This window comes from Lelliottia wanjuensis (assembly GCF_030238365.1).
In the GTDB taxonomy this organism is placed as follows: Bacteria; Pseudomonadota; Gammaproteobacteria; order Enterobacterales; family Enterobacteriaceae; genus Enterobacter; species Enterobacter wanjuensis.
Window position 1 is genome coordinate 1 of record NZ_JASSOT010000068.1, and the last position, 115343, is coordinate 115343.

A 115343-nucleotide genomic window follows, 5' to 3' on the forward strand; every position below is an offset into this window, starting at 1 on the left:
GGCGTTGCATAGGTCGGGTCTCAGTCCAGGGCATAGTGAGTCTCCTCTTCTATGCCAGTTATAACTGTTACCCATGTATCCGGTCTAAAGTGTTACCCATGTTTCCGGTTCATACCCTGCGCTTACCGGGCCTACGGTTCAGGGTTACGGTGCCGTTGAAATCACGCCACCCACCATCGTCTGCTCGACCTGCTGCTTATCCATGTTCACTGCCTTCAATTTCCCGTTCACCGTCGGTTTTAGCGGCGCTTTATCCTGCACGCTCCCGCTGGCGGTCAGTTGGATGTTGCCGTCGCCACTCACCGGCAGCGCAGGCCAGCCCCACTGTTGCAGCACGTTCAGCGGCACACCGCGACCGTTCAGGCTGATCGTGGTCTGACGCTGCGGCAACTGTGAAACCGTCCCCGTCGCTTCCAGAATGCCTTTCTCAGTAAAGGCGCTCAGCTCCGTGATATTCACCGTCGAGGCATTCGCGGCGAGCGCCATCGACGGACGTCGCACGTCCACGCGGTTAAAGGTAGCGGCGGCGCCGTTAAGCGTCGCATTGCCGCCCCACACGCCCCACTGGCGATCTTTCCCCAGCTGGAGGTTGGCGCCATAACCATCGAGGGAAGTGACCTGCCACGGGAATGCCGGGTCGATATCAATCACCAGGTTGCGGCTCAGGCCGAACTTTTTCAGGGTGACGCCGTTGAGCCACTCCGGCAGCGGGTCCATCCACAGGGCTTTCCAGTTCTGCGGCAGCGTATATTCGAGCCCGGCGACGGCGACGTCGTCCAGCACCAGGGCTTTACCGTTGCGCAGCCAGTTGCCGGAGGTGCGCACCATGCCGCCTTCCCAGCGGGATGTGAACTGGCGCAGCGCCACGCCCTGCGGCGAGAATTCAGCGTTCAGAATCGGGTCAAAAAGATGCAGCGAACCGTAGATAAACTCGCTGGCGTTCATCGACAGACGCCCGTCCTGGCTCTGCCAGTCGCCCTTGCTCAGAGTCAGGTTGCGCAGGCTCAGGTCGAGATCGGTCACCGCCCAGTCCGGGCCTTGCAGGCGCGCGTCGGTCACTTCCAGACGACCAATCTGTAACGACGGCAGCGTGGTGATCGGTGCGAAGAAATCCGCTAATGATTTATCACTTTGCAGACGAATGTCGTTCAGACGCATGGTGTCGATCACCCATCCGCCGTCGGCGTTGCGCCGCGCGGTGCCGGTCAGCGAGCCGCGCGCCATGTCCGCGCCGATGGTGCTCAGCACCACTTCTTTACCGTTCAGCTCCCCCTGAATCAGCACGTTGCTGGTGGGCACGCCGTTGAGGGTCAGCGATCCGGCGCTCATCTGGATCTGCGCATTATTGCCCAGCACTTTGCCCGCTTTCGGTTCCCAGGGGCTGACGCCGCCTGTGACTTTTTGCGCGCTCAGGTCCCATTCGGTATTCGGGCTGTTAAACGCCATATTGTTTAGCTGCAGTCGGTCGGCCTGGAAGGGGAGCGGGGCCGTCTGCGGGGAGAGATTCAGCGTCCCATCGTGCAGGGTGATGGTGTCCATATGCAGCGGATCGGTGATTTGTCGGCTGCTCAGACCGATATCGACTTTCTTCGCCACCAGCGTGGCGGGTTTGCCATCGCGGCCAAAGGTGACGTTTTCCAAGATGATATGCGACGGGGAGGAAAAGCGGTGATCCATCAGGTCGAAGTTGAGTTCGTAGTCGGTATTCACCGTGATCCAGCTGCTCACCTGCGACGCGCCCCAGCGGGTCTGCACGAGGATATAGAGTGCCAGGATTGCGATCAGCACCGCAACCAAAATCCAGATCAGCAGCTTTCCAATAAATTTCATGGTCTTCCATCCCGTCAAACGCACATAGAGGAGTTATGCACGATTTATGCGCAATCCTCAAGGCAGGAATGGTGTAATTCGGTTTCACGGCAGGCGCGATGCCTGCCGTGACGGGGATCAGTTCTTTTCAGGCGGGAAGACGAGGTTCAGAACAATCGCAGTGATACCGCCCGCGGCGATGCCGGAGGAGAGCAGGTTTTTCACCCAGTCAGGGGCGAACTGCAGGATCAGTGGCTGCTGAGACACGCCGAGGCCGACGGCCAGCGACAGCGCGATAATCATGATCGCACGACGGTTCAGCGGCTCGCGCGACACGATACGCACGCCAGATGCGGCAATCGTCCCGAACATCACCAGCGTTGCGCCGCCCAGAACCGGTTCCGGAATGTGCTGCACGAAGCCGCTCACCGCCGGGAACAGGCCGAGCACGATCAGCATCAGCGCCACCACAAAGCCCACGTAGCGGCTGGCGACGCCGGTCAGCTGGATCACGCCGTTGTTCTGGCCGAAGCAGGAGTTCGGGAAGGTGTTAAACACGGCGGAGACAAAGGAGTTCAGTCCGTTCGCCAGCACGCCGCCTTTCAGGCGCTTCATGTACAGCGGGCCAGAGACCGGCTGTTCGGAGACGTCGGACGTCGCGGTGATGTCGCCGATGGTTTCCAGAGAGGTGATCATGAACACCAGCATCAGCGGCAGGAGCAGGTTCCAGTCGATGCCGAGGCCGTAATAGAGCGGCGTCGGGACCATGATCAGCGGGCTGTTGGTCGGGGCGGTGTTTTCCGGCAGCATGCCGAGCGCCCACGCCATCAGATAACCGGCCGCCATGGCAATAACCAGCGAGGCGACGCGCAGGTACGGGTTACGCTGACGGTTGAGCAGAATAATAATCGCCAGCACCACGCCCGCCAGCAGCAGGTTTTTCGGTGCGCCGAAGGTGTGGTCGCTCATCGCCGCATACCCGCCGCCGATGGACGTCAGGCCAACCTGAATCAGCGACAGACCGATAATCATCACCACTACGCCGGAGACCAGCGGGGTAATCACGCGGCGCGCCAGGTGCAGTACGCGGGAGATGACCATTTCCGTACAGCTGGCCAGCATCAATGTGCCGAACAGGGCGGCCATCATCGTTGGCACATCCGCGCCGCCAGTTTTCAGTGCAGTGCCGCCCATGATCAGCGGAGCAACAAAGTTAAAGCTGGTGCCCTGAATCGACAGCAAACCTGAGCCCACCGGACCCCAGGCTTTAATCTGAATAATCGACGCCACGCCGGAGGCAAACAGGGACATGCTGATGATGTGCTGCGTGTCCTGAGCCGGTAAACCGAGCGCCTGGCAGATCAGCAGGGCAGGCGTAATCACCGCCACGAACATCGCCAGCAGGTGCTGACAGGCGGCGAACAGGGTCTGCGCCAGCGGTGGGCGATCTTCAAGACGGTAGATTAATTCACTATTATGCTGAGTCGGCGCAATCGGTTGCGCATCAGGAGACTCTACGGCGTTAACGGACATCGGCGGCAATCCCACGGTGGAAAAGCGGGCATTTTAGCTGACCGGATGGTAAAAGCAAACGATTGCATTTATAAATTATACAAACTGTTTCTGGCAGTGTTTATCAGGCGTTGGAATAACGCTCGGTTTCCGGCATCCAGCGCTCAATCAATGCGGTTGCCTGCGCGGAATGGCGCTCGTGAATGTAACGCGCAAGGCGCTGAACTTCAGGGATCATCGCCTGGTCACGCAGCAGATCGGCGACTTTGAACTCGGCGTTGCCGGTCTGGCGCGTGCCTAACAGTTCGCCGGGTCCGCGGATCTCGAGATCTTTTTGCGCAATGACAAAGCCATCGTTGCTGTCGCGCAAGACTTGCAGCCGCATTTGCGCCGTTTTGGACAGCGGGGATTTGAAGAGCAATACGCAGTGGGACGCCACCGCACCACGTCCGACGCGGCCACGCAGCTGGTGGAGTTGCGCAAGACCCAGTCGCTCCGGGTTTTCGATAATCATCAGGCTGGCATTAGGCACATCCACACCCACTTCGATCACCGTCGTGGCGATCAGCAAATGCAGCTCGCCCTGCTTGAATGCCTGCATCACGGCCTGTTTCTCAGCAGGCTTCATTCGGCCATGCACCAGCCCGACGTTCAGCTCGGGTAGCGCCAGCTTGAGTTCTTCCCACGTGGCCTCTGCCGCCTGGGCTTCCAGCAGGTCGGACTCTTCAATCAAGGTACACACCCAGTACGCCTGACGTCCTTCGTGCGTACAGGCGTTGCGCACGCGCTCGATGATCTCACTGCGACGGGTATCCGGAATCGCCACGGTGGTGACCGGCGTACGGCCTGGCGGCAGTTCGTCGATGGTCGAGGTATCCAGATCGGCATAGGCGGTCATCGCCAGGGTGCGTGGAATCGGGGTCGCGGTCATGATCAGCTGATGCGGATGGAAACCTTGCTGCAGCCCTTTCTCCCACAGCGCCAGGCGCTGATGCACGCCAAAGCGGTGCTGTTCGTCGATGATCACCAGCGCAAGGCCGTTAAACTGCACCTGTTCCTGGAAAATGGCGTGGGTGCCGACAATCATCTGCACCTGACCGCTGGCGATCGCTTCCTGCTGCGCAAGACGCGCTTTGCCTTTTTGCTTCCCGACCAGCCAGCCGACCTCGACACCCAGGGGCGCAAACCAGCTGCGGAAGTTGTTGGCGTGCTGCTCGGCGAGCAGTTCCGTCGGCGCCATCAGCGCCACCTGCTTGCCGTTTGCGATGGCGCGCAGTGCCGCGAGGGCAGCAACCAGGGTTTTACCGGAACCGACATCACCCTGTACCAGGCGCATCATCGGCACGTCGAGCGCCATATCGCGTTCGATCTCGGCGGTGACTCGCGCCTGGGCGTTAGTCGGCTTAAACGGCAGGGAGGCCAGCAGCTTATCTTTTAAATCATCACGGGCAGGAAGGGGTTGGGCATGAAAACGCTGGGCACCCGCGCGAAGCGCCAGCATGCTCAGGTTATGGGCCAGTAATTCTTCAAGGATAAGCCGCCGCTGGGCCGGATGTTGGCCGCTCTCTAAATCGCTCAGCTGTAAAGATGGCGGTGGGCGGTGCAATGTGCGGATCGCTTCCGGCAGGCTCATCATGCCCTGCGCCAGCTCTGGTGGCAGCAGTTCGGCGATGGCACAGGTATCGAGCAACTCAAGCGCCTGATCGGTCAGCTTGCGCAGCGTAGCCTGCTTGATGCCTTCCGTCGTGGGGTAAACCGGCGTCAGCGTCTCCTGGAGTTCAGGCGTACTCAGATCGCCCTGCACGCGGTATTCCGGGTGGATCATCTCCGCGCCGTACTTACCGCGCTTCGCTTCGCCGTAGGCCAGCACGCGTCGACCGGTGGCGAGACTGTTTTTCATCGCTGCGTTGAAGTTGAAAAAACGCATGGTGAGAATGCCGGAGCCGTCGCTGATCTGACAGGTCATCATCCGGCGACCGCCGAATGTGATGCTGCTGTTCAGCACCTCGCCTTCCACGGTGGCGTAGATGCCGGGCAGCAAATCGCCGATGGCGTAAAGCTGTGTGCGGTCTTCGTAGCGCAGAGGGAGGTGTAGAAGTAAATCTTGCACGGTGTGCAGGCCGATCTTCGCCAGCTTGCTGCTTTGCGCTGCGCCTACGCCCGTTAAGGAGCTGAGCGGAACGGCATCAAGCAGATGGCCTTTCATGAATTAGCCTGCAAACTGCATGGTGGACCACCACGCGGCATCGGCTTCGATTTCGCCCTGCGCGTTGACGTGGGGATAAGGGAGTTGCTTCTGTTTTGCCACGCGGGCCAGCACCGGATAACCGCCTTCGAACAGCAGGCGCTGCTGCTCGTCTTCCGGGAGCATGCTGTTTTCACGCTCGTACATCCCTGCGTTTTGGCGCTGGCGCTGGGCTTCATACAGAATCAGCGCCGAGGCGACGGAGACGTTAAGCGACTGCACCATACCGATCATCGGGATGATGATGTCCTGATCCGCCAGCTCTAACGCTTCCTGGGTGATCCCGGTTTTCTCCTGACCCATCAGAATACAGGTGGGACGGGTGTAATCAATCTCGCGGAAATCGACGGCTTTATCGGAAAGATGGGTGGCAAGGATCTGCATGCCGCTGCCTTTCAGCTCTGCAACGGCGTCGGCAATCGTGGGATGGGTTTTAACCGTCACCCAGCTGTTGCTCCCGGCCGCGCTGGAGGCCATGGTGCGCATGTTTTTACTCGGCCAGACGGCGTGAACTTCATGCACGCCAACGGCGTCCGCGGTGCGGACGATGGCGGAGACGTTATGAGGTTTATGGACCTGCTCCATACACACCGTCAGATCGGGCTGACGTCTGGCGAGCATCTCACAGATACGTTCATAACGTTCAGATCTCATGTCACTAATTTCGGTTACGGGTGACTTTAATGACGTCCGGCATCACGCGAATTTTGCGCATAATATTCGCCAGATGCACACGATCGCGCGCGGTCAGGCGAATGAACGCGCTATAGACGCGGCCATCTTTTTCTTCCGTATTCAGGCTCTGAATGTTGGAAGTGGCCGTGTTAATCGCCGCCGTCAGGTTCGCCAGTGCGCCCTGGTGGTTGAACATATCAACTTTAATTTCGGTGATAAATTCCTGCTCGGTCTCTTTATCCCACTCAACGGCCATGAACTTCTCGGGCTCTTTCTGATAGCCACGGATGTTACGGCAGGACTCGTGGTGGATAACCAGACCTTTACCTGGGCTGACGTGGGCGATGATCGGATCGCCTGGAATCGGTCGGCAGCATTTGGCGAAGGTGATCAGCACGCCATCCGCGCCTTTAATCGGCAGATGACCGTGGCCCTGAGTTGTTGGCTGCGCAACGGAGGCTTCGCCTTGCTGCAGGTTCTTCGCGACCACGACGCTCATGGCGTTGCCGAGGCCGATTTCTGCCAGCAGATCGTCAAGCGAGGCGAGCTTCATGCGCTCCAGCTCTCGCTGAATATTCTCTGGCGGAATTTCGGCCAGCTTGCGGCTGCCACCCAACGCGTGGTTGAGCAGGCGACGGCCAAGGCTGACGGAATCGTCACGTTTCAGGTTTTTCAGCAGTTGGCGGATCTTCGCGCGCGCTTTGGAGCTGACGACGAAGTTAAGCCATGCGGCATTCGGGCGAGCGCCCGGTGCGGTAATGATTTCGACCGTCTGACCGCTGGTGAGCGGCTGCGACAGCGGATAAGGCTGCCTGTCGACGCGTGCGCCTACGCAGGCATGACCGATGTCGGTGTGCACGGCATAAGCGAAGTCGACCGGCGTGGCGCCAGCAGGCAGCTCGACAATGCGCCCTTCTGGCGTGAAAACGTAAATCTCATCCGGGAAGAGATCGGATTTAACGCTCTCGATAAATTCAAACGAACTCCCGGCGCTCTGCTGGAGTTCAAGCAGGCTTTGCATCCAGCGCTGGGCGCGGATTTGCGCGGTGGTGCTGGTTTCGCCGTGCTCTTTATAAGCCCAGTGCGCGGCAACACCCATTTCCGCCATCTGGTCCATGTCTTCGGTGCGGATTTGCACCTCAACAGGCACGCCGTGTGGCCCGATCATCGAGGTGTGCAAAGATTGATAGCCGTTCGCTTTTGGAATGGCGATGTAGTCTTTGACGCGCCCCGGACGCGGTTTGTACAGGCTGTGCATTTGGCCGAGCACGCGGTAGCAGGTGTCAGAATCATGAACGATGACGCGGAATGCGTAGATGTCCATGATCGAGTGAAAACGCTGCTCTTTGAGCACCATCTTGCAGTAGATGGAGTAGAGATGTTTTTCGCGGCCGCTTACGCGACACGGAATTCCCGCTTCCTGCAAACGTCCGTCGATTTCAGAGAGGATTTTTTGAATCATCTCTTTACGGTTGCCGCGCGCGGCTTTGACCACCTCTTTAATCACACGATAGCGGTTCGGGTACAACGCTTCAAAACCCAGCTCTTCCAGCTCGGTTTTAATGTGATGGATACCTAAACGGTGTGCCAGCGGGCTATAAATTTCGAGGGTTTCACGCGCGATGCGGCGACGTTTATCCGGGCGTAATGAGCCCAGCGTGCGCATATTATGGGTACGGTCAGCGAGTTTGATAAGTATGACGCGGATATCCTGCACCATCGCCATAATCATCTTGCGGAAGTTTTCGGCTTGCGCCTCTTTCTTATCGCGGAATTTCAGCTTATCAAGCTTAGAGACCCCTTCCACCAGTTCGGCAACGCTTTTGCCAAACAGCTGTTCCATATCCTGGTAGGTGGCGGGGGTATCTTCGATCACGTCATGCAGCAGCGCGGCCATCAGCGTTTCATAGTCGAGTTTCATCTCGGCCAGAATACAGGCCACCGCTACCGGGTGCGTGATATAGGGTTCACCGCTTGAACGTGTCTGGCCCTCGTGAGCGTCACGTGCAACGAGATACGCCTGCTGAAGACGCTTAATCTGGTCTTCAGGCAGGTAGGTTTGAATCAGTTGATTCAGGCTTTCAAACAGATACAAGGGCGACCCGCAGGTTTAATTAACGACGGCCTTCAGCAATGGCGGTTACGGCCTGCAGTTCTGCGGCTTCCTGCTCTTGCTGCTCCTGGCGCTCACGTACGTCGAGGATCTGGTTGTTGATCAGACCTTCTTCGATTTCGCGCAATGCGATAACGGTGGTTTTATCGTTTTCTTCTGGTACCAGTGGATCTTTGCCACCGGACTGCATCTGACGAGCGCGACGCGCGGCGACCAGTACCAGGTCAAAACGGTTACCAATTTTCTCTACAGCGTCCTGAACAGTTACGCGTGCCATACTTAAAATGCTCCACAGATGAAGAAAGGACTGGGCATGATACTGAAAGTGCGTTCAGTCTGCCAACAGTTTGGTGATTAATGCGTCATGTCGCTGCTTCTGGCGGCTCATGCGCAGACGTTCTGCACGAATGATGGTTTTCAGATCGCCCAGGGCAGTATCAAAATCATCATTCACAATAAGGTAATCATATTCGGCGTAATGGCTCATTTCTGCAACTGCCTGCGCCATACGTTTTGCGATCACTTCTTCGCTGTCCTGGCCGCGGCCACGCAGGCGGCGATCCAGTTCGTCCTTCGACGGCGGCAGAATAAAGATGCTGCGCGCTTGTGGCATCTTCGCGCGAATTTGCTGCGCGCCCTGCCAGTCGATATCCAGGAACACATTGACGCCGGTTGCCAGAACCTGCTCGATGGTTTCACGGGATGTCCCGTAGAAGTTACCGAAAACTTCAGCGTGTTCAAGGAACGCGTCTCGGCCAATCATCGTTCTGAATTCATCGTGATCAACAAAGAAATAGTGTTCACCGTGTACTTCACCCGGACGCGGAGCGCGCGTGGTGTGAGAAACCGACACTTGCGTATCGTACAACGGTTGGGTTTTTAACAGCGCCTGAATCAGGCTGGATTTACCCGCGCCACTAGGGGCAGAAACAATATAAAGCGTGCCTTGAGCCATGAGAGTCTTTTGTATGTGTTAGCGAAGAAGTCTTACATACGGGCTTATTATACACGTCGCCGCTCTGTGACGTAGTCTTTGTCACACTTTTTCCACTGGATTGTTGATTTTTGCGTACCGTTTTCCGGTTTTCCCCGCCCTTTGCTGCAATCAAAACAAAACCCTGAAGCCGCCTCGTAAATCGTGACTTTGCAGATAGTCAGGTCAAAACGGGAGGGGTATACCTTGCGCAAAACAGGGAGGCGTGACGATGTGGAAATGGGCTGGAGTGGTATTAATTCTGTGGAACGGCTACGGAATGGCGGTTTGCCCCGCCTGGTCGCATGCCAGAGCGGAAAAGGAAATCGCGGAACTCAGCGCGCAGGTCGCCCGCTGGAATCAAGCCTACTGGCAGGAAGGAAAAGGCGAGGTCAGCGACGAGGTTTACGATCAGCTCAATGGCAGGCTCACGCAATGGCGGCGTTGCTTTAGCGATGAGCCGCCATCGGATGATGTTCCCTCGGTCAGCGGCACGGTCAAACACCCTGTTGCGCATACGGGCGTGCACAAGGTGGAGGGGAAAGAGGAGTTACGTCAGTGGATGCATGCCCATCAGGATCTGTGGGTGCAACCCAAAGTGGATGGTGTCGCAGTCACGCTGGTCTATCGGAAGGGAAAATTAGTGCAGGCCATCAGCCGTGGCGATGGGATAAAAGGTGAAGACTGGACGGCGCGAGTACAAAAAATCCCGTCGATACCTGTAGTCCTGCAAGGGCCATTGTCGGAGAGCGTTCTACAAGGCGAGCTGTTTTTACGAAGCGAAGGGCATATCCAGCAGCAGATGGGGGGCATGAACGCCAGGGCCAAAGTGGCGGGAATGATGATGCGCCAGAATGATAACTCGGTGCTCGATAATCTCGGCGTGTTTATCTGGGCGTGGCCAGATGGGCCAGCCGATATGTCGCAACGTCTTGCGGAACTGTCCAGGGCGGGTTTTCCGCTGACTGGGCGTTATACGCGCGCTGTTCAAACCGCAGATGAGGTAGAGCAAAACAGAACCGACTGGCTGACATCACCTCTGCCGTTTGCCACTGACGGCATTGTGATTCGCTCCGCGATTGAATCTGCGGGTGAGCGCTGGTTGCCCGGGGAGGGAGACTGGGTGGTTGCATGGAAATACTCGCCCGTCTCTCAGCTTGCTGAAGTTAAAGCCATCCAGTTTGCCGTTGGGCGTACGGGTAAAATAGCCGTGGTTGCCACTCTTGAGCCTGTGCAGTTGGGCGACAAACGTGTGCAGCGAGTGAGCCTGGGTTCCGTTGGGCGATGGCGAACGCTGGACATTGCGCCAGGCGATCAGATTTTGGTGAGTCTTGCCGGGCAAGGCATACCGCGTTTCGATAAAGTCGTATGGCGTGACGCCGAGCGAACCAAACCTGTGCCGCCTGAGCCGCATTTCAGCCCGTTGACCTGTTTCTATGCTTCGCCCGATTGCCTGGAGCAGTTTTTTGCCCGTCTGGTCTGGTTGAGTTCGAAGCGCATTCTCAATATTGAAGGGACAGGGGATTCAGGCTGGCGATTGCTGCATCAGGCTCATCATTTTGAGCATATCTTCTCATGGCTGGCGTTGAGCAAAGAGCAGCTTCAAAATACGCCGGGTTTGAATGTGGGTCGGGGTTTGCAGCTGTGGCATCGCTTTGAGTTCGCGCGGCAGCAGCCTTTTATTCGGTGGATTGGCGCGCTGGGTGTGCCATTACCGCAGGCGGCAGCGAAAGCGCTGAATGCCTCTTCGTGGCAGCAATTACGCGATACTGATGCGGGAAGCTGGAGCCAGCTTCCCGGCGTCGGCCCGGAAAAAGCGCGAAAGCTGGTCGATTTTTTCCATGATCCTACGATTGAGACCCTGGCGACCTGGCTGGGTAAGCAGGACGTTCAGGGGTTTTAGAGGGATCCGGTTTTGGCCTTTCGCCATGGAGTGTTTTTGCCCGGAGAACTGAATGTCTCACGCAACTGATCGTAATCGAAAATATGACGGCCACCATCCATCACCGGGAGTAATGTTGGCTCCTGGTAGCAGGTTTCGAGCACTGAGCTGCAGTTCTCATTACCTGTTGAAATACCCAGCCAGCTCAGCATAAGCCAGTAGTTATTAGCGGTGGGCCAGAAGCCTGGGACCCAACCGAGTTGACGTTTTTGGGCTGATAGTGCGGGTTGGCTATACCAGATAAACTGCGGAACTTCGTACGCCTCTTTGCTTGGGTTGCGGGAGCCATGCATATAAATGGAATCCAGCTGCGGATTTTTTTCCAGCCCGTGATCGGAGAAGTAAAGCATTGAAGAGGCGCTGTTTTGTAAGCGTTTCGCCACCTCGCCGATAAAGTAATCGGTGAATCGAATCGCGTTGTTGTAGCAATCTTCGTATTTATTTCCCGTATCGAGAATGTTTGCTGATTCCGGATAGCGGTCGCATGCCATCTCATGACTTCCGTTAATGTGCAGCACGATAAATTTCTTACCGGGTTTTTTCAGCGCTTCATCCAGAGCGGGTAAAAGCTCAGTATCATATTGGGTATTAATCCACTGTGCTTTTTGACTCGTGGAGGCAATGGCGACAATGTAATTATTGCTCTTTCCCGAATTGCCTTGTGCGCTGATCCATTCAGTATAATAGCCTGATTTTCTGGCGATGCTGACAATATTGTCGGCAAGCTTATCGACATTAAAATTGTCTGGATCGGCTTTGCTCATAATCATCGGTACGGCCAGTACCGTGGCTGAGGCAGGGGCAATGGCATGGGTGAAGACGAGGGCGTTCTTCTTAAATGCTGACGCTACAGGCGTGGTCTCCTGATCAAAACCGTAAAGCTGCATATTACTGCTACGCGCGGATTCACCGACGATCACCACATAGTTTTCTATGCCCGTTTGACGATATTGCAAGGCGGGATAATGCACATTTTGCTGGCTGATTTTGTTTGCAAGGGCGCTATCCCGATGGGCAATAATAAATTCTGAACCCGTGTAAAACGGCGTGTTGGTCAGGATCCGCGAACTCAGTGGATAGTAAACTTCCAGATCTTTGCGTTTTTTTAGCCAGTTTGCGGTGGAGTACCAGCCCATATAACCCACAAGTAAGACAATACTGATGACTTTTGCCCGATCAGAGAGGTTATCGCTTAATGATTTAATGGCATACCAGGTGATAACAAAATAGGCAGCGATTACGGGGAAGCTACTGATGTAGAGCCCCGACATGCTTTTCGCTTCAGCCATATGGGTTGCCAGAATACTCATGGCAAAGACGGTGTTGAATTCGCTCTGGTAAACATTCCAGGTGCTGAAAGCGATAGCAAAATTGAGCGTCAGCAGAGCGGTAAGAATAAACGCAATAATTTTGCCGGGTATATACCGGTAGATAGAGGAAGCGCCAAGCAACAGAAGACTATTACAGATCGCAATGCGGACCACAAACCGTGCAGGTTGCGTGAAGTACACTGGCCATATTTGTATAAGCACAGAGATCAGCAGCAGGATTAAAAAATGGCTGCCGATCTTTTTATCAAGGATAAGTACAGAGGTTTTGGCAAGTGACATCGGTTCTTAACGCAAATTTCCAGGGCGATTACAGAACGGTATTGTATTCGTTTTTGAATATATTATAAGCCCACGAAAAGTGCTTTTTTCTGCCCGTTGTCTTTTTGTTAAGAACTCAATGCGAGTCGTGCGTGTAATGAAACACGGGCAGCCCCAACTTCAGACGCAGCGCCAGCATACGCGCGGTGAAACCGAACAGCAGCGTGGCGATGACGACGACATCGTGGCTCGACACATAATGCTGCAAGGCGATATACAGCACCGCAGAGGCAAACGAAATCCCTGCGTAGAGCTCTTTCTGGAATACCAGCGGAATGCGTTTACAGAACATGTCGCGCAACACGCCGCCAAATACGCCGGTCACGACCGCGGCGATGGTAGCGATGATCGGGCCTTCACCCATATCCAGCGCGATTTGCGCGCCGATAATGGAAAACACGATCAGCCCCAATGCGTCCAGGACCAAAAACAGGCGGCGCAGGTGTGGCATGACAGGGGCGGCAATTGTCGTCAGCACCGCGGCAACGGCCACGATGACGACATATTCTGGATGTTTGACCCAGCCGAGCGGGTAGTGTCCGAGCAGGATATCGCGAACCGATCCCCCGCCCAGCGCCGTGGCGGTGGCGATAATGATGACACCAAAGGTGTCCATACGACGACGCCCGGCAGCCAGCGCGCCAGTCATCGCTTCGGCGGTGATACCGACCAGATAGAGAATATGTAAAAGCATTATCGCCTCCAGAGAAACTGGCGGCAGAGTAGCCTTTTGTGGTCTGGATCACGATTGAGATTTTCTAAGGTGAAGCGATTTGGCTTAGTTAAACTAATAGGGAAATAGTATTTTTAGCAGGGCAGTGAAGGGTTTTCTTGTGTGGTGTGGGTTTTTAAGGGTGAGAAAAAGTAATGGGTAGCTCGCGTTGAGCTACCCTGACGATTACTCGATGTTCTGAATCTGCTCGCGCATCTGCTCAATCAGCACTTTCAGTTCAATCGCAGAAGTGGTCACTTCGGCATTGATTGACTTGGAGGCCAGCGTGTTCGACTCGCGGTTGAACTCCTGCATCATAAAATCAAGGCGACGACCAACGGCTTCTTTTTTCTTCAGAATGTTGTAGGTCTCTTTGACGTGTGCTTCCAGACGATCCAGTTCTTCAGCCACGTCGACGCGCTGCGCCATCAGGACCAACTCCTGCTCAAGACGGGTGTTTTCCAGCTGAACTTCGGCGTCTTCGAGTCTGGCAAGCAGGCGTTCGCGCTGCCACTGCAGGACTTCTGGCATGTGGGCGCGTACTTTCAGGACTTCTGCGCTGACGCCTTCGAGGCGCTGCTCGATCATCGCTTTCAGCGCCTGGCCTTCGGTTTCACGGGCGATGATAAAATCGTCCAGCGCGCCATCGAGCGCACCCAGAATCTCGGTGGTGATCGCATCCAGATCCTGCTCACCAGCCGCCATTACGCCAGGCCAGCGGAGGATATCAACGGGGTTGATTTCACCTTCGTCGCTTTGCATCTTGACCCAGTTCGCTGCATTCACCAGCTGTTTAGCCAGTTTTTCATTGAGGATCAGCTCCCCCTGGGCGCTCGCATCGGGTTCAAAACGCAGGTTACATTCCACTTTACCGCGCGTCAGGCGAGCACGGATACGTTCGCGAACGACCGGCTCAAGGCTGCGAAACTGCTCCGGCATACGGAAATACGTTTCCAGATAGCGCTGGTTTACCGAGCGCATTTCCCAGGTAGCGCTACCCCAGCTACCCTTGATTTCACGCCGGGCGTAGGCGGTCATACTGCGAATCATAGACATGTCCGTTTTTAGAGGAGAGATGGGGGGATTATAGCTTTCGGGGCTTTGTCAGGATAGGAATAAGCGCGTTTAATCCGTATAATGCGCAGCCACATTCGTTTCAAGCCGGAGATATCATCATGCGTCCAGCAGGCCGTAGCGCCAATCAGGTGCGCCCTGTCATCCTGACCCGTAACTATACAATACACGCTGAAGGCTCCGTGCTTGTTGAATTCGGTAACACCAAAGTGCTGTGCACCGCCTCTATCGACGAAGGCGTACCGCGTTTTCTGAAAGGCCAGGGCCAGGGTTGGATCACCGCCGAATACGGGATGCTCCCTCGCGCCACCCACACCCGTAACGCTCGTGAAGCGGCGAAAGGCAAGCAGGGCGGGCGTACGATGGAAATCCAGCGCCTGATTGCTCGCGCACTGCGCGCGGCGGTGGACCTTAAAGCCCTGGGCGAATTCACCATTACCCTCGACTGCGACGTGATTCAGGCAGATGGCGGCACGCGTACGGCGTCCATCACCGGCGCTTGCGTCGCTCTTGCCGATGCGTTGAACAAACTGGTTGCTGCGGGTAAGCTCAAAACCAACCCGATGAAAGGGATGGTTGCCGCGGTCTCCGTTGGGATTGTCAAAGGCGAAGCCCTTTGCGATCTGGAATACGTTGAAGACTCCGCAGCAGAAACCGACATGAACGTGGTGATGACCGAAGACGGTCGCATCATTGAGGTGCAGGGCACGGCAGAAGGCGAGCCGTTCACCCATGAAGAGCTTCTTACCTTGCTGGCGTTAGCCCGAGGGGGAATCGAATCCATTGTCGCGACGCAGAAAGCGGCGTTAGAAAATTGATTTTAAGGGCGACGTTGTCGCCCTTTTTTTTGTCCGTAGAAAAGTAAGATGAGGAGCAAATCCATGAAACCCTATCAGCGCCAGTTTATTGAGTTTGCGCTTAACAAGCAGGTTCTTAAGTTCGGCGAATTTACGCTGAAATCCGGGCGTAAAAGTCCCTATTTCTTCAATGCCGGCCTGTTTAATACCGGGCGCGATCTGGCTCTTTTAGGCCGCTTCTACGCCGAAGCGCTGGTAGATTCCGGGATTGATTTTGATCTGCTGTTTGGCCCGGCCTACAAAGGCATTCCGATTGCCACCACCACCGCGGTGGCGTTGGCGGAACACCATGACCGCGACGTGCCGTACTGCTTTAACCGTAAAGAAGCCAAAACCCACGGCGAAGGCGGTAATCTGGTCGGTAGCGCGCTGCAGGGCCGGATCATGCTGGTGGACGATGTGATCACCGCCGGAACCGCGATCCGCGAATCCATGGAGATCATTCAGGCTAACGGCGCGACGCTCGCAGGCGTGCTGATCTCTCTCGATCGTCAGGAGCGTGGCCGCGGTGAGATCTCGGCGATTCAGGAAGTGGAGCGCGATTACAGCTGCAAAGTGACGTCGATCATCACCCTGAAAGACCTGATTGCGTATCTGGAAGAGAAGCCTGAGATGGCGGATCACCTGGCGTTAGTCCAGGCGTATCGGGAAGAGTTTGGCGTCTGAGTGAATTGCCCGGTGGCGCTGCGCTGACCGGGCCTGCGCGTCCCCCAGGCCGGATAAGGCGTAGCCGCCATCCGGCAAGAGGTTTACTGCAGCTGTGCGGCCACTAACGGCCAGCGGGTATCGAAATCGTCCGTCGGGCGATATTTAAACTCGCTGCGCACAAAACGGGAGAGCATCCCTTCGCAGAAAGCCAAAAGCTGCCCGGCCAGCAGGGTTTCGTCAGTGACGTAGCCTTCGCCTTCACGCATTTTCTTCTCACGCAAAACCTGACGCAGCTGCGCTTCAATACGCTCGAAAAGCTGATTGATGCGCCCCTGAAGTTTGTCCTGCTCAAACATCAGCGCGTGGCCGGTCAAAATGCGGGTCAGACCCGGATTGCGTTCACCAAATCCCAGAATCAGCAGCACGATCAGACGTAAGCGCGACGTGGTGTCTTTTTCGTCTTTTAAAATCAGATTGATACGGGAGATCAGGCTGTCTTCGATAAATTCGATCAGGCTGTCAAACATCCGCGTTTTGCTGGGGAAATGACGGTACAGCGCCGCTTCTGACACGCCCACGGAGGCCGCCAGTTTTGCGGTGGTGATGCGTTGACTGCCATCGCTGGATTCAAGCATCAGAGCCAGAGATTGAAGTATTTCCTCGCGACGATTCCTTTTCGCGGTTTGTTTTTCTGCCATGTTACAAAATACCCCTGAAAATAAGCGCTTTTACGGCGAGCATCCACACAGCGACCGCAAACTGTCGTTTGCGGTGTGTTATCGCGTTATGACGCTGTGAGATGCGTATCGTTGGGCTTATTTGCGCCCTGAGTGGCCGAAGCCGCCTTCGCCGCGATCGGTGGCGTCAAAATCTTCCACCAGATTAAATTCAGCCTGAACCACCGGCACAAAGACCATCTGCGCGATACGTTCGCCCGGCTCAATGGTGAAGCTGTCCTGGCCACGGTTCCAGACGGAGACCATCAGCTGACCCTGGTAGTCAGAATCGATAAGCCCAACCAGATTGCCCAGCACGATACCATGCTTGTGACCCAGGCCAGAGCGAGGCAGGATCACTGCCGCCAGCGATGAGTCGGCAATGTGAATCGCCAGACCTGTCGGGATAAGCGTGGTCGCGCCCGGCGCCAGCTCTACGGCGTCGTCGAGACAGGCACGCAGGTCAAGACCGGCAGAACCGGAGGTGGCATAGGTCGGCAGCGGGAATTGCTGACCAACACGCGGGTCCAGAATCTTAACGTCGATTTTTTTCATCATAACGGGTAACGATCTCGTCCAGTAATTGTTGGCCCAGGAGTTCCTTGCGCTCAAGCGGTAAGACTTTATCTCCATCCTGCCAGAAAAGGTGCAGTGCATTGCTGTCGCTGTTAAATCCTTGCGTCGCCAGCGAGACATCGTTCGCGCAAATCAAATCGAGATTTTTGCGGGTACGTTTTTGCCGGGCGTATTCTTCCACATTATTCGTTTCTGCGGCAAATCCAACGACGTAAGGTCGGTGGGTTTTTAATGCGGCAACACCGGCGACAATGTCGGGGTTTTTCACCATTTTTATCGTTAATTCATCGCCTTGCTTTTTGATTTTCGCCTCAGCAATCGTTTCTGCACGGTAATCCGCGACGGCCGCACAGCCGATAAATATTTGCTGTTTCTGAGCGTGAGCCTGAACTGCGGCTTCCATTTCCAGCGCCGTTGTCACGTCGATACGCTGCACAGAGGCGGGTGTTGGTAGCGAAACCGGCCCGCTCACCAGCGTAACCGTGGCACCGCGTTTTGCCGCAGCGGCGGCAATGGCGAAGCCCATCTTGCCGGAGCTGTGGTTGGTGATGTAACGCACCGGGTCGAGCGGTTCGCGCGTCGGGCCTGCCGTAATCATGATGTTGAGATGTTGCAGGTCGTTGACAGGGGCGAAATGGGTGGCGGCCATATCGACAATCGCAAGGGGATCCAGCATGCGTCCAGGGCCGATATCACCGCAGGCCTGGCTGCCGCTGTCGGGGCCCCAAATCAGCAAGCCGCGAGAGGCCAGAACCTCCAGGTTATGCTGGGTGGCGGCGTTGCGGTACATCTGCTGATTCATGGCCGGCACCACGGCGACCGGGGCGGGCGTGGCGAGACAAATGGTCGATACCAGGTCGTTTGCCATACCGGCGGCAACGCGTGCGATTAAATCGGCCGTTGCGGGGGCGAGGATCACCAGATCGGCCCATTTGCCGAGCTCAATGTGGCCCATCGCCGCTTCGGCTGCCGGGTCCAGCAGACTGTCAGAGACCGGATATCCCGACACTGCCTGCAAACTCAGGGGCGTGATAAAGGCCTTACCGCCTTCGGTTATTGCGACCCGCACATCGGCCCCGCGCTCGCGCAAACGGCGCACCAGATCTGGCGTTTTATAGGCAGCAATGCCGCCGCTCACGCCAAGAACGATTTTTTTACCGGCCAGGCTCATCATGATTCTTTCCTGTTGGGTTTCACCAGAGAGCGGACATTTTATCACAATCCCAAAAGTGACGTGATTTTGTCCGTGCTGCACTTTGCGAGGCGCTACGCAAGAACGAAAAGTGCCTGTCGAGCGGCGGCAATTCCTGTGTCAGCATGAGAGAAAAACAGGGAGAAGAGATATGGATGTCACCTTACCGCTCTTACCACGCGAGAAAATGCTCCATTTTGGGATCACTTCGTTGACCGACAGCGAGCTGCTGGCGCTTTTTTTACGCACCGGTACGCCTGGGAAAAGTGTGTTCACGCTGGCGGAGGAGCTGCTGGCGCATTTCGGCTCACTTTATGGTCTGCTCAACGCGGAGCTGGTGGAATTCAAGCATGTCGAAGGGATTGGCGTGGCGAAATATGCCCAGCTTAAGGGGATTGCGGAGCTGTCGAGGCGCTATCATAGCGTGCGTATGCTCGAGGATAACCCTCTGATAAGCCCTGAAATGACGCGGGATTTCCTACAGAGTCAGCTCTCAGATGCCGAGCGCGAGATCTTTATGGTGATCTTTCTGGATAACCAGAACCGGGTGTTAAAACACTGCCCGCTGTTCTCGGGCACATTGGGCCACGTGGAGGTTCATCCGCGAGAAATTGTCCGCGAAGCGATAAAAGTGAATGCAGCCGCCGTGATCCTCGCGCATAATCACCCCTCGGGTTGCGCTAAACCAAGTCAAGCTGACAAAGAGATCACTGAACGTATCATCAAATGCTGTCAATTCATGGACATTCGTGTGCTTGACCATTTAGTTATCGGTCGTGGAGAGTATGTTTCTTTTGCCGAACATGGTTGGATTTAGACCATTTCGCGCGATCCATCGGGATCTTTGTCTGTTCGGGACTTGAGCACATCGTCGAGTCAGCGTATACTACGCCACCTTTGAGAATCTCGGGTTTGGCATTTGGGCCTGGCAATCGAGAGTTCGCTTAGAACCGCGATGACCGGGCTGTAAAGCCTGACGAGGCGCCGATACCCCATACGAAGCTCGAGCTAATTTGATTTTTGGAGAATAGACATGTCCCGAGTCTGCCAAGTTACTGGCAAGCGTCCGGTGACCGGTAACAACCGTTCCCACGCACTGAACGCGACTAAACGCCGTTTCCTGCCGAACCTGCACTCTCACCGTTTCTGGGTTGAGAGCGAGAAGCGTTTTGTCACCCTGCGTGTATCTGCTAAAGGTATGCGTGTTATTGATAAGAAAGGCATCGATACAGTTCTGTCCGAACTGCGTGCCCGTGGCGAAAAGTACTAAGTACTTAACGAGGAAATAAATCATGGCTAAAGGTATTCGTGAGAAAATCAAGCTGGTTTCTTCTGCTGGTACAGGTCACTTCTACACCACCACGAAGAACAAGCGTACTAAGCCGGAAAAACTGGAACTGAAAAAGTTCGATCCAGTTGTCCGTCAGCACGTGCTGTACAAAGAAGCTAAAATCAAATAATTTTAGTTTTCTTTGAAGAAAAACCCCGCAATCGCGGGGTTTTTTGCATTCTGTGTATCTCAAAGGAGGAAACATGCCTGAATTACCTGAGGTAGAGACCAGCCGTCGTGGAATTGAACCCCATCTGGTGGGGGCGACCATTCTGCATGCCGTCGTTCGTAATGGCCGTCTGCGCTGGCCTGTTTCCGATGAGATCCACGCCCTCAGCGACAAGCCCGTGCTCAGCGTGCAGCGTCGCGCCAAGTATCTGCTGCTGGAGCTGCCCGATGGCTGGATCATTATCCACCTGGGGATGTCCGGGAGCCTGCGCATCCTCACTGAAGAGCTGCCTGCCGAAAAACACGACCACGTCGATCTGGTGATGAGTAACGGCAAGGTGCTGCGCTACACCGATCCTCGCCGCTTCGGTGCCTGGCTGTGGACCAAAGAGCTGGAAGGGCATAACGTGCTGGCCCATCTCGGCCCTGAACCGCTCAGTGCAGACTTTAACGCCGAATACCTGAAGGCGAAGTGCGCGAAGAAGAAAACGCCGATCAAGCCCTGGCTGATGGATAACAAGCTGGTGGTGGGCGTCGGGAACATTTATGCCAGTGAATCCCTGTTCGCTGCCGGGATCCATCCCGATCGGCTGGCCTCTTCGCTTTCAGACAAAGAGTGTGAGCTGCTGGTGAAAGTGATTAAAGCTGTTCTCCTGCGCTCGATAGAGCAGGGCGGAACTACGCTGAAGGATTTCCTGCAAAGTGACGGGAAGCCGGGCTATTTTGCCCAGGAGCTGCAGGTGTATGGCCGAAAAGGGGAGCCGTGCAGAGTGTGCGGGACGCCGATTGTGGCGTCCAAACATGCGCAGCGGGCGACGTTTTACTGCCGCCAGTGCCAGAAGTAAGTTACTTGAGCTTGTCCATCAGCGCCTGATGGACGTTCGCCGGCAGGAAGTGCGTCACATCGCCCCCGTGGCGCGCCACCTCTTTCACCAGCGATGACGAGATAAACGACCACTCTTTCGACGGCATCAGGAACACGCTTTCCAGCTCCGGCATCAGATGACGGTTCATGTGCGCCAGCTGCATCTCATATTCAAAATCCGCCACGGCGCGCAGCCCACGAATCAGAATGTTGGCTTTTTGCGCGCGGGCAAAATTCGCCATCAGATCGCTAAACCCCACCACTTCCACATTCGGCAGATGCGCGATCGCAGCGGTCGCCAGAGCGACGCGTTCATCCAGATCGAACATCGGCTTTTTACTCGGGCTGGCGGCAATCGCCAGAACCACCCGGTCAAACATGCTGGCCGCGCGGGTGATGATATCAAGATGACCGTTAGTGATCGGATCGAAGGTACCCGGATAAATCGCTTTTGTGCTCATGGCTCACGCTTTCTCTGAGTAGCCGCGGTTCAGTGCCCACAGCTCGGTGTATTTGTTGAAAGTATACTGGGCATTCACCACCGCCAGTAACCAGCCCTGTTTGCCATCCAGAATCCCTGCGCGCAGTATCAGCGTCTTCAGAAACGCACCCAGCGTGTGAGCGAAGATACCGGCAATCGAGGCTTTCTTGCCGCGCTGGTGGCGCTCCTGCGCCCATGCGGTCGCATAGCTGAGCTGTTTGCGCTGGAAGCTGGCAAAGTCCCGACAGGTAAGATGACGCAAATCGCCTTGCAGGTTGATCACCTCGGCGTTCGCGCACTCCAGCGATTCGTGCACCAGATTGCGGTTGTACTGGTAGCGCTCGCGTTCATACAGGCGCATGACGCGGTCGGGATACCAGCCGCTGTGGCGCATAAAGCGTCCGAGGAAATAGTTGCGGCGGGCGATGCTATAAACTGCGCCAGGTTTTGGCGAAGCCAGCACTGACTGAAGAGATTGCTGCAATTCCGGCGTCACGCGCTCGTCGGTGTCGATCATCAGCACGTAATCGCCGGTGGCAAAAGATTGTGCGCGCTGGCGCTGAATGCCGTAGCCCTGCCAGTCCGTATCGATGAAGACCTTTGCACCCGCGGCGCGGGCGACCTCAAGGGTGTTGTCGCTGCTGCCTGAATCGAGAAGGATAATTTCGTCGGCCCAGGCGACAGAGGCCAGGCAGTCCGGAAGCAGGTCAGCGGCGTTTTTGGCGATCATCACGACCGACAGACGCTTGGACATTAATGGCTCCGCTGAGGCAGATAAGGTTGCAGAAGTTGCAGCAGACGGGTCAGCGCGCCCTGGTTCTGATGCAGCACTTCGACGGCATGACGACCGTACCACAGGCGGTAATCTTCGTCGGTGAGCAGGGTCGAGACCTCTTTCACCACCGAGTCCGCGTCGGTTACGGTAATTAAGCCATCGGCTTGCTGCAATTTAGCGCAGATATCTTTGAAGTTAAATATGTGCGGGCCCATCAGCACCGGAATGGCGTGTGCGGCCGGCTCCAGCGGGTTGTGACCGCCGCGCTCGACAAGGCTTCCGCCGACGAAGGCCAGATCGGCAATTCCGTACAGCAGCATCAGTTCGCCCATCGTATCGCCAATCACCACCTGGGTGCTGCCGGATGGGATCTCACCGCTGCTGCGCAGGGTGAAGCTAAATCCGCCTTTCTGCACCAATTCACGCGCGTCTTTAAAGCGCTCCGGATGGCGAGGTACGAGGATCAGCAGCAGGTCCGGGAATTTCTCCAGCAGCTTGCGATGCGCCTGCAGGATAATCTCTTCTTCGCCGTCATGCGTGCTGGTGGCAATCCACACCTGGCGGCGAGGAGCCCACTGGCGGCGCAACGTGACGGCGCGGGCGGCGAGTTCTGGCGTGACGGAAATATCAAATTTGAGGCTGCCGGTGACGGCGAGCTGATTGCGTTTCAATCCCAGGGAGATAAAGCGCGCGCCGTCTTCTTCGTTTTGGGCGGCGATCAGCGTGATTTTCGCCAGCAGGCGGCGCATAAAGCTGCCCAGCTTGCCGTAGCCTTTGGCCGAGCGTTCCGACAGGCGTGCGTTGGCGACGACCAGTGGAATTTTACGGGCATGCAGGGCGGAAATCATATTCGGCCACAGTTCGGTTTCCATCACGATCACCAGCTTCGGACGCACGGTGTTGAGGAAACGGTTCATGGCGCAAGGTAAATCGTACGGCAGATAGACGTGATGGACATCTTTACCGAAGGCCGACATGGCGCGTTCGGAGCCGGTCGGCGTCATTGTGGTGACGGTAATCGGCAACGAAGGATAGCGGTGGCGCAGGGCGCGAACCAATGGGATCGCGGCCAGCGTCTCGCCGACAGAAACGGAATGCAGCAAAATACCGTCCGGGGCGACCTTATTGCGGCAATAGCCATAACGTTCAGCCCAGCGTTTTCGGTACGCAGGCGCTTTACGGCTACGAAGCAGCAGTCGCAGCCACACCAGTGGCTGAATAATGTAGAGCAGGGCGGTATACAACAATTCCAAGCGATTATCCGTTTTTGAGTTTCGGCGGGCAAATTCTAAGCATTTAGGCGGGGTAAAGCTATCTCTTTGGCGTTTTTGCTCGCCCGGTTGGCGGTGTTGCGTTCATTTAGAGCAAAAAAAACGGGCAATCACTTGCCCGTTTAGTCTCTTGCGGATTACCGCTCTGCTTCAGGAAGCGCATTCAAATGGTAGGTCACACGCTCCGACAGGCCGCGAATATCTCCGCCGGTAATGAAGAAACTGTCGTCTTTCTGATTCGGATTACTCACTGAATAGCCGAGCATTTTGTTAATCAACGTTGCCACCTGAAAGTGGTTCAACGGGATTTGCGGGCTAATGGCATTCATGGAGTAGGCCGGATCGTTGCTGAAATAAAGGAACGGTACCTGAGCAATCGGCATTTCCACGACCGAGTGGCCGAATAAGCCGCCGTCGCCTACGCGCTCCCCGTGATCCGAGGTGATAAAGACCAGCACCGGCAGCTTAGATTTTGCCATCGTGGTACGAATCGCAGAGGCCAGTTCTTTGTCGTACAGGCGAACGGCATCGTCGTACTCATTTTTCTTCTGCGCAACGTCATCACTCAGACGTGGCGTGGAGAATTTAGCAAAGCCTTGTGGGATATTACGCTCGTAAGGAATATGCGGCGCACGGCTATTGAGCACCATCAGGAACGGCTTGTTCCAGTCCAGAGCGGCTTTTTCGACAGACGGAGTGAGTACCACATCTGCACCGACATCGGGAGCCGGGCGGATCTGCGTATCTTCCCACAGATCAATATCGTGGATACCGATCCAGTTGCTTAACCCTTCCAGGCCTTGAGCCGAGATGAACGCGGTCTGATAACCCTGCTTTTTCGCATTAGCAAAGATATTGGTCGATTTCGATTTGTACGCGCCGTAGTTGTCCGGTTCGCGCAGGTTGTTCACCAGCATCGGAATAGCCACGCGCGTCGACACGGCGTTAGAGACAATCAGACGACCCGTACCTTGATACTGCTGCATCAGCGCTTTCAGTTCTGGCGTGGTATCACGCTCGTAGCCCAGTGCGCTCACGTGGTGCGGGTTCAGGCTCTCGCCAATCGCCAGAATGATGGAGTATTTACCCGCGTGCGAGCCTTCCACAGGCGTGACCTTGTACGGCTCATAATGGGTGACGCTCTGGTTTTCGCCGGAAAGCGCTTCCGGGATCAGACGGATGGCGCTGAAGCTCATGGCCGACAAACCGTTACGCAGCAGTGAGTGGCGAAGATCAGGGTTGAACTTATACATCTGCCCGTCGATCGCTTTATAGAACTGCCCGGCAAACATCACCACGATAGCCAGCAGACATGGCATTGCCAGCCATTTATGCCACTGCGGTGCCATCCGGCGGGTAAAGACCAGTGCAAATACCACTGCAACTATCATGATGGCAAAGTAGATGCCCAGCGAACCGAGGCTATCAGTAATCCCACTGGCAATATCTTTTGTTTCAACGAAAGCCAGCCACACTTCGCTGGGACCGTAGAACTGACCGTAGAATTGGTAATAAACCGCTTCTGAGATCTGCACGATAAATGTCACGGCCAGCAGCAGGCGAGTGAGGAAGAAGCGTGCGCTTATGGCCGCTAAAAACGAAATGATCAGATAAAGGGAGATATCTCCGGCTTTCGGTTGGTAAACGTGATCTTTTAACAGAATGATGATTTCTGAAAGCGAAAACAGCACCAGGAAAGCCAGCATCAACACCAGCGTGCGCACGATATTGCGACGTGGCGTGAGTGATGATTGTGTAGATGTTTTAAACATGTTCAGACTCAATCCAACTCAGAACTTTTTAGTCAGCGGACGAATGGCTTTACCAAATCCAAAGCGCAGCGCGCGAACCAGTGTGGGGCGAGTGTGCAATCCTTTACGCCAGGTATCCTGAAACAGGGCATACCAGCGCGCGGCGACCGCCTCGCGGGAATAGACCTGCAGACGTTTATCACCCTGTTCACGCATCTGACGATACAGCTCAGGAGAATTTTTTAAGCGCATAATAGCCTCGAACGCCTCATCCGGGTTTTTCGCAATCAGGTAATCCAGCTCGCTTTCGCGAATTGCGCGGTAAGAGGGTTCGTCGTCACAGACCATTACCGTCTTGCCCAGCCAGTTATTAATCAGCTTACTGGCGGGTTTGCGGGCAAGTTTATGATCGTGAGATTTACGGAAACTGATACAAACATCCACGTCCTGGTAGTTCGTCCAGTTATCAAATGAGATGCGCAGCTCGATGCCTTGCTCCGCCAGGCGCTGTTTAAAATCGCCTTCGCGATAAGCTTCCGGGAAGCTGTCTACGCGCCCAAAGAAAGCCACGGTTTTGACGGTTTCATCCGTGCGTTCACGGGGCTTCACACCAGGCTGCGGCCAGTACGGCACGAAAATACGATTACTGTGACCGTCGACTTCCGGGTTCTGATCGACGACGACATCAGCGCCAATGACCGGTGGACGATCGGCACGAGCGACCACGGTTACACCGCGCCACGGCTTCACGCGAGAGCCAAAGTCATCGTTGTGCATCAGGTTGATGGCATCTGCCCGACACTCTGAGCCAAATGAGCACTCAATATCGTCGCCGTAATAGTGTTTAAGCGCCAGGGTGGTCTGGAAAGTCCAGCCGCCGCGACCTCCGCAATAGAAACGTTCAGGAATGCTATCCGGATTTACGCGGTTATCCAGCAATGTCTGGAAGTCAGCATAGTTTTTAGCAATAAAATCAGCGCGGGAAACCGCGTGTAGTTTGAGTTTACTCATCATGTCCGTTAGCCGAGAATTTTTTTAAGACGAAAGTAGCGACGTCCCAGACGCCAGCGTTGACGTAAGCCACGCGCATTTTTCCAGATCATTGACCAGATACCGCGATCGAACAGCTCCTGGGTGATCTCGCGTTTTTTCGCCATATCCTGGATGTTGTTGATGCTATGCAGGATCCCCAAACCCTCTTTGGCGATCTGCCAGTGACAGGCAGGAACACGCTTAACCTGTTCCGGATGGCGCAGATTAATAGCCTCCAGCATCTCCAGTATTTTCATATAGTGGCGAGACGAGCGCATCCGCGTATCGTCAGTACCTGGCGTATGGGAAACCGACGCCGAGTGAATCAGATAATCATAAAAGACTTCATCCACATACTGAACGCGTTTGGCGGTCAGCAATACTTCTGTCGTCCACGGGATATCCTGATGGCGTAGGCCGTGCTCGAAGGTAAAACCTTGTTCTTTGAGAAAGGCATGGCGATAGATATTCAGCCAGGTCACGTGCAAGAACTTGCGTGATTCCAGCGCCATTTGCAGCCAGGTCGGCCCGTCCAGAACGCCAGTGGAGGTCAGTTTGTCAGACGGGAAAATTTTCTTCGACGGACGACCATCATCATAGATATAGGTCCCGTTGCAGGTGGCGACGTCAAGATTACCGGCATAGGCGATCTCCAGCAGGCGCGGATACATGCCTGGATAGATAACATCGTCGATATCCGGGAAAGCGACATACTCCCCTTTCGCGACCGCAAGACCGGTATTACGCGCTGCGGAGACGCCGCCGTTGGGCTGAACAATCACCTGAAAATCGCTAAATTCGCTGGCGTAGCTCGCGATAATTTCCGCAGAACCATCCGTAGAACCGTCATTGACGACGATCAGTTCCAGACTTTCCAGGTTCTGCTTCTTAATGCTGTCAAAAAAAGCGCTCAGGAAGGATTCGCCGTTATAAACAGCGACAACGAGGCTTAATTGAGGCGTTCCAGACATGCATACTCCGTATTATTCCGCGCTGCGGCAGCAATCAACGTGTTCAACCCTAACGTTCGATGGCAATTCGACAGCCGACAGGCTAAAGAGTTCGATATGAGCGCGCCGAGGCGGATTAGCTTCGGCGCGCGGTCTAGTGACTCAGGATAGGGTTTCATCTGCTTTGGTCGGCCGTAACGCGCACATCCCGATCAGCAGCCCGGTCAAGAGGAGGTATTGCTCCAGATAGTGGTCTTTCAGGTTGTGATCGACCATGGTTCTGGAGAAGAAACCGATAGTAAACAGTAACAAGAACATCCCTACCATAGTGTTACCGTGACGGAATTCACGCCATCCAACGTACCAGCAGCCAGCCAGCAAGATCAGCCAGCCTGCAATCCCGGCAAATCCATTCTGGATGCCAAACTCAATCAGGCCGTAATGGCTGTGCGGAATATTAATCCGGTTATCCTGGGTATCGCGGCGCAGCACGTAGCGGAACGCCTCTTTGCGCGGCCCCATACCTAAAGGATGTTCAGCGACCAGTTTCCAACCCTGATGGAAGAAGCTGGCGCGACAGCCGTTAGAATGGTTCATTGGGCGGCCCAATTCATTGCGTGGCACAGTCCCGTTCGTTTTGTTGTAGCAGAAACTGGTAAAAGGTGCATTCCAACCTGTAATCGCGTCGGTTTCCAGACTCTGCCAGCGCGGATCGGTTTTCCATGACGCATAGCCGAGTAACGCTGAAGCGATAAAGATACCCAGCAGAATTCCACCCGTTAACACCACCCGACTGCGGCGCATGCTGTGCAGGCTCAGCAGCACAAAAGTAGAGAATAAGCTGCCGACAAGACCGATGGTGCCCCAGCGGGTATCAACCAGTGCGGTACAGATCAGATTACAGAGCAGCATGAAGGCCAGGAATGGGGTCTTCAGGCGTAAAAAGCGCTGATGCAGTAGGCCGCGCGCCAGTAATTCTGCAAGCAGGAAACCGGTGATCATGTTTACCTGGAAACTCATGCGCGTGCGGTTGTAAACAATCCGCGTTTCACCCCAGTGAATCACTCCGTCGCGCCAGTAAAGCCAGATGGTATCCAGTAAATGGATACAGACGACCCCCCAGAAAAAGAGCACAATCAGGGTGAAATAGCGCGCTGCAGAAATAGAGGGATACTGGCTTTGAATGGCTGGCAATAGCACCAGACCCGCGCAGAAAAGTAATACCGGGCGCAACCATTGTCCGTCCCAGGTGGAAACCATCTCTTTAATATCTGGCGCGACAAAAAAGCCGTTAATCAGGATAAAGAAGGTTAACACCCATATTGCAATGAGAACGAACTTGATTTTGCTTAGGTCAAGATTTTTTCTGGCCGAGGCTGAGCTAAAAAAGAGACCCAGTGCAACTGCGACGATGGGATAGATCAGGCCATTGCGGTGAAAAGGAAGCTGGTCATTCGGGATTGGCCAGACAAAACACAAAGCCAGTACAGCCGGTACTAAAAGGCCCGTCAGGATGTTGCGAATATTTGTCATATTTATGGTACTGGTTAAGGATTTAGGCTTTTATACCGGTTAGTTAACAGTGCTATACGATAATTCCACGGAGTTCCGATGGGAATAAAAGCGAGAGAAAAGTACCACAGATGACTTAACTACAGAAGGACAATGTTTGTAAGCAAGAATAATCCAAGACTTCAGGCGAATGCTGACTTTGTGCATTCTGCGGCTGGCAATGTATATAATGCAGGAAAAGTTCGATTTCGGCCCATTAACAGGAAATGTATGCATATTGTTCACACTGAAGCAGACGGTGGCAAAGGCGGGCAACCTCTTCGCATTATCAACGAATCGCTAGGCCTTATTGATCGCGGCCATCAGGTGACAATTTTGTGTCCGGAAACCGCACCGCTGCATGCTCTTGCCCGTGAAGCCGGGCTGACGGTGGTGACAATGCCGCTGAGGCGAAAAAACCTCAAAAATCTGCTGTTGCTGCGTAGCTGGATAAAAACCAATCGTCGCTCTATTGATGTCATCAATAGTCACAATTCTGCCGATACCTGGCTGGTGGCACTCGCCAATCTGACGCTATCGAGTCCTGTCCCACTGGTGCGTACCCGTCATGCATCCGGCGTACCGCGCAACAACTGGACTACCCGCTGGCTGTTTCGCAAAGCCTGTGCCCACATTGTGACCACGGGTGAAGCGCTTCGCCATCAGGTGGCGGATATTGGCGTGCCGATGGCGCAGAGCACCTCGGTGCCAAGCGGTGTGGACACTCAGCGTTTTCATCCTGCCGATAAGCAACAGGCTCGCGAGCACTGCGGTTTGTCACAGGATGATTTCTGGCTCGGGGTGGTCTCGCATCTGCGTCCTAACAAAGGCCACAGCGTATTGTTGCGCGCCCTGGCGAAGATCGATAACCCGCATATCAAGCTGGCGATCGTCGGTGAGGGGCCACACAAGGCGACGCTTGAACAGGAAATTACAGGTCTGGGGTTACAGCAGCGCGTGCTAATGGCCGGGCATCGCAGCGATCCGGAGCGCTGGTTCCCGGCGTTTGATATTGCCCTCAGCCCTTCGCACGATATGGAAGGCGTGCCGCAGGGCGTATTGCAGTCCCTGGCCTCACGTATTGCGACTATCGCCACGGATGCAGGCGGTACGGCGGATGCGGTAATTGACGGTCAGACAGGATTATTGGTTGCTCAGCGCGATGAATCCGCCCTTCAGGATGCGATAGTAAAACTGTATGACGACGCGGATCTGCGCGAGACGCTGGCGCAGCAGGGATATGACTACCTGTGCGCCCATTTTACACGCGAATGCATGCTGGATGCGATGGAAAAGGTCTTCTCCGATGCCGCTCAGCGTAAGAGATCGCGATAGAGCGCCTGTAGCTCTTTCGCCATTCTCTCCAGGGTGTAAGGCTCAGCAGTGGCGCGCGCCGCTGCTGAATAGTCCCGCCCCAGTTTCCGGCCTTTAAGCCATTCGCCGACCACCTGTTGATAGCCGTTGCTGTCCAGCGCATCACGTACCCAACCGTTAGTACCCTCTTCGATCCATTCCGCCGCACCGCAGCCATGGCTGGTCATGAGCGGCAGGCCGCAGGCCAGCGCTTCGACGCAGACATTCGGGAACGGATCGTAAAGAGTCGGCAGAATCAATGCATCCGCGGTGCCGTATACCTGACGCACATCAGCGACTGGACCCAGAAAATGAACGCGTGAAGCCACGCCGAGTGTCTGAGCCAGTTTTTCGAATTTGCGTGCGTGCTTGTCGCGCCCGGCGATCACCAGCCAGACGTCAGGATGCGGCACAATTGCGCGCAGGGCAGTGGCAACGCCCTTGCGGCTGAAACCGGAACCGACATACGCCAGCACCGGCGCACTGTGCGGAATGCCCCACGCATCGCGCTGGGACTGCGCGCGCACGTCAGGCGAGAAATGTTGGGTATCGACGCCGTTATAAATCACCGTCAATTTGTCGTCCGTCAGGGCAAACCGACGGGCGATATCGTCGCGAACCATCTTCGAATTACAGATCACTTTCCGCAGCTGCGGATGAGTAAACATCTGCGCTTCGGCCTGCAAAATATAGCGATGATAGCGGCTCAGTGACTGCGCCCAGCGCGCCAGCGGCGACAAAATCCGGCTGTATTGCTCAAGCCAGGTGGCGTGAACGCCATCGCCTGCGCGGAAAATCGTCGCGCCCGGAATTCGCTCATGGCTCTGCACGATATCGAACTGCGCAAACTGCTCGGCGGCAGCCCCGGCAAAGCCGGATTCGCGGCTCAGGCGGTTACGAAATGGCGGATTCACCGTCAGCGTGTTCCAGCCCGCGGCATCTTCCCACTGGCGGGCAATCAGCGTCACGTTCAGCGCCGTATCCTGCGCCAGGACGTTCAGCGCGCGGGAGACAAAACGCTCCGCGCCGCCATTGGGATTATAGGTTTGTCGGACGATCGCCAGCTTCATGCCGGGTATTCCAGCAGCAGCGTATCAATGGCGCTCAGGACCTGCTGAGGCGTAATCGCCGTGATGCAGTCCGACACGCCGCCATCGCCGCAGCCCGCTTTGCCGCACGGCTGACAGGTGAATCCGGCGGTGATAACACGATAGTTTACGCCCCACGGCGCCCATTTGATGGCACCCGTCGGGCCGAAGATGGCCACGGTCGGTGTGCCGACGGCGCTGGCGAGGTGCATTGGCATGGAATCGACGCCGAAGTAGATCCTGGCGTGTTTCATCAGCGCGCCCAGCTCTTTCAGATTGAGCTGCCCGCTTAAATCAAACACGGGTTGTCTGAGAGATGCACGCAGTTCATCCATGTACGCCGTCTCTTCTTTCGAAGGGGCGGCGGAGAGGATAATCGGTAGCCCGCGCGAGGCGAGGTTGTCGATGGTCGCCGCGAGCTTTTTAATATCCCAGGCTTTGAACATCCAGCGTGATGTCGGGTGCACCAGAATGTAGGATTTGCTGGCAAGCCCGAAACCGGCCAGTTTTTCGGCAATTGAGGCTTCCGCCGTATCGCCCGGTACAAACAACGTATGCTTATCTTCTTCGTGTTGCGGGTGAATCCCGATCCGACGCAGGGCGTCGAGGTTCACTTCCACCATATGACGGCTGTTATCCTGAATCGCCGGATATAGAGTCGTGAAGGACTTCACCCAGCGACGACGTGCCAGCCCGCTGCGCTTATCCGGCTTAAAGCCCACGGAGACGCGCGGTTTCAGACGACGAGCCAGACGCGCGCCGTGCCAGTGTTCGGTCAAATTAATCAGCACGTCGTAATGACGCGCTTTCAGCGTATTGACCAGCGCGCGATACAGGCGGAGTTGTGCAAACCACCCTTGCTTGCGCCAGTTTCGGCCAATGGTATGCACCTGATCGATATGCGGATGGCTGGTGAGCATCGCCTGGGTATCGTCATACACCAGCGCATCGACTTCCACATCCGGCCAGTTTTTTTTCAATACGGTAAAGACCGGTGAGGTCAGCAGGACGTCACCGTGGTGACGCAGCTTGATGATCAGCACGCGTTTTGGCGGACGCTCCGCTGAGAAAAAATCAGACATAGGCTCTCTCTGCTGCCAGCAAAGGCTCTAAATGCGCAAAAACCGCAGCGGCGCTGAGATCGCTCAGCTGCGATGAATGGTCCGGGCGGCAGATAATTTGATTTTTTCCGTAGCCGCCGATAAGGCCCGGATCGGTTGGGCCGTAAAGCGTAATATTAGGTCGATCGAGGGCTGCCGTCAGGTGGCTTAGCCCCGTATCCACGGAGACGACCGCGGTCGCCCCCGCCAGCTGTTGGGCGACGCCATCGAGTTTCATGCGCGGCAGAACCTCGACGTAATCAAATCCTTCCGCCAGACGTTTGGCCCGCGCCTCTTCGTGGGGGGCACCCCAGGGGAGTTTAATCCGCACGCCTGCGTTGCCGAGCAGGCCGATCAGCTCCCGCCAGTGAGATTCTGGCCAGTGCTTGTCGTCGCGCGTCGTGGCATGGAGGAAGATCAGATAGAGCTGAGCGTCATGCGGCGATCCCGTTAAGAAATGCTGCGAGATCGCGTAATCGCCCTGAGTGTCAGGTTTCCCATAACCCAAACTTTTCGCAAACAGCTCACGTGTGCGCTCAACGGCGTGCTGCTGTTTAGCAATGGCATGGCGCCGGTTATAGAACAGGCTCGCCAGCGGTTCGCGGGCGCTGTGCCAGTCCATACCGTGCTTGACGCCGTGCGCCAGACGCGTGACCAGTGCGGCGCTTTTGACCAGCCCCTGGGCGTCGATTATCGCATCGTAGCGCTGAGCCTGAACCGCCTCGCGAAAGGCTTTGCGCTCGGCTTTGATTGGCGCGGAAAACCAGGCTTTGCGCCAGCGGCGAATCGCCACCGGGATCACGCGGTCTACCGCTTCATGCCAGGTGGGGATTTGCGCGAAGCCCTCTTCCACCACCCAGTCAAAACGAATGCCGGGGATGGCGCGCATCGCATCCGTCAGGGACGGCAGCGTATGCAGGACATCGCCCATCGAAGAGGTTTTTACGATCAAGACCCGCATTCGTTATCCTTCATCGTTCAACAGCAGATCGTTGAGTTCATCGAGGACACGCTGCGGCGTAATGTCGATTAGACTCTGATGATAGCCTTCTGCCGCATCGCCTTTGCGGACTTTGTGATACCCGGTGATCAAACGAATCACGCGCGCTTTATGGGACAGCGGCGGCGTGAAGTCCGGGCTGCTTGGTCCATAGAGTGCGACCAGCGGACGGTTCAGCGCAGCGGCGACGTGCATCAGGCCGGAATCGTTAGTGACGACCGCTTTACAGGCTGCCAGCAGGATCACCGCCTGCTCCAGCTGGGTTTCACCCGCCAGATTGCGGCACCAGGCCTGCTGTTCGTTGCTCAGCGCGGCGAGGATTTCATTGCCCGCTTCGTGATCTTTCGCTGAACCGAAGAGTACAACCTGATAGCCTTCGTCGATCAGTTGCTTTGCCAGCTCGGCGTAGTGATAGTGCGGCCAGCGCTTTGCCGGACCGAACTCTGCGCCAGGGCAGAAGCCGATCATCGGGCGCTCAGCCGACAGGCCAAACGCGTTACAGGTCTGCGATTTTTCGCCGTCATGCACCTGCAGCTGCGGCCACAGCAGCGGCTGCGGCAGGTCTTTCGCCGAGAGCATTACGCCTTTGTCGTACGCCAGGGCCACGTAACGCTCGACCATTAACGGCCAGGCGGCTTTATCCAGCACGCGCGCATCGTTGAGCAGACCGTAGCGCATCTCGCCACGCCAGCCGGTACGGTGCGGCACGCCAGCGAAGAACGGCACTAAGGCAGATTTAAAGGAGTTCGGCAGGACATACGCGCGATCGTAGCGTTTCTCGCGCAGACTGTGCCCGAGCTTGCGGCGTTCGCCAATTTCCAGCGCCCCGTGGCCAAGCGGCATCGGGATCGCTTCGTTGACTTCCGGCATACGCGACAACAGCGGACGGCACCACGCGGGTGCCATCACGTCGATTATCGCCTGGGGATAGCGCGCCTTGAGCGTGCGATAGAGACTTTGCGACATCATCATGTCGCCCACCCAGGACGGGCCGATCACCAAAATCCTCATAATTACGCGTCGCGGTTCAGCCAGGCCATATATTCCGTCACGCCTTCGGCAACGGTCTTGAACGGCTTGTCGTAGCCCGCAGCACGCAGGTTAGTCAGATCCGCCTGGGTGAACGCCTGGTAGCGACCTTTCAGTTTTTCCGGGAACGGAATGTACTCAAGGCTGCCTTTTTGATGGTAAGCCAGCGCCGCATCGGCCACAGCCTGGAAGGATTCCGCGCGACCGGTGCCGAGGTTGAAGATGCCGGAGACACCGTTTTCCCAGAACCACAGATTCACAGCCGCCACGTCGCCCACGTAGACGAAATCGCGTTTGAAGCCATCGCTGCCTTCGAACAGTTTCGGGCTTTCGCCGTTGTTCAGCTGGGTATTCAGGTGGAATGCCACGCTCGCCATGCTGCCTTTGTGGCCTTCGCGCGGTCCGTAGACGTTGAAGTAGCGGAAGCCGACGATCTGGGAATTCGCTTCTGGCAGAATCTGACGCACATATTCGTCGAACAGGAATTTGGAGTAACCGTAGACGTTCAGCGGCTGCTCGTATTCGCGCGATTCAATAAAGTCAGAGGTACGGCCGCCGTAGGTTGCGGCAGAAGAGGCGTACAGGAACGGAATGTCACGCTCCAGGCAGTAGTGCAGAACCTCTTTAGAGTACTGATAGTTGTTATCCATCATGTACTTGCCGTCCCACTCGGTGGTGGAAGAGCAGGCGCCTTCGTGGAAGATGGCTTCGATCTCGCCGAACTCTTCGCCTGCCATAATCTGGATAAGGAAGTCTTCTTTATCCATGTAGTCAGCAATGTTCAGATCGACCAGGTTCACAAACTTGGTGCCGTCTTTCAGGTTGTCGACAACCAGAATGTCGGTGATGCCTTTGTCATTCAGGGCCTTGATAATATTGCTGCCGATAAAGCCCGCGCCGCCGGTAACGATGATCATAACAGTAACCTTTGTAGTGTGGCGTCCGGGGACGATCCCGAACACGAATACTCATATCATATCATTAGTATGGCGACCCTTCAGCCATTCACCGATATGCAGCAGGGGTACACGTGATTTATGCTGCAAAAACGATAACTGATGATGCGTCATCTCGTATCGACGTATAGGTTTGGGTAATATGTGCCGAAATTTGCCGAGTCTGGAGAATTGCAATGCGTGGTGATTTTTACAAACAGTTAAACAACGACCTGGAGACCGCACGCGCGGAAGGGTTGTTCAAAGAAGAACGTATTATCACATCTGCGCAGCAGGCGGACATCACCGTCGCTGATGGCAGCAAAGTGATCAACTTTTGCGCGAACAACTACTTAGGTCTTGCGAATCACCCTGAGCTGATTGCCGCTGCCAAAAACGGCATGGACACCCACGGTTTTGGTATGGCCTCCGTGCGTTTCATCTGCGGCACCCAGGACAGCCACAAACAGCTTGAGAGCAAGCTGGCGGCGTTCCTCGGGATGGAAGATGCGATTCTCTACTCTTCCTGCTTCGACGCCAACGGCGGCCTGTTCGAGACTCTGCTGGGCGCGGAAGATGCGATTATCTCTGATGCCCTGAACCATGCCTCGATCATCGACGGCGTGCGTCTGTGTAAAGCGAAGCGTTTCCGCTACGCCAACAACGATATGCAGGAGCTGGAAGCGCGTCTGAAAGAGGCGCGCGAAGCGGGCGCTCGTCACGTACTGATCGCCACCGACGGCGTGTTCTCCATGGACGGCGTGATCGCCAACCTGAAAGGCGTGTGCGACCTGGCTGACAAATACGATGCGCTGGTGATGGTCGATGACTCACACGCCGTCGGTTTTGTCGGTGAGAACGGTCGCGGTTCCCACGAATATTGCGACGTAATGGGCCGCGTGGACATCATCACCGGTACGCTTGGCAAAGCGCTCGGCGGCGCATCCGGTGGCTATACCGCGGCGCGCAAGGAAGTGGTTGAGTGGCTGCGTCAGCGCTCCCGTCCGTATCTGTTCTCTAACTCTCTGGCCCCGGCGATTGTCTCTGCCTCCATCAAAGTGCTGGAGATGGTGGAGTCGGGCGCTGAGCTGCGCGATCGCCTGTGGACCAACGCCCGTCTGTTCCGTGAAAAAATGACCGCAGCAGGCTTTACGCTAGCCGGGGCCGATCACGCGATTATCCCGGTAATGCTGGGCGACGCGGTGGTGGCGCAAAACTTTGCCCGCGAGCTGCAAAAAGAGGGGATTTACGTCACCGGGTTCTTCTTCCCGGTGGTGCCAAAAGGTCAGGCGCGTATTCGCACCCAGATGTCTGCGGCGCATTCGCCTGAACAAATTGAGCGTGCGGTGGCAGCCTTTACCCGCATCGGCAAACAACTGGGCGTGATTGCCTGAGGACGTGTGATGAAAGCGTTATCCAAACTGAAAGCGGAAGAAGGGATTTGGATGACCGACGTGCCGGAGCCGGAAGTCGGTCATAACGATCTGCTGATCAAAATTCGTAAAACCGCGATTTGCGGCACGGACGTTCACATCTACAACTGGGATCAGTGGTCGCAAAAAACCATTCCGGTTCCGATGGTTGTCGGCCATGAATACGTCGGCGAAGTGGTCGGTATCGGCCAGGAAGTGAAGGGCTTTAAGATCGGCGATCGTGTCTCCGGTGAAGGGCATATCACCTGCGGTCACTGCCGTAACTGTCGCGGCGGTCGCACGCATCTGTGTCGCAACACCGTGGGCGTGGGCGTGAACCGCCCGGGCTGTTTCGCCGAGTATCTGGTGATCCCGGCGTTCAACGCCTTCAAAATCCCGGACAATATCTCTGACGATCTGGCGTCTATCTTCGACCCGTTCGGTAACGCGGTTCACACGGCGCTGTCGTTCGACCTGGTCGGCGAAGACGTGCTGGTCTCCGGCGCGGGTCCAATCGGCATCATGGCTGCGGCGGTGGCAAAACACGTGGGGGCGCGCAACGTCGTGATCACCGACGTGAACGAATACCGTCTGTCTCTGGCGCGTAAAATGGGCGTGACCCGCGCGGTGGATGTCTCGAAAGAGAACCTGAGCGACGTGATGAACGAACTCGGTATGACCGAAGGTTTTGACGTGGGCCTGGAAATGTCCGGCGCGCCGCCAGCGTTCCGTACCATGCTCGACACCATGAACCACGGTGGCCGCATCGCCATGCTGGGTATTCCGCCGTCAGATATGTCCATCGACTGGAACAAAGTCATCTTTAAAGGCTTGTTCATCAAAGGCATTTATGGCCGTGAGATGTTTGAAACCTGGTACAAAATGGCAGCGCTGATCCAGTCCGGTCTGGACCTGTCGCCGATCATTACCCACCATTTCGGCATTGATGATTTCCAGAAAGGCTTCGACGCGATGCGCTCGGGCCAGTCAGGGAAAGTGATCCTGAGCTGGGATTAACAGTTGAAGCGCCTGCGGGCGCTTTTTTTTCGTTTCTTTCACACTTCTGGCATCCGCAATCGGATTATTTCGATTTTTACTTCGCTTTTTTACCCACACGCTTATAAAGTCTGTTTAAGTTTCGTTTACTTTTACAGCGCCTATGTTCAAGCTTACCGTTTGTTTATTGACCTGTAACTCCGCACGTCTGCTGCGTGAAGTGCTTCCGCCGCTTCTCGCGGTGGCGGATGAATTCGTCGTGGTGGATTCAGGAAGCACGGATGCCACACTCAATATCTGCCGGGAATACGGCCTCTCTCCTCACTATCACCCGTATGCGATGCATGGTGCGCAGATGAATCATGCAATTGATCTGGCGAGCAACGACTGGGTGCTGTGCATGGACAGCGATGAGATCCTCGACGCTGAAACAGTCGATTTTATTCTGGCGCTCAAAGCGAGCGAAGAGCCTGCGGCAAACCAGGCCTGGCGTATTGCGCGCTACTGGCATGTGCTGGGTGAAGAAGTCCGGACCCTCTATCCCATTTCATCCCCGGATTTCCCGGTGCGTCTGTTTAATCGCACTCACGCCCGGTTTAATCACCGCCCGGTGGATGACAAAGTGGAGGGCGCGCTTCAGGCGATCAAAATGCCAGGGCGTGTTCGCCACGACACCTTCTACAATCTTCATGAAGTCTTTAATAAGCTGAACAGCTACACGTCGCGGCTGGTGAAACACCAGAACGTGCGTCCTTCGATTGGGCGCGGAATCATCAGCGGTATCGGCGCGTTCTTCAAATGGTATCTTTTCAGCGGTGCCTGGCGACAGGGGAAAGTGGGGGTGGTGACGGGTCTGTATGCCACGTCCTATAGCTTCCTGAAGTATTTCAAAGCCTGGTATCAGCATCAGGATAAAAAAGAGTCCGCGGCAAATAAAACAGCGGACTCTCATCTTACTGAATAAGCCTTACGCTTTCTTACCCCAACCCTGCCACTGGTGCTGGAGGTAAGTCACCAGCGAGCTTTGGCTCACACTCTCACCTATCACTGTGAAGAATCGGGTTGCGTAGACCGGTTCTGGCGGCTGTTTCGGTTTGCAAACCTGCACGCCGCGGAACGGATTTTTCGGCTCCGTGCGGGGGTTGCTGCCTGGCGGCGTGGAGTTGTCTGGTCGTGAGGTGTCCACCTGCGGCTCGTTCAGGAGATCGCTCGGGCGCACCAGCGTGATGTCCGAAGGCAGTGTCGGCAGCATCTGCTGCAATACGCGGACCGTTGACGGATGCGGGTGCCCAATGGCGATCGCCGAACCGGTACGCTGAGCAAGTTTTACAGCGCGGTTAAACTGGAAACGGATATCGGCTTCATTCTGCGTGTCATCGAGGAACACTTTGCGCTTAATCACCTTCACGCCAGTGCCCTGCGCGGCGCGCATCGACTGGCTGTTGCCGATGGTCATACTGTCGAGGAAGTAGAGATTGTAGCGCTCCAGCGCCTGCATCACTTTCTGCATCCCGAACAGGCTGGAGGTCATCGCGCTGCCCATGTGGTTGTTCAGCCCGACCGCAAACGGCACTTTGCCATAGGCGTCGCGGATGATGCGCTCGATCTCGTCGCTGCTCATATCCGGGCGCAGGGTGTCTTTTTCCAGCGGCTGTTTGCTCAGGGGAGCCATCGGCAGGTGGATGAGGACTTCATGCCCGCTGTTGTGGGCTTTGGTCGCCATTTCACGCGCGTGCGGGGCATTAGGTAAGACGGCGACGGAGATGGCCGACGGCATCGCCAGCACCTGATTTTCGTTGTGCGGACGATAGCCAAAGTCATCAATGACGATCGCTAATTTGCCTGCGTAAACCGGTGAAGCCAGCGCCAGTGCACTGACGACGGAGAGAACAAGACGACGAAATTGAAGCAAAACTTATCTTCCCAACCACGGCTGTGGATTGACCGCCTGACCCTGGCGACGAATTTCGAAATAGAGTGACGGGCGGCCCTGACCGCCACTACTGCCCACAAGGGCGATAGGTTGTCCTGCGCGGACCTGTGTACCGACGCTGACCAGCGCACTTTGGTTGTAGCCGTAAAGACTCATGTCGCCTTTCCCGTGCTCAACCACCACCACCAGTCCGTAACCCTGCAGCCAGTCGGCGAGGATCACGCGGCCATCGGCGATCGCTTTAACTTCGCTGCCTTCCGACGCGCCGATCACGATACCCTTCCAACGTAGCTCACCCTGCAGCTGTTCGCCATAGCGATGCAAGATTGAGCCGCGAACCGGCCAGAAGGCTTGTCCGCGTGGCGCACCCAGACCGCCGGTACGTGAGATGAGCGAGCGCTCGCTTTCTGTCGGTTTATAGGTTGAGCCTTTACGGGACGCTTCCTGTTGGCGGTCTTTCACGGCCTGCGCGTCGCGCGCCTCTTTTTCGGCGCGCGCTTTGGCGGCCGCTTCGGCGCGGGCAATAGAGTTGCGTAGTTTGGATTCGTTGGCGCGCATTTCGCCCAGCTGCGTCTGGCCTTCCTGAATGGAAGATTCCAGGCCGGAGAGGGTTTTCTTACGTTCGTTCCGCGCCTGTTCCAGCTTCGCCTGCTGGGCCTGCTGATCGTAAAGCAGAGTTTGCTGCTGGCTCTGCTTCTCTTCCAGCTCGGCTTTCTGCGAAGTGACCTCTTCCCGCGTCTGTTTGAGCTGCGCGATGGTCTCCTGGCGAGCCTGGTTCAGATAGCCAAAATAGGCCTGCAGGCGCTGTCCGCGCTGGCTCTCTTCCCCGCTGAGGATCAGCTGGATGCCCGTATGCTCACCCTGACGAAACGCAGCGTCGAGCTGTGCCGCTAGATTGCGTTCCTGGCTGGCTCGCTGGAGCTCCAGTTTGGCAATCGACGCGTTCATTTCATCGATTTGCTTATTCAGCACGGCGAGGGTGTTCTGGGTTTCGCGCAGTTTGCGCGCGGCGGCGGAGATCGCCTCTTCCTGCTGCTTTAACTGCGCGAGCAGAGAGGAGCGTTGTTGTTGCTGCTGGCGTACCGCGCGCTCTTTGGCGGCGATATCGGCCTGAATCGATTTGAGCTGATCGCGATCGTCAGCGTGGGCGGATGCGGCGCACAGCAATACGCCAGCGCTGAGTGCGCTGGCGTAAAGCAGGGGCCTGACTGATAACCGTAACGGTTTCACGACCCATGTGATTGAAAAAATCGCCTTTCCCCTCATGGGGAGGGATTATTCCACGATGAACAGCGGCTTGCCAGTCATCTCTTGCGGGATTTCCATGCCCATCAGCGTCAACATGGTCGGCGCGATGTCGGAAAGCTTGCCGCCTTCCACTGCTTTCAGAGATTTCTCACCCACGTAGATCAGCGGAACCGGCAGGTTGGTATGCGCCGTATGTGCTTGGCCGGTAGACGGATCGCGCATCTGTTCTGCGTTGCCGTGGTCAGCCGTAATCAGCAGCTGGCCGCCGACTTCTTCTACCGCTTTGGTCACTTCATCAACGCAGTGATCCAGGGCTTCAACCGCTTTCACCGCCGCTTCCATCACGCCCGTATGACCGACCATGTCGCCGTTCGGGTAGTTACAGATGATGGTGTCGTACTTGCCGCTCTTGATCGCCGCGACCAGTTTTTCAGTCAGCTCAGCGGAGCTCATTTCCGGCTGCAGATCGTAGGTCGCCACTTTCGGGGAGTTGATCAGAATGCGATCTTCGCCTTTGAACGGCTCTTCTACGCCACCGTTGAAGAAGAAAGTCACGTGCGCATATTTCTCGGTTTCGGAGATACGCAGCTGAGTTTTATCGTTCTTCGCCATCCACTCGCCGAAGGTGTTGGCGAGCGATGCTGGTGGATACGCGCAAGGCACTTTGATGTCTGCGGCGTATTCGGTCAGCATGATGAAGTCGAGGTTCACAACTTTCTTGCGAGCAAAACCGTCGAAATCGCTGTTCACGAAAGCGCGGGTAATTTCACGAGCACGGTCAGCGCGGAAGTTCATGAAGATCAGCGCATCGCCATCTTCCATCGCGGCGTCGGCCTGGCCTTCAGCGCGGATCACGGTCGCTTTCACGAATTCGTCGTTTTCGTCGCGCGCGTAAGCGGCTTCCAGACCTTCAACCGCGGTATCAAACTGGAATTCGCCTTTCGCCTGAGTCATCAGGTCGTAAGCTTGTTCAACGCGATCCCAACGGTTGTCGCGGTCCATGGCGAAGTAGCGGCCAATGATGGACGCCACGCGGCCTTTGCCCAGTTCAGCAAATTTATCTTCGAAAGTTTGCAGGGACGATTTCGCGCTGCGCGGCGGGGTGTCGCGACCGTCGAGGAAAGCGTGCAGATAGATTTTTTCTGCGCCGCGCTCGGCTGCCATCTCAACCATCGCCAGGATGTGATCTTCGTGGCTGTGAACGCCACCGGCAGAGAGCAGACCCATGATGTGAACGGCTTTACCGGCTTTCACCGCTTTATCCACCGCGCCAGTCAGCGTTGGGTTGGTGAAGAAAGTCCGTTCTTTAATTTCAACGTCCAGACGGGTCAGGTCCTGATAAACGATACGACCCGCGCCCAGGTTGACGTGTCCAACTTCGGAGTTGCCCATCTGACGGTCTGGCAGGCCCACTTCCAGGCCTGAAGCGTCAATCAGGGTATGCGGACGTTTTGCCCACAGCGCATCCATGACCGGGGTTTTAGCGTTGAAAATGGCGTTATCCTGGCTGTCTTCGCGATAGCCATAACCATCCAGAATCACCAGTACCATAGGTTTTTTAGAGACCGACATTGCGACATCCTCATGCTCAAGAGACAAAAAATTTGCCTGATTTTACTACAGCTGAATCGATAAAGTAGCCACAGAAGATCAAAGAAAGCGCTGGCACAGACAGCGGCTATCCTCATTTTGACGCTTTTTTTTCGTGGCATGCCGCAGAAAATGGATTAGCTTATTCTCGCTGGCTGTATTTGCCACAACGCACAGGTATACTCCTGTCCTGGTTTTTTTAATCACTACGTCGGGAGTTGTTACCCCCCATGCAAGAAATTATGCAATTTGTTAGCCGCCACCCAGTACTGAGTATCGCGTGGATTGGTTTACTGGCCGCTGTGCTGTTCACTACGTTTAAAGGTCTTACGTCTAAAGTTAAGGTCATTACGCGTGGCGAAGCAACGCGCCTCATCAACAAAGAAGATGCGGTCGTTGTGGATCTGCGCCAACGTGATGATTTCCGTAAAGGTCACATTGCCGGTTCTATTAACCTGCTGCCGACAGAAATCAAAGCCAACAATCTTGGCGAGCTGGAAAAGCATAAAGACAAACCGATTATCGTCGTCGACGGTACCGGGATGCAGGCTCAGGACCCAGCAAGCGCACTCACCAAAGCCGGCTTCGATAAAGTCTTCGTGCTGAAAGACGGCGTCTCTGGCTGGAGCGGTGAAAACCTGCCTTTAGTTCGCGGTAAATAAGAGGAACGACGTGATGGCCAATATTGAAATCTACACCAAAGCGACCTGCCCGTTTTGCCATCGTGCAAAAGCGCTGCTGAACAGCAAAGGGGTAACTTTCCAGGAACTGCCCATTGATGGTGATGCGGCAAAACGTGAAGAGATGATCAAACGTAGTGGCCGCACGACGGTTCCGCAGATTTTTATTGATGCGCAGCACATTGGCGGCTGTGATGACTTGTATGCGCTGGATGCAAGCGGCGGGCTCGATCCCCTGCTGTGATAGCGTTTTAGGACAATTAAAAAGGGTATTTCCATGTCAGAACAAAACAACAACGAAATGAGTTTCCAGATCCAGCGCATCTACACCAAAGATGTCTCTTTTGAAGCTCCAAATGCGCCGCACGTTTTCCAGAAAGATTGGCAGCCAGAGGTTAAACTTGATCTGGATACCGCATCTACTCAACTGGCAGATGACGTGTATGAAGTTGTGCTGCGTGTGACCGTTACCGCTGCGCTGGGCGAAGAGACTGCATTCCTGTGCGAAGTACAGCAGGGCGGTATCTTCTCCGTGGGCGGTATCGAAGGTAATCAGCTGGCGCATTGCCTGGGTGCATACTGCCCGAACATCCTGTTCCCGTATGCTCGCGAATGCATCACCAGCCTGGTCTCCCGCGGTACATTCCCGCAGCTGAACCTTGCGCCAGTGAACTTCGATGCGCTGTTCATGAACTATCTGCAGCAGCAAGCTGGCGAAGGTACTGACCAACATCAGGATGCCTGATGAGTACAGTTAATGCGTCAATGACTGTGATCGGTGCCGGCTCGTACGGCACCGCTCTTGCCATCACTCTGGCGAGAAATGGTCACGAAGTGGTTCTCTGGGGCCACGATCCCAAACATATCGCGACGTTGCAACACGACCGCTGCAACGTGGCGTTTCTCCCTGACGTGCCTTTCCCTGATTCGCTGCATCTCGAAAGCGATCTCGCGACCGCACTGGCCGCCAGCCGCAACATTCTGGTTGTGGTGCCGAGCCATGTCTTTGGCCAGGTGCTGCATCAAATTAAAGCGCTGATGCGCCCCGATGCGCGCATTGTGTGGGCCACGAAAGGTCTCGAAGCGGAAACCGGGCGTCTCTTGCAGGATGTTGCGCGAGAAATCCTCGGGGATGACATTCCGCTCGCGGTGATCTCCGGGCCGACGTTCGCCAAAGAGCTGGCCGCAGGCCTGCCAACGGCGATCTCCCTGGCCTCTACCGATCAAACCTTCTCTGACGATTTGCAGCACTTACTGCACTGCGGTAAGAGCTTCCGCGTCTACAGCAACCCTGATTTCATCGGCGTGCAGCTGGGCGGCGCGGTGAAAAACGTCATCGCGATTGGTGCCGGGATGTCCGACGGTATCGGCTTTGGCGCGAACGCGCGTACGGCGCTGATCACTCGCGGATTGACCGAAATGTCTCGTCTCGGAACGGCGCTGGGTGCCGATCCGGCCACCTTCATGGGTATGGCCGGTTTAGGCGATCTGGTGCTGACCTGTACCGACAACCAGTCTCGTAACCGCCGTTTCGGCATGATGCTCGGACAGGGCATGGATGTGATCGGTGCGCAGGAGAAGATTGGCCAGGTGGTTGAAGGCTACCGCAATACCAAAGAAGTTCGGGAATTGGCGCACCGTTTTGGTGTCGAAATGCCAATAACCGAGGAAATTTATCAGGTATTGTATTGCGGAAAAAATGCGCGCGAGGCAGCATTAACCCTGTTAGGTCGCTCACGCAAGGACGAGCGCAGCAGTAACTAATCGCAGGGAATCTTAGTCACCTGAATGACCCGGCTGGCGCAGAACTGGCCGGTCATTATGATACCGCCTGGAGTATGCAATGCCGTGTGAAGAACTGGATATCGTCTGGAACAATATTAAAGCCGAAGCCCGGGCTTTGGCCGACTGCGAGCCGATGCTTGCCAGTTTCTACCACGCGACGCTACTCAAGCATGAAAACCTCGGCAGCGCCCTGAGCTATATGCTCGCCAACAAACTGGCTTCCTCCATCATGCCCGCCATTGCCATTCGCGAAGTGGTGGAAGAGGCGTATGCCGCCGATCCTGAAATGATTGCCTCCGCTGCCTGTGATATTCAGGCGGTGCGTACGCGTGACCCGGCAGTCGATAAATATTCCACGCCGCTGCTGTATCTGAAAGGCTTCCACGCCCTTCAGGCCTACCGCATCGGCCACTGGCTGTGGAACGAGGGCCGCCGCGCGCTGGCTATTTTTCTGCAAAACCAGGTTTCCGTGACCTTCCAGGTCGATATCCACCCGGCGGCGAAAATTGGCCGCGGGATCATGCTCGACCACGCCACGGGCATTGTGGTTGGGGAGACGGCGGTCATTGAAGATGACGTCTCTATCCTGCAATCCGTGACCCTCGGCGGTACCGGTAAAACCAGCGGCGATCGCCACCCGAAAATCCGTGAAGGGGTGATGATTGGCGCGGGGGCGAAAATTCTCGGTAATATCGAAGTGGGGCGTGGCGCGAAGATTGGCGCGGGTTCCGTCGTGTTGCAACCCGTTCCGCCGCATACTACCGCCGCTGGCGTACCGGCGCGTATCGTCGGCAAGCCAGAGAGCGATAAACCGGCGATGGATATGGATCAGCATTTCAACGGTATTCACCATACCTTTGAGTATGGTGACGGGATTTAACACCCCGCCCGGTGGCGCAAGCCCAAAGGTCGGGTAAGCGAAGCGCCACCCGACACTATCAGCTCCGCAAAACCGCGCCGGCATACCCCAGCTGGCGCCAGGCCTCATACACCACCACCGACACCGCGTTCGACAGGTTCATGCTCCGGCTGTCCGGCATCATTGGAATACGGATTTTTTGCTCGGCGGGAAGGGCGTCAAGAATGGTGGCAGGCAGGCCGCGCGTTTCCGGGCCAAACATCAGATAATCCCCTTCCTGATAGCTCACCGCGCTGTGCGCTGGCGTGCCTTTGGTCGTCAGGGCAAACATGCGCTGCGGCTTTTCCGCTTCCATAAACGCGGCATAATCATGATGACGCATCACGGCGGTAAATTCGTGATAATCTAGCCCGGCGCGGCGCAGGCGTTTGTCATCCCACGCGAAACCCATTGGCTCGATGATGTGCAGACGAAAACCGGTGTTAGCGCACAGGCGGATGATATTCCCGGTGTTCGGCGGGATTTCTGGTTCGAATAATACGATGTTAAGCATGCAGCCCCCTTAAAATGCGGGGGCAGGATAGCAGATATTTTCCTAACCCTCACCCGGTGCACCGTTTAGTCCCCTCGCCCCTTTGGGGAGAGGGTTAGGGTGAGGGGATCAGACCGCACCCAACCTAAGCCGCGTCCCCTCGCGCCAGCGGAGCCAGCGCCGCAGGTAATTGACTCAGCTCCTGCACCAGCGAATCCTTGCTGATCTCCCCGATAGTTTTCGCCCCGGTCAGGGTCATCGCCACTTTCATCTCTTTCTCAATCAGGTTCAGGAGATTCGCCACGCCCGCCTGGCCGTGGGTTGCGAGGGCATACAGATAAGCACGCCCCAGCAGCACGCTGTCAGCGCCGAGGGCAATCATACGCACCACGTCCAGCCCATTGCGGATGCCGCTGTCGGCCAGAATCGCGATATCACCCTTCACCGCGTCGGCGATGGCTGGCAGCGCACGGGCGGAAGAGAGCACACCGTCCAGCTGGCGGCCGCCGTGGTTCGACACCACAATCCCGTCTGCGCCAAAACGCACCGCGTCGCGCGCATCTTCCGGATCGAGAATCCCTTTGATCACCATCGGGCCGTTCCAGAACTCGCGGATCCACTCCAGATCTTTCCACGAAATCGACGGATCGAAGTTATTCGCCAGCCAGCCGATGTAATCTTCCAGCCCCGTCGGTTTGCCGAGATAGGCCGAAATATTACCCAGATCGTGCGGGCGACCGTTCACGCCGACATCCCACGCCCACTGCGGGTGCGTCACCGCCTGCCAGTAGCGGCGCATGGCCGCGTTCGCGCCGCTCATGCCCGAGTGCGCATCGCGATAGCGCGCGCCTGGCGTGGGCATATCCACCGTAAACACCAGCGTTGAACAGCCCGCCGCTTTGGCGCGCTCCAGCGCGTTACGCATAAAGCCGCGATCGCGCAGGACGTACAGCTGGAACCACATCGGGCGCTTGATGGTCGGGGCCACTTCTTCGATTGGGCAGACGGATACCGTCGAGAGCGTAAACGGAATGCCTTTGGCATCGGCCGCCGCAGCGGCCTGCACTTCACCACGACGGGCGTACATGCCGCACAATCCCACGGGCGCAAGGGCCACGGGCATCGAGAGCGTCTCGTTGAACAGCTTCGTCTCCAGACTCAGGTCGGACATATTCCTTAGCACACGCTGGCGCAACGCCACCTCGGACAAGTCTTCCACGTTGCGCCGCAGGGTGTATTCGGAGTACGCCCCGCCGTCGATGTAGTGGAACAAAAATGGGGGCAGGATGCGCTGCGCCGCGGCGCGATAGTCACTGGCTGCGGAAATAATCATGCTTTGTTCTCCCTGGAAATATCATGATCGCCGGGCAGGCGGGTAATGCGCGCCTGTCGGGCCTGATCTTCATCGAATCGTTTGATGGTGGTATGGACGAAGCCGAGGTGCGCCATCATCGCTTTGCGCGCGGCGTCGGCATCGCCTTTAAGAATGGCGTCGAGCACGGCCTGGTGCTGCTCCGTGAGCTGCGCAAAGACCGGCGGGACGAGATACATGCGCTGGCGGCTCTGTTTGACGGAGGATTGCAGCAGATCGAAGAAACCGCGCATGGTTTGCAGGAGCACCACGTTGTGCGAGGCCTCGGCAATGGCGAGGTGAAAGCGCACGTCCGCCTGCGAGGCGATATCCGGATTATCGCTCTGCGTCGCCTCAAAGCAGGCTTTGAGCTTCTCTTTGTCGGCATCCGTGGCGCGCATCGCCGCGTGCCAGGCGGTACTGGCTTCGATGGCGTGGCGGGCTTCGAGGATATCGAAACTGTAGTCCGGATCGTTCTCCATCAGCGTTTTGAGGGGCTGAACGATGTTTTGCTCGGACCAGTCGTCGTGCTGCCAGCGGACAAAGGTGCCGCCGCCGCGACGGCTCAGCAGCACGCCCTCGCTGACCAGCGTCGCCAGCGCTTCGCGCAGTGAGTTGCGCGACACGCCAAGCTGCGCCGCCAGCTGGCGTTCTGCGGGCAATTTCATGCCCGCTTCCAGCTGTTGTTCTTCAATCAGCGCCCGCACGCGAGAGGCGATCTCGTCGGACAGGCGTCTGGGCATCACTATCATGGAATCATCCAGGTTAAGACATAGGCCTGAAGCGTGGTGATCACGCCCACCATGCAGGTGAAAATCAGGCTGTGTTTGACGGTAAAGCGGAACAGGTCCGACTCTTTCCCCACCAGTCCCACCGCCGCACAGGCAATGGCGATGGACTGCGGGGAGATCATCTTGCCCGTCACGCCGCCGGTGGTGTTTGCCGCGACTAACAACACATCCGAGACGCCAATCTGCTGCGCGGCGGTCGCCTGTAGCGCGGCAAAGAGGGCGTTAGACGAGGTATCAGAACCCGTCAGGAATACCCCCAGCCAGCCGAGGAACGGCGAGAAGAAGGTAAACGCGTGGCCTGTGTGGGCCAGGGCTAACGCCAGCGTCGAGGAGAGGCCGGAGTAGTTCGAGATAAACGCGAAGGCCAGCACCATCCCGATGGAGTAGATCGGCAGGGCCAGCTCTTTCAGCGTGCTGGCAAAAGTCTGGATAGCGGCGGCAGGTTTCATGCGCAGCCACACCACAGAAAGAATCGCCGCAAACAGGATCGCCGTGCCGGTTGCCGAGAACCAGTCGAACTTGTAGACCGCGGCATACGGCGTCGCTTCGTGAACGACCGGCGGCATGCGGGCCACCATTTTGTCGAGGAACGGCACGGAGATATTAATCACCATGTCGTACAGCGCGCCGCCCGGAGCGAACAGCGCTTTGAACGGCGGGACGCTCCAGAGCGTCACGGTGGCGGTCAGGAACAGGAACGGCGACCACGCGCGAACAATCTGGCCGACGCTGTAATTGGTGCGCGCCAGCGTCTGATCGACCTGCACCGCGCCCATATCGCCGAAGCGGAAGACCCGCACCGGCTGCCAGCGCTTGAGGAACAGAGTCAGACAAACCAGCGACACCAGGGAAGAGATGATGTCCGGCAGTTCCGGGCCAATGAAGTTGGAGCTGAGATACTGGGCGATAGCAAAAGAGCCACCCGCGACAACCACCGCAGGCCAGGTCTCTTTCACGCCGCGCCAGCCGTCCATAATCGCCATGATCCAGAACAGCACGATGATGGTCAGGAACGGCAGCTGACGGCCCACCATCTGGCCGATCTCAAAGCTGTCCAGACCGGTCACCTGTCCGGCCACCAGAATCGGAATCCCCATCGCACCGAATGCCACCGGCGCGGTGTTAACGATCAGGCACAGGCCCGCGGCATACAGCGGATTAAAGCCGAGCCCGACCAATAGCGCAGCGGTGATCGCCACCGGCGCACCAAACCCCGCCGCCCCTTCGAGGAACGCCCCGAAGCAGAAACCGACAATCAGCATCTGCAAGCGCTGATCCGGCGTAATAGAGAGAATCGACGAACGAATAATGTCGAACTGCCCGGTTTTCACCGAGATTTTATAGACGAAGACCGCCGCAATGATGATCCAGGCGATTGGCCACAGGCCGTAGAAGAAGCCGTAAACCACCGACGCCAGCGCGTGGTCGACCGGCATTTTGTAGAAGAACAGCGCCACCAGCAGCGCAATCGCCACGGTGTACGTCGCGGCGAGATAACCTTTTAGCTTGAGTTTAATCAGCGCGAAGAAGAAGAACAGGATCGGCAGCGATGCGATCAAGCTCGACAGCCAGATATTCCCGGCCGGATCGTAGTTTTGTTGCCAGAGGCTCATTGCAGGTCTCCTGAGGACCGCACAGCCCGCTTCGCGGTGAGTCTGCGCTCATCTCGGCGTCACAGTCTGTGTAAAAGTGGTCCTGCCAATATTGTGATGTAGGGGTAATGACAACAAATGGTTAATCAAATGTTATGGGCGAGCAATGATTTTGTGAGTGGAATTGATGGAAGTGTGAACCAGGGGAAGGTTGGTCAGGGGATTGGTTGGGCCAATTTTAAGAGGGGGGAGAAAAGTAGGCCGGGTAAGCGCAGCGCCACCCGGCAGCAGATCAGAACGCCGTCTTCGAAAATCCGGTCATTTCTTTCAGGCCCATTTCACGGCCCAGCTCGGTCATCGGGTGTACCACCACCAGACCGCGGACGCTTTTTTTCAGCTTGCCCATGTCGGCCTGTTCTTTTTTGGTGATTGCACGGCGGTGCGGCATGTCCATCAGCTTCTGCGCTTCTTTGCTCAGCTTGTGGCCTTTGACCGCGCGCAGACGGTCGATTTCCGCTTCCAGCGTCGCTTTCTCTTTTTCCAGCTCGGCGTATTTGTCAGCGGACTCAACCAGCGACATATCAGCCTGCTGGTGACGGATCAGATCCAGGCGGTCGCTCAGGCGTTTAATTTCATTCTTTTCGACTTCTTTCATCACATATAGCTCTAAAAACGGGGGAATTAAGGGAAGGATACACCAATGTGCGCAGGCTTACTTCTGAAACGCTTTTTTTAAGCTGATTCGTGAAATCAGCTCAGTCAGGGAAAGGACCATCGTGGAGCGGACAACCTGTTGATAACGAAGCTTTTGCATCGCGTACAGTTCAGGATCGCTGTTGTCAAAATACGGGGCCGGGGGCAGGGCGCTCACGCAGTGCAGCTCGCCAAACGGGCCGAGAATTTCATCGTCGGTAAAGGTGTACTCATTACCGTCGTGATTCAGCTCTTCGCGCAGGGCCATCAGCAGTTCAGCGTCTTCATACTCGTGCCTGCTCAGCACGCCGAGACCATAAATCAGCTTCAGGCGCACCGACAGATCGCCCAGCGGTCCGTCGCCGTCCAGTAACGGTTCTACAGCATATTTTACCGCGTAGTCGTCTTTGCGGAACACCTGAAGTACCAGAATGTTCACCGCCTCGGTGAGTAACTCGACGGCGGCAATCAGGAAACTTCGTACGGTTTTGCCAGCATTCAGACGCTCAAGCACACGGTTTTCAAAGGCCTGGGTTTGTTCCATTATTGCCTGCATATCTGACAATCTGTCGTTCGGGCGCAGGATAACCTGCGCCTGATCCTGAATCATTTGGTTGCGTTATATGCGTTAACCGCCTCCACAACCACGTCACTATTGGCCTCAAGGCCCGAAATCTCGGCCAGCGCGGCCTGTGGGCCTTTGGCGTCAATCAACTGAGCCAGCTCCAGCGCCTGAGGGTCCTGCTCGCTGCGATAGTGCATCGCGCCCGCAATCCCTTTCACCAGGTTGGCGTGCGGCAGCCCGTATTCCAGCGTGCCGAGCAGCGGCTTGATCAGGCGATCGCCCGCGCTCAGTTTACGCAGCGGCTGGCGACCCACGCGCTCAACGTCATCTTTCAGATACGGGTTTTCAAAACGACCGAGGATTTTTTGAATGTATGCCGCATGTTTCTCAGCATCAAAACCGTAGCGTTTGATCAGGACCGCGCCGCTCTCGTCCATGGCACCTTTTACCACCGCGCGGATTTTCTCATCGAGAATCGCATCACGAATGGTCTGATGACCGGCCAATTTTCCGAGGTACGCGGTTATAGCATGCCCGGTGTTCAGCGTGAAGAGTTTGCGTTCGACAAATGCCATCAGGTTATCGGTTAATTCCATACCTGGGATGTTCGGCAGCTGGCCCTTGAACTGGGTTTTGTCGACAATCCACTCGCTGAAGGTTTCAACGGTCACTTCCAGCGGATCGTGGGTCGCGGACTCTGACGGCGGAACGATGCGGTCCACGGCGGAATCGACGAAGCCTACGTGCTCTTCGACCCAGGCTTTATCTTCGTCAGCCACAGCGGCCATCACGTGGCCTTTCAGCTGCGTGGTGCCGCGCACCATGTTTTCACAGGCGATGATGTTCAGCGGGGTGGTGATGCCCTGGGCTTTACGTTTTGCCAGGCCTTTCGCCACGGCTGGGGCGATGCGCTCAAGCACAACCGGACCGACGGCGGTGGTCACCAGGTCTACGCTTGCGATCAGATCAACGACGTCGTCGCTAATGCTGCTGACCGCATTCACGCCGGAGACCGTTTCAACCAGCTCGTTTTCTCCCACGACGTGAACCTGATAGCTATGACGGGCATTCAGGGCGTCGAGCACCACTTGATTCACATCGGCGAATGTCAGCGTAATGCCCGCGTCTGCCAGCAGTTTGCCGATAAAACCACGACCAATATTACCAGCGCCAAAATGTAATGCTTTCATAGTATTAACCTTCATCAATGTTTTGACCCGAGAGGGCTGGGGTGAGGCATTTCCCTCACCCTAACCCTCTCCCAAAGGGAGAGGGGATAGACCGCACCCCATTTTACTCCCTCTCCTGGGGGAGAGGGCAGGGGTGAGGGCGAACGTTACTTGTTCAGCAGTGCCAGGACTTCTTCCACGCTGGTGGTCTGCGCCAGGCGCTCGATGACGGATTCGTCATCCAGGGCGTTGGTCAGGCTGGTAATCACCTGGATGTGCTCGTTGTTGCGAGCGGCGATACCAATCACCAGACGGGCGATGTCGTCTTCTTCTTCACCGAAGCGCACGCCTGCCGGGTACTGACAGAACACCACGCCGGTTTTCAGCACGCGATCTTTCGCTTCAACCGTGCCGTGCGGAACCGCGATGGATTCGCCCAGGTAGGTTGGGGTCAGTTTCTCACGTTCCAGCATTGCATCCACATATTCTGGCTCGACGTAACCGCCTTTCACCAGCTGCTCACCGGCAAAGCGAATCGCTTCTTCTTTGTGGCTCGCAGTACGACCGAGGAAGATGTTCTCAGCGCCCAGACGGAACAGGTGGCTGTCGTTTGGATCAAAGCTGTCTTTCAGGCTATCACGGACTTTCACTTCGTTGTCGGTGTGACGCTGTGCCGCCACCAGACGCTCAGTCAGGCTGGTGTACAGGCCGCTGTCGAGGAAGTTAGTCAGAGAAATATGCTGCGCCTGTGGCACCTGACGCATCGCACGCTCTGTCAGATCGCGGTGCGTGATGACCAGGTCGACATCTGGCGGCAGGCTGTTGATGGCGCTGTTGGTCACGGTGATGTGGGTCAGGCCCGCATCCTGGACTTTCTTACGCAGCACGCCAGCGCCCATGGCGCTTGAACCCATACCGGCATCACAGGCGACGATGATTTTGCGCACGTGGCTCAGGTCGTTAGACACTTCGCCAGCAGACAGCGGAGTTGCCGCGCCTTTGGATTCAGATTTCATATCCTGCATGCGACGGGTCGCTGCTTCGATATCGTCGTCTTCTTTCACTTTGCTGGTTTTCAGCAGGATGGCTGAGACCGCGAAGGAGACCGCCATGGCCGCACAAATTGCCGCGATGTTTGCGAAGTACGCGCCTTTCGGGGTCATCGCCAGAACCGCCAGGATGGAACCTGGAGACGCCGGAGAAACCAGGCCGCCGTTCAGCATAGTCAGTGTGAACACACCGGTCATACCGCCGAGGATAACGGCCAGGATCAGACGTGGGTTCATCAGAACGTATGGGAAGTAAATTTCGTGGATACCACCCAGGAAGTGGATGATAGCCGCGCCGCCTGCAGACTGTTTAGCGCTGCCGCGACCGAAGAACATGTACGCCAGCAGAACACCCATACCCGGACCTGGGTTCGCTTCAATCAGGAAGAAGATGGATTTGCCCAGCTCATGGGACTGCTGAATACCCAGCGGTGAGAAGATACCGTGGTTGATTGCGTTGTTGAGGAACAGGATTTTCGCCGGTTCAACAAAGATAGACGCCAGCGGCAGCATGTCGTGCACGACCATGAAGTTAACGCCAGCGGCCAGCACTTTCGACAGCACTTCAACCGCAGGGCCAATGCCGAGGAACGCCAGAATCGCCAGGATCATACCGATGATGCCAGCGGAGAAGTTGTTCACCAGCATTTCGAAGCCGGATTTGATCTTGCCATCAACCCAGACGTCAAATTTCTTAATTGCCCAGCCGCCTAAAGGACCGGCAATCATCGCGCCGAGGAACATCGGCATATCCGCACCGACGATCACGCCCATGGTGGTAATCGCACCGACCACGCCGCCGCGATCGCCGCCAACCAGACGACCACCGGTATAACCGATGAGCAGTGGCAGCAGATAGGTAATCATTGGGCCAACGAGTTTCGCCAGCGTTTCGTTCGGCAACCACCCTGTCGGAATAAATAACGCAGTGATGATACCCCACGCGATAAACGCGCCGATATTTGGCATCACCATGTTGCTCAGGAAGCGACCAAAGCTTTGCACTTTGATCTTGATATCGGATGACATAAAACACCCCTTCTTCTGTTTACGCTTAGGCTTGCGGCCCGAGGTTTATCGTTAATGTGCGGCGGCAGAGGTAGCCGAGCCCTGTTCTGATGCTGTGAAATCTGGCACTGAATCGTTCAACTGTCCAGACAACGGAATTTTGTGTGATCTCAATCACGTAAATGTAGGGGGTGGGGCTAAAAATGAAGTGATCCGTGTCACAAAAGCGGTGTGTAAAAAAAATACAGAGGGGCGAAATCAGCCGTGATTGACGCTTTTCTGTGACTAAAGTCACATTTTGTGTTGGCGTGTTTGTTGGATGTTTGTGATCATCTTCACAATAAATTTGAAGGCAGAATTCTCCAGGTGTGATCGTCGCCTACATCTGTTTTGTCAATTCAGCCAGGCTGTAACTCAGCAACTCACCCTTTCACGTCATCGTCATCCCTTAGTGTTATGGAGAAAAGGCGTAATGAGGATTAATCTGCTAATGTAAACTTAAGTCGATTCTTAGTCAGGATATATTTTGTCACGCTATTAAACTTGCGCGGAGTTATTTTAAAAATAATACTCCACGGCTCTAAATTATATGTGCAAAAGATTTGCGCAGTATGAAAGTTAATTTGGTTGCTTACCATTTAATATTTTTAAAGAGTTGAAGCTATTTTAGTGAGGCAAATATGTTCCTTAACTATTTCGCGCTGGGCGTATTAGTTTTCGTGTTCCTTGTCATTTTCTACGGGATCATCGCAATTCATGACATCCCCTATTTGATGGCCAAAAAACGTAATCACCCCCATGCCGATGCCATTCATACGGCAGGCTGGGTCAGTCTGTTCACCCTTCATGTCATCTGGCCGTTCCTGTGGATTTGGGCCACGCTGTATCAGCCCGAGCGCGGATGGGGCATGCAGAACCATGGTGCGCAGTCCCCGCAACAACCCGATATCGATGCCCTCTCCAGACGCGTTGCCGAGCTGGAAAACCGGCTGGCCGCGGAGCACGTCCCCGCAGATAAAAATACGCCGGAGAGCTAATCATGGATCTGTTGATCATTCTGACTTACGTCGCCTTTGCGTGGGCGATCTTTAAAATATTCCGTATTCCGGTGAACCAGTGGACGCTCGCCACCGCCGCATTAGGTGGTGTATTTATCGTCGCCGGACTCATTTTATTAATGAACTATAACCATCCTTATACTTTTACGGCGCAAAAGGCGGTTATTTCTATTCCGATCACGCCGCAGGTGACGGGTGTGGTGAGTGAAGTCACGGATAAAAATAACCAGCTGATTAAAAAAGGCGATGTGTTATTTAAACTCGATCCGGTCCGTTATCAGGCTCGAGTCGACAGATTACAGGCCGACCTGGTGACGGCAACGCACAATATCGACGTGCTGAAAGCCCAGCTTTCGGAAGCCCAGGCCAATACCACCCGCGTCTCGGCGGAGCGCGACCGTCTGTATAAGGATTATCAGCGTTACCTCAAAGGCAGCCAGGCACGGGTGAATCCGTTCTCTGAAAGCGACATCGACAACGCGCGGCAGAACTATCTGGCGCAGGATGCGATGGTGAAAGCGTCTATTGCCGACCAGAGCCAAATTCAAAGCCAGTTAGACAGCATGGTCAACGGCGAGCAGTCGCAGATTGTCAGCCTGCGGGCCCAGCTCACCGAGGCGAAATATAACCTCGATCAGACGATTGTGCGTGCGCCGAGCGACGGGTACGTCACCCAGGTGCTGATCCGCCCCGGAACTTACGCCGCCGCGCTGCCGCTGCGTCCGGTGATGGTCTTTATTCCTGAGCAGAAACGCCAGATTGTGGCGCAGTTCCGCCAGAACTCACTCCTGCGCCTGAAACCGGGTGACGATGCGGAAGTGGTGTTTAATGCGCTGCCGGGACAGGTCTTCCACGGCAAGCTGAGCAGTATTTTGCCGGTGGTGCCGGGTGGTTCCTACCAGGCGCAGGGCTCGCTGCAATCTCTGACGGTCGTGCCGGGGACAGACGGGGTGCTCGCCACCATCGATCTGGACCCGAACGCCGACGTGGATGCGCTGCCGGACGGGATCTACGCGCAGGTGGCGGTCTATTCCGATCACTTCTCGCATGTGTCGGTGATGAGGAAGGTGCTGCTGCGCATGACCAGCTGGATGCATTACCTTTATCTTGACCATTAAAGCCTGCCCGTCGAGTAGGTCGGGTAAGCGAAGCGCCACCCGGCGCTAACAGACCTGCACATTTTTCATTGCCTGATCCATACTTACCCTTTTGTTGGCGTAAAGGATCAGGCAATGAAACTCATCGGCAGCTACACCAGCCCCTTCGTGCGTAAAATTTCGATTCTCCTGCTGGAAAAAGGGCTCACCTTCGAGTTCGTGAACGAACAGCCCTATCAGGCAGAAACCGGCGTCGCGCAGTACAACCCGTTGGGCAAAGTCCCGGCACTGGTGACCGATGATGGCGAAACCTGGTTTGATTCTCCCATTATTGCGGAATACATCGAGCTGCTCGGCATTGCCCCGGCGATGGTGCCCCGCGAGCCGAAAGCGGCGCTGGTGGTGAAACAGATCGAAGCGCTGGCCGACGGCATCATGGATGCCGGACTGGTGTCTGTCCGCGAACAGGCGCGTCCTGCGGCGCAACAGTCTGAGGCGGAGCTGGTGCGCCAGCGGGAGAAAATCAGCCGCAGCCTCGACATGTGCGAGCAGCTGCTTCAGGACGGAAAAATCAGCACTGATACGGTGAATCTGGCGACCATCGCCATCGCCTGTGCGATCGGCTATCTCAACTTCCGCCGCGTCTCACCCGGCTGGTGCGTCGATCGTCCGCTGCTGGTTAAACTGGCCGAAACCCTCTTCCAGCGGGAAAGTTTTGCCCGCACCGAACCGCCAAAGGCTTGATACGGGTTATAACACTTCACCGTGGTACGCGGTACAATCCCCCCGCACGTTGACTCCCTCTCCCGTCGGGAGGGGGGAAAGCCTCCCAAACGCCAGGCATGTTAATGACTACTCATCGTTCCCTCTACAGCCAAATCCCCGCGACCGATCGCCTGCTGCGCGATCCCCACTTCACAGCTTTGCTTGCACAGTCCGGGCACACCCGTATGGTGGCGCTCCTGAATCAGATGCAGGACGAAGCTCGCTTGCATATCCAGATGCAAAACGCGCTGCCGCAGTGGTGTGAAGACTGGGCGCAAGAAGCGCAGAAACGGCTGACCGCGCAAACGCAAAGCGCGTTGCGCCCGGTGATTAACCTGACGGGAACGGTGCTGCATACCAATTTAGGCCGCGCGCAGCAGGCGGAAGAGGCGATTGCGGCGGTCACCCAGGCGATGCGCTCCCCGGTGACGCTGGAGTACGATCTGGACGGTGCCGGGCGCGGACACCGCGATCGCGCCCTGGCCGATCTGCTCTGTCAGATCACCGGCGCGGAAGATGCCTGCATCGTGAACAACAACGCGGCGGCGGTCCTGCTGATGCTGGCGGCGACGGCGAGCGGCAAAGAGGTGGTGGTCTCACGCGGTGAACTGGTGGAGATCGGCGGCGCGTTCCGAATTCCGGATGTGATGCGTCAGGCGGGATGCGAACTGCACGAAGTCGGAACCACCAACCGCACCCACGCGAAAGATTATCGCGCGGCGGTCAACGAAAATACCGCCCTGCTGATGAAGGTCCACACCAGCAACTACCAGATCGAGGGCTTTACCAAAACGGTGGAAGAGGCGGAGCTGGCAGAGATTGGCCGCGAGCTGAACGTACCGGTGATTGCCGATCTGGGCAGCGGCTCGCTGGTGGACCTCAGCCAGTACGGTCTGCCGAAAGAGCCGATGCCGCAGGAGATGATCGCCGCGGGCGTGAGCCTGGTGAGTTTCTCCGGCGACAAACTGCTCGGCGGTCCGCAGGCCGGGATTGTGGTGGGCAAACGCGAGCTGATTGCGAAGCTCCAGCAGCACCCGCTGAAACGCGCCCTGCGCGCGGATAAAATGACCCTCGCCGCGCTGGAAGCGACGCTGCGTCTCTACCTCCATCCGGAAAAACTGGCCGAACGTTTGCCGACGCTGCGTCTGCTGGCGCGCGATGCGGCCTCCATTCGCGCGCAGGCTGAGTTATTGCTCCCGAGAGTCGCCGCGCACTACGTCGATTTCGACGTGCGGGTCGAATCCTGTCAATCGCAGATCGGCAGCGGGTCGCTGCCCGTTGATCGCCTGCCCAGCGCTGCCCTGACCCTGACGCCGCGCGACGGTCGTGGAAGCCAGCTCGAAAGTTTATCTGCGCGCTGGCGTGCGCTGCCTACGCCTGTCATCGGGCGCATTTATGATGGTCGTCTGTGGCTGGATCTGCGCTGCCTTGAAGATGAAGAACGGTTTCTGGAGATGTTGTTGAAATGATTATTGCCACTGCCGGTCACGTAGACCACGGAAAAACCACCCTTTTACAGGCCATCACCGGCGTGAATGCCGACCGTCTGCCGGAAGAGAAAAAGCGCGGCATGACCATCGATCTGGGCTACGCCTACTGGCCGCAGCCGGACGGTCGTGTGCTCGGGTTTATCGATGTGCCGGGGCATGAAAAGTTTCTCGCCAATATGCTGGCCGGAGTGGGCGGAATCGATCACGCCCTGCTGGTGGTGGCCTGTGATGACGGTGTAATGGCGCAAACGCGTGAGCACCTGGCGATTTTACATCTGACGGGCAAACCGCAACTGACGGTCGCGCTGACCAAAGCCGATCGCGTCGAAGAGCATCGCATTGACGAGGTGCGCGAAGAGATCCGCACCACGCTGCTGGCGTTTGGTTTTGCCGATGCGCCGGTGTTCGTCACCGTCGCAACAGAAGGCCGTGGAATCGACGCTTTACGCGACCACTTGCTGCAACTTCCTGCCCGCCAGCACGCGAGCGATCACCGCTTCCGCCTGGCCATTGACCGTGCTTTCACCGTGAAAGGGGCCGGGCTGGTGGTGACCGGAACGGCGCTGAGCGGAGAAGTTAAAGTGGGCGACAGCCTGTGGCTCACGGGCGCGAATAAGCCGATGCGCGTGCGCGGCCTGCACGCCCAGAATCAGCCTTCTGAACAGGCGCACGCAGGGCAGCGTATTGCCCTGAACATCGCGGGCGATGCGGAAAAAGATCAGCTCAATCGCGGCGACTGGCTGCTGGCCGACGCGCCGCCGGAGCCGTCCGAGCGCGTGATCGTTTCTCTGCATACCCACACGCCGCTGACCCAGTGGCAGCCGCTGCATATTCATCACGCCGCGAGCCACGTGACCGGGCGCGTCTCGCTGCTGGAAAACGACCTCGCGGAACTGGTGCTGGATACCCCTCTGTGGCTGGCGGATAACGACCGGCTGGTGCTGCGCGATATCTCGGCGCGCGCCACCCTGGCGGGTGCTCGGGTGGTGACGCTCAATCCGCCGCGCCGCGGGAAACGTAAACCGGAATATCTGCAATGGCTGGCGGCACTGGCACAGGCGGAAGAGGACCAGGCCGCGCTGGCGGTGCACCTCGATCGCGGCGCGGTGAACCTGGTGGATTTCGCCTGGGCGCGCCAGCTGAGCGGTGACGGTTTGCGGCAGCTCACGCAGCAGCCGGGCTTTATCCAGGCCGGGTACAGCCTGCTGAATGCCCCGGTGGCCGCCCGCTGGCAGCGCAAAGTACTGACCACGCTCGCCACCTATCACGAACAACATCAGGACGAGCCAGGCCCAGGCCGCGAACGCCTGCGCCGCATGGCGCTGCCGATGGAAGACGATGCGCTGGTGCTGCTGCTAATTGAAAAGATGCGCGAAAGCGGGGTGATCCACAGCCATCACGGCTGGCTGCATCTTCCGGATCATAAAGCCGGCTTTACCTCCGAGCAGGAAACGGTCTGGCTAAAAGTGGCTCCGCTGTTTGGCGACGAGCCCTGGTGGGTTCGCGATCTGGCTCGTGAAACGGCGACGGATGAAGTGGTGATGCGTCAGGTATTACGCCACGCCGCGCAGCAGGGGCTGATAACCGCGATCGTGAAAGATCGTTATTACCGTAACGATCGCATCGTGACTTTCGCGAGTTTGATCCGCGAACTGGATCAGGAGAAGGGATCGACCTGCGCCGCCGATTTCCGCGATCGCCTGAACGTCGGCCGCAAACTGGCGATTCAAATTCTGGAGTATTTCAATCGCATCGGCTTCACGCGCCGCCGCGGCAATGACCATCTGCTGCGCGATTCCCTCCTGTTCCCGAAGACCGAGCAATAAGCGCGCGATCGAATCCGTGATACGCGTCGTAAAGCCGTAAGCAGCTGGCGAGAAAATCGCCAGCTGTGACTACCCTTGTTAGACACCAACAGCAAGGAGACGGTCATGACGAACAATCCTCCCTCAACGCGTATGCAGCCTGGCGAGTATGGTTATCCCCTCAAGCTAAAACCCCGGTACGACAACTTTATCGGCGGCGGCTGGGTCGCGCCGGTCGATGGCGAATATTACTCAAACCTGACGCCAGTCACCGGGCAGCCGCTGTGTGAAATCGCCAGCTCTGGCAAAAAAGATATCGATCTGGCGCTGGATGCGGCGCACAAAGCGAAAGAGAAGTGGGCGCACACCTCCGTGCAGGACCGCGCGGCGATCCTGTTCAAAATCGCCGACCGCATGGAGCAGAATCTGGAGCTGCTGGCGGCGGCCGAGACCTGGGATAACGGCAAACCGATCCGTGAAACCACGGCGGCAGACGTCCCGCTGGCAATCGACCATTTCCGCTATTTTGCCTCCTGTATTCGCGCCCAGGAGGGCGGGATCAGTGAAGTCGACAGCGACACCGTCGCGTATCACTTCCAGGAGCCGCTGGGCGTGGTCGGGCAAATTATTCCGTGGAACTTCCCGCTGCTGATGGCGAGCTGGAAAATGGCGCCTGCGCTGGCGGCAGGCAACTGCGTGGTGCTCAAACCGGCGCGTTTAACGCCGCTGTCGGTGCTGCTGCTGATGGAAATCATCGGCGATCTGGTCCCGCCGGGCGTGATTAACGTGGTGAACGGCGCGGGCGGTGAAATCGGCGAATACCTGGCGACCTCAAAACGCATCGCCAAAGTGGCCTTTACCGGCTCGACGGAAGTCGGGCAGCAGATCATGCAGTACGCCACGCAGAACATCATTCCGGTGACCCTGGAGCTGGGCGGCAAATCGCCGAACATTTTCTTTGCCGACGTGATGGACGAAGAGGACGCCTTCTTCGACAAAGCGATGGAAGGCTTTGCCCTGTTTGCCTTTAACCAGGGCGAAGTTTGTACCTGCCCAAGCCGCGCGCTGGTGCAGGAATCGATTTATGAACGCTTTATGGAACGCGCGATTCGTCGCGTAGAGTCGATCCGCAGCGGTAACCCGTTGGATAGCGTGACGCAGATGGGTGCGCAGGTTTCGCATGGGCAGCTGGACACCATCCTGAACTATATCGATATCGGTAAAAAAGAGGGCGCGGATGTCCTGACCGGAGGTCGGCGTAAAGTGCTGGAGGGCGATCTGAAAGACGGGTATTACCTTGAGCCGACGATTCTGTTTGGCAAAAACAGTATGCGCGTCTTCCAGGAGGAGATATTTGGCCCGGTACTGGCGGTCACGACCTTTAAAACGCCGGAAGAGGCGCTGGAGCTGGCCAACGATACGCAATACGGGCTGGGAGCCGGGGTCTGGAGTCGTAACGGGAATCTGGCGTACAAAATGGGGCGCGGCATTCAGGCCGGGCGCGTCTGGACCAACTGTTATCACGCTTATCCGGCCCACGCGGCATTCGGCGGATATAAACAGTCGGGCATCGGGCGTGAAACCCATAAGATGATGCTGGATCACTATCAACAGACGAAATGTCTGCTGGTGAGTTATTCAGATAAACCGCTGGGACTGTTTTAATTATTCCGAGCAGGTCGCCCCCGGGACGGCCTGCTTAATACGCTCGCGAAGACTGTTCAGCACTCCGTCCAGAATGTATTGCACGCGCCACGGCTGATATTCCCGCTTGCGGAAAATAGCCGTCAGATCCAGCCACCACTCCTCCTGATGCGAGAAGCAGGGCATTAAAATCCCCTGTTCAATCTCGCTTTTCAGGCTCTCTTTTGGCGCAAAAACAATACCAAGATGATTACGCGCCAGTTCCAGCGCCGTTTGCGTATTATCACAAATATAGTTTCCGGTGACTTTATAATCCCGAACTTCTTCGCTGCCATGAACGCGAAAACGCCAGATATTGGCATCGTCAACCAGAATGGAATCCAATAAAATACAGGAGTGTTTAATTAAATCGTCCGGGCTGTTAATTGGACGTTTTTGTATATATTCCGGGGTGGCAAACGCGGTGACGGAATATTTTGTCAGCTGATAAGCCACCAGGCTTTCATCTTTCGGCTGAGCATAGGTAATTAAAATATCGCAGTCGTCGGGGAAAGAGACCCCTTCAGACAATTCGTTGCGATTCGGATTATAGGTTTTCAGGCAAATGCGGATATCGCCGATCTCTTCGAGCTGGTGGATCACATGGCGGGCGAGGTAGGTGATGATGCCGGTGGGGGCGTAAATCGTCACCCGTCCGCTTTTTTCATGCTTGTAGTCGGCAATAAAATTAATGAGTTGGATATTTTTATCCAGTGAAGCATTTATATAAGGCAGCAATACCTCACCAAACTGCGTCAGCGCCAGCTGGCGCGTCGTGCGTTCGAAGACTTTCAATCCGACGCGGGTTTCGAAATCCGAAAGATATTTACTGACGTTCGCCTGCGCCATCCCTAACAAAGCGGCGGCGTCGCCAATGCTGCCCGTTGCGGCAATGACGGAGATAATTTTTAACTCACGCGGCTTAATCTGTAAATTATTCATCACGAACGCCCATCTATATGATTTTATATATAATATTATATAAACTACTTCGTTGCATCGGCAAATTTGTAACCATTATTATTCGCCTCGTTTGTTAGGCATTTAATGGATACAGGGAATGATTATCAAAAAGAATTTGCTCATCACCGCAACGTTATTTTTCGCCTCATCCGCTATGGCGGGTGAATTTTCATTGGGTGCGGGCGCTGTTTTCAATGAATCGCCTTACAAAGGGTATAACGAAAATACGACGGCGGTTCCGCTGATTAGTTATGAAGGCGATAACTTCTACGTGCGTCAGACCACGGCCGGTTGGGCCTTCTGGAAAGACAGTAAGAATGAACTGAGCCTGACGGCGTCCTGGATGCCGCTGCACTTCGATCCCGACGACAACGATGACCACGCGATGAAGCAGCTCGACGAGCGCAAAGCGTCGGTGTTTGTGGGCGGCGCGTACTATCGCCACGAAAGCTGGGGTAGCCTGAAGTTCGGCGTCGCGGGCGATGCAATGGACGAAAGCGGCGGCGTGGTCGGTGAAATTACCTACTTCCATCCGATCCGCATGGAGCGTCTGACGCTGATTCCAGCCGTGGGCGTGTTCTACTACGACGAAAGCTTTAACGACTATTACTACGGTGTTTCCGGAAAAGAGTCTCGTCACAGCGGCCTGAACGAATACAGCGCGGGTGATAGCTGGAACCCGTACGTTGCGCTGACCGCAAAGTATCAACTGACGCAGAACCTGTTCCTGAACGCCAGCGCGGCTTACACCGTCTTGCCGGATGACGTCAAAAACAGTCCGATGGTTGATCGCGATGACAGCTTCGTGCTGATGACCGGCGTGAGCTGGCGCTTCTAAGTCTCAACAAGCGGTCCTCAGGGATGAGGGCTGCTTCACTCCCTTCCCCGGTGGTGCTGTGCCTGCCCGACCTGCGATTGTCAGGTCGGGTAGGTTTAGCGTCGTCGGGCTTTACGATCCTGCCTGCAAATTCAGATGTAACCCTCTCTCTTGCATATTCTCTTTGCGTAGCCCCTTCCTGCTTTCAATTTCACATACTGCACCCGCACAGCCAATGCATTATCGTGATCTCAGTAGTCATTTAGGGTGTGTATTGTGTGTATAATCATGGAGGAATTGGGATGTGAAAAGTGCGGACGTCATTACCCTCCTCGTCAAACATGGCTGGAAGTGTGTAAGAACCAAGGGAAGTCACCATCAATTTCACCATCCACAGCGTAAAGGGCTGGTAACTGTTCCTCATCCTCAAAAGGATATTAAACCTGGAACCCTTGCTCAAATCTGGCGGCAAGCGGGGATCAAACCGTAAATATGCAGGAGTTAGTATGTTCTACCCGGCTTATATTCATTCCGATAAAGATGGCAGCGCGAGCGGTTTCTTCCCTGATGTGCCGGGGTGCTTTTTTGCGGGCGATTCTCTTGATGAGGCATTCCAGGATGCGCGCAGCGCCTTAACCGTTCATTTCGAAGCGCTGTATGAAATGGAAGAAGTGCTCCCTTCGCCTGGTGTCGTAGAAGAGCATCTGAAAAAGAATTCGGGCGATTACACGGGTGGGCAGTGGCTGTTGGTGGATATCAATATGAAGCAATTCGACGGCAGAGCAGAGCGAATCAATATCACTATGCCCCGTCGTTTGTTGCTGAAAATTGACTCTTTTGTCAGTGAGCATCCTCAGTTCAGTAACCGAAGCGCCTTCCTGGCAGAGGCAGCACGGCGCGTGCTGCCTGGATGATGTGATAACAACGGGCTTTACACCTCATCCACCCATATCCGCATTTCGCCCTCTCCACGGTTGGCCCAGCTAAACCACGGAATAAATGTCAGCGTCTGATTGTGTGATGCAGCCGGCGCGCGATCATATTGCCAGAGCGGTTGCGATTCGGACTCAGTGGCGCGGTGTGCAATGCCTTCAGCCTGAATCAGCATCTTGTGGGCGAATAACCCTTTCCCTTCGAAAACACGGAAGGCGCTATCGGCGGGCAGCGACAGATTGTGTAATCCCGGACCGTTATCCACTTCTTCCAGGCAATAGACCAGCGGGCCGCGCTGCACCGCCACTTTGCCCGCCTGCTGGCGCACCTGCGGGTTGCCGTACAGACGGCGGACCGGCATCGGGAGCGTCAGGGTGATGGAATCTCCCTCCTGCCAGCGGCGGGTGAGGTAACAATATCCCTGACGCACATCGCCGGTCACGATTTCACCATTCAGTGCCACCCGTGGCGTGTCGCACCAGTCCGGCAGTCGCAGCGCGAGAGTGTGCTCGACCTGAACCGGCGAGGTGATGTCGATGTTCACCTGATCCTGCCACGGATAGTGACCGCTAATACGCAGCTGCAGCTCGTTATCGCCCACCGGAATCACCGCGCTGTTGCCGACGTAGAGGTTGATAAAGAGCGCATCCGGGCGCGCGGTGTAGATGTAGTGACCCAGCGAGGTCAGCACGCGGGCGATATTCGGCGGGCAGCAGGCGCAGCCGAACCAGCGCTGACGAATGGGTTTCACGTGATCGTAGATATGATTGAAGGCCAGCGTTTTGGGATGCACCTCCAGCGGATTCACGTAGAAAAAGTGTTTGCCGTCCAGCGCCATCCCGCCCAGAACGGTGTTGTATAACGCCCGCTCCATGACGTCGGCGTACTGGCTATCCGCCTCCATCTCCAGCATCCGGCGGGCGAACATCATCAGGCCAATCGACGCGCAGCTTTCGGCATAGACCGTATCGTTCGGCAGATCGTAGTCGCTGCTGAAAGCTTCACCGCTGCTCTGGGAGCCGATCCCGCCCGTAATATAGAGCTGACGCTGCACCATGTTATTCCACAGGCGCAGGCAGTCCTGACGTTTGCTTTCATCCCCGCTCAGTCGCGCGAGGTGCGCCACGCCGGTCATCAGGTAGACGAAGCGCACGGCGTGCCCGATGGCCGTTTGCTGCTCGGCGAGAGGCTGATGCGCCTGGCTGTAGGCTTTGTCTTTGACCATCCACGCCGGGCCGTACGTATTCCAGTGCGACGTTCTGCCGCGTTTTTCATATTCGATATCGTAAAAGTGCGGCTGCGCGCCGCGCTCCTCAACGAAATATTTCACCAGGGCCAGATAGCGTGGCTCCTGGGTGACGTCGTACAGGCGCATTAACGCCAGCTCGATTTCGGGATGACCCGGGTAGCCGTGCAGCTGGTTTTCACCGGGGCCAAACACGCTGTCGATGTGGTCCGCCAGTTTGCACACCACCGCTAACAGCGTGCGTTTGCCGGTGCCCTGGAAGTACGCCACGCCCGCTTCAATCATATGCCCGGCACAGTAAAGTTCGTGGCACTCCGCGAGGTTGGTCCAGCGTTCGCCCGGTGCCTTCACGGTGAAATAGGTGTTGAGATAGCCATCGTCGCATTGGGCGGCGGCCACCAGGTCAATCACCTCGTCGGCGGTTTTCTCAAGCGCCGGATCGGGTTTCTGGCACAGGGACCACGCTACGGCCTCAAGCCACTTGGCGACATCGCTGTCCTGGAAAACCATGCCGTAAAACTCCCCTTGCTCCAGCCCGGCAGCAATACGGAAATTGGTTATAGCGTGGCTCGGCTCTGCTTCCGGGATGCGGTCGTTTAGCGCATCCCATTGATAAGGAATGACCACATCACGTACCAGCTGTTGATACTGGCCGAGGAAGGGATCGTTGATTTTGAGCTTATGCAGGTCGGGTTCCATGATGGACATGTTGTTCTCCTCAGGACTGAACGTGACGCTGGCGCAGGTCGGTGGAAATGCGCGACATCATCGGGTTATTGAGTCTGCACCAGCGAATCGAGATCGCCAGCAGCAAGTGGAAAAGGGCTGGCAGCAGCGTTTCCATGGTGGTGATACCGGATAGCGACGCAGGGGTTTGATTGCCCACGCCGGGCTGATAGGCGACGAAGATAAAGACCAGGCTGATGATCCCCGCGCTGGAGGCCCATGCCAGCTTGATGAAAAAGAGGTTAAAGGCGAAGTTCATCCCTGATGAACGCACGCCGGTTTTCCACTCGCCGTAGTCGTCGGCAAAAGCCATCAGCGAAAAGTGCAGGGGAAGCGTAAAACCGAGGATCACCCCGTTGCCCAGAATCACAGCCAGCCACAGGGTTTGGTACGCCGGGCCGGTTGGCAGGAACCACATCCCTAACGCCAGCGCGGCCAGCACCAGGTTGGTGGTGGAGTACAGTTTCACCGTATCAATACGACGGGTGAGCGGGCTGACGATCACCGCACCGAGAATGGCGGCAAAGGTCACCATGGTGAAGAACAGCGAAGTATAGGCCGTGCTGCCCTGCAGTACGTAGGTGATGAAATACATGTACCCGCCGCCGCGGATGTTAAAGACGTTAATCAGCAGAAAAGACATCACCAGCATCAATAAAAGCTGATCGTTGTTACGCAGCCCAGCCAGATGCTCGCGCAGGGTAAAGCGGCCCATCAATGCCAGCGGGACGCGCTCGCGCACCCAGAAGAAGCAGCACAGGAACATCACCACGGCGATAGCGCACAGCACGCCGACACCCAGCTGATACCCCTGCGCCACATTGCCCTGACCCAGTGCCTCAACCAGCCACGGCAGGCCGACGGAGACTAAAAATCCCGCCACGCCGCACAGCACAAAGCGCCAGGACTGACAGGAAATCACCTCGCTGTGGCGGGTGGTCATGGTGTTGATCAGCGCGCAGTAGGGCACGTTGATCGCGGTGTAGCCGACGGACAGCAGCAGATAGGTACCGAACGCCCAGGCGATTTTGACCCCCATACTCGCTTCCGGCACGGTGAAGGTCAGGACGCCGATAATCCCGATGGGGAAAGCGATCCACAGCTGCCAGGGACGAAAGCGCCCCCAGCGGCTCTGGGTCCGGTCAGCAATCACCCCCATAATCGGGTCGGAAATGGCGTCAAATACGCGTAGGGCAATAAACAGCGTGCCGACCAGCGCGGGCGTTAAACCAAAGACATCGGTATAGAAAAAGGTGAGAAAGTTCATGATCAGGCAGGTAATTACCGTCCCGCCAGCATCACCCAGGCCGTAGCCAATTTTCTCGCGCACGGACAGGCGATCGTCGGCGGCCTGTTGTACGACATCGGTTTGCGTAATCGGAGTGGAAGTCATTCGATAACTCCTCGTGAATAGGATTTTATTATGTTCTGCAAGGTACCCGATTAATTCTGCACTGAAAGTCGGTGCCAACAAGGGAAGGGAAAAGTATAAAAAGGTGACGATTCCGACCTGATGATGAAAATGTGATTTCGATCGAGCGAATAAGCAATTATTCATTAATAATCAATGTGAAATAGGCTTAATCAGACGTTTTAAAGCGGGAAAATGAATACTCATGCTCGAATTATCCATAGCGCTTCCGGTTAAGGTACAAAACGGCGGACTGTTCATTTCACGCGGCGTCGGGCGTCACCCTGCGCGCAAGCTGACCTCATGGGAAATTATCTTTGTTGAGAAAGGGACATTAACGATCCAGGAGGAAAACAGAGTTTTTACCGTGAACGCGGGAGAGAGTTTGTTGCTGTGGCCGAATCGTCGCCACGTGGGGACGGAGGATTTCCCGGCCGATCTGCGGTTTTACTGGCTGCATTTTGATATCGAAGGCCAGCCGTCGGAATTAGAGGGTTTTACCAGGCTCGCCATCGAGCAATATTGCCGCGTCCAGGACGCATCCTGTGTGGTCTCTCTTTTCCGCCAGTTTCTGACGGAGCAGGAGAAATTCCAGCGCAGCGCCGCACTCGAATTCTTGCTCTTGCTGATACTCCAGCAAATTTCCCTGTCGCCTGGAAGTGAGGAGAATAAGGACGAGTCGGGCACGACGATTGCGTGGAAGGCGAAACAAATTATCCGCACGCAATTTCACCTCAGCCTCTCGACGTCGCAGCTGGCAAAAGAACTGCACTGTAATGCGGATTATCTCGGGCGCGTTTTTCGGCGCACCTTTCATTTAACCCTGACCGAGGCGATCCATCGCCAGCGCGTCCGATCTGCGGAGAAGCTGTTGCTTGATGATTCGGCTTCCCTCACGGAAGTTGCCGCCCGCTGCGGCTTCAACGATGTCGGCTATTTCCGTCAGATATTTCGTAAACATACCGGGCTAACCCCCGCCGTCTGGAAACGGCGGTACTGTAAGGAACATATTAATTCCGGCTGATCACTGGCCGTAATAGGCGTTTGCTCCGTGCTTACGCAGGTAATGTTTGTCCAGCAGCTCCTGCTGCATGGTCGGCAATTGCGGCGCTAGCTGGTGGGAGAACAGGCCCATATAGGCGCACTCTTCCAGCACCACGGCGTTGTGGACGGCGTCGGCGGCATCTTTGCCCCAGGCAAAAGGACCGTGGGAATGGACCAGCACGGCGGGGATCTGCATCGGATTTAAGTCGCGCTCCTCGAAGGTCTTGATGATCACCTCCCCGGTTTGATACTCGTACTCCCCGGCGATTTCGGCGTGGGTCATCAGCCGCGTGCAGGGAACGTCGCCATAGAAATAGTCCGCATGGGTGGTGCCCCACGCCGGGAGATCCAGCCCGGCCTGCGACCAGATGGTCGCGTGGCGTGAGTGGGTGTGGACGATACCGCCCATCTCCGGGTAGCGGCGATATAGCGCCAGGTGCGTTGGCGTGTCAGATGACGGTTTTTTGCTGCCTTCCACCACCTTACCGGTGGCGATCTCCACGACCACCATGTCCTCAGCGGTCATCACCTCGTACTCAACGCCAGACGGCTTGATGACCATCAGGCCACTATCGCGATCCACGGCGCTGACGTTGCCCCAGGTAAAGGTCACTAGCCCGTGGGCGGGCAGCGCCAGGTTTGCTGCCAGGACTTCCGCTTTCAGTTGCTCTAGCATGTCATGCCTCCTTCCTGCATACGGGCTTCGATCCAGCGCCGCGCTTCGATAATTTCCAGTACCGGCTCTTTGGCTTTTTCGGTCCACATCTCAATGAGAAATGCGCCGCGATAGTTGAGCTGATTCAGGGTGTTAAACACGCCGACGAAATCGACACAGCCTTCGCCGAACGGCACATCGCGAAACTGTCCTGGGCTTTGTTCGGTGACGGGCTGCGTGTCTTTCAGGTGGATGGCGGCGATCCGGTCGATGCCGAGCGTCAGTTCGGCGGTGACATCGTTGCCCCACGCGCTCAGGTTGCCGACGTCGGGATAGACGCTAAACCATGGCGACTTAAGCATGTCATCCCACTTTTTCCACTTGCTGATGGAGTTCATGAACGCGGTATCCATGATCTCCACGGCAAGCATCACCTGCGCGGCAGCGGCTTGTTCTACCGCCCACGCCAGCCCTTCGGCAAAACGCTGCTGGGTGCCTGCATCGTGCTCCTCGTAATAGACGTCGTAACCCGCCAGCTGGATGGTGCGAATCCCCAGATCGCGCGCCAGTTTGATAGCTCTGGTCATGATCTCGCGCGCGCGTTCGCGCACGGACTCGTCGCGGCTGCCGAACGGGAAACGACGGTGCGCCGACAGGCACATGGACGGAATCGCGACGCCGGTTTCCAGCATCGCTTCGACCAGCGAGGCGCGCTGGGTGGTGCTCCACTCCAGTCTGGATAAGCGCTCGTCGGTTTCATCCACCGACATTTCGACGAAATCAAAGCCGCAGCTTTTGGCTAGCACCAGGCGCTCCGGCCAGGAGAGGTCCTTCGACAGCGCTTTTTCATAAATCCCTAACGGATGCTGACGCATGGTTATTCTCCCCAGATGTCGCGGATTTGCGTGTGGAACTCATTTGCCACCTGCGATGGGTTGGCGGCCCCAGCCAGCGCCCGTCCGGCGATGAAGGCTTTGACGTTAATCTCGCGGAACAGCGGTAAATCTGTCGGGGTGATGCCGCCGGTGATGGAGAGCTGCAGACCGATATCTGACAGAGCTTTCATCCTGGCGAGATCGTCTTCGCCCCACTGTTGGCCGCTGGCCTGGGCGTCACGCCCGCGATGGTAAATCGCCTGTTTCACCCCGACGCGATGCCACGCGCGCGCGTCGTCCAGGGTCCAGTTACCGAATAGCTCCATCTGGATTTCGCACCCGCGCGCGGCAGCCACCGCGTGGCCTTTTTCTACCGTCGCCAATGGTGCGGCGCAGATTATCGTCATCCAGTTCGCGCCCGCGTCAAAGGCCTGTTGCGCCAGCGTTTCGCCTGCGTCGGCCACTTTCCAGTCGGCGACGATGATTTTGTCCGGGCACTGCTGGCGCAACGCGCGGACCGCCGAAAGACCCTCGGTGAGGCACAGAATGGTGCCCGCTTCGACGATATCGACATGATCGTGCAGCAGCGCGACATCGCGCTGGGCGGCCTGAAGGCTGGTGTGGTCGAGCGCCAGCTGTAGTAATGGTCGGCTCATAGGTCGTACTCCTTAATTCGGGCGTGAAAGCCCTGCAATGCTGAAATCAGTAGCTGGTAGTGGTGATATTTGTGCTGGTAGGCGGCGTGGGCCTGCATGTCCGGCTCGATGACGCGGATGTCGTGCTTGAGGCTTTGCTGCGCGGCGTAGAAATCGGGATAGACCCCGGTGCCGACGAGGGCGGCGAGCGCCGCGCCGGAGCAGCCGGTTTCCTCGACTTGAGGCAGTTCGATTGCCAGACCGCTGACGTCCGCCAGCATCTGCATCCACACCTCGGAATGGGTCGGGCCGCCGGTGACGCGCAGGGCCTGAACATCGGTAAAGCGCTCGAGCATGCGGTTAAGATGGGTCATATGACAGAACACCACCCCTTCATAAACCGCCTGCAGCAGGTGGGCGCGGGTGTGTAGCGCCTGCATGCCGTAGAAACCGCTGGTCATCTCCAGCCCGGCGTTGCTGCCGTAGAGAAACGGCAGGAAGAAGACATCGCTGGCCGCTTTCGGCAGGCTGGAAACCGCCTGATTGATCTCGTCAAAAGAGATCTCGCCCCACTGCGCCGTGAGCCACTCGAGGTTGCCGGATGAGGTCGGGCTGGCTTCGTGAACGATGTACTGCTGCGGGTGAACGTATCGGCCATAGACGTACGGGAAAGATTCGTTATCGCGGATGCCGTGCGCAATCCCGCTGGTGACGGCCCAGGTGCCCATCACGGCGTTGAGCGTGTGCTCGTCGTGCAGTCCGGCGCAGATCGCGGTGGAAACCACATCAAACAGACCACCCACGACGGGCGTACCCGCCGCAAGACCGGTCAGGGTGGCTGCCTGAGCGGTGATTTCCCCGCAAATTTCTGCTGAGCCGACGATGGGCGGCAAGGCGCTGTCGATTTCGCTGATGCCCAGCCAGCGCGTCAGCTGCGGGTCATAGTCGCCCGTGTTCATGTTGTAGAGATTGGACTCGGAAATGTTGCTCTCTTCGCAGCCCTTATTGCCCGTCAGGCACCAGCGCAGATAGTCATGGGCCATCATCACGCAGCCGATCTGCTGGTAGCGCTGGTGGTCATGCTCTTTGACCCAGCGCAGCAGCGAAGCGGGATGCCCGGTCCACAGGGTTTGCCGGGTGTGCGGGTAGAGTTTCTCGGGGATCGCGTCCTGCTGCCAGCGCTGGACGATCTCTAAAGCGCGGCGGTCGGAAGAGAGGATGGCGTTGCCCAGGGGGCGATCCTGTTTATCGAGCAGGAACAGGCCTTTGCCCTGGGCGGAAATGCCGATGCCTTTGATTTGGGAGCCACTAATGCCCGTGCGATTGAGCAGGGCCGCAACCGTTTCGTGGCAGCGCTGCCAGAGCAGGTGCATGTCGCGCTCGGCATAGCCCGGACGCGGGCTGAGCGTCGCGACCGGGCAACGTTCGATGCTGTGTTCTTTTCCCTGGCTGTTGTACAGACCGGCTTTCAGATAAGTACCGCCACAATCGATACCCAGCCAGAAGGGTTCTTTTTCACTCATCTTTGCGATTCTCGGTTCGGTGGTTGCTGTTGCCGGGTGGCGCTGCGCTTACCCGGCCTACGTTCTTGGTTGCTGTTGCCGGGTGGCGCTTCGCTTACCCGGCCTACGTTTTTTCACCCTCTCCCTGTGGGAGAGGGCCGGGGTGAGGGCATCAGGCCGCACGCTTGTGCGGATTCACCGTCGGATTGGGCTGTGCTCCGGCGTCACATTTCGCAGGCAACAGCAGCGCCAGCAGCGAGGCCAGGGCCAGAGAGATCGCCAGGCAATACACGCCCGCATCTTTGCTGTACAAGGTGATCAACACGCCCACCGCGTAAGGGCCACAGAACCCGCCGAGATTCCCGAGCGCGTTAATCACGCCGCGCGCGCCGCCTGCCATCTCTGCGCTGAACAGACGCGCCGGAATGGTCCAGAACACGCCCGCCGCCGACTGCAGGAAGAAGCCGCAGCCGACCAGCGCGGCATACGCCAGCCAGATGTTTTCTTTCAGCGCCACGGAGAGGAACATGCACAGGGCAAAACCGATTAGCGGCAGGGAGACGAACAGCTTGCGCTTGCCGGTGCGGTCAGAGAGGGCAGAGAACAGGAACATCCCGGCAATCGCGCCGACGTACGGCAGAATGGCGAGCATCCCGACCTGGCCCATCGTTGAATGGGTCAGCTCCTTCAGAATGGTCGGCAGCCAGAGGGTGTAGCCGTAAATCCCGGTCTGGTAGAAGAAATTCAGGGCGATCAGCTGCCACATGGTTTTGTCCGACAGCACTGCGCCCAGGGACGCATTTTTCACCTCTTTGCCCGCAATGGCTTGCTGCTCGGCTGCCAGCGTCTCGACCAGATAGTTTTTCTCGGCCTCGGAAATCCACTTCGCCTCCTGCGGTCGGTCATAGATGGTCTGCATCCAGAGCACCAGCACCACCAGGGAAAGAAGCCCTTCAATGATGAACAGCCAGCGCCAGTCGAGGGCGGTGATGATCCAGCCGGAAAGGGGCGCGGTGATAATCCCGGCAATCGGCACAAACATGATCACAATCGCGTTGGCGCGACCGCGCTCGGCGTCCGGGAACCAGTTGCTGATCATGGTCAGCACCACCGGCAGCATCCCGCCTTCCGCCACGCCGAGTAAAAAGCGCAGGACCAGCAGCTGATACTGATTTGTGACAATGCCCGTCAGAACGGAAATCACCGCCCAGGCGACCAGAGACCAGCCGATGAATTTTTTACCGCTACCGTGCACGGCAATTTTGCCGCCGGGAACTTGCAGGAACAGATAACCAATAAAGAATATCCCGCCTGCTAAACCCGCCATGGTGGCGGTGATCCCCAGTTCCTCATCCATACCGCCCGGCATCGCGAAGGCGATATTGACGCGGTCCATATAAGAGATAATGCAGGCGATAAGAATAGGGGGAATTATTCTCAACCAGCGTTGGCGCGGAATATCCGCCTGTAGAGCATGAGAAGAATTAGTCATAATTAATGTCTCATTAAGGTAATCGGCTCGGGAATAAGATTATTATTTTTATTGTGCTGCTTTTTTCATAACGCTAATACCGTCGCGCAAAATGGCGATGCGATGGCTGACGTCAGCATTAGCATTTATTTCCAGTAGTTTGATACCGGAGAATTTCAATGTTGCGGCGCTCGCCGCAGTAAATAAATCATTTACGCTTTCAGGTGTCATTAAGCTTTCAGGGCAGAACGGTGAAAACGGTGCGTGAAGATCCTGCCATTCACCGTATTCGCCGGTCGCCGTGGTGCCGGAGAACATCAGCGCACCGAGCTTACCCGCCTGCAGTGCCGCCTGAACATGTTTGACCGGAAGCGTGGTATCGCGCCCTTCAATGGCCGAGCGGGCCCAGTTAATGCACACGCTAATCTCGGTCCCGTGCAGCACGTCCAGAACGTTTTCCAGCGGCAAAAAGCCTTTGCGCGGCTGGCTGCCGGTCATGGCGTCACAGTGTTCGAGCACCAGATCGCAGGGCCAGTCCCAGGCGGCAATTTCGCTGATTGAGCGTGAAAACGCGTCGGTGGCTTGCGCGACGCAAGCGTTGCCCGCCTGCGGTGCGGCCTGCATTTCCAGGGCGGTCACTTTGCCTGGGAAGCGCGTGTTGACCGCGACGATTTTCGCTAACAGATGGCGGTAAAACGCCACGCTCTCGCGGCGCTGATCTTCGTCAGCAGACGCCAGGCCAAACCCGCCGTGAGTACCGCGCCGCCGCATGGTTTCCATCACCGCCGTGACCACAATTTGCCAGTCGTCCGGCGTGTGGCGGAACAGCCACTCATCCCCGAGCGGGTGCAGGTTTTCCAGGCAGGGTTGCTCAAGGCCGCGAATATCCGGCGTATCAGCGAGCTGATGCCAGAAATCACGCTCTTCCTGTTCCCCTTGCTGGTGAAACGAAGGTGCGCAGGGGTACGCACCAATAATAAAACCGGTGTGAGTCATTTCGCTTTCCTGTTTAATTTTAAAAAATTAAATCAATTCGCTGACAGCCACTTTGACGACAATTTTACGAATGGCCGACTCCTTGTGTTTATGGCATTGCGGTCGATGAACATCCTGCGGGAAAAATATGGCGTAATTACCTGGGACCATTTCAATCAGCGATTCGTTTTCCATCTGGTGATAAAAAATAATGTCGCGCTGTTCCAGCAATGATTCGCTTATTTCGTTATTTCCGGTGTCAATCGCAAAACCTATTTTCTCTTCGCCCCACGCCAGAAATTGAATATCCAGATAGCGGCGATGTACTTCCGGGCGGTTTTGGTGGTGCTCCCGGGTGGTGAGATCGAGGATCTGCGCGTAGATATTGCGTCCGTCTATTTCCACGACACCCGGTTCCAGCGTCGTGAAATCGGTGGTGCGTAAAAATTCGAGCGCCCGCTCTATCGCCTGCGGAAGTCGGCAGGGGTTGGGCTGTGAAATATGTCCGAATATCATGCGTCACTCCTTACAGCGACTGGATCTTCGCCCACACGCTGTCATCAATGGTGATGCCATTGCGACGGTTCTCTTCCAGCAGACGGGTGAATTCATGCCCCGGCAGGCGCACGGCGACGTCGTCGTCTGAACGTTCGGCGGTAGTGATGAAATCCATGATGCGCTGCAGTTTGGCATCGCGGGTGGGGCCGTCGATCAGCTTGTCCACTTCGATGGCGATGAAGATCTGCGACACGCCGTATTCATCGCTGTTGTCCTGCGTCACTTCCGCCACGGACGATCCGTTGGAGAGCAGGGTGGCGATCATGTCGAGCACGATAGAGAGGCCGGAACCTTTCCAGTAACCCATCGGCAAAATACGGCGGTTTTTCTCGATAACACCTGGCTCTTTGGTCAGATTGCCTTCGTCGTCAAAGCCGCCATCCACCGGCAGTTCGCGCCCGGCAAGGCGGTTCACTTCGAGCATCCCGTAGGAGAACATCGACATCGACATATCGACCATGGTGATCGGCGTGGAAGGAATGGCGACGATCAGCGGGTTGGTGCCGATGCGGCACTCTTTCGCGCCCCACGGTGGCATTACGGCGATAGAGTTGGTCCAGCAAATTCCGATATAGCCTTTCTCTGCTGCCTGCCAGCCGTAACTCCCGCCGCGCATCCAGTGGTTGGCGTTGCGCAGCGCCACTAACCCAATCCCGTGATCCGACGCCAGCTCGGTGGCGCGATCCATCATCTTTTTGGCGGTCAGGTTGCCGATGGAACGCTGGGCGTCCCACTGCTCGATGGCACCGAGGGTGGTGACGCGCTTCGGCTGGGCGTCAGGAATGATGTCCCCGTTATCCAGCTGCTGAATGAAACGTGGGAAGCGGTTCACGCCGTGCGAATAAACGCCGGATTCGGTGGTGCGCGCAAACATCTCTGCGCAGGCGTCGGCGGTATCGGCCTGAACGCCGCGGTTAAGCAGTACCCGATTGAAGGCTGCTTTCAACTCGTCAAAGGTCACTTTCATCCCTGTTCTCCTGTTCGTATGAGGGGCGCATGTGAGTGCTTTTTTATCTCTAAATTCCACAATGCGAAATCTGATTTCAAATATAGCGATCAAATTTTGTTAGATCAACGACATTCACGCTTTTCAAAAACCAGTAAAATCAATGCATTGTGTTTTTTGTGCTGAGATCGTGAACTGAACCACACTTTGCGCTACCATCAGGACGCGATTAACGGAGAGCTATTTGATGAGCATGAAAGAGAGCGAAATGACGCCAGAAAAAGAGAGGCCAGCAGGTAGCCAGAGCTTGTTTCGCGGCCTGATGCTGATTGAGATCCTCAGTAACTACCCGAACGGGTGTCCGCTGGCGCATTTGTCGGAACTTGCCGGGCTAAACAAAAGCACCGTGCATCGGTTGTTGCAGGGTTTGCAGTCGTGCGGGTACGTTACCCCTGCGCCAGCGGCGGGCAGCTATCGGCTGACCACCAAATTCATCGCCGTCGGGCAAAAAGCGCTGTCGTCCCTCAACATCATCCACGTCGCCGCACCGCACCTCGAAAATCTCAATATCGTGACCGGCGAAACGGTGAACTTCTCCAGTCGGGAAGATGACCATGCGATTCTGATCTACAAGCTGGAGCCGACGACGGGAATGCTGCGCACACGCGCCTATATCGGCCAGCACATGCCGCTCTTCTGTTCTGCGATGGGTAAGATTTACATGGCGTTTGGCCATCAGGATTACGTGGCGAGCTACTGGCAGAGTCATCAGGAGCAGATTCAACCCCTGACCCGCAATACCATCACTGAACTGAGCGCCATGTACGACGAACTGGCGGAGATTCGCACCCACAGCATGGCGATGGACAGAGAAGAGAACGAGCTGGGCGTGTCTTGCATCGCGGTACCGGTGTTTGATATTCACGGGCGCGTGCCTTATGCCATCTCCATTTCCCTGTCGACCTCGCGCATGAAGCAGGTGGGGGAGAAGAATTTGCTCAAGCCGCTGCGTGAAACGGCGGAAGCGATCTCACAAGAACTTGGCTTTACCGTTCGCGGCTAAGTTGTGAAAAAAAAGGCCAGATGTCGACATCTGGCCTTTTTTGTTGTCTTGCGGTGAGCCGTTAGCGGCTGCCTTCGTTCCACGCCAGCTCAATCTCTTCGGCCAGGATTTTCACCCCGGCTTCGATTTTCTCTGGGTCTGGCACGTAGTTCATGCGCATGCACTGATGCGTATGCGGCCACGGCTTGTCGAGGCCCGGGAAGAAGTAATCCCCCGGCACCATCAACACGCCGCGTTTTTTCAGGCGCTGATAGAGCAGCTCGGTGGTGATCGGCAAGTCTTTAAACCACAGCCACAGGAAAATCGCCCCTTCCGGTTTATGAATCAGACAGCGATCTTCGGGCAAGTAGCGGCGAATGGTCGCGATCGTCTCCTGGACGCGCTGATAGTAAAACGGCTTAATCACGTCATTCGACAGGCGCAGCAGGTCGTTGCGTTTAATCATTTCGCACATCATCGCCGGGCCCATGCCACCTGGCGCCAGGCTGATAATGCCGTTCATGTTGGTGATAGCGCTGATGATTTTTTCATTGGCGATGATGATGCCGCAGCGGCTGCCCGGCAGGCCGAGCTTCGAGAGGCTCATGCACAGGACGATATTGGGGTTCCACAGCGGGCGGGCTTCGCTAAAGATAATCCCGGGGAAGGGCACGCCGTAGGCGTTATCGATCACCAGCGGTATGCCGTGCTGGTTGGCGAGCACATCTAGCTTCATCAGCTCTTCGTCGGTGATGACGTTGCCCGTCGGGTTGGTTGGGCGCGACACGCAAATCATGCCCGTCTCTTCGCCGATATGCAGGTGCTCAAAATCGACGTGATACTTGAACTGGCCTTCTGGCAGCAGCTCGATGTTCGGCCGCGCCGAGACAAACAGATCCTCTTCCAGCCCGGAGTCGGCGTAACCGATGTATTCCGGCGTCAGCGGGAACAGCACTTTTTTGGTGGTGCCGTCGGCGCGACGTCCTGCAAAGAGGTTAAACAAGTAGAAAAATGCGCTCTGGCTGCCGTTTGTCAGTGCAATATTCTGTGGTTCGATATCCCAACCCAGCTCGTCGCGCAGCATATCAGCCAGCAAGGTCAGCAGTTCGGTTTTGCCCTGCGGACCGTCGTAATTGCACAGCGCATCAGTGGCTTTGCCGTTTTGCAGCATCTCTGCCAGCAGGTTGTGGAAGTAGTCGTTCATGGCCGGGATTTGGGCCGGATTCCCGCCGCCGAGCATGATAGCGCCCGGTGTGCGCAGCCCGTCGTTGAGATCCTCCATCAGGCGGGTAATGCCTGAATGGCGGGTGAATTTGTCGCCGAAAAGTGAAAACGTCATAGCAGGTGTTCTGGCATTCTTATAATGAAAGTGGGTAACCATAACGCTAGCATCGTGCGGGTGCAAATCGAGGGAAGAGGTCGGGATCGTGGTTTTGTTTCGCTGATTTGTGTTTGCGTGGTGAATTGTTCTGATAAAAACATCCCCCTCCGTTGGAAGGGGACGACGATGGCGCTACTGATTCCCGGCCCAGATCACCATCACGCTATCGTCCTGGTGCTGGCGTACGAAACCGTAGCCCTGCTTGAGGGAGAGCGTGGTTTGCGTGCCTTCGCCGATGGCCGGATGACGCGCACGGAACTGCCCGAGAATTTGCCAGTGCTTAACGGTCGCCGCCTGATTGCCCGCGACATCCTGCCAGTTCATGTCCGAGCGCGTTCCCTGCAGCGGATCGGATCCGGTCGGGCCGAATGGACGTTCGGACTCGTCACCATAGTAAATCTGCACCGAGCCAGGTGAGAGCAACAGCAGTTCTGCCGCGCGCTGGCCGCCCTCGCGGAACAGGCGCGTGTCGTGGGAGGAGAGATAGCTCAGGACGTTGAATCCCTGCAGTTTTTCCGCCATCTGCTGCCAGGTCATGTCCATTTCGGCCAGGCAATCGGCGGCTTTGGCGGCCTGCTCCTGATAGTCAAAGTTGATCATCGCGTCGAAACCATGGCGGTAATACTCGCTTTGCATCACGCCGTGCCCCCAGGATTCACCCGTCATCCAGAACGGTGTGTCATCGAGTTTTTTATCCGGGTTGGCCTCTTTCCACGCTTTCAGCGCCTGGGTGGATTGTTCCTTCAGCGCTTGCCAGGCGGGGAGTTCAACGTGTTTGGCGGTATCGACGCGGAAACCGTCAATGCCGTAATCGCGCACCCATTGGCTGAGCCAGTGGGTGAGATAATCGCGCGGTGTGTACCCGGCAATCTCTTTAGCTTGGGTGTCCGGCTTATGGCGGTAGAAATTCGGCAAACCGGACGGGGTGGTGGATTCGGTTTTGAGATCGGGTAAAAAGGCCAGCGACATGGTCAGATCGTCGAAGCCGGGGTTGTCGTAGTCGCCGATATCGGTGCGGATCCAGTTTTTGCCCCACCACTTTTCCCACCCGGCTTTGTCGCTGAAATTGATGTAGTCGTTAAAGCTGTGCCAGCTCTGCCCGGCGGCGGGCTTCCAGTCGGTCCAGCGTTCGCCCAGCGTCTTTTTCAGCTCGTCACCCTGCAAATACAGCGCGCCGAACTGGAACTCCTGCATATCAGCAAGCGTAGCGTAGCCGGTGTGGTTCATCACCACGTCAAAGAGAATGCGGATACCGCGCTGGTGCGCCTCGTCGACCAGATGGCGCAGATCGTCTTCGCTGCCCATATTGGCGTCGAGTTTTGTCCAGTCCTGCGTGTAGTAGCCGTGATAGGCGTAGTGCGGGAAATCGCCTTTGGTACCGCCCCCGACCCAGCCGTGGATTTGCTCCAGCGGGGAGCTTATCCACAGCGCGTTGACGCCAAGCTGCTGCAGATAATCGAGCTTGCTGGCGAGCCCTTTGAGATCGCCTCCGTGGAAGGTGCCAATCTCCTGCATGCCGTCTTTGTGGCGGCCATAGCTGTTGTCGTTAGAAGGGTCGCCATTGACGAAGCGGTCCGTCAGCACAAAGTAGACGGTGGCGTTTTGCCAGCTGAATGGCGCAGCTTTGTCGGTTTCTGCCCGCTCAAGCAGGAGCAGACCGTTGCTGTTCGCGGCGGGCTGCAGGGTGATTTTTCCTTGCTGCACCGTGGCCGTCTGCTGGCTGTAGAAATCCCGGACGACGGAGCCTTCCGGGAAGGTGTTTTTCACCTCGAGGGTGAGCGGTTTGCCGTCCCATTTCGGGCACTGGCGAGTGACATCCGCGACGGGTTTTTCCGCAGCGCTTTGCACCGTCAGCATGAGCGTCGGCGTGCCTGAGCGCGTATCAATGCGCATCTGATAATCGCCCTCGCGGAATAAACGCCACTGGGGCGGCGTTCCTTCGCAAGGTTTTAGCGACATCATCTCATTGAGTTTAATCGGGTTTGTCGGCTGCCAGCACGCGTTGTCAAAACTCAACGTCAGCGGGCGAGTACCCTTCGCAAACTTCGCGTGGCTGGTGAACACCCCAGCAGCTTCGGCATTGAACGTGGAGAAGCCAGGAGATGACCAGTCTGCATTTGCCATCGCGGGTAAAAGCAAAAGGGCTAAAGCTGAGCGTTTCATTCCATTTTCCTGTCGCGGCCATTTTAACCAGTGTGCCATCAGGTTTATGGCGAGGACTCCTCCCCCTGCGTTTTCTGGCAGGATGAGCCGAAAGGGTGAGTGATCTCGCGCAAAATTAGGCGGTTATCTGCGATATCGCACACAAATTTGTAGAAATGATGGTTAAGTGAGCAAGTTTCAGGTGACATAGTTTCGGAATTGGACTATTTCTTTGGATGCTCTGGAAGACTATTTTTGATATGATTTGAGATTCCGCTCTCAATTTTGTGAAAAAAATAAGGTGTTGGAATGTATATATCCGACCAGGAGACCTAATGATATCGACTCCCATACGACGATTTGGGGCTACGATACTCATGTTGCTCACCGTGATGTTTTCAGGTGAGGTGCTTGCGAAGACGCACACGGATACAACGAGTAAAAAAGCCCACGTCATAAAGACGACGACCAGCAGTAAGAGTAAGGTTAGCAGTAAACAAGAGTATTCTCGCAATAGTGTAAAGAGCAGTTCACTTCCTGATTTGCGAAAATACCCTTCCGGGACACCAAGGAAAAAAGCGTTTCTCCGGACGGTAATGCCTTATATTACAAGCCAAAATTCTGCGATTACTGCAGACCGTAACTGGCTGGTTTCGAAACAGTACGAAAGCCGCTGGTCACCAAGCGAACGCGCACGTCTGAAAGACATCGCGACACGCTACAAGGTGAGCTGGAACGGTAATACCCGCCGCGTGCCGTGGAACTCACTGCTTGAGCGCGTGGATATTATTCCAGGCAGCATGGTGGCCACCATGGCAGCAGCCGAGAGTGGTTGGGGCACGTCAAAACTGGCGCGTAACAACAATAATCTCTTCGGCATGAAATGCGCCAAGGGCCGCTGTAACAACGTGCCTGGCAAAGTGAAAGGCTATTCGCAGTTCGAATCAGTGAAAGATTCCGTGAATGCCTACGTGGTGAACCTGAACACGCACCCGGCCTACTCTTCGTTCCGTAAGTCACGCGCTCAGTTGCGTAAAGCGGACCAGGAAGTAACCGCGAGCACCATGATTCACAAGCTGAAAGGTTATTCAACGCAGGGTCAGAGCTACAACAACTACCTGTTTGCGATGTACCAGGATAACCAGCGCTTAATCGCCGCTCACATGTAAGTCATCCAAAAAAACGCCTTCCGATGGAAGGCGTTTTTCTTTGCCTCATACCCGCACTACACCAGCACTTCGCTGTACCGCTCGCGGTACTCCTTCGGCGTGGTGTCATACTCCTTCTTAAACACCGAATAGAAATATTGCAGAGACGGGTAGCCGCACATCTGCGAGATTTCATTGATCGACAGCGACGTCGAGATCAGCAGGCTGCGGGCTTTCTCCAGCTTCTCGGCGTGAATCACCGCGTGGATCGTCTCCCCAACCTCTTCTTTAAAACGCTTCTCCAGATTCGAGCGAGAAATACCAACCGCATCCAGCACCTGATCCACCTTGATGCCTTTGCAGGCGTGATTGCGAATGTAGTGCATCGCCTGAATTACCGCCGGATCGTTCAGGGAGCGATAGTCCGTCGAGCGGCGTTCCACCACGCGAACGGGGGGAACCAGCAGACGCTGAAGAGGCAGGGTTTCGTTATCCAGCAGGCGATGAAGTAACTTGGCCGCCTGATAGCCCATCTGACGCGTCCCTTGCGCCACCGACGACAGGGCCACGCGCGACAGATAACGCGTGAGCTCTTCGTTATCGATACCAATCACACACAGCTTTTCGGGAACCGGAATGTGCAAATGGTCGCAGACCTGGAGAACGTGACGCGCGCGCGCATCCGTAACGGCGATAATGCCCGTCTGCGGCGGCAGGGTTTGCAGCCAGTCGGCGAGCCGATTTTGCGCGTGCTGCCAGTTTTCAGGCGCGGTTTCTAATCCCTGATACACCACGCCGCGATACTTCTCCTGCGCCACAATCTGGCAAAACGCGTACTCGCGCTCCATCGCCCAGCCTTTGCCGCTGGAAGAGGGCAGGCCGTAAAAGGCGAAGCGGTGTACGCCTTTCTCTTTTAAATGCAGAAAGGCGCTCTCGACCAGCGCGTGGTTGTCGGTCGCGATGTAATGGACCGGAGGATACTTCTCGGGTGAGTGATACGAGCCGCCGACGCCCACAATCGGAACATCGACGTCGGTCAGCAACTGCTCGATCACGGGATCGTCGTAATCGGCGATCACGCCATCGCCCAGCCAGTCTTTGATGTTTTCAATGCGGGTACGGAAGTCTTCTTCGATGAAAATATCCCACTCCGATTGCGACGCCTGCAAATATTCACCCACGCCCTCGACGACCTGGCGGTCATAGGCTTTGTTGGCGTTGAATAACAACGTAATGCGGTGACGCTTCTCAAACATGGCTTATCTTTCCCAAATCAGTGACAACGCGGCGTTATGCCCGTCGTTTGGTCGCAGAGTCCATCCAGACTGCCAGCAACAAAATGGCGCCTTTAACGATATACTGCCAGAAGGTCGGAACGTCCATCATACTCATTCCGTTATCCAGCGACGCCATAATAAACGCACCCATCACCGCGCCCGCAACACTCCCGATGCCGCCTGCGAGGCTGGTTCCACCAATGACACAGGCGGCGATAGCATCCAGCTCGGCGATGTTCCCGGCGGAGGGCGAACCTGCACCGAGGCGCGAGCTTAAAATCAGCCCGGCGATGGCCACCATCAGACCATTAATCGCGAAAACCGCAAGCTTGGTGCGCTCCACATTGATACCCGACAGACGCGCGGCCTCGATATTGCCGCCGATGGCGTAGATACGCCGACCAAAGGCGGTGCGGGTCGCCATAAATATCCCCGCCAGCAACAGCAGCGTCAGGATAAGCACTGGCGTGGGTACGCCGCGATAATCATTCAGTAGCCAGATGGCCCCCAGTACGATGACGGCGGTCAGGGCCTGACGTCCGACGACCGACGTTGAAGCGGTTGCTGCCAGCCCAAGCGCCTGACGGCGTATTCTGGCGCGCCACTGCCAGGCGATAAAGGCCATCAGACCGATAGCACCAAACGTGAAGCCCACGCCGTCGGAGAGATAACTCTGACCAATCTGCGACATCGACGCGCTGGTCGGTGACACGGTGGTGCCGTTAGTAATGCCGATCAGGATGCCGCGAAAGGCGAGCATCCCCGCGAGGGTGACGATGAACGATGGCACTTTTCGATACGCGACCCACCATCCGTTCCAGGTCCCGAGCAGCAGGCCGAGCACCAGCGTGACCGCTACGGTAAGCGGCAATGGCCAGCCGAGCCAGACGTCAAAAATCGCCGCGACACCGCCCAGTAACCCCATCATCGAGCCGACCGACAGATCGATTTCCGCCGAGATAATCACAAACACCATCCCGACCGCCAGAATGCCGGTAATGGCGGTCTGGCGCAGCAAGTTGGAGATGTTTCGCGCGCTTAAATAGGAGCCGTCGGTCATCCATGTGAAGAACAGCATGATGACGATAATGGCCGCGATCATGACGAAAACCTGCAGGTTTAGCGCTTTAAACCCCGGGAACAGACCTGGCGCTGACACAGTGGCTTTGATTTCAGACGGGTTGCTTTTCGACATGACGTTCGCTCCTCAGGGCGGCTTCCATCACCTGTTCCTGGGTCAGGTTAAGGTTTTTCAGATTGGCTTTCAGTTTGCCTTCGTGCATCACCAGGACGCGATCGCTCAGGCCGAGCACTTCGGGGAGTTCGGACGAGATCACAATCACCGCGATACCCTGCTGCACCAGCTGGTTAATGAGTTTGTAGATTTCATATTTTGCGCCGATGTCGATCCCGCGCGTCGGTTCATCCAGAATCAGGATGCGCGGGTTCAGCAGCAGACAGCGAGCCAGAATCGCTTTCTGCTGATTACCGCCGCTCAGTCGCCCGATGGCTAACTCGGGCGACGAGGTTTTGACTTTCAGGCGCGCTAAAGACTGGAGAATGCACTGCTGTTCAGCGGCATCGTCCAGGCTGCTCAGCGCACCCGAAAACTGGTTGAGTGCCGCCAGGGTAATGTTTTTCCCCACCGCCATGACCGGCACAATGCCGTCTCTTTTACGATCTTCCGGGACCATCGCGATACCCTGAGCGATCGCCTGCTGGCAGCTGTTGATCTGCACGGGCTGACCGTCGAGGTAAATCTTGCCCTCCCAGCGGCCCGGCCAGACGCCAAACAGGCACTGGACGGCTTCGGTTCGTCCGGCACCGACTAAACCTGCAATACCGAGGATCTCCCCGCGCCGCAGGGAGAAAGAGACATTGTTGACGCGTTTGATATGGCGGTTCACCGGATGCCAGGCGGTCAGATTCTCGACTCTTAGGATTTCATCCCCGGTGGTGTGCGGTTCGTTGGGGTAGAGCGCTGTGAGTTCGCGGCCCACCATCATGGTGATGATATCGTCTTCGCTCATCCCGTCGGCTTCCCGCGTGCCGATGTGTTGCCCGTCGCGAATGACGCAGATGGTGTCCGAGATGGCCTTCACTTCGTTGAGTTTGTGAGAGATATAAATACAGGCGATGCCGTGGTGCTGCAGGTCGCGGATGATATCCAGCAGCACCGCGGTTTCTTGCTCCGTCAGGGAGGCGGTCGGTTCATCGAGGATCAGCAAGCGCACCTGTTTGTTCAGCGCTTTGGCGATTTCAACCAGCTGCTGCTGCCCCAGCCCCAGGTCGCCGACGCGGGTGTCTGGTGAGATATGCAGGCTGACCTGAGCCAGAAGTTTTTCACAGCGCAGGGTCATGCTGTCGTAGTCCAGTACGCCGAAATGCGAGATCTCCGCGCCGAGGAAAATATTCTCCAGCACGGTGAGATGCTTCACCAGCGCCAGCTCCTGGTGAATGATGGCGATACCTTTGCGCTCTGTGTCTCGAATGTGGGTGGCCTGCAGGGTTTCACCGGCAAAGACGATTTCCCCGACGTAACTGCCGTGCGGATAGATGCCGCACAGCACTTTCATCAGCGTGGATTTGCCGGAGCCATTTTCGCCGCACAGAGAGACAATCTCGCCGGGGTTTAAGCGCAGGCTCACGTTGTCGACAGCTTTCACTGCGCCAAAGGCTTTGGTGATACTTTTCATTTCAAGTAAGTAAGGCATAACTGCTCCACATGATCTGAGGGGGCCCCCGCACAGCAGGGGCGATGCGGGGTTACAGTTCGCTCTTCTTGTGGAAACCGTCTTTTACAACCGTGGCGTCAATGTTCTCTTTGTTGACTTCGATTGGCGTCAGCAGACGGGCTGGGACATCTTTCAGGCCGTTATTGAGCTTGGAATCGGCCTTAGGCTGCTGATCGTTGCCCAGTTCGACGGCAATTTCAGCGGCGGTAGTGGCGAGCTCGGTGATGGGTTTGTAGACCGTCATGGTTTGCGTACCGGCAATAATACGTTTCACGCCTGCCAGGTCCGCATCTTGTCCGGAAATTGCCACTTTACCGGCCAGGCCCTGGGCACTCAGCGCCTGAATCGCACCGCCCGCGGTGGCATCGTTTGAGGCGACGACGGCGTCAATTTTGTTATTATTCGCGGTCAACGCGTTTTCCATAATTTTCAGCGCGTTCTCCGGCAGCCAGCCGTCAGCCCACTGATCGCCCACCACTTTAATTTTTCCGTCGTCGATATAAGGCTTGAGAACTTTCATCTGCCCTTCGCGGAATAATTTGGCGTTGTTATCCACAGGTGAGCCACCCATCAGGAAATAATTCCCCTGCGGCACTTTGTTGACCAGACTTTGCGCCTGTAATTCACCGACTTTTTCGTTGTCGAAGGAAATATAAAAATCGATATCGGCGTTATTTATCATTCGGTCATAGGCTAAAACTTTAATTCCCTCTTGTTTCGCTTCTTTGACGACATTACTTAACACCTGACCGTTGTAAGGAATAATGACCAGAACATCAACGCCGCGGTTAATCATATTTTCGATTTGCGACATTTGCGTCTCTTCATTGCCATTAGCAGACTGAACAAACACTTTTGCGCCGAGAGATTCCGCTTTATTCACAAAAATATCGCGGTCTTTTTGCCAGCGCTCCAGGCGCAGGTCGTCGATGGCCATTCCGATTTTGACTTCTTTTGCATGCCCCGCAAAGCTTGTGAGCAGTAGCGAAGCACAGAGAGTAAGGCACAGGTTTCTTATCGTCATCATTATTTTACCTTTTTTGTAGGGTGGTAAGGCTTGGACAAAAGAATCATTCACTGCCAGATACGCAGCAAATTCTTAACGGGGAAAGGGAAACTCGCAATTACAGATTTTTATCTTCTCATTACGATATTTGGTTTATTTGCGAATTTATGACCGCGATCTGATTTTAAAATGCGCAACTTATTAATTACACATGATTCTGGAATAAGCGCCGAAAAATCCTTTGCCTGCGTATTATTTTTGCGAGCCAGCGCACGTTTGTGCATTCTCTCAATAGCAGTGTGAAATAACGTAATTGAGCAACCCGCAATGTGTATTCACTATTACTCCATTATCGATGACTCGCCGCACCTCTTGATTATGGAGTTCAATATGCAAGCTTATTTCGACCAACTCGATCGCGTTCGCTATGAAGGCCCGAAATCCACCAATCCTCTAGCATTTCGTCACTACAATCCGGACGAGCTGGTGCTGGGTAAGCGCATGGAAGATCACCTGCGTTTCGCCGCCTGCTACTGGCATACCTTCTGCTGGAACGGCGCGGATATGTTCGGCGTGGGGTCGTTTGACCGTCCGTGGCAGCAGCCAGGCGAAGTGCTGGAACTGGCGAAGCGCAAAGCAGATGTGGCCTTCGAGTTCTTCCACAAACTGAACGTTCCGTATTACTGCTTCCACGATGTGGACGTCTCTCCGGAAGGCGCGACGCTCAAAGAGTACCTGAACAACTTTGCCCAGATGGTGGATTACCTGGGTGAAAAACAGCAGCAAAGTGGCGTGAAGCTGCTGTGGGGCACGGCAAACTGCTTCACCAACCCTCGCTACGGCGCAGGTGCGGCGACCAACCCTGACCCGGAAGTATTCAGCTGGGCCGCCACTCAGGTCGTGACCGCAATGAACGCCACTCATAAGCTGGGCGGCGAAAACTACGTCCTGTGGGGCGGCCGCGAGGGTTACGAAACGCTGCTGAACACCGATCTGCGCCAGGAGCGTGAACAGATTGGCCGCTTCATGCAGATGGTGGTGGATCACAAACACAAAATCGGTTTCCGCGGCACCCTGCTGATTGAACCTAAACCGCAGGAGCCCACCAAACACCAGTACGATTATGACGTCGCGACGGTGTACGGTTTCCTCAAGCAATTTGGTCTGGAAAAAGAGATCAAAGTGAATATCGAAGCCAACCACGCGACCCTGGCGGGGCACTCTTTCCACCATGAAATCGCGTCGGCTATCGCGCTGGGGATCTTCGGCTCCGTCGATGCCAACCGGGGTGACCCGCAGCTTGGCTGGGACACCGACCAGTTCCCGATCAGCGTGGAAGAAAATGCGCTGGTGATGTATGAAATCATCAAAGCGGGCGGCTTCACGACGGGCGGACTGAACTTTGACGCCAAAGTGCGTCGTCAGAGCACCGATAAATACGATCTGTTCTATGGCCATATTGGCGCGATGGATACCATGGCGCTGGCGCTGAAAGTGGCGGCCCGCATGATTGAAGACGGCGAGCTGGATAAACGTGTGGCGAAGCGTTATTCCGGCTGGAACAGTGAACTCGGCCAGCAAATTTTGAAAGGGCAGTTATCCCTTGCCGAGATCGCGAAGTACGCTGAACAGCATAGTCTGGCACCGAGCCATCAGAGCGGTCATCAGGAACTACTGGAAAATCTGGTGAATCATTACCTGTTTGATAAGTGATCGATAATGCCGGGCGGCGCTGCGCTTGCCCGGCCTACAATCATCGTAGGCCCGGTAAGCTTCGCGCCACCGGGCATTTTCAGTTAAGGAATCCACACTATGTATATCGGGATTGATCTTGGCACATCGGGTGTGAAAGCCATCCTGTTAAACGAGCAGGGCGACGTGCTGGCCTCGCAGACTGAAAAGCTGCACGTCTCGCGCCCACATCCCCTCTGGTCAGAGCAAGATCCCGAAACGTGGTGGCAGGCGACGGATCGCGCGATCAAAGCCCTGGGCCAGCAGCACAGTTTGCGTGAGGTCAAAGCGCTGGGTATTGCCGGTCAAATGCATGGTGCAACCTTGCTGGACAGCGAGCACCGCGTGCTGCGCCCGGCGATTTTGTGGAACGATGGTCGCTGTGCAGAAGAGTGCGCGCTCCTCGAAGCGCGGGTGCCGACCTCACGGCAAATCACCGGTAACCTGATGATGCCGGGCTTTACCGCGCCTAAGCTGCTGTGGTTGCAGCGCCACGAGCCGGATATTTTTAAGCAGGTGGCAAAGGTCTTGCTGCCAAAAGATTATCTGCGTTTTCGCATGACTGGCGATTTCGCCAGCGACATGTCGGACGCGGCGGGGACGATGTGGCTCGATGTCGCTCAACGCGACTGGAGCGAGGCGATGCTGGATGCCTGCCAGTTGACCCGAGATCACATGCCTGCGCTCTTCGAGGGTAGTGAGATCACCGGCGTGCTCAATCCGTCGATTGCCGACAGCTGGAATATGCCTGCCGTGCCGGTAGTGGCGGGCGGGGGCGATAATGCGGCGGGTGCCGTGGGCGTGGGGATGGTCGATGCCGGACAGGCAATGCTGTCGCTTGGCACTTCAGGCGTCTATTTCGCGGTCAGCGACGGGTATCGCAGCAATCCAGAGAGCGCGGTACACAGCTTCTGCCACGCGCTGCCGGGGAAATGGCACTTGATGTCGGTGATGTTAAGCGCCGCGTCGTGTCTGGACTGGGCGGCAAACCTGACCGGACTCAAGGATGTTCCGGCGCTCATTTCGGCGGCCCAGCAGGCCAACGAAGAGGCGGGGGCCGTGTGGTTCTTGCCCTATCTTTCCGGCGAGCGCACGCCGCACAACAACCCGGAAGCGAAAGGCGTGTTCTTCGGCTTAACCCATCAGCATGGCCCGGCCGAACTGGCGCGCGCGGTGCTGGAAGGTGTCGGCTATGCGCTGGCGGACGGGATGGATGTGGTCCATGACTGCGGACTCAAACCGACCAGTATTACCCTGATTGGCGGAGGCGCAAGAAGCAGCTACTGGCGGCAGATGCTGGCGGATATCAGCGGATTGCAGCTCGATTACCGCACTGGCGGGGACATAGGACCTGCTCTGGGGGCGGCGCGTCTGGCGCAGATTGCCGTCAACCCTGACAAACCCCTGACGCAGCTTCTGCCGCAGCTCACGCTGGAGCAGGAGCACAAGCCGGACGCGGCGCACCATGCGCGCTACGCCGAACGCCGGGAAGTGTTCCGCAAAATCTACCAACAGCTCCTGCCGCTAATGTCGTAAAGGTAGGTTGTCCCGAAGCGGCGTGAGGATGTCCTTTTTTGGTCTTCTCGTGATGCTCGCTCCTCGTCAGTATAGAGATACACCCACTGGCGAGGAGCATTACCATGTCGCGCACCGCATTAATCAATATCGATACTCAGCAGTCTTTTCATCATCGCGAATACTGGCAGGAAGAGGGATTTCAGGCTTTTCAGCAGGCCATTCTTGGGCTGATTGAGGGCTGTGAATCCCGTGAGATTCCGGTTGTGGATATCTTCCATGTCGACGATAAGGGGCCCTTCTCGCTGGAAAGCGGTTTTGTTACGCCGATGTCCTTTTTACGTCATCAGCCTGCGGTGGTTTTCCACAAGCATGTGCATAACGCCTTTACGGATACGGGCCTTGACCACTGGCTGCGCGAGCGTGATATTAACCATCTGGTCATCTGCGGCCTGCGTACGGAACAGTGCTGCGAAACCACCGCGCGGGTGGCGTCAGATCTCGGCTATGCGGTGACTTTTGTCAGCGAAGCCACCCTGACTTTTCCGATGACCTGGAAGGGCGTCACGCTCAATACCGACGACCTGCGCCATCGCACGGAAACGGTGCTGGCCGGGCGTTTTGCTGAAATCAAAACTGTGGCGGAGACGCTGGAGTCGCTCTGATGAGTATCGACGTCTGGTTTGTGATGTTGCCGGGAGTGCTGGCGCTGGATATGTCCGGCCCGGCAGAAACCTTTGTGCTGGCGGGCGATGCGTTTCGCCTGCACTACATCGGCCCGCAGCCGGACGTTCCCACCTCGATTGGTCTGACGATGGGGGGCATTTCGCCTTTACCTGACACGCTTCCCGACGGCAGTTTGCTGGTTTTACCGGGCGTGAGCGACTCACGTCATCAGTTTTCGACCCCTCAGGCATTAGGCGTTCAGCACTGGCTGATGCGCCTGCAGCCTGCGATTCACCGCCAGGCTATCACCGTGATGTGCGTCTGTTCCGGCGCGCTGCTGGCGGCCAAATCGGGTTTACTCACCGGGAAGCAGTGCACGACCCATCACGATGTGATCACCCGTCTTCGCGACGCAGCGCCAGGGGCGGTAATCAAAGAGAATCGTATTTTTGTGCAGGACGGGAATATCTGGACCAGCGCGGGAATAACTTCTGGAATCGATCTCGCGCTGCACCTGATGAACCGTCTGTGCGGGCCGGAAAAGGCGCTGACGGTCGCGCGGGAAATGGTGGTGTGGTTCCGACGCTCGGGTGACGATCCGCAGCTTTCACCCTGGCTGCGCTATCGCAACCATCTGCATCCGGCGATCCACCGCGCGCAGGATGCGCTCACCGCCGAGCCGCAAAAGGGCTGGCAACTGGCGGATATTGCCGCTCTGGCGCACGTCAGTCCCCGGCATTTAACGCGCTTGTTTCAGGAGCATTTGGGGATCAGCGTGCGCGACTATCTGGAACAGCTGCGGCTGGCGATTGCCCAGCAGTGGCTGCTGCAGGGGCGCGGCGTGGAGCAGGCGTCCATCGCCGCCGGGTTTTCATCCCCACGCCAGTTTCACCGGGCCAAACAGCGCGCAATTAGCTGACAAACCGGCGGGTATCCACGCGCTGTAGCAGCATCGACAGCAACAGGCTGATCAGCAGCGTCGCCGTGAAAATCCAGACAATATCCAGAAGCGGCCAGCTTTTTAGCTCGACACCGCGGGTGCGCAGGGCGTGGATCACCAGCGCGTGAAAACCGTAAATGCCCAGCGAGTGGCGCGAGATGAGCCCCAGGACGGGAAGCGGGCGCGCGTTAAGGGTGTTTTTCACCAGCGTCAGCAGAGAGACGGCACAGATAAAGACCATAGGGCCGCAGTAGACATACCAGGTATCAGCAAAATTTCCGCGCCAGCGCAGCTCGTGCAAGGTCCCGCGAGAGATAACCACCACCGCCGCGATAAACAGAGCGGCGCACAGCCACGTCAGCCAGGTTTTGCGCGTATCCAGCATCCCAATCGCCCGGCCCAGCATCCCGTAAATCACATAGTAAAAGGTATCGCCGCTGATATAGAGGTTGATCGGCAGCCATTCGAAACCGCCAATTTTCTGCGAAACGGTATTGGGGTTGGCGAGCAGGCCAATCACCACCATCAGCGCCAGCAGCATCTTTCCGCCGACGTTTTTCACCTGAATCAGCGGAGAGACCAGATAAATCACGATGATGGCGAAGAAAAACCACAGGTGATAAAACACCGGTTTTTGCAGCAAATACCGTAACGACAGCTCGCCGTTAATCGAGGTAAACAGCGTGATGTAGAGCAGCGCCACGGCGCTATAAAACAGCAGGCACAGGCCGATACGCAGGAAGTGGCGCGGCTGCGCGCTGCGCTCGCCGAAAAACAGATAGCCGGAAATCATGAAAAACAGCGGGACGCTGACGCGCGACGCCGAGTTGAGGATATTGGCAATATCCCAGTTCATCGGGCTGATGCTGTGAGCATTGGTCACATACCAGGTCGTGGTGTGGATCATCACAACCATCAAACAGGCTATCCCTCGCAAATTATCAATCCAGCTAATTTTTGACTGCATCAGTTCCTCTGTTCTGGCGGTAAATACGGTCTGACTGTCATTGTGTGCTAGCCTCTCACTGGATAATTCTGAGTTTATCTGGGCGGGCTTGAACGAAAGTCGCGAGATTCGCAGAATGCCGGGCCATAATCTATAAAGTTTTAATATTAAAAATAACAGCCAGAAAACACGGCGGTAATAAAAATGATGATCACGCGCGCTGCGTCACTGATTCTGCTCGTTTTGCTTACAGGGTGCAGCTCACAGGAAGACGCTCCGGTACAACGGGCGCAGAAAAGCAAAGTCAGCCCGGAACGTTCGTTAAATATGGAGCAGCTGTGTAAGGATCAGGCCGCCCATCGCTATAACACCGGTTCGCAGAAAATTGATGTGACTGGCTTTGAGCAATTTCAGGGCAGCTATGAGATGCGCGGGTTTACGGCGCGTAAAGAGGGCTTTGTCTGCTCTTTTGATGCGGATGGGCAGTTTTTGCATCTCTCCATGCGCTAAGAGCCTTATTTCCCCAATTTTGCCTAAACAAACCCGTTTCGTACTGTATATCTTGCAGTCAGCGGGTATACTGATTCCTTCCATTTAAAACCACACGTATCCAGCACGAAATACTATGCAAAAGTTTGATACCAAGACCTTCCAGGGCCTGATCCTGACATTACAGGATTACTGGGCTCGTCAGGGCTGCACCATTGTTCAACCTTTGGACATGGAAGTTGGCGCCGGCACTTCACACCCGATGACTAGCCTGCGTGCGCTGGGGCCTGAACCTATGGCCACCGCGTATGTGCAACCGTCCCGTCGTCCGACGGATGGCCGCTATGGCGAAAACCCGAACCGCTTACAGCACTATTATCAGTTCCAGGTGGTGATTAAGCCTTCCCCGGACAATATCCAGGAGCTGTACCTTGGTTCCCTGAAAGAGCTGGGCGTGGACCCGACCATCCATGACATCCGCTTCGTGGAAGATAACTGGGAAAACCCAACGCTGGGTGCCTGGGGTCTGGGCTGGGAAGTGTGGCTGAACGGCATGGAAGTGACGCAGTTCACCTACTTCCAGCAGGTTGGCGGTCTTGAGTGTAAGCCGATCACCGGCGAAATCACCTACGGTCTGGAACGTCTGGCCATGTACATTCAGGGCGTAGACAGCGTTTACGACCTGGTCTGGAGCGACGGCCCGCTGGGTAAAACCACCTACGGCGACGTGTTCCATCAGAACGAAGTGGAGCAATCCACCTATAACTTCGAATACGCGGACGTGGACTTCCTGTTCACCTGCTTCGAGCAGTACGAGAAAGAAGCGCAGCAGCTGCTGGCGCTGGAATCTCCGCTGCCGCTGCCAGCCTACGAGCGTATTCTGAAGGCCGCCCATAGCTTCAACCTGCTCGACGCCCGTAAAGCGATCTCCGTGACTGAACGTCAGCGCTATATTTTGCGCATTCGCACGCTGACCAAAGCCGTTGCAGAAGCTTACTACGCGTCCCGTGAAGCCCTTGGCTTCCCGATGTGCAACCGAAATAAATAAGAGGCGGCCATGTCTGAGAATACTTTCCTGGTGGAAATCGGCACCGAAGAGCTGCCACCAAAAGCCCTGCGCAGCCTGGCGGAATCCTTTGCTGCGAACTTTACGGCTGAGCTGGATAACGCTGGCCTGGCACACGGCAACGTCGAGTGGTTTGCCGCTCCGCGCCGTCTGGCGCTGAAAGTTGCGAATCTCGCGGCCTCTCAGCCCGATCGTGAAGTGGAAAAACGCGGCCCGGCGATTGCCCAGGCGTTTGACGCCGAAGGTAAACCGAGCAAAGCCGCAGAAGGCTGGGCTCGTGGCTGCGGGATCACCGTTGACCAGGCCGAGCGTCTGGCGACCGAAAAAGGTGAGTGGCTGCTGTATCGCGCCCATGTGAAAGGCGAAAGCGCAGAAGCGCTGCTGCCAAACATGATCGCCACGTCACTGGCAAAACTGCCGATTCCAAAACTGATGCGCTGGGGCGCAAGCGACGTGCACTTCGTGCGTCCGGTTCACACCGTGACCCTGCTGCTGGGCGATAAGCTGATCCCTGCGACTATCCTGGGTATTCAGTCCGATCGTGTGATTCGCGGCCATCGCTTCATGGGCGAGCCAGAATTCACCATCGACAATGCCGATCAGTACCCGCAGATCCTGCTGGAGCGCGGCAAAGTCATTGCCGATTACGAGCAGCGTAAAGCCAAAATCAAAGCGGACGCGGAAGAAGCGGCGCGCAAAATCGGTGGCAACGCCGATCTGAGCGAAAGTCTGCTGGAAGAAGTGACCTCGCTGGTGGAATGGCCGGTGGTGCTGACCGCCAAATTCGAAGAGAAATTCCTCGCCGTTCCGGCAGAAGCGCTGGTGTACACCATGAAGGGTGACCAGAAGTACTTCCCGGTATACGCAGCGGACGGCAAACTGCTGCCGAACTTTATCTTCGTGGCGAACATTGAATCGAAAGATCCGATCCAGATTATCTCCGGTAACGAGAAAGTGGTTCGTCCACGTCTGGCGGATGCGGAATTCTTCTTTAATAGCGACCGTAAAAAACGTCTGGAAGATCACCTCCCACGCCTGCAAACCGTTCTGTTCCAGCAACAGCTCGGCACGCTGCGTGACAAAACCGATCGTATCGCAGAGCTGTCCGGCTGGATTGCTCGTGAGATTGGTGCGGATGTGAATCACGCGACCCGCGCAGGCCTGCTCTCTAAGTGCGACCTGATGACAAACATGGTTTTCGAGTTTACCGACACCCAGGGCGTGATGGGCATGCACTATGCGCGCCACGATGGCGAAGCGGAAGACGTTGCCGTTGCGCTGAACGAGCAGTATCAGCCGCGCTTTGCGGGTGACGATCTGCCGTCCAACCCGGTGGCTTGTGCTGTGGCGATTGCCGATAAAATGGATACCCTCGCGGGGATCTTCGGTATTGGCCAGCATCCAAAAGGCGACAAAGACCCGTTTGCACTGCGTCGTGCGGCGCTGGGCGTGCTGCGTATCATCGTTGAGAAGAACCTGAATCTGGATCTGCAGACGCTGACCGAAGAAGCGGTGCGTCTGTATGGCGACAAGCTGACCAACGCCAAAGTGGTGGATGACGTTATCGACTTTATGCTGGGCCGTTTCCGCGCCTGGTATCAGGACGAAGGCTACACCGTCGACACTATTCAGGCGGTGCTGGCGCGTCGTCCGACTCGTCCGGCCGATTTCGATGCGCGCATGAAGGCAGTTTCCCACTTCCGTACGCTGGAAGCAGCGTCCGCGCTGGCTGCGGCCAACAAGCGTGTTTCCAATATTCTGGCGAAGTCCGACGAACAGCTGACCGAGCGTGTAAACGCCGCGACGCTGAAAGAGCCGGAAGAGATCGCCCTGGCGATGCAGGTTGTGGTGCTGCGCGACAAGCTGGAGCCGTACTTCGCGGAAGGACGCTATCAGGAAGCGCTGGTGGAACTGGCTGAGCTGCGTGAAGTGATCGACGCCTTCTTCGAGAAAGTGATGGTGAACGTAGAAGACAAAGAGCTGCGTATTAACCGTCTCTCTATGCTCGAAAAACTGCGTGAGCTGTTCCTGCGCGTGGCGGACATTTCGCTCCTGCAGTAATCTGCTTTGCCCGGTTGGGCCTACAGGTTCTGAAACCCGCTTCGGCGGGTTTTTTTATGGCGAAAAAATAACCTTGAAATTCTGGCCTGAGTGCCGTTATCCTTTATCGCGTTAACTTTTCCTTCCTGGAGCGCATCCCGAAAATGAACAAACACGACTGATGAATTTCGATCCTTGCTAAACGCGAACGCGTCGGCAGGGGATGTTTTGATTTCATTCAGGAGTGCTTATGGCTCATTTTGCGCAATCCCCTTCTTTTATTTTGCATCAGGTCACCTGTCAGTTTGCGACGGGCGATACCCTTTTTGGTCCACTGAATTTCTCTCTTGAGCCGTCGCGCTGTGCGCTGGTTGGGCGTAACGGCAGCGGTAAAACGCGCCTTTTACGTTTGCTGGCCGGGCTGGACTCTCCGGCGAGCGGGCATATTGAGCGTCTGGGGACGCACGCGTATGTCGCGCAGCAGCATGATATTTCTGCGCACACGACGCTGGCGGAACTGCTGGGCTACGATCAGATTTTCGCGGCCCGTCGACGCATCGACAGCGGCGATTACCAGCCGGAGGATCTGGAATGTCTCGACGGCTACTGGGACTTAGCGGAACGACTCACCGCGGCGTTTCTCACGGCCCATCTGCCACCTTTTGATCCCGATAAACCCGCGTCAGAGTTCAGCGGCGGAGAACGCGTGCGTGCTTTGCTGTGCGGAGCCTTTACCTCCGGGGCTGACTATCTGCTGCTGGATGAACCGACAAACCACCTCGATCGACCGGGGCGGGAGTGGTTTTACGCCCAGCTGGCGCGCTGGTCTGGCGGAGTGATGGTCGCGTCGCACGATCGTGAGTTACTGGCGCAGGTGCCGCGCATTCTGGAACTCAGCGGTGCCGGGCTGCGCGCGTATGGCGGTAATTATGCGGACTACCAACGCCAGCGGGATGCCGAACAGCAGGCGGCGCGCGCGGCGCTGGAACATGCCGCCACCGAGCGCAAACGCACCCGCGCGCGTATGCATAAAGAGCATGACGCCAGCCAGCGGCGATCCGCGCAAACCCTGCGCACCGTCGATACCCTGAATATCGCCTCGTTTGAGCGGATCAAATATAAGATGGCGGCGAAAGAGCGGCCCGGGACGTGGCGTAAGCAGCATCACGAGCAGAATGATGCTCTGAACGCCGCCGTCAGCCAGGCGCGGGAACGCGTGGAGGAAGACAGCCCCGTGATGTTTACCCTGCCGGGGAGCCGCATCGCCGAGGGCAAGCAGGCGGTGGTGTTGGAGGCGTTGGTTCTGCCGTATGTGAATACGCCGCCTGTTAACTGGCGAATGGACGGGCCGATGCGCGTGGCGCTGCGCGGACCGAACGGCTGCGGAAAATCGACGCTGTTAAAGATAATCCTCGGGAAACAGGAACCTGTTTCCGGCTCGTGCAGCGTATCGGTGACAACCGCGTATCTCGATCAGCATTTATCGCAGCTCGATCTCACGCAGTCGGTGATGACGCATCTCAATTTGCACGACACGCCGCTGGAAGAGGGTGTGCTGCGCAGCCGTCTGGCGCAGCTTCAGCTGGGAGCGGATAAAGTTTCCCTGCCGTTAGGGACGCTGAGCGGCGGTGAACGCCTGAAAGCGGCGCTGGCCTGTGTGCTGTGGCGGGAAGAGGCTGCGCAATTGCTGCTGCTGGATGAGCCGACCAACCATCTGGATTTGGCGTCTGTGCAGGCGATTGAAGCGGCGCTGGCCGATTTCCCCGGCGCGCTGCTGGTGGTGTCGCACGATCAGGTTTTCCTCGATGGGCTTAAACTGACCCATGAACTGGTGTGGACGGAGAAAGGGTGGCGTTGTGAAAGGCTCTAAAATACAAACCCCCGCAGTAGCGGGGGCGGTAACATGAACGTACTTACTTACGGCGTACTGACTGTTGAAGCAACCTGAATCATGCGCATCAGTTTAAGCTCGGTCGTGGAGGGTTTTACACGTTTTGATTCCCACTCATGCACCATGGCCACACTGACGCCCATCTCTCGGGCGAAATCATCAATTTTTAACCCTGTCCCTTTGCGTAATCGCTCAAATTCAGTAAAGGGATTCGTCTTTTGGGACGGGGTGACTGTCTGCGATAAATCTTTAAAAACAATTTGTTCCAGGCTGGTTAACAGCTCAAACATAGGATCTTTAGATTCCATTAAGAACTCCTCTTAAATCACACAGCGGGATCGTGAACATCAGAGAGCCAATTAAGAATAGCCTCAAAAGAGTGCATAAGATCGTCACGTCTGTGACTAATCGTGCGGTAACGATCGACTTATTCGTTTCAGCAGAAGAGTGACTGACCCTAATTGCCTGATTAATCGAAACAGGAGTTGGTTGATATTTTTTTGTAAATCGTAAGAAAAAAAACGGCAATAGCCGTTTTGCATGAAAATAGTATCTTGCCAGCCTGACCTGGACTATCCTTGTCAGCGTCGGGCACGCGTGTGCCGGTGTGCGTTTTTTGGGTGAAAGGAGTATTAAAATGGCGACAGGAAAGTCCTGCTCTCGCTGGTTTGCGCCTATTGCGGCGTTATTGATGGTAGTTAGCCTGAGTGGGTGTTTCGATAAAGAAGGCGATCAGCGTAAAGCGTTTATCGATTTTCTACAAAATACCGTGATGCGCAGTGGCGAGCATCTGCCGACGCTGACTGCGGATCAGAAAAAACAGTTTGGTCCCTTCGTTTCCGATTACGCCATCCTTTATGGTTATTCACAGCAGGTGAATCAGGCGATGGATTCTGGTCTTCGTCCGGTTGTGGACAGCGTAAATGCGATTCGCGTTCCGCAGGACTATATGACTCAGCGCGAGCCGCTGCGCCAGTCTAACGGTGCGCTTGGCGTGCTGAGCCAGCAGCTGCAGAATGCCAAAATGCAGGCCGATGCGGCGCGTTCTGCGCTGAAGCAGGGTGAAGATCTCAAGCCCGTGTTTGATCAGGTGTACGAGAAAGTCGTCACCAAACCATCAGATGCGATGCAGCCGCTGATCCCAGCCGCGCAGATCTTTAGCCAGCAGCTGGTGCAGGTGGGCGATTTTATCTCCCAGCAGGGGACGCAGGTGAGCTTTGTCTCGAACGGCATTCAGTTCCCGACCTCACAGCAAGCCAGCCAGTACAACACGCTGATTGGGCCGCTCGCCTCTCAGCACCAGGCCTTTACGCAGGCCTGGAGCGCGGCTGTCACCGCGACGGAATAAAAGAAAAACCCCGCCTGGTGCGGGGTTTTTTACAGGCTGATAAAAATAATGCTTGTCATTCGTCTACCACATCGGTATAACTATTCCTGTCGGTTTGTTACACAGACCTAAAGCAGTTTAGTTAAGTAGTCCAGATGAGTTATCCAAAGATACCTTCGTAGTGACCCTTCCTTCATCGCTTAAAAATCTGTAACACATTCCATCATCGCGCCGGAAGGCAAAACGTATTTTAAAAAGGTAATTTCTATGTCTGGTAAAATGACTGGTCTGGTAAAATGGTTCAACGCTGATAAAGGCTTCGGCTTCATCACTCCTGACGATGGCTCTAAAGATGTATTCGTACACTTCTCTGCTATCCAGAACGAAGGCTACAAATCTTTGGACGAAGGTCAGAAAGTTTCCTTCACCATCGAAAGCGGCGCTAAAGGCCCAGCAGCTGGTAACGTTGTAAGCCTGTAAGCTTCCAACTCAGCAGCACAAGAATTTAAAAACCCGCCTCTGGCGGGTTTTTTTCGTTTCAGGGTTTGTGATTATTTGACCTGCGGGTTCACGCAGTTCTTCTCAACCTTCCCGTTCAGCGCATCGATCAGATTATCCACCGCCGTGGACGCCATATTGTAGCGCGTCTCATGCGTCGCCGAACCGATGTGCGGCAGGGCAACCACGTTGGGCATCGTCAGCAGCGGCGAATCGACCGGCAGCGGCTCTTGCTCAAATACATCCAGACCGGCCGCGTGGATCTCCCCGTTTTGTAATGCTTCAATCAATGCCTTCTCATCCACCACCGGCCCACGTCCTGCGTTGATGAAAATGGCGGATTTTTTCATTTTCGCGAACTCGGCTTTGCCAATCAGATGATGAGTCTCATCCGTCAGCGGCAGGATCAGGCAGACATAATCCGCTTCCTGTAACAGCGTATCCAGATCGCAGTAACGGCCATTGAAACGCTCTTCGGCTTCTTTGTGCTGACGGCGCGCGTTGTACAGAATCGGCATGTTAAAACCGAAATGCGCGCGCTGGGCCAGCGCCAGGCCGATACGTCCCATGCCGACAATCCCCAGCGTTTTGCCATGAACGTCCACACCAAACCAGTCGGGTCCGATGCTTTTGGTCCATTCGCCCGCTTTCACGCGTTCGGCGACTTCCACCACCCGGCGCGCGGTGCTGAGCACCAGCGCCATCAGCGTATCTGCCACCGTCTCCGTGAGCGCGGTCGGGGTGTGCATCAGCAGAACCTTGCGGGCGTTGAGCGCGTCGACGTCGAAGTTGTCGTACCCGACCGAAATGGTCGAAGTGGCACGAAGCTTCGGCATTTTTTCCAGCAGTGCGCTGTCCACTTTTTCGCTCGAGCCGAGCAGCCCTTCCGCGCTGGCAAAGGCGTCTGCGTGCTGCGCCACGGTCTCCGGGCTCAGGTTCTTCACCTGGGTGACGGCGAAGTGTTCCTCAAGGCGTTTCTGTAGATCGTCGGGCAATGCTTTGTACAAAATGACGGACGGCTTCATGCTAATCTCCGTTGATTTTAAAGGGTTCAGGCGTGACGTGCGCCGGCAGGGATCTGTTGATTATTAGCAGGCTTAACAATCAAAGTAAGCCACACCGAAGCGAAAAGTGCCACCCCCATAAAAATGTACGAGGCCGCCGGGCTGCCGGTTGCGCCGTTCAGATAGCCGACAAACCAGGAGCCAAAGAAGGAACCTAATGCGCCCATGCTGTTGATCAGCGCCATCGCGCCACCGGCCACATTACGCGGCAGCATTTCCGGGATGATGGCAAAGAACGGGCCGTACGGCGCGTACATCGCAGCCCCGGCAATCACCAGCAGCGTGTAAGAGACCCAGAAATGGTTAGCGCCGACGGCCCAGGAGCCGATAAAAGCGAAACCGGCAATCAGCAGCAGCGGCCAGACGAACAGCTTACGGTTTTGCAGCTTATCCGATGCCCACGACACCACAATCATCGCGATGGTCGCCGCCAGATACGGCACCGACGACAGCCAGCCCACTTCCACCATACCGAGATTTTCACCGCCGCTGCGGATAATCGACGGCAGCCACAGCACGAAACCGTACACCCCGATGCTCCACGCGAAATATTGCATGCAGAGCAGGACGACGTTGCGCGAGCGGAACGCCTCGCCGTAGTTACGCACCGCTTTCAGCCCCTGCTGTTCTTTATCCAACTCGGCCTGCAGCGCGGCTTTTTCACTCTCAGACAGCCAGGTCGCCTGCGTCGGTTTGTCTTTTACCAGCACCCACCAGCAGAATGCCCAGATGATCGCCGGGAAGCCTTCGATGATGAACATATGACGCCAGCCGAAGGACTGAATCAGGTAGCCCGATACCACCGACATCCACAACACCGTCACCGGGTTGCCGAGGATCAGGAAAGTATTGGCGCGCGAACGTTCGGATTTGGTAAACCAGTTGCTGATGTAGATCAGCATCGCGGGCATCACGGCGGCTTCAACGACGCCGAGAATAAAGCGAATGGCCGCCAGGGCCGGAATGTTATTGACCATCCCGGTGAGTGACGCGCAGGCTCCCCACAAAATCAGGCAGACAAAAATCAGTTTGCGCACGCTGCGGCGTTCGGCGTAAATCGCGCCGGGGATCTGGAAGAAGAAATACCCGAGGAAGAAGAGGGCACCTAACAGGGAAGAGACGCCTTTGGTGATCCCCAGATCTTCGGTGATCCCCGCGGCGGAAGCGAAACTGAAGTTCGCGCGATCAAGGTACGCCAGGCTGTACGTGATAAACACGATAGGCATGATGTACCACCAGCGTTTGACTGCATTGGTCGATGTGTTCATGGGCTTGCCTCTGTGGTTGAGGTTTATACCGCCGTTGTCTGTAGGGTACACGGTGGCTAATTGTTGTTACTCGGATAATTGTGTTCTTGTGGGCAATCCTTCGCTGTCGCCTTGCACCTGAATGGCCAGCGAGCCGATTTTGTTCCCACGTGCGACGGCCTGTTGCAGCGTTTTCCCTTCCAGTAGGGCGCTAATTACTCCTACTGCGAAACCATCTCCTGCGCCGACGGTATCGACAACGTTGTCGACCCTCACCGCCGCGACGGCACCTTTCTCGCCTTCGGCTGTTTTGAACCAGGCGCCGTCGGCACCGGTTTTCAGCACTACGGCGTCCACGCCGCGCTCGAGATAAAAATCAGCGATCCCTTCCGGGGTTTGCTGCCCGGTGAGGATCATCCCCTCTTTCAGGCCAGGCAGAACCCAGTTCGCCTGGAACGCCAGATGGTTAAGCTTTTCAACCATTTCGGCTTCGCTTTTCCACAGCACCGGGCGCAGGTTTGGATCGAACGAGATCGTTTTGCCCTGAGCTTTCATGGCACTGGCCGCGTGATCGAGCAGGGCATAGGAACTGGCAGACAGCGCTGCTGCGACGCCACTTAAATGCAGATGCCGCGCGGAGGCAAAGTAAGCGGGATGGTAATCCTGCGTTGAGAGATGGCTGGCAGCGGACCCTTTACGGAAGTATTCCACAATGGGATCGGTTCCATTTTCGACTTTAGACTTGAGCTGAAAACCGGTGGCGAAACGGCCATCGAGCGTCACGCCCGCGGCGTCGATACCCTCTTTTTTCAGGGAATCCAGCACAAAGTGGCCGAAACTGTCGTCGCCCACGCGGCTGACCCAGCCGACTTTGAGCCCAAGGCGCGCCAGACCGGTCGCCACGTTCAGCTCGGCGCCCGCGACGCGTTTGATAAATTGTTCGACCGAGCGGAGTTCGCCCGTTTCCGTAGCCACAAACATGGCCATCGCTTCGCCGATGGTGATGACGTCCAGAGAATCAGACATGGCGTGTCTCCTCACGCAGCAGGTTGACGTAATGGCGAGTGACCGCCGCTAAATCGGGCCCTTCCAGCGGAAACTCAATCCCGCGCGGGGCGTCAGCCGGAAGCTGGTCCAGCAGATCCATCCAGCGTGCATCGGCGCGATCCGGTGCGATTGCACGGTAGTGCTGATGATGCGGCACCGCGGCTTTGACGTGGATATAGCTCACCGCCGGGGCCAGATGACGCGCGGCTTCTTCCGGTGATTCACCGACCCAGAGCCAGTTTCCGGTATCAAACGTGAGCGTGACCGGCAGTTCCATCACCCGGCAGGCCGCCTTGAAGCGCTGCATCGGCGCGAGCTGGCCGCAGTCGGTTTGATCGTTTTCCACTACCAGCGCCATGCCGCTCTCATCGAGCAACTCTCGCAGTGCTTCCAGGGGCTGCTTATCGCGGAAATGGCCCAGCGAGACTTTCAGCCACAGGGCATTGAGGGTGCTGGCTTCTTGCAGATAGCGCGGCAGATCCGGGTTGAGCGTGCCGTCTGGCATCAAAAGAGGCGCGGGGGCGGAGTAACAGGCGAACAAACCGAGCAGTTCGATGGATTGCGCGAGTGTGGGGAGAGACTGTAACTCTTCTTCGCTGAACAGTTCCCGGCGGATCTCGACGCCATCGGCACCGCCCGAGGCTATAACCGGCAGCATGGCCCGCTGGCCGCCTGCCTGACGGACCTGATCCGCGCCATACGCGGCGGTGACGACGATGATTTTCCTGCCCATTGGCTGACTCCCATTCATAGCTGATAGGTATTACGCTAGATGGAACCGGTTCCAAAGAAAAGGTCAGGATGTTGAATTTATGATCGTCATCACGAAGGGGTTAACGCGAGGTGGAGCCGCGTACGATCAACTCGCCGGAGAAAACTTGCTCGCGTACGGTGTCGGTCATGCCTTCAATGCGGCGTACCACCTGCTCGACGGCGGCATAGCCGATCTGCCAGGTAGGCTGTTTGAGGGTGGTTATACCGACGCCTGCCAGTTCGGCCCATTCGAGTTCATCGAAGCCGAGCAGGCCGATATCGCTGCCCCAGTTCAGGCCAATGCGTTTGAGGGCGCGGGCCACCTGCAGCGTGAGCGCGCCGTTGGCGGAAATCACCGCTTTGCGCATCCCGCGATGGCGGGTGTGGAACTGGCGCAGGGTGTTATCCATTTGGTCGGCTTCGTGCAGGGGGATTTCGGCATTTTCGGCAATCACGCCGGGATAACGCGCCAGCGTAGCGCGAAATGCGCTCAGACGGTCGCGACGGGTGTTGACCATCCCCAGCGGTTCGCTCATGAACAAAATCGCTTCGAAGCCTTGTTCGATCAGGTGTTCCGTTGCCGTGGTGGCGGCCTGGGTGTTATCCAGCCCGACCACGTCGCACGCGAATTCCGGGATTTTGCGATCGATGAGCACCATCGGCAGGGACGACTGTTGCAGGCGGTTAAGCCCCTCTTCGCGCATTCCGACGGCGTTGACCACAATGCCTTCCACCTGGTAGCTGCGCAGCAGATCGAGATAGTGCAGCTCCTGGTTGACTTCGTTGTTGGTGTTACACACCAGCGGAGTGAAGCCTTTTTCGCGACACGCGGCTTCGATGCCGCTCAGGACGTTGACGGAGTAAGGGTTGGTGATATCGGCGATGATCAAGCCGATCAGGCGGGTACGACCATGCTTCAGGCCGCGAGCCATCAGGCTGGGACGATAGTCGAGTTCGGCGATGGCTTGCTCAATACGAGCCAGCAGCGCGTCGGAAAGCAGATGTTTCTCGCCGTTGAGGTAGCGGGAAATACTGGTTTTACCGGTTTTGGCGGCTTTCGCCACGTCGCTGATAGTGGGCCGTGCTGATTTGCTCATCGCTGATTACCTTAGGATTAGTGAGAACACCTTAGCGGGAAAATCAGCGATGGCAAGCGCTTCATGCCGGATGGCGCTGCGCTTATCCGGCCTACAAAATCCCCGAACGTAGGCCGGGTAAGGCGCAGCCGCCACCCGGCAACAAGGTTACTGCACAGGACTCAAGGTGATCTCAACGCGACGGTTCTGCGCTTTGCCTTCTGCCGTGCTGTTGCTGGCGATTGGGTTCGCCGGGCCCATGCCATTGGTGCGGATACGGGTTGCCGCAACGCCCTGGGTGATCAGCGAGCTGGCGACGGAGTCTGCGCGCTGCTGAGACAGACGCATGTTCAGATCCTGGCTGCCGGTGCTGTCGGTGTAGCCCGTCACGTTTACTGCGGTTTTATTATACTCTTTGAGCACCATCGCCACGCCGGTCAGGGTGTTGGCACCCGCCGGTTTCAGCGTCGCGCTGCTGCTGTCAAAGGTCACGTTGTTCGGCATGTTCAGGATGATATTGTCGCCACTTCGCGTCACGCTCACGCCCGTTCCCTGCATTTTGTCGCGCAGTTTCGCTTCCTGCACGTCCATGTAATATCCCACGCCGCCGCCCAGGGCTGCGCCCGCTGCGGCACCAATCAGTGCGCCTTTACCGCGATCTTTCTTCGAGGAAGAGAGTGCGCCAACGCCTGCGCCGACTAATGAGCCAATACCCGCGCCGATGCCGGATTTGCCCGCTTCACGTTCGCCGGTGTAAGGGTTGGTTGTGCAGCCAGAAACCGCCAGCGCGCCGCTGACCAGAGCCGCAATGACAAGTACGCGTTTATTCATCTTATTTCCTTAATCCTTTTTATTCTTTGCCACGAAGCGCGTGGCGGTTGATTATGACGCCCAGAGACGCAGAAAATTCCAGGGCTAACTCTGAAATTTGTGTCCAAATCTTAAATAGCCTCAAAGAAGGCCGTCACACCTGCAACAGACAAACCCAGGAGCGAACGCTTGACCACTTCAATAAAAACGATTCTGACCGCCGCCCACTGGGGCCCGATGCTGGTTGAAACCGATGGCGAGAATGTCCTCTCCTCGCGCGGAGCGCTGCCGACGCAGCACCCGAATTCGTTACAAACCGTGGTGCGCGATCAGGTGCACAGCAAAACGCGCGTACGCTGGCCAATGGTGCGTAAGGGCTTTCTGGCGTCGCCCGATAATCCACAGGGGACGCGCGGGCAGGATGAATTTGTTCGGGTGAGCTGGGACGATGCGCTGGCGATTATCCACACCCAGCACAAACGTATCCGTGAGACCCACGGCCCGGCGTCGATTTTCGCAGGCTCTTACGGCTGGCGTTCGAACGGCGTGCTGCACAAAGCGGCGACGCTCCTGCAGCGCTACATGAGTCTGGCGGGCGGCTATACCGGGCATCTCGGTGACTACTCGACGGGCGCGGCACAGGCGATCATGCCCTACGTTGTCGGCGGAAATGAAGTGTATCAGCAGCAAACCAGCTGGCCGCTGGTGCTGGAGCATACGGACGTGGTGGTGCTGTGGAGTGCCAATCCGCTCAACACCCTTAAGATTGCGTGGAACGCTTCGGATGAGCAGGGCATCGGCTATTTTGATGCGTTGCGTAAAAGTGGCAAACGTCTGATTTGTATTGACCCGATGCGCTCGGAAACCGTCGATTTCTTCGGCGACAGCGTCGAATGGCTGGCCCCGCATATGGGAACCGACGTGGCGATGATGCTGGGTATCGCACATACGCTGGTGGAAAACGGCTGGCACGACGAAGAGTTCCTCAGTCGTTGCACCACGGGCTATGACCATTTCGCCGATTACCTGACGGGCAAAACCGACGGGATCGCCAAAACCGCCGAGTGGGCGGCCGACATTTGCGGCATAGAGGCGGCGAAACTCCGCGAACTGGCGGCACTGTTCCACACAAACACCACCATGCTGATGTCCGGCTGGGGGATGCAGCGCCAGCAGTTCGGCGAGCAGAAACACTGGATGCTGGTGACGCTGGCGGCGATGCTGGGCCAGATCGGTACGCCGGGCGGCGGCTTTGGTTTGTCGTATCACTTTGCCAACGGCGGGAACCCGACGCGCCGCGCCGCGGTGCTGGCCTCGATGCAGGGCTCCGTCAAAGACGGCACAGATGCCGTGGATAAAATCCCGGTAGCGCGCATCGTCGAAGCGCTGGAAAACCCCGGCGGTTTTTATCAGCACAACGGCCAGGATCGCCATTTCCCGGATATCCGTTTTGTCTGGTGGGCGGGCGGTGCGAACTTTACCCATCATCAGGATACTAATCGTCTGATCCGCGCCTGGCAGAAGCCGGAGCTGGTGGTGATTTCCGAATGCTTCTGGACGGCGGCGGCCAAACACGCCGATATCGTCCTGCCAGCGACCACCTCGTTCGAGCGTAACGATCTCACCATGACCGGCGACTACAGCAATCAGCACATGGTGCCGATGAAACGTGTGGTTGCGCCGCGCGATGAAGCGCGGGATGACTTTGAGGTGTTTGCGGAACTGAGCGAGCGCTGGGAAGAGGGCGGACGAGAGCGTTTCACTGAAGGCAAATCCGATCTCGACTGGCTGGAGACGTTTTACCAGATCGCCGAAGAGCGCGGTGCGCCTCAGGGCGTGACCTTGCCGCCGTTTGCCCGGTTCTGGGAAGCGAACGAGATGATCGAAATGCCGGAGAGCGAGCAGAACGCGCAGTTTGTCCGTTTCGCCGATTTCCGCCGCGACCCGCAAAGCCATCCGCTGAAAACCGAAAGCGGCAAAATTGTGATCACCTCGCAGCGCATTGCCAGCTTTAACTATGCCGACTGTCCACCGCATCCGATGTGGCTTGAGCCGGACGAGTGGCACGGTAATGCGCAGCCGAAACAGCTGCAGGTGCTCTCGGCCCATCCGGCGCATCGTCTGCACAGCCAGCTCAACTATTCGTCGCTGCGTGAAACTTATGCCGTGGCGGGACGTGAGCCGATCACCTTACATGCGGAAGACGCGAAGGCGCGCGGGATTGTTGACGGTGACGTGGTGCGGGTCTGGAACGCGCGCGGTCAAGTGCTGGCGGGCGCGGTGGTGAGCGAAGGGATTAAGCCCGGCGTGATCTGCATTCACCAGGGCGCCTGGCCGGATCTGGATCTGACGGAAGGTGGGATCTGCAAAAACGGCGCGGTGAACGTGCTCACCAAAGATCTCCCCAGCTCGAAGCTGGGGAATGGCTGCGCAGGGAACACGGCGCTGGCCTGGGTCGAGAAATATCAGGGGCCCGAGCTGACGCTTACGGCGTTTGATCCGCCTGCCAGCTCATGATCCACGTCGGGTGTTGAGTCTCTTCCTGCCAGGCGCTGTCTTCAATGCGAAAACCCTGAGCATGGTAGAAATTCACCGCCCGACTGTTCTTCTGGTAAACCTCCAGGCTGAGATACGGGTAGTGCTGCTGCACATGGTGGATCAGCGCGTGGCCGATCCCCTTGCCCATATGCGCGGTGGCGACAAACAGCGCGCCGATAAACTGCGACTGCATGACGCTGATAAACCCGCGCACTTCGTCTTCCTCTTCCCACACCCAGGTTTCAGCGGAAGGAAGATAGGCGTCGCGCACCAGCGTCTCGCTCTCTATCCAGTATTGCGGGTCGATAAACGGGTGCGCGTCGGTGGTGCTTTCAAGCCATAAACTGAGCAGCGGCGCGGTGTTTTCACTTTGCCATTTGCGGATCATGTTGGCCTCCAGGGTGGCAGAAACAGCCCGTGATGTGATCGTTCACCAGGCCGCAGGCTTGCATGAAAGAGTAGCAAATCGTGGTGCCAACAAATTTGAAGCCGCGCTTTTTCAGTGCTTTAGACAGGGCATCGGAGGCGGGTGTCGACGTCGGGATTTCACCCATTGTCGCGGCCTGGGTGATAATTGGCGTGTTGTCGACAAACGACCAGACAAACTCACAGAACGGCTCGCCGTTTTCGGCCATCGCCAGATACGCTTTGGCGTTGCCAATGATGGCCTGAATTTTACCGCGATGACGAATGATTCCGGCGTCGAGTACCAGCCTTTCGACATCTTCTTCGGTCATGGCCGCCACCGCAACGGGATCAAAATGGTGGAAGGCTTTGCGGTAGTTTTCCCGTTTCTTCAGTACCGTGATCCACGATAAACCCGCCTGCTGCCCCTCCAGACAGATCATCTCAAAGAGCTTTTGACCGTCGGTCTCCGGCACGCCCCATTCTTTATCGTGATAGTCGATATAGAGCTGATCCTGGCTTACCCATCCGCAACGTTGCATTGGTTTTCATCCTTAATGATTTTAACCCGTAAAAAAATCAACCTGGCTGGCTTGACGTGTGTCTTAAAAAGACAATATTTAATTAAGGGCTTTGCCCTCATACCTCTCTCTAACAATGACAAATATCGCCGAATTCGGCTCTTTCTGGAGTCGCTTTGATGATGATAAAAATAATCAGTGGTCGCCATGCCTTTACTGGCCTGGCGGGAATACCTGTCTGTTTGTTTTTTTGTAGCACAGCATACGCCTGGCAACAGGAATATATCGTTTCGGACGCGCAAAATAATACGACCGAACGCTATACATGGGACGCCGATCACCAACCGCGTTATGAGGATATTCTCGCGGAGCGGATCCGTTCTGCCCAGAATGGTCCGGGTGTGGCGTTGAATTCGCCGGAAAATTATCCTGCCGAATCCGCCAGTACCATGAGTCTGAGCGTCAATATTCCGGTGACGAACAATGTGACCACCGGGCCCGTCGCCGAATGGCATTACGACGCTTCGTTGCCAATGATTTACAACGAGTTTGGGGATAACGGCAGTAAGGCGTTAACCGATCCGCTCTGGCATGCCAGCGTGAGCACCCTTGGCTGGCGGGTGGACACGCGCGTGGGCGGTCTCCGACCCTGGGCGCAGATCAGCTATAACCAGCAGTTTGGCGATAATCAGTGGAAGTCCCAGTCCGGGATGAGTCGTCTGCCTGCCTCGATGCAGTACGATAACTGGATGGATGTCACCGTGGGGGCCGACGTGCTGCTTTACCCGCATATGGCGGCGTATGCATCGTTATCCCAGGCCGATAGCACCATGACCGGGGCTGATTATCTTTATACGCTGGGTGTAAGCGCGAGATTTTAATTTTGTTACTGAAATCAACCTGACGATAACATCTTAAATACAATGACGGCCGGGCTTGTAGCGATAGCAGGCACTAACAAAAGGCGTTTCGCGCTTCCCGGCAAGGTCATTCATTCCAGAATCCAGGCATTTCATTCCGTCTCTACTGCATTTCATGCCGTTTTCCCCCTGCTAATTTGAGGTTTTGTTTATCGTTGTCTGCAGCGAATTCCCTTAATTTCTCTTGCAGGACAACTGCCATGAACACATCAACTTACAACCGCACTCGTTGGCTGACCCTCTTTGGCACCATCGTGACGCAATTTGCGTTGGGATCGGTGTATACCTGGAGCCTGTTTAACAGCGCGCTCTCCGACAAACTCGGCGCACCGGTGAGTCAGGTCGCGTTCTCCTTCGGCCTGCTGAGCCTCGGGCTGGCGTTGTCCTCCTCCGTCGCCGGGAAATTGCAGGAGCGTTTTGGCGTGAAGCGCGTCACCATGGCCTCTGGCATTCTGTTAGGTGTCGGCTTCTTCCTGACAGCGCACTCCAGCAACCTGATGATGCTCTGGCTGAGTGCCGGTGTGCTGGTCGGTCTGGCGGACGGCGCGGGTTATCTGCTGACCCTGTCGAACTGCGTAAAGTGGTTCCCGGAGCGTAAAGGCTTGATCTCAGCCTTTTCTATTGGCTCTTATGGCCTGGGCAGCCTCGGGTTTAAATTTATCGACTCCCATCTGCTGACCTCCGTGGGCCTGGAAAAGACCTTCATGATCTGGGGCGCTATCGTGCTGGTGATGATTCTGTTCGGCGCGACCCTGATGAAAGATGCCCCGCAGCAGGAAGTCAAAACCGTTAACGGCGTGGTGGAAAACGACTTCACCCTGGCCCAGTCCATGCGTCAGCCGCAGTACTGGATGCTGGCGGTGATGTTCCTGACCGCGTGCATGAGCGGCCTGTATGTGATTGGCGTGGCGAAAGATATTGCACAAGGGATGGTGAAACTGGATGCGCTGACAGCGGCGAATGCGGTGACGGTGATTTCCATCGCGAACCTCTCCGGTCGTCTGGTGCTGGGTATTCTCTCCGACAAAATCGCCCGTATCCGTGTGATTACGCTCGGGCAAGTGGTTTCTCTGGTCGGGATGGCGGCCCTGCTGTTTGCCCCGCTGAACGAGATGACCTTCTTCGCGGCGATTGCCTGTGTAGCCTTTAACTTTGGCGGCACCATTACCGTCTTCCCGTCGCTGGTGAGCGAGTTCTTTGGCCTGAATAATCTGGCGAAGAATTACGGGGTGATTTATTTAGGTTTTGGTATCGGCAGCATCTGCGGGTCGCTGATTGCCTCGCTGTTCGGCGGCTTCTATGTCACCTTCTGCGTAATCTTCGCGCTGCTGATTATCTCTCTGGCGCTCTCCACCACCATTCGCCAGCCGCAGCGTGAAGTCTTTAACGAAGCACATGCCTGATGAATGATTGAAAAGGCTGGAGTTTCCGGCCTTTTTTTCACTGCCTTAACGTCCGTTTTTTGACCCACTCTGTTATCGAACTTGATTTTTTGTAAATATCTACTGCAATCACACTCTCTGCTGCCACTTTTCCCCTTCTCTGTGGTCTACTTACCACGCTTTAGACGTTTCTGATAACGATCCCCTGAGCGAATATCTACTCTGTTCACTTTTGCAGTCAAAAGTGAATGTCGTGACTGTCCCTTTTTCCGGGTAGCTTGCATGAAATATATTAAATCGATGACTCAACAAAAGCTGAGTTTTTTGCTGGCGTTGTACATCGGCCTGTTTATGAATGGCGCTGTTTTTTTCCGTCGGTTTGACGGATACGCGCAGGATTTTACCGTCTGGAAAGGAATCGCCGCGGTTGTTGAATTGGCCGGTACTGTTCTGGTCACTTTTTTCTTATTACGTCTGCTCTCTCTGTTTGGTCGCCGCATCTGGCGCGTTCTGGCTTCGCTGGTGGTGCTCTGTTCGGCGGGTGCCAGTTATTACATGACATTTATGAACGTGGTTATTGGCTACGGCATTATTGCCTCAGTCATGACGACGGATATCGATCTCTCAAAAGAAGTCGTCGGTCTGCACTTCATCCTGTGGCTGGTGGGCGTGAGCGCGCTGCCGCTGCTGCTGATCTGGAGCAACCGCTGCCGCTATACCTTGCTGCGTCAGATGCGCACGCCGGGGCAGCGTATCAGAAGCGTGGCGATTGTGCTGCTGGCCGGGCTGATGGTCTGGGGCCCGATTCGTCTGCTTGAAGTGAAGCAGAAGAATGACGAACGTACCTCTGGCGTGGATTTGCCAAGTTACGGTGGCGTAGTCGCCAACTCCTATCTGCCTTCTAACTGGATTTCCGCGCTGGGCTTATATGCCTGGGCGCAGGTGGATGAGTCCTCGGATAATAAATCCTTGCGGAATCCGGCAAAGGAGTTCACCTACGAAGCCCCGAAAGATATCGACGATACCTATGTGGTCTTTATCATCGGTGAAACGACGCGCTGGGATCACATGGGGATTCTGGGCTACGATCGTGACACCACACCGAAACTGGCGCAGGAGAAAAACCTGGTCGCCTATAGAGGTTATTCCTGTGATACAGCGACCAAGCTGTCGCTGCGGTGTATGTTTGTGCGCGAGGGTGGGGCGGATGATAACCCGCAGCGAACCCTGAAAGAGCAGAACGTCTTCTCGGTGCTGCATCAGCTTGGGTTCAGTGCCGATCTCTATGCGATGCAGAGCGAGATGTGGTTCTACAGCAACACCATGGCGCAGAACATTGCCTATCGTGAGCAGATCGGTGCCGAGCCGCGTAACCGCGGTAAGAGCGTCGACGATATGCTGTTGATCGACGAGATGAAGGGTTCTCTGAGCAACAATCAGGATGGTAAACACATGATCATCCTGCATACCAAAGGCTCGCACTTCAACTACACCCAGCGTTATCCGCGCAGCTTTGCCAAATGGACGCCGGAGTGCGTGGGCGTGGATAAGGATTGCACCAAAGAGCAGCTGATTAACTCGTACGATAACTCGGTGATGTATGTGGATCACTTTATCGAGAGCGTGATTGACCAGGTGCGCGACAAGAAGGCGATTGTTTTCTATGCCGCCGACCACGGTGAATCGATCAACGATTTTGAGCACCTGCACGGTACGCCGCGCAAAATGGCGCCACCGGAGCAGTTCCGCGTGCCGATGATGGTCTGGATGTCGGATAAGTATCTGGAGAACCCGGATAAAGAGAAGATGTTCCAGCAGCTGAAAAAAGAAGCCGCGATGAAGGTACCTCGCCGTCACGTTGAGCTGTACGACACCATTATGGGTTGCCTCGGCTATACCTCGCCAGACGGCGGGATTAACGAGAATAACAACTGGTGTCACATCCCTGAGGGCGCGTCAAAAGCCGCTAAGTAACCGAGCTGGCGAGTTTCTCGCCAGTCGAATGGCTTTTTGCAGATAAGGGATTGACGGGGGCGCACCCCAGCAGTAAGATGCGCTCCGCATTCGGCGAGTAGCGCAGCTTGGTAGCGCAACTGGTTTGGGACCAGTGGGTCGGAGGTTCGAATCCTCTCTCGCCGACCACATTCGAAAAACCTGCTTTTAAAGCAGGTTTTTTTTCGTCTGGAGTTTGTGAGGATGAGAATCTCCGGGGAAGGTTGCTTTAGCAACGGCCCGCAGGGCGAGCCACGTAGTGGCGAGTCATCCTCTCTCGCCGACCAGATTTAAATAAGGGCTAACCGCAAGGTTAGCCCTTTTTGCATTATGGGCTTATCCACGCCGACCGGCCAAAACGCTCCTTATCCCCGCATTCCCCTGCCTGTTAACGATTTTGTGACATAATCCATTGTATTTTTTTATATATGGATTGATTTTTTTTCGCGTTGCTTATGGATAACCTCA

At 56.3% G+C, this 115343-nt stretch carries 105 protein-coding genes and 1 tRNA gene; 43 read left to right on the top strand and 63 right to left on the bottom strand.

The window, feature by feature from the left end:
- Positions 1–144: 144 nt before the first annotated feature.
- From QQF33_RS20535 to gmk, 7 genes are all read right to left on the bottom strand, one after another.
- Positions 145–1830 (bottom strand): AsmA family protein, encoded by a 1686-nt coding sequence (locus QQF33_RS20535; RefSeq protein WP_285158494.1) that lies wholly within the window; start codon positions 1828–1830, stop codon positions 145–147.
- Positions 1831–1947: 117 nt separating this feature from the next.
- Entirely contained in the window at positions 1948–3342 is a 1395-nt protein-coding gene (locus tag QQF33_RS20540; RefSeq protein ID WP_282492067.1) for a nucleobase:cation symporter-2 family protein, read from the bottom strand.
- 103 nt (positions 3343–3445) lie between these two features.
- Positions 3446–5527, bottom strand: coding sequence for an ATP-dependent DNA helicase RecG (recG, locus tag QQF33_RS20545; RefSeq protein ID WP_285158496.1), 2082 nt, complete (start codon positions 5525–5527; stop codon positions 3446–3448).
- 3 nt (positions 5528–5530) lie between these two features.
- A complete protein-coding gene (gene trmH, locus QQF33_RS20550; RefSeq protein WP_282492065.1) occupies positions 5531–6220 on the bottom strand; it encodes a tRNA (guanosine(18)-2'-O)-methyltransferase TrmH in 690 nt (229 codons plus the stop codon).
- Positions 6221–6224: 4 nt separating this feature from the next.
- Positions 6225–8336: a bifunctional GTP diphosphokinase/guanosine-3',5'-bis pyrophosphate 3'-pyrophosphohydrolase gene (spoT, locus tag QQF33_RS20555; RefSeq protein WP_282492064.1), complete on the bottom strand. Its 2112-nt coding sequence runs from the start codon at positions 8334–8336 to the stop codon at positions 6225–6227.
- 19 nt (positions 8337–8355) lie between these two features.
- Positions 8356–8631: a DNA-directed RNA polymerase subunit omega gene (gene rpoZ, locus QQF33_RS20560; RefSeq protein ID WP_032615688.1), complete on the bottom strand. Its 276-nt coding sequence runs from the start codon at positions 8629–8631 to the stop codon at positions 8356–8358.
- Positions 8632–8685: 54 nt separating this feature from the next.
- Positions 8686–9309: a guanylate kinase gene (gmk, locus tag QQF33_RS20565; protein WP_285158497.1), complete on the bottom strand. Its 624-nt coding sequence runs from the start codon at positions 9307–9309 to the stop codon at positions 8686–8688.
- A 250-nt stretch (positions 9310–9559) separates the two neighbouring features.
- Here gmk and ligB point away from each other — a divergent pair, with 250 nt between their 5' ends.
- On the top strand, positions 9560–11230 hold the full coding sequence (gene ligB / locus QQF33_RS20570; RefSeq protein WP_285158498.1) for an NAD-dependent DNA ligase LigB: 1671 nt from the start codon (positions 9560–9562) through the stop codon (positions 11228–11230).
- On the opposite strand, the gene QQF33_RS20575 is transcribed toward ligB, so the two are convergent.
- The 3 genes from QQF33_RS20575 to QQF33_RS20585 form a co-directional block, all read right to left on the bottom strand.
- Complete coding sequence (locus tag QQF33_RS20575; RefSeq protein ID WP_285158499.1) at positions 11227–12879, bottom strand: phosphoethanolamine transferase; 1653 nt, start codon at positions 12877–12879, stop codon at positions 11227–11229. The two genes, ligB and QQF33_RS20575, sit on opposite strands and share 4 nt — an antisense overlap.
- Positions 12880–12994: 115 nt before the next feature.
- Positions 12995–13612, bottom strand: a complete 618-nt coding sequence (locus QQF33_RS20580; protein ID WP_282492061.1) for a trimeric intracellular cation channel family protein — start codon at positions 13610–13612, stop codon at positions 12995–12997.
- Between the two features lie 204 nt (positions 13613–13816).
- The gene (locus tag QQF33_RS20585; RefSeq protein ID WP_282492060.1) at positions 13817–14680 is read right to left on the bottom strand and encodes a YicC/YloC family endoribonuclease; all 864 of its coding nucleotides are present in this window, start codon (positions 14678–14680) and stop codon (positions 13817–13819) included.
- Between the two features lie 125 nt (positions 14681–14805).
- Here QQF33_RS20585 and rph point away from each other — a divergent pair, with 125 nt between their 5' ends.
- A complete protein-coding gene (rph, locus tag QQF33_RS20590; protein WP_282492059.1) occupies positions 14806–15522 on the top strand; it encodes a ribonuclease PH in 717 nt (238 codons plus the stop codon).
- Positions 15523–15585: 63 nt separating this feature from the next.
- The gene (gene pyrE, locus QQF33_RS20595; RefSeq protein WP_285158500.1) at positions 15586–16227 is read left to right on the top strand and encodes an orotate phosphoribosyltransferase; all 642 of its coding nucleotides are present in this window, start codon (positions 15586–15588) and stop codon (positions 16225–16227) included.
- 83 nt (positions 16228–16310) lie between these two features.
- On the opposite strand, the gene slmA is transcribed toward pyrE, so the two are convergent.
- The 3 genes from slmA to coaBC all read right to left on the bottom strand — a co-directional run bounded on the left by slmA (position 16311) and on the right by coaBC (position 18672).
- Positions 16311–16907 (bottom strand): nucleoid occlusion factor SlmA, encoded by a 597-nt coding sequence (gene slmA / locus QQF33_RS20600; RefSeq protein ID WP_285158501.1) that lies wholly within the window; start codon positions 16905–16907, stop codon positions 16311–16313.
- 117 nt (positions 16908–17024) lie between these two features.
- A complete protein-coding gene (gene dut, locus QQF33_RS20605; RefSeq protein ID WP_282492056.1) occupies positions 17025–17483 on the bottom strand; it encodes a dUTP diphosphatase in 459 nt (152 codons plus the stop codon).
- Positions 17461–18672, bottom strand: a complete 1212-nt coding sequence (gene coaBC, locus QQF33_RS20610; RefSeq protein WP_285158531.1) for a bifunctional phosphopantothenoylcysteine decarboxylase/phosphopantothenate--cysteine ligase CoaBC — start codon at positions 18670–18672, stop codon at positions 17461–17463. Before coaBC ends, dut begins: the two co-directional genes overlap by 23 nt.
- A gap of 172 nt (positions 18673–18844) precedes the next feature.
- Here coaBC and radC point away from each other — a divergent pair, with 172 nt between their 5' ends.
- The 4 genes from radC to mutM all read left to right on the top strand — a co-directional run bounded on the left by radC (position 18845) and on the right by mutM (position 21036).
- A complete protein-coding gene (radC, locus tag QQF33_RS20615) occupies positions 18845–19510 on the top strand; it encodes a RadC family protein (RefSeq protein WP_282492055.1) in 666 nt (221 codons plus the stop codon).
- Between the two features lie 216 nt (positions 19511–19726).
- Positions 19727–19963, top strand: coding sequence for a 50S ribosomal protein L28 (gene rpmB, locus QQF33_RS20620; RefSeq protein ID WP_002436699.1), 237 nt, complete (start codon positions 19727–19729; stop codon positions 19961–19963).
- A 22-nt stretch (positions 19964–19985) separates the two neighbouring features.
- Positions 19986–20153: a 50S ribosomal protein L33 gene (gene rpmG, locus QQF33_RS20625; protein WP_003024094.1), complete on the top strand. Its 168-nt coding sequence runs from the start codon at positions 19986–19988 to the stop codon at positions 20151–20153.
- A gap of 73 nt (positions 20154–20226) precedes the next feature.
- Complete coding sequence (mutM, locus tag QQF33_RS20630) at positions 20227–21036, top strand: bifunctional DNA-formamidopyrimidine glycosylase/DNA-(apurinic or apyrimidinic site) lyase (RefSeq protein WP_285146219.1); 810 nt, start codon at positions 20227–20229, stop codon at positions 21034–21036.
- 1 nt (position 21037) lies between these two features.
- Here the strand turns inward: mutM and coaD are convergent, their stop codons facing one another.
- From coaD to QQF33_RS20665, 7 genes are all read right to left on the bottom strand, one after another.
- Positions 21038–21517, bottom strand: coding sequence for a pantetheine-phosphate adenylyltransferase (gene coaD, locus QQF33_RS20635; RefSeq protein WP_282492053.1), 480 nt, complete (start codon positions 21515–21517; stop codon positions 21038–21040).
- A gap of 3 nt (positions 21518–21520) precedes the next feature.
- Positions 21521–22291: a glycosyltransferase family 2 protein gene (locus QQF33_RS20640; RefSeq protein ID WP_285146218.1), complete on the bottom strand. Its 771-nt coding sequence runs from the start codon at positions 22289–22291 to the stop codon at positions 21521–21523.
- Entirely contained in the window at positions 22291–23565 is a 1275-nt protein-coding gene (gene waaA / locus QQF33_RS20645; protein WP_285146217.1) for a lipid IV(A) 3-deoxy-D-manno-octulosonic acid transferase, read from the bottom strand. Before waaA ends, QQF33_RS20640 begins: the two co-directional genes overlap by 1 nt.
- A 155-nt stretch (positions 23566–23720) precedes the next feature.
- On the bottom strand, positions 23721–25355 hold the full coding sequence (locus QQF33_RS20650; protein WP_285151015.1) for a sulfatase-like hydrolase/transferase: 1635 nt from the start codon (positions 25353–25355) through the stop codon (positions 23721–23723).
- A gap of 18 nt (positions 25356–25373) precedes the next feature.
- Positions 25374–26345: a glycosyltransferase family protein gene (locus tag QQF33_RS20655; RefSeq protein ID WP_285151013.1), complete on the bottom strand. Its 972-nt coding sequence runs from the start codon at positions 26343–26345 to the stop codon at positions 25374–25376.
- An 8-nt stretch (positions 26346–26353) separates the two neighbouring features.
- Positions 26354–27337 carry a glycosyltransferase gene (locus tag QQF33_RS20660; protein WP_285146213.1) on the bottom strand — a complete coding sequence of 328 codons (984 nt, stop codon included), beginning with the start codon at positions 27335–27337 and terminating at the stop codon, positions 26354–26356.
- 141 nt (positions 27338–27478) lie between these two features.
- Positions 27479–28849, bottom strand: coding sequence for an O-antigen ligase family protein (locus QQF33_RS20665; RefSeq protein ID WP_285146212.1), 1371 nt, complete (start codon positions 28847–28849; stop codon positions 27479–27481).
- Between the two features lie 249 nt (positions 28850–29098).
- Here QQF33_RS20665 and QQF33_RS20670 point away from each other — a divergent pair, with 249 nt between their 5' ends.
- Complete coding sequence (locus QQF33_RS20670; RefSeq protein ID WP_285151010.1) at positions 29099–30202, top strand: glycosyltransferase family 4 protein; 1104 nt, start codon at positions 29099–29101, stop codon at positions 30200–30202.
- Here QQF33_RS20670 and QQF33_RS20675 read toward each other — a convergent pair.
- The 5 genes from QQF33_RS20675 to rfaD are packed head-to-tail and all read right to left on the bottom strand — an operon-like array spanning position 30181 to position 35354.
- A complete protein-coding gene (locus tag QQF33_RS20675; RefSeq protein ID WP_285151009.1) occupies positions 30181–31290 on the bottom strand; it encodes a glycosyltransferase family 4 protein in 1110 nt (369 codons plus the stop codon). The genes QQF33_RS20670 and QQF33_RS20675 overlap by 22 nt on opposite strands.
- A complete protein-coding gene (gene rfaQ, locus QQF33_RS20680) occupies positions 31287–32390 on the bottom strand; it encodes a putative lipopolysaccharide heptosyltransferase III (protein ID WP_285151008.1) in 1104 nt (367 codons plus the stop codon). The genes QQF33_RS20675 and rfaQ overlap by 4 nt, the downstream gene beginning before the upstream one ends.
- Positions 32383–33369, bottom strand: coding sequence for a lipopolysaccharide heptosyltransferase RfaC (rfaC, locus tag QQF33_RS20685; RefSeq protein WP_285151007.1), 987 nt, complete (start codon positions 33367–33369; stop codon positions 32383–32385). Before rfaC ends, rfaQ begins: the two co-directional genes overlap by 8 nt.
- 3 nt (positions 33370–33372) lie before the next feature.
- A complete protein-coding gene (gene rfaF / locus QQF33_RS20690; RefSeq protein ID WP_285151006.1) occupies positions 33373–34419 on the bottom strand; it encodes an ADP-heptose--LPS heptosyltransferase RfaF in 1047 nt (348 codons plus the stop codon).
- A gap of 2 nt (positions 34420–34421) precedes the next feature.
- Positions 34422–35354, bottom strand: a complete 933-nt coding sequence (gene rfaD, locus QQF33_RS20695; protein ID WP_285146205.1) for an ADP-glyceromanno-heptose 6-epimerase — start codon at positions 35352–35354, stop codon at positions 34422–34424.
- A gap of 215 nt (positions 35355–35569) precedes the next feature.
- On the opposite strand from rfaD, the gene kbl reads away from it, so the two are divergent.
- The 3 genes from kbl (at position 35570) to QQF33_RS20710 (ending at position 38744) form a co-directional block, all read left to right on the top strand.
- Positions 35570–36766, top strand: coding sequence for a glycine C-acetyltransferase (kbl, locus tag QQF33_RS20700; RefSeq protein WP_285151004.1), 1197 nt, complete (start codon positions 35570–35572; stop codon positions 36764–36766).
- A 9-nt stretch (positions 36767–36775) separates the two neighbouring features.
- Positions 36776–37801 carry an L-threonine 3-dehydrogenase gene (gene tdh / locus QQF33_RS20705; protein ID WP_285151003.1) on the top strand — a complete coding sequence of 342 codons (1026 nt, stop codon included), beginning with the start codon at positions 36776–36778 and terminating at the stop codon, positions 37799–37801.
- A gap of 142 nt (positions 37802–37943) precedes the next feature.
- Positions 37944–38744, top strand: coding sequence for a glycosyltransferase family 2 protein (locus QQF33_RS20710; protein WP_285151001.1), 801 nt, complete (start codon positions 37944–37946; stop codon positions 38742–38744).
- Positions 38745–38747: 3 nt separating this feature from the next.
- On the opposite strand, the gene QQF33_RS20715 is transcribed toward QQF33_RS20710, so the two are convergent.
- From QQF33_RS20715 to gpmM, 3 genes are read right to left on the bottom strand one after another with little or no spacing between them, the layout of a single operon-like run.
- Positions 38748–39692 carry a divergent polysaccharide deacetylase family protein gene (locus QQF33_RS20715; protein ID WP_285150993.1) on the bottom strand — a complete coding sequence of 315 codons (945 nt, stop codon included), beginning with the start codon at positions 39690–39692 and terminating at the stop codon, positions 38748–38750.
- A 3-nt stretch (positions 39693–39695) separates the two neighbouring features.
- On the bottom strand, positions 39696–40955 hold the full coding sequence (envC, locus tag QQF33_RS20720) for a murein hydrolase activator EnvC (protein ID WP_282492114.1): 1260 nt from the start codon (positions 40953–40955) through the stop codon (positions 39696–39698).
- Between the two features lie 33 nt (positions 40956–40988).
- Positions 40989–42533: a 2,3-bisphosphoglycerate-independent phosphoglycerate mutase gene (gene gpmM, locus QQF33_RS20725; RefSeq protein WP_282492033.1), complete on the bottom strand. Its 1545-nt coding sequence runs from the start codon at positions 42531–42533 to the stop codon at positions 40989–40991.
- A gap of 248 nt (positions 42534–42781) precedes the next feature.
- Between gpmM and QQF33_RS20730 the strand changes: the two genes are divergently transcribed.
- The 5 genes from QQF33_RS20730 to cysE all read left to right on the top strand — a co-directional run bounded on the left by QQF33_RS20730 (position 42782) and on the right by cysE (position 45896).
- Positions 42782–43213, top strand: coding sequence for a rhodanese-like domain-containing protein (locus QQF33_RS20730; RefSeq protein WP_095280187.1), 432 nt, complete (start codon positions 42782–42784; stop codon positions 43211–43213).
- Between the two features lie 13 nt (positions 43214–43226).
- The gene (gene grxC / locus QQF33_RS20735) at positions 43227–43475 is read left to right on the top strand and encodes a glutaredoxin 3 (protein ID WP_095280188.1); all 249 of its coding nucleotides are present in this window, start codon (positions 43227–43229) and stop codon (positions 43473–43475) included.
- 33 nt (positions 43476–43508) lie between these two features.
- The gene (secB, locus tag QQF33_RS20740) at positions 43509–43976 is read left to right on the top strand and encodes a protein-export chaperone SecB (protein ID WP_095280190.1); all 468 of its coding nucleotides are present in this window, start codon (positions 43509–43511) and stop codon (positions 43974–43976) included.
- Entirely contained in the window at positions 43976–44995 is a 1020-nt protein-coding gene (gene gpsA, locus QQF33_RS20745; RefSeq protein ID WP_100778177.1) for an NAD(P)H-dependent glycerol-3-phosphate dehydrogenase, read from the top strand. Before secB ends, gpsA begins: the two co-directional genes overlap by 1 nt.
- Positions 44996–45074: 79 nt before the next feature.
- Positions 45075–45896 (top strand): serine O-acetyltransferase, encoded by an 822-nt coding sequence (gene cysE / locus QQF33_RS20750; RefSeq protein ID WP_059180464.1) that lies wholly within the window; start codon positions 45075–45077, stop codon positions 45894–45896.
- A gap of 58 nt (positions 45897–45954) precedes the next feature.
- Here cysE and trmL read toward each other — a convergent pair whose 3' ends face one another.
- From trmL to QQF33_RS20790, 8 genes are all read right to left on the bottom strand, one after another.
- Entirely contained in the window at positions 45955–46428 is a 474-nt protein-coding gene (gene trmL, locus QQF33_RS20755) for a tRNA (uridine(34)/cytosine(34)/5-carboxymethylaminomethyluridine(34)-2'-O)-methyltransferase TrmL (protein ID WP_282492032.1), read from the bottom strand.
- A 124-nt stretch (positions 46429–46552) separates the two neighbouring features.
- A complete protein-coding gene (lldD, locus tag QQF33_RS20760) occupies positions 46553–47740 on the bottom strand; it encodes an FMN-dependent L-lactate dehydrogenase LldD (RefSeq protein WP_285150992.1) in 1188 nt (395 codons plus the stop codon).
- Entirely contained in the window at positions 47737–48510 is a 774-nt protein-coding gene (gene lldR, locus QQF33_RS20765) for a transcriptional regulator LldR (RefSeq protein ID WP_282492030.1), read from the bottom strand. Before lldR ends, lldD begins: the two co-directional genes overlap by 4 nt.
- A complete protein-coding gene (lldP, locus tag QQF33_RS20770) occupies positions 48507–50162 on the bottom strand; it encodes an L-lactate permease (protein ID WP_285158502.1) in 1656 nt (551 codons plus the stop codon). Before lldP ends, lldR begins: the two co-directional genes overlap by 4 nt.
- A gap of 271 nt (positions 50163–50433) precedes the next feature.
- On the bottom strand, positions 50434–50796 hold the full coding sequence (locus QQF33_RS20775; RefSeq protein WP_282492028.1) for a YibL family ribosome-associated protein: 363 nt from the start codon (positions 50794–50796) through the stop codon (positions 50434–50436).
- A 57-nt stretch (positions 50797–50853) separates the two neighbouring features.
- Positions 50854–51444: a mannitol operon repressor MtlR gene (gene mtlR / locus QQF33_RS20780; protein WP_285150991.1), complete on the bottom strand. Its 591-nt coding sequence runs from the start codon at positions 51442–51444 to the stop codon at positions 50854–50856.
- Entirely contained in the window at positions 51441–52589 is a 1149-nt protein-coding gene (gene mtlD / locus QQF33_RS20785) for a mannitol-1-phosphate 5-dehydrogenase (protein WP_455583665.1), read from the bottom strand. The genes mtlR and mtlD overlap by 4 nt, the downstream gene beginning before the upstream one ends.
- Positions 52590–52735: 146 nt before the next feature.
- A complete protein-coding gene (locus QQF33_RS20790; protein ID WP_285158503.1) occupies positions 52736–54646 on the bottom strand; it encodes a PTS mannitol transporter subunit IICBA in 1911 nt (636 codons plus the stop codon).
- Between the two features lie 659 nt (positions 54647–55305).
- Between QQF33_RS20790 and QQF33_RS20795 the strand changes: the two genes are divergently transcribed.
- The 6 genes from QQF33_RS20795 (at position 55306) to aldB (ending at position 62505) form a co-directional block, all read left to right on the top strand.
- Positions 55306–55662, top strand: coding sequence for a DUF3302 domain-containing protein (locus QQF33_RS20795; protein WP_282492024.1), 357 nt, complete (start codon positions 55306–55308; stop codon positions 55660–55662).
- A 2-nt stretch (positions 55663–55664) separates the two neighbouring features.
- Positions 55665–56801 (top strand): HlyD family secretion protein, encoded by a 1137-nt coding sequence (locus tag QQF33_RS20800; RefSeq protein WP_282492023.1) that lies wholly within the window; start codon positions 55665–55667, stop codon positions 56799–56801.
- A gap of 114 nt (positions 56802–56915) precedes the next feature.
- Entirely contained in the window at positions 56916–57524 is a 609-nt protein-coding gene (locus QQF33_RS20805; RefSeq protein ID WP_285158504.1) for a glutathione S-transferase, read from the top strand.
- Positions 57525–57628: 104 nt separating this feature from the next.
- Positions 57629–59014 carry an L-seryl-tRNA(Sec) selenium transferase gene (selA, locus tag QQF33_RS20810; RefSeq protein WP_285158505.1) on the top strand — a complete coding sequence of 462 codons (1386 nt, stop codon included), beginning with the start codon at positions 57629–57631 and terminating at the stop codon, positions 59012–59014.
- Positions 59011–60861, top strand: a complete 1851-nt coding sequence (gene selB, locus QQF33_RS20815; RefSeq protein ID WP_285158506.1) for a selenocysteine-specific translation elongation factor — start codon at positions 59011–59013, stop codon at positions 60859–60861. The genes selA and selB overlap by 4 nt, the downstream gene beginning before the upstream one ends.
- Before the next feature lie 105 nt (positions 60862–60966).
- Complete coding sequence (gene aldB / locus QQF33_RS20820) at positions 60967–62505, top strand: aldehyde dehydrogenase AldB (protein WP_282492019.1); 1539 nt, start codon at positions 60967–60969, stop codon at positions 62503–62505.
- On the opposite strand, the gene QQF33_RS20825 is transcribed toward aldB, so the two are convergent.
- A complete protein-coding gene (locus QQF33_RS20825) occupies positions 62506–63465 on the bottom strand; it encodes a LysR family transcriptional regulator (RefSeq protein WP_282492018.1) in 960 nt (319 codons plus the stop codon).
- A 118-nt stretch (positions 63466–63583) separates the two neighbouring features.
- Here QQF33_RS20825 and QQF33_RS20830 point away from each other — a divergent pair, with 118 nt between their 5' ends.
- The 3 genes from QQF33_RS20830 (at position 63584) to QQF33_RS20840 (ending at position 65217) form a co-directional block, all read left to right on the top strand.
- On the top strand, positions 63584–64324 hold the full coding sequence (locus tag QQF33_RS20830) for a MipA/OmpV family protein (RefSeq protein ID WP_285158507.1): 741 nt from the start codon (positions 63584–63586) through the stop codon (positions 64322–64324).
- 283 nt (positions 64325–64607) lie between these two features.
- Positions 64608–64793 (top strand): type II toxin-antitoxin system HicA family toxin, encoded by a 186-nt coding sequence (locus QQF33_RS20835; RefSeq protein ID WP_285158508.1) that lies wholly within the window; start codon positions 64608–64610, stop codon positions 64791–64793.
- A gap of 16 nt (positions 64794–64809) precedes the next feature.
- On the top strand, positions 64810–65217 hold the full coding sequence (locus tag QQF33_RS20840) for a type II toxin-antitoxin system HicB family antitoxin (protein WP_285158509.1): 408 nt from the start codon (positions 64810–64812) through the stop codon (positions 65215–65217).
- A 17-nt stretch (positions 65218–65234) separates the two neighbouring features.
- On the opposite strand, the gene QQF33_RS20845 is transcribed toward QQF33_RS20840, so the two are convergent.
- Positions 65235–67190 (bottom strand): glycoside hydrolase family 127 protein, encoded by a 1956-nt coding sequence (locus tag QQF33_RS20845; protein ID WP_285158510.1) that lies wholly within the window; start codon positions 67188–67190, stop codon positions 65235–65237.
- A gap of 10 nt (positions 67191–67200) precedes the next feature.
- Positions 67201–68601 (bottom strand): MFS transporter, encoded by a 1401-nt coding sequence (locus QQF33_RS20850; protein WP_285150980.1) that lies wholly within the window; start codon positions 68599–68601, stop codon positions 67201–67203.
- A gap of 223 nt (positions 68602–68824) precedes the next feature.
- Between QQF33_RS20850 and QQF33_RS20855 the strand changes: the two genes are divergently transcribed.
- Complete coding sequence (locus QQF33_RS20855; protein ID WP_285150979.1) at positions 68825–69643, top strand: AraC family transcriptional regulator; 819 nt, start codon at positions 68825–68827, stop codon at positions 69641–69643.
- Here QQF33_RS20855 and araD read toward each other — a convergent pair whose 3' ends face one another.
- From araD to yiaK, 8 genes are all read right to left on the bottom strand, one after another.
- Complete coding sequence (gene araD, locus QQF33_RS20860; protein ID WP_285158511.1) at positions 69644–70339, bottom strand: L-ribulose-5-phosphate 4-epimerase; 696 nt, start codon at positions 70337–70339, stop codon at positions 69644–69646. It lies immediately after the preceding gene.
- Positions 70333–71193, bottom strand: coding sequence for an L-ribulose-5-phosphate 3-epimerase (locus QQF33_RS20865; RefSeq protein ID WP_285145668.1), 861 nt, complete (start codon positions 71191–71193; stop codon positions 70333–70335). The genes araD and QQF33_RS20865 overlap by 7 nt, the downstream gene beginning before the upstream one ends.
- 2 nt (positions 71194–71195) lie before the next feature.
- Positions 71196–71849 (bottom strand): 3-keto-L-gulonate-6-phosphate decarboxylase UlaD, encoded by a 654-nt coding sequence (ulaD, locus tag QQF33_RS20870; RefSeq protein ID WP_285158512.1) that lies wholly within the window; start codon positions 71847–71849, stop codon positions 71196–71198.
- Complete coding sequence (locus QQF33_RS20875) at positions 71846–73351, bottom strand: FGGY-family carbohydrate kinase (RefSeq protein ID WP_285158514.1); 1506 nt, start codon at positions 73349–73351, stop codon at positions 71846–71848. Before QQF33_RS20875 ends, ulaD begins: the two co-directional genes overlap by 4 nt.
- A 151-nt stretch (positions 73352–73502) precedes the next feature.
- Positions 73503–74822, bottom strand: a complete 1320-nt coding sequence (locus QQF33_RS20880; RefSeq protein ID WP_285158515.1) for an MFS transporter — start codon at positions 74820–74822, stop codon at positions 73503–73505.
- 48 nt (positions 74823–74870) lie between these two features.
- Positions 74871–75797 carry a DUF4862 family protein gene (locus QQF33_RS20885; RefSeq protein WP_285158516.1) on the bottom strand — a complete coding sequence of 309 codons (927 nt, stop codon included), beginning with the start codon at positions 75795–75797 and terminating at the stop codon, positions 74871–74873.
- A gap of 27 nt (positions 75798–75824) precedes the next feature.
- On the bottom strand, positions 75825–76292 hold the full coding sequence (locus QQF33_RS20890; RefSeq protein ID WP_285155737.1) for a YhcH/YjgK/YiaL family protein: 468 nt from the start codon (positions 76290–76292) through the stop codon (positions 75825–75827).
- 10 nt (positions 76293–76302) lie between these two features.
- Positions 76303–77301 (bottom strand): 3-dehydro-L-gulonate 2-dehydrogenase, encoded by a 999-nt coding sequence (gene yiaK, locus QQF33_RS20895; protein ID WP_285145673.1) that lies wholly within the window; start codon positions 77299–77301, stop codon positions 76303–76305.
- 226 nt (positions 77302–77527) lie between these two features.
- On the opposite strand from yiaK, the gene yiaJ reads away from it, so the two are divergent.
- Positions 77528–78343, top strand: coding sequence for an IclR family transcriptional regulator YiaJ (gene yiaJ, locus QQF33_RS20900; RefSeq protein WP_285158517.1), 816 nt, complete (start codon positions 77528–77530; stop codon positions 78341–78343).
- Between the two features lie 61 nt (positions 78344–78404).
- On the opposite strand, the gene avtA is transcribed toward yiaJ, so the two are convergent.
- Both avtA and QQF33_RS20910 read right to left on the bottom strand, forming a co-directional pair.
- Complete coding sequence (gene avtA, locus QQF33_RS20905; RefSeq protein WP_350319015.1) at positions 78405–79661, bottom strand: valine--pyruvate transaminase; 1257 nt, start codon at positions 79659–79661, stop codon at positions 78405–78407.
- Positions 79662–79835: 174 nt separating this feature from the next.
- On the bottom strand, positions 79836–81866 hold the full coding sequence (locus QQF33_RS20910) for an alpha-amylase (RefSeq protein WP_285158520.1): 2031 nt from the start codon (positions 81864–81866) through the stop codon (positions 79836–79838).
- Between the two features lie 314 nt (positions 81867–82180).
- On the opposite strand from QQF33_RS20910, the gene QQF33_RS20915 reads away from it, so the two are divergent.
- Complete coding sequence (locus QQF33_RS20915; protein WP_282493037.1) at positions 82181–83014, top strand: protein bax; 834 nt, start codon at positions 82181–82183, stop codon at positions 83012–83014.
- A 56-nt stretch (positions 83015–83070) separates the two neighbouring features.
- On the opposite strand, the gene xylR is transcribed toward QQF33_RS20915, so the two are convergent.
- The 4 genes from xylR to xylF are packed head-to-tail and all read right to left on the bottom strand — an operon-like array spanning position 83071 to position 88029.
- On the bottom strand, positions 83071–84249 hold the full coding sequence (gene xylR, locus QQF33_RS20920) for a D-xylose utilization transcriptional activator XylR (RefSeq protein ID WP_282493036.1): 1179 nt from the start codon (positions 84247–84249) through the stop codon (positions 83071–83073).
- 34 nt (positions 84250–84283) lie between these two features.
- On the bottom strand, positions 84284–85465 hold the full coding sequence (xylH, locus tag QQF33_RS20925) for a xylose ABC transporter permease XylH (protein ID WP_285158521.1): 1182 nt from the start codon (positions 85463–85465) through the stop codon (positions 84284–84286).
- Complete coding sequence (locus tag QQF33_RS20930; RefSeq protein WP_285158522.1) at positions 85443–86984, bottom strand: xylose ABC transporter ATP-binding protein; 1542 nt, start codon at positions 86982–86984, stop codon at positions 85443–85445. The genes xylH and QQF33_RS20930 overlap by 23 nt, the downstream gene beginning before the upstream one ends.
- A 52-nt stretch (positions 86985–87036) precedes the next feature.
- Positions 87037–88029: a D-xylose ABC transporter substrate-binding protein gene (gene xylF, locus QQF33_RS20935; protein WP_282493046.1), complete on the bottom strand. Its 993-nt coding sequence runs from the start codon at positions 88027–88029 to the stop codon at positions 87037–87039.
- A gap of 372 nt (positions 88030–88401) precedes the next feature.
- Here xylF and xylA point away from each other — a divergent pair, with 372 nt between their 5' ends.
- From xylA to QQF33_RS20955, 4 genes are all read left to right on the top strand, one after another.
- Complete coding sequence (xylA, locus tag QQF33_RS20940; protein WP_285158523.1) at positions 88402–89724, top strand: xylose isomerase; 1323 nt, start codon at positions 88402–88404, stop codon at positions 89722–89724.
- A gap of 99 nt (positions 89725–89823) precedes the next feature.
- Entirely contained in the window at positions 89824–91278 is a 1455-nt protein-coding gene (gene xylB / locus QQF33_RS20945) for a xylulokinase (protein ID WP_285150966.1), read from the top strand.
- 104 nt (positions 91279–91382) lie between these two features.
- Positions 91383–91922 carry a cysteine hydrolase family protein gene (locus QQF33_RS20950; protein ID WP_285150964.1) on the top strand — a complete coding sequence of 180 codons (540 nt, stop codon included), beginning with the start codon at positions 91383–91385 and terminating at the stop codon, positions 91920–91922.
- The gene (locus QQF33_RS20955) at positions 91922–92842 is read left to right on the top strand and encodes a GlxA family transcriptional regulator (protein WP_285158524.1); all 921 of its coding nucleotides are present in this window, start codon (positions 91922–91924) and stop codon (positions 92840–92842) included. The genes QQF33_RS20950 and QQF33_RS20955 overlap by 1 nt, the downstream gene beginning before the upstream one ends.
- Here QQF33_RS20955 and QQF33_RS20960 read toward each other — a convergent pair.
- The gene (locus tag QQF33_RS20960; protein ID WP_282493030.1) at positions 92835–93830 is read right to left on the bottom strand and encodes an acyltransferase; all 996 of its coding nucleotides are present in this window, start codon (positions 93828–93830) and stop codon (positions 92835–92837) included. The genes QQF33_RS20955 and QQF33_RS20960 overlap by 8 nt on opposite strands.
- 183 nt (positions 93831–94013) lie before the next feature.
- Here QQF33_RS20960 and QQF33_RS20965 point away from each other — a divergent pair, with 183 nt between their 5' ends.
- The 4 genes from QQF33_RS20965 to QQF33_RS20980 all read left to right on the top strand — a co-directional run bounded on the left by QQF33_RS20965 (position 94014) and on the right by QQF33_RS20980 (position 99274).
- Complete coding sequence (locus QQF33_RS20965; RefSeq protein ID WP_285150962.1) at positions 94014–94319, top strand: YsaB family lipoprotein; 306 nt, start codon at positions 94014–94016, stop codon at positions 94317–94319.
- Between the two features lie 115 nt (positions 94320–94434).
- A complete protein-coding gene (glyQ, locus tag QQF33_RS20970; protein ID WP_095280253.1) occupies positions 94435–95346 on the top strand; it encodes a glycine--tRNA ligase subunit alpha in 912 nt (303 codons plus the stop codon).
- 9 nt (positions 95347–95355) lie between these two features.
- On the top strand, positions 95356–97425 hold the full coding sequence (glyS, locus tag QQF33_RS20975; RefSeq protein WP_285150961.1) for a glycine--tRNA ligase subunit beta: 2070 nt from the start codon (positions 95356–95358) through the stop codon (positions 97423–97425).
- Between the two features lie 229 nt (positions 97426–97654).
- Positions 97655–99274 (top strand): ABC-F family ATP-binding cassette domain-containing protein, encoded by a 1620-nt coding sequence (locus QQF33_RS20980; RefSeq protein ID WP_285150960.1) that lies wholly within the window; start codon positions 97655–97657, stop codon positions 99272–99274.
- A gap of 47 nt (positions 99275–99321) precedes the next feature.
- Here QQF33_RS20980 and QQF33_RS20985 read toward each other — a convergent pair whose 3' ends face one another.
- Positions 99322–99603, bottom strand: a complete 282-nt coding sequence (locus QQF33_RS20985) for an HTH-type transcriptional regulator (protein ID WP_282493026.1) — start codon at positions 99601–99603, stop codon at positions 99322–99324.
- Positions 99604–99932: 329 nt separating this feature from the next.
- Between QQF33_RS20985 and QQF33_RS20990 the strand changes: the two genes are divergently transcribed.
- Both QQF33_RS20990 and cspE read left to right on the top strand, forming a co-directional pair.
- Positions 99933–100643 carry a DUF3053 domain-containing protein gene (locus QQF33_RS20990; protein ID WP_282493025.1) on the top strand — a complete coding sequence of 237 codons (711 nt, stop codon included), beginning with the start codon at positions 99933–99935 and terminating at the stop codon, positions 100641–100643.
- A gap of 246 nt (positions 100644–100889) precedes the next feature.
- Entirely contained in the window at positions 100890–101102 is a 213-nt protein-coding gene (gene cspE / locus QQF33_RS20995; RefSeq protein WP_006177792.1) for a transcription antiterminator/RNA stability regulator CspE, read from the top strand.
- 71 nt (positions 101103–101173) lie between these two features.
- On the opposite strand, the gene ghrB is transcribed toward cspE, so the two are convergent.
- From ghrB to QQF33_RS21025, 6 genes are all read right to left on the bottom strand, one after another.
- Positions 101174–102145, bottom strand: a complete 972-nt coding sequence (ghrB, locus tag QQF33_RS21000; protein ID WP_285150959.1) for a glyoxylate/hydroxypyruvate reductase GhrB — start codon at positions 102143–102145, stop codon at positions 101174–101176.
- Between the two features lie 26 nt (positions 102146–102171).
- A complete protein-coding gene (locus QQF33_RS21005; protein WP_285145684.1) occupies positions 102172–103452 on the bottom strand; it encodes an MFS transporter in 1281 nt (426 codons plus the stop codon).
- Positions 103453–103518: 66 nt separating this feature from the next.
- Entirely contained in the window at positions 103519–104457 is a 939-nt protein-coding gene (locus QQF33_RS21010) for a sugar kinase (protein WP_285158525.1), read from the bottom strand.
- Positions 104450–105211, bottom strand: coding sequence for a sugar phosphate isomerase/epimerase family protein (locus QQF33_RS21015; RefSeq protein ID WP_285158526.1), 762 nt, complete (start codon positions 105209–105211; stop codon positions 104450–104452). The genes QQF33_RS21010 and QQF33_RS21015 overlap by 8 nt, the downstream gene beginning before the upstream one ends.
- Before the next feature lie 100 nt (positions 105212–105311).
- The gene (locus tag QQF33_RS21020) at positions 105312–106328 is read right to left on the bottom strand and encodes a LacI family DNA-binding transcriptional regulator (protein WP_285158527.1); all 1017 of its coding nucleotides are present in this window, start codon (positions 106326–106328) and stop codon (positions 105312–105314) included.
- Between the two features lie 147 nt (positions 106329–106475).
- Positions 106476–107138 (bottom strand): OmpA family lipoprotein, encoded by a 663-nt coding sequence (locus QQF33_RS21025; protein WP_285143691.1) that lies wholly within the window; start codon positions 107136–107138, stop codon positions 106476–106478.
- Positions 107139–107306: 168 nt separating this feature from the next.
- Between QQF33_RS21025 and QQF33_RS21030 the strand changes: the two genes are divergently transcribed.
- Positions 107307–109634: a molybdopterin guanine dinucleotide-containing S/N-oxide reductase gene (locus QQF33_RS21030; RefSeq protein ID WP_390888485.1), complete on the top strand. Its 2328-nt coding sequence runs from the start codon at positions 107307–107309 to the stop codon at positions 109632–109634.
- On the opposite strand, the gene QQF33_RS21035 is transcribed toward QQF33_RS21030, so the two are convergent.
- Both QQF33_RS21035 and tag read right to left on the bottom strand, forming a co-directional pair.
- Positions 109603–110043 carry an N-acetyltransferase gene (locus QQF33_RS21035; RefSeq protein WP_282493019.1) on the bottom strand — a complete coding sequence of 147 codons (441 nt, stop codon included), beginning with the start codon at positions 110041–110043 and terminating at the stop codon, positions 109603–109605. The genes QQF33_RS21030 and QQF33_RS21035 overlap by 32 nt on opposite strands.
- Positions 110021–110602 carry a DNA-3-methyladenine glycosylase I gene (tag, locus tag QQF33_RS21040; protein WP_285158528.1) on the bottom strand — a complete coding sequence of 194 codons (582 nt, stop codon included), beginning with the start codon at positions 110600–110602 and terminating at the stop codon, positions 110021–110023. Before tag ends, QQF33_RS21035 begins: the two co-directional genes overlap by 23 nt.
- 158 nt (positions 110603–110760) lie before the next feature.
- On the opposite strand from tag, the gene QQF33_RS21045 reads away from it, so the two are divergent.
- The 4 genes from QQF33_RS21045 (at position 110761) to QQF33_RS21060 (ending at position 115025) form a co-directional block, all read left to right on the top strand.
- Positions 110761–111462 carry an autotransporter domain-containing protein gene (locus QQF33_RS21045; RefSeq protein WP_285158529.1) on the top strand — a complete coding sequence of 234 codons (702 nt, stop codon included), beginning with the start codon at positions 110761–110763 and terminating at the stop codon, positions 111460–111462.
- Between the two features lie 239 nt (positions 111463–111701).
- On the top strand, positions 111702–112904 hold the full coding sequence (locus tag QQF33_RS21050) for an L-lactate MFS transporter (protein WP_282493016.1): 1203 nt from the start codon (positions 111702–111704) through the stop codon (positions 112902–112904).
- Positions 112905–113165: 261 nt separating this feature from the next.
- Positions 113166–114857 carry a kdo(2)-lipid A phosphoethanolamine 7''-transferase gene (gene eptB, locus QQF33_RS21055; protein ID WP_285158530.1) on the top strand — a complete coding sequence of 564 codons (1692 nt, stop codon included), beginning with the start codon at positions 113166–113168 and terminating at the stop codon, positions 114855–114857.
- 91 nt (positions 114858–114948) lie between these two features.
- Positions 114949–115025: transfer RNA gene (locus QQF33_RS21060), tRNA-Pro, on the top strand.
- The last annotated feature ends 318 nt before the right edge of the window (positions 115026–115343 follow it).

Excerpts from the sequence above, each read along its gene's own strand:
- QQF33_RS20535 (WP_285158494.1), bottom strand. The coding sequence starts at position 1,830 with ATGAAATTTATTGGAAAGCTGCTGATCTGGATTTTGGTTGCGGTGCTG.
- QQF33_RS20540 (WP_282492067.1), bottom strand. The coding sequence starts at position 3,342 with ATGTCCGTTAACGCCGTAGAGTCTCCTGATGCGCAACCGATTGCGCCG.
- recG (WP_285158496.1), bottom strand. The coding sequence starts at position 5,527 with ATGAAAGGCCATCTGCTTGATGCCGTTCCGCTCAGCTCCTTAACGGGC.
- trmH (WP_282492065.1), bottom strand. The coding sequence starts at position 6,220 with ATGAGATCTGAACGTTATGAACGTATCTGTGAGATGCTCGCCAGACGT.
- rpoZ (WP_032615688.1), bottom strand. The coding sequence starts at position 8,631 with ATGGCACGCGTAACTGTTCAGGACGCTGTAGAGAAAATTGGTAACCGT.
- gmk (WP_285158497.1), bottom strand. The coding sequence starts at position 9,309 with ATGGCTCAAGGCACGCTTTATATTGTTTCTGCCCCTAGTGGCGCGGGT.
- ligB (WP_285158498.1), top strand. The coding sequence starts at position 9,560 with ATGTGGAAATGGGCTGGAGTGGTATTAATTCTGTGGAACGGCTACGGA.
- QQF33_RS20575 (WP_285158499.1), bottom strand. The coding sequence starts at position 12,879 with ATGTCACTTGCCAAAACCTCTGTACTTATCCTTGATAAAAAGATCGGC.
- QQF33_RS20580 (WP_282492061.1), bottom strand. The coding sequence starts at position 13,612 with ATGCTTTTACATATTCTCTATCTGGTCGGTATCACCGCCGAAGCGATG.
- QQF33_RS20585 (WP_282492060.1), bottom strand. The coding sequence starts at position 14,680 with ATGATTCGCAGTATGACCGCCTACGCCCGGCGTGAAATCAAGGGTAGC.
- rph (WP_282492059.1), top strand. The coding sequence starts at position 14,806 with ATGCGTCCAGCAGGCCGTAGCGCCAATCAGGTGCGCCCTGTCATCCTG.
- pyrE (WP_285158500.1), top strand. The coding sequence starts at position 15,586 with ATGAAACCCTATCAGCGCCAGTTTATTGAGTTTGCGCTTAACAAGCAG.
- slmA (WP_285158501.1), bottom strand. The coding sequence starts at position 16,907 with ATGGCAGAAAAACAAACCGCGAAAAGGAATCGTCGCGAGGAAATACTT.
- dut (WP_282492056.1), bottom strand. The coding sequence starts at position 17,483 with ATGATGAAAAAAATCGACGTTAAGATTCTGGACCCGCGTGTTGGTCAG.
- coaBC (WP_285158531.1), bottom strand. The coding sequence starts at position 18,672 with ATGAGCCTGGCCGGTAAAAAAATCGTTCTTGGCGTGAGCGGCGGCATT.
- radC (WP_282492055.1), top strand. The coding sequence starts at position 18,845 with ATGGATGTCACCTTACCGCTCTTACCACGCGAGAAAATGCTCCATTTT.
- rpmB (WP_002436699.1), top strand. The coding sequence starts at position 19,727 with ATGTCCCGAGTCTGCCAAGTTACTGGCAAGCGTCCGGTGACCGGTAAC.
- rpmG (WP_003024094.1), top strand. The coding sequence starts at position 19,986 with ATGGCTAAAGGTATTCGTGAGAAAATCAAGCTGGTTTCTTCTGCTGGT.
- mutM (WP_285146219.1), top strand. The coding sequence starts at position 20,227 with ATGCCTGAATTACCTGAGGTAGAGACCAGCCGTCGTGGAATTGAACCC.
- coaD (WP_282492053.1), bottom strand. The coding sequence starts at position 21,517 with ATGAGCACAAAAGCGATTTATCCGGGTACCTTCGATCCGATCACTAAC.
- QQF33_RS20640 (WP_285146218.1), bottom strand. The coding sequence starts at position 22,291 with ATGTCCAAGCGTCTGTCGGTCGTGATGATCGCCAAAAACGCCGCTGAC.
- QQF33_RS20650 (WP_285151015.1), bottom strand. The coding sequence starts at position 25,355 with ATGTTTAAAACATCTACACAATCATCACTCACGCCACGTCGCAATATC.
- QQF33_RS20655 (WP_285151013.1), bottom strand. The coding sequence starts at position 26,345 with ATGAGTAAACTCAAACTACACGCGGTTTCCCGCGCTGATTTTATTGCT.
- QQF33_RS20660 (WP_285146213.1), bottom strand. The coding sequence starts at position 27,337 with ATGTCTGGAACGCCTCAATTAAGCCTCGTTGTCGCTGTTTATAACGGC.
- QQF33_RS20665 (WP_285146212.1), bottom strand. The coding sequence starts at position 28,849 with ATGACAAATATTCGCAACATCCTGACGGGCCTTTTAGTACCGGCTGTA.
- QQF33_RS20670 (WP_285151010.1), top strand. The coding sequence starts at position 29,099 with ATGCATATTGTTCACACTGAAGCAGACGGTGGCAAAGGCGGGCAACCT.
- QQF33_RS20675 (WP_285151009.1), bottom strand. The coding sequence starts at position 31,290 with ATGAAGCTGGCGATCGTCCGACAAACCTATAATCCCAATGGCGGCGCG.
- rfaQ (WP_285151008.1), bottom strand. The coding sequence starts at position 32,390 with ATGTCTGATTTTTTCTCAGCGGAGCGTCCGCCAAAACGCGTGCTGATC.
- rfaC (WP_285151007.1), bottom strand. The coding sequence starts at position 33,369 with ATGCGGGTCTTGATCGTAAAAACCTCTTCGATGGGCGATGTCCTGCAT.
- rfaF (WP_285151006.1), bottom strand. The coding sequence starts at position 34,419 with ATGAGGATTTTGGTGATCGGCCCGTCCTGGGTGGGCGACATGATGATG.
- rfaD (WP_285146205.1), bottom strand. The coding sequence starts at position 35,354 with ATGATCATCGTTACCGGCGGCGCGGGCTTTATCGGCAGCAATATTATC.
- kbl (WP_285151004.1), top strand. The coding sequence starts at position 35,570 with ATGCGTGGTGATTTTTACAAACAGTTAAACAACGACCTGGAGACCGCA.
- tdh (WP_285151003.1), top strand. The coding sequence starts at position 36,776 with ATGAAAGCGTTATCCAAACTGAAAGCGGAAGAAGGGATTTGGATGACC.
- QQF33_RS20710 (WP_285151001.1), top strand. The coding sequence starts at position 37,944 with ATGTTCAAGCTTACCGTTTGTTTATTGACCTGTAACTCCGCACGTCTG.
- gpmM (WP_282492033.1), bottom strand. The coding sequence starts at position 42,533 with ATGTCGGTCTCTAAAAAACCTATGGTACTGGTGATTCTGGATGGTTAT.
- QQF33_RS20730 (WP_095280187.1), top strand. The coding sequence starts at position 42,782 with ATGCAAGAAATTATGCAATTTGTTAGCCGCCACCCAGTACTGAGTATC.
- grxC (WP_095280188.1), top strand. The coding sequence starts at position 43,227 with ATGGCCAATATTGAAATCTACACCAAAGCGACCTGCCCGTTTTGCCAT.
- secB (WP_095280190.1), top strand. The coding sequence starts at position 43,509 with ATGTCAGAACAAAACAACAACGAAATGAGTTTCCAGATCCAGCGCATC.
- gpsA (WP_100778177.1), top strand. The coding sequence starts at position 43,976 with ATGAGTACAGTTAATGCGTCAATGACTGTGATCGGTGCCGGCTCGTAC.
- cysE (WP_059180464.1), top strand. The coding sequence starts at position 45,075 with ATGCCGTGTGAAGAACTGGATATCGTCTGGAACAATATTAAAGCCGAA.
- trmL (WP_282492032.1), bottom strand. The coding sequence starts at position 46,428 with ATGCTTAACATCGTATTATTCGAACCAGAAATCCCGCCGAACACCGGG.
- lldD (WP_285150992.1), bottom strand. The coding sequence starts at position 47,740 with ATGATTATTTCCGCAGCCAGTGACTATCGCGCCGCGGCGCAGCGCATC.
- lldR (WP_282492030.1), bottom strand. The coding sequence starts at position 48,510 with ATGATAGTGATGCCCAGACGCCTGTCCGACGAGATCGCCTCTCGCGTG.
- lldP (WP_285158502.1), bottom strand. The coding sequence starts at position 50,162 with ATGAGCCTCTGGCAACAAAACTACGATCCGGCCGGGAATATCTGGCTG.
- QQF33_RS20775 (WP_282492028.1), bottom strand. The coding sequence starts at position 50,796 with ATGAAAGAAGTCGAAAAGAATGAAATTAAACGCCTGAGCGACCGCCTG.
- mtlR (WP_285150991.1), bottom strand. The coding sequence starts at position 51,444 with ATGATTCAGGATCAGGCGCAGGTTATCCTGCGCCCGAACGACAGATTG.
- mtlD (WP_455583665.1), bottom strand. The coding sequence starts at position 52,589 with ATGAAAGCATTACATTTTGGCGCTGGTAATATTGGTCGTGGTTTTATC.
- QQF33_RS20790 (WP_285158503.1), bottom strand. The coding sequence starts at position 54,646 with ATGTCATCCGATATCAAGATCAAAGTGCAAAGCTTTGGTCGCTTCCTG.
- QQF33_RS20795 (WP_282492024.1), top strand. The coding sequence starts at position 55,306 with ATGTTCCTTAACTATTTCGCGCTGGGCGTATTAGTTTTCGTGTTCCTT.
- QQF33_RS20800 (WP_282492023.1), top strand. The coding sequence starts at position 55,665 with ATGGATCTGTTGATCATTCTGACTTACGTCGCCTTTGCGTGGGCGATC.
- QQF33_RS20805 (WP_285158504.1), top strand. The coding sequence starts at position 56,916 with ATGAAACTCATCGGCAGCTACACCAGCCCCTTCGTGCGTAAAATTTCG.
- selA (WP_285158505.1), top strand. The coding sequence starts at position 57,629 with ATGACTACTCATCGTTCCCTCTACAGCCAAATCCCCGCGACCGATCGC.
- selB (WP_285158506.1), top strand. The coding sequence starts at position 59,011 with ATGATTATTGCCACTGCCGGTCACGTAGACCACGGAAAAACCACCCTT.
- aldB (WP_282492019.1), top strand. The coding sequence starts at position 60,967 with ATGACGAACAATCCTCCCTCAACGCGTATGCAGCCTGGCGAGTATGGT.
- QQF33_RS20825 (WP_282492018.1), bottom strand. The coding sequence starts at position 63,465 with ATGAATAATTTACAGATTAAGCCGCGTGAGTTAAAAATTATCTCCGTC.
- QQF33_RS20830 (WP_285158507.1), top strand. The coding sequence starts at position 63,584 with ATGATTATCAAAAAGAATTTGCTCATCACCGCAACGTTATTTTTCGCC.
- QQF33_RS20840 (WP_285158509.1), top strand. The coding sequence starts at position 64,810 with ATGTTCTACCCGGCTTATATTCATTCCGATAAAGATGGCAGCGCGAGC.
- QQF33_RS20845 (WP_285158510.1), bottom strand. The coding sequence starts at position 67,190 with ATGTCCATCATGGAACCCGACCTGCATAAGCTCAAAATCAACGATCCC.
- QQF33_RS20850 (WP_285150980.1), bottom strand. The coding sequence starts at position 68,601 with ATGACTTCCACTCCGATTACGCAAACCGATGTCGTACAACAGGCCGCC.
- QQF33_RS20855 (WP_285150979.1), top strand. The coding sequence starts at position 68,825 with ATGCTCGAATTATCCATAGCGCTTCCGGTTAAGGTACAAAACGGCGGA.
- araD (WP_285158511.1), bottom strand. The coding sequence starts at position 70,339 with ATGCTAGAGCAACTGAAAGCGGAAGTCCTGGCAGCAAACCTGGCGCTG.
- QQF33_RS20865 (WP_285145668.1), bottom strand. The coding sequence starts at position 71,193 with ATGCGTCAGCATCCGTTAGGGATTTATGAAAAAGCGCTGTCGAAGGAC.
- ulaD (WP_285158512.1), bottom strand. The coding sequence starts at position 71,849 with ATGAGCCGACCATTACTACAGCTGGCGCTCGACCACACCAGCCTTCAG.
- QQF33_RS20875 (WP_285158514.1), bottom strand. The coding sequence starts at position 73,351 with ATGAGTGAAAAAGAACCCTTCTGGCTGGGTATCGATTGTGGCGGTACT.
- QQF33_RS20880 (WP_285158515.1), bottom strand. The coding sequence starts at position 74,822 with ATGACTAATTCTTCTCATGCTCTACAGGCGGATATTCCGCGCCAACGC.
- QQF33_RS20885 (WP_285158516.1), bottom strand. The coding sequence starts at position 75,797 with ATGACTCACACCGGTTTTATTATTGGTGCGTACCCCTGCGCACCTTCG.
- QQF33_RS20890 (WP_285155737.1), bottom strand. The coding sequence starts at position 76,292 with ATGATATTCGGACATATTTCACAGCCCAACCCCTGCCGACTTCCGCAG.
- yiaK (WP_285145673.1), bottom strand. The coding sequence starts at position 77,301 with ATGAAAGTGACCTTTGACGAGTTGAAAGCAGCCTTCAATCGGGTACTG.
- yiaJ (WP_285158517.1), top strand. The coding sequence starts at position 77,528 with ATGAGCATGAAAGAGAGCGAAATGACGCCAGAAAAAGAGAGGCCAGCA.
- avtA (WP_350319015.1), bottom strand. The coding sequence starts at position 79,661 with ATGACGTTTTCACTTTTCGGCGACAAATTCACCCGCCATTCAGGCATT.
- QQF33_RS20910 (WP_285158520.1), bottom strand. The coding sequence starts at position 81,866 with ATGAAACGCTCAGCTTTAGCCCTTTTGCTTTTACCCGCGATGGCAAAT.
- QQF33_RS20915 (WP_282493037.1), top strand. The coding sequence starts at position 82,181 with ATGATATCGACTCCCATACGACGATTTGGGGCTACGATACTCATGTTG.
- xylR (WP_282493036.1), bottom strand. The coding sequence starts at position 84,249 with ATGTTTGAGAAGCGTCACCGCATTACGTTGTTATTCAACGCCAACAAA.
- xylH (WP_285158521.1), bottom strand. The coding sequence starts at position 85,465 with ATGTCGAAAAGCAACCCGTCTGAAATCAAAGCCACTGTGTCAGCGCCA.
- QQF33_RS20930 (WP_285158522.1), bottom strand. The coding sequence starts at position 86,984 with ATGCCTTACTTACTTGAAATGAAAAGTATCACCAAAGCCTTTGGCGCA.
- xylF (WP_282493046.1), bottom strand. The coding sequence starts at position 88,029 with ATGACGATAAGAAACCTGTGCCTTACTCTCTGTGCTTCGCTACTGCTC.
- xylA (WP_285158523.1), top strand. The coding sequence starts at position 88,402 with ATGCAAGCTTATTTCGACCAACTCGATCGCGTTCGCTATGAAGGCCCG.
- xylB (WP_285150966.1), top strand. The coding sequence starts at position 89,824 with ATGTATATCGGGATTGATCTTGGCACATCGGGTGTGAAAGCCATCCTG.
- QQF33_RS20950 (WP_285150964.1), top strand. The coding sequence starts at position 91,383 with ATGTCGCGCACCGCATTAATCAATATCGATACTCAGCAGTCTTTTCAT.
- QQF33_RS20955 (WP_285158524.1), top strand. The coding sequence starts at position 91,922 with ATGAGTATCGACGTCTGGTTTGTGATGTTGCCGGGAGTGCTGGCGCTG.
- QQF33_RS20960 (WP_282493030.1), bottom strand. The coding sequence starts at position 93,830 with ATGCAGTCAAAAATTAGCTGGATTGATAATTTGCGAGGGATAGCCTGT.
- QQF33_RS20965 (WP_285150962.1), top strand. The coding sequence starts at position 94,014 with ATGATGATCACGCGCGCTGCGTCACTGATTCTGCTCGTTTTGCTTACA.
- glyQ (WP_095280253.1), top strand. The coding sequence starts at position 94,435 with ATGCAAAAGTTTGATACCAAGACCTTCCAGGGCCTGATCCTGACATTA.
- glyS (WP_285150961.1), top strand. The coding sequence starts at position 95,356 with ATGTCTGAGAATACTTTCCTGGTGGAAATCGGCACCGAAGAGCTGCCA.
- QQF33_RS20980 (WP_285150960.1), top strand. The coding sequence starts at position 97,655 with ATGGCTCATTTTGCGCAATCCCCTTCTTTTATTTTGCATCAGGTCACC.
- QQF33_RS20985 (WP_282493026.1), bottom strand. The coding sequence starts at position 99,603 with ATGGAATCTAAAGATCCTATGTTTGAGCTGTTAACCAGCCTGGAACAA.
- QQF33_RS20990 (WP_282493025.1), top strand. The coding sequence starts at position 99,933 with ATGGCGACAGGAAAGTCCTGCTCTCGCTGGTTTGCGCCTATTGCGGCG.
- cspE (WP_006177792.1), top strand. The coding sequence starts at position 100,890 with ATGTCTGGTAAAATGACTGGTCTGGTAAAATGGTTCAACGCTGATAAA.
- ghrB (WP_285150959.1), bottom strand. The coding sequence starts at position 102,145 with ATGAAGCCGTCCGTCATTTTGTACAAAGCATTGCCCGACGATCTACAG.
- QQF33_RS21005 (WP_285145684.1), bottom strand. The coding sequence starts at position 103,452 with ATGAACACATCGACCAATGCAGTCAAACGCTGGTGGTACATCATGCCT.
- QQF33_RS21010 (WP_285158525.1), bottom strand. The coding sequence starts at position 104,457 with ATGTCTGATTCTCTGGACGTCATCACCATCGGCGAAGCGATGGCCATG.
- QQF33_RS21015 (WP_285158526.1), bottom strand. The coding sequence starts at position 105,211 with ATGGGCAGGAAAATCATCGTCGTCACCGCCGCGTATGGCGCGGATCAG.
- QQF33_RS21020 (WP_285158527.1), bottom strand. The coding sequence starts at position 106,328 with ATGAGCAAATCAGCACGGCCCACTATCAGCGACGTGGCGAAAGCCGCC.
- QQF33_RS21025 (WP_285143691.1), bottom strand. The coding sequence starts at position 107,138 with ATGAATAAACGCGTACTTGTCATTGCGGCTCTGGTCAGCGGCGCGCTG.
- QQF33_RS21035 (WP_282493019.1), bottom strand. The coding sequence starts at position 110,043 with ATGATCCGCAAATGGCAAAGTGAAAACACCGCGCCGCTGCTCAGTTTA.
- tag (WP_285158528.1), bottom strand. The coding sequence starts at position 110,602 with ATGCAACGTTGCGGATGGGTAAGCCAGGATCAGCTCTATATCGACTAT.
- QQF33_RS21045 (WP_285158529.1), top strand. The coding sequence starts at position 110,761 with ATGATGATAAAAATAATCAGTGGTCGCCATGCCTTTACTGGCCTGGCG.
- QQF33_RS21050 (WP_282493016.1), top strand. The coding sequence starts at position 111,702 with ATGAACACATCAACTTACAACCGCACTCGTTGGCTGACCCTCTTTGGC.
- eptB (WP_285158530.1), top strand. The coding sequence starts at position 113,166 with ATGAAATATATTAAATCGATGACTCAACAAAAGCTGAGTTTTTTGCTG.